This is a genomic window from Streptomyces sp. NPDC058198, assembly GCF_042882605.1.
Lineage (GTDB): Bacteria > Actinomycetota > Actinomycetes > Streptomycetales > Streptomycetaceae > Streptomyces.
The window spans coordinates 270142-383528 of record NZ_JBHVVP010000003.1; the positions used below are offsets into that span (position 1 = coordinate 270142).

Annotated in this window: 103 protein-coding genes, 2 tRNA genes, 1 pseudogene and 1 riboswitch (1 of these 107 running past the window's edge); of the genes and pseudogenes, 58 read left to right on the top strand and 48 right to left on the bottom strand. The window is 70.5% G+C overall.

Going from position 1 to position 113387, the window contains the following annotated elements; translation table 11 throughout:
• Positions 1-169: 169 nt before the first annotated feature.
• From ACFVWW_RS13495 to moeZ, 5 genes are all read left to right on the top strand, one after another.
• Complete coding sequence (locus ACFVWW_RS13495; RefSeq protein WP_386878496.1) at positions 170-1930, top strand: DUF3492 domain-containing protein; 1761 nt, start codon at positions 170-172, stop codon at positions 1928-1930.
• A gap of 13 nt (positions 1931-1943) precedes the next feature.
• The gene (locus ACFVWW_RS13500) at positions 1944-3113 is read left to right on the top strand and encodes a hypothetical protein (protein WP_386878386.1); all 1170 of its coding nucleotides are present in this window, start codon (positions 1944-1946) and stop codon (positions 3111-3113) included.
• A gap of 168 nt (positions 3114-3281) precedes the next feature.
• A complete protein-coding gene (locus ACFVWW_RS13505) occupies positions 3282-4256 on the top strand; it encodes an NAD-dependent epimerase/dehydratase family protein (protein WP_384189617.1) in 975 nt (324 codons plus the stop codon).
• Complete coding sequence (locus tag ACFVWW_RS13510) at positions 4244-5035, top strand: spherulation-specific family 4 protein (RefSeq protein ID WP_386878385.1); 792 nt, start codon at positions 4244-4246, stop codon at positions 5033-5035. The genes ACFVWW_RS13505 and ACFVWW_RS13510 overlap by 13 nt, the downstream gene beginning before the upstream one ends.
• A gap of 72 nt (positions 5036-5107) precedes the next feature.
• Positions 5108-6286 (top strand): adenylyltransferase/sulfurtransferase MoeZ, encoded by a 1179-nt coding sequence (moeZ, locus tag ACFVWW_RS13515; RefSeq protein WP_384336418.1) that lies wholly within the window; start codon positions 5108-5110, stop codon positions 6284-6286.
• A gap of 97 nt (positions 6287-6383) precedes the next feature.
• Here moeZ and ACFVWW_RS13520 read toward each other — a convergent pair whose 3' ends face one another.
• From ACFVWW_RS13520 to ACFVWW_RS13530, 3 genes are all read right to left on the bottom strand, one after another.
• Positions 6384-8021 (bottom strand): alpha/beta hydrolase, encoded by a 1638-nt coding sequence (locus tag ACFVWW_RS13520; RefSeq protein ID WP_386878384.1) that lies wholly within the window; start codon positions 8019-8021, stop codon positions 6384-6386.
• Positions 8022-8176: 155 nt separating this feature from the next.
• The gene (locus ACFVWW_RS13525) at positions 8177-9760 is read right to left on the bottom strand and encodes an alpha/beta hydrolase (RefSeq protein ID WP_386878383.1); all 1584 of its coding nucleotides are present in this window, start codon (positions 9758-9760) and stop codon (positions 8177-8179) included.
• Between the two features lie 87 nt (positions 9761-9847).
• Positions 9848-12667 (bottom strand): lysylphosphatidylglycerol synthase domain-containing protein, encoded by a 2820-nt coding sequence (locus ACFVWW_RS13530; RefSeq protein WP_386878382.1) that lies wholly within the window; start codon positions 12665-12667, stop codon positions 9848-9850.
• Positions 12668-12897: 230 nt separating this feature from the next.
• On the opposite strand from ACFVWW_RS13530, the gene ACFVWW_RS13535 reads away from it, so the two are divergent.
• The 7 genes from ACFVWW_RS13535 to ACFVWW_RS13565 all read left to right on the top strand — a co-directional run bounded on the left by ACFVWW_RS13535 (position 12898) and on the right by ACFVWW_RS13565 (position 23974).
• The gene (locus tag ACFVWW_RS13535) at positions 12898-13284 is read left to right on the top strand and encodes an MGMT family protein (RefSeq protein ID WP_386878381.1); all 387 of its coding nucleotides are present in this window, start codon (positions 12898-12900) and stop codon (positions 13282-13284) included.
• Positions 13285-13433: 149 nt separating this feature from the next.
• Positions 13434-16832 carry an ATP-dependent helicase gene (locus tag ACFVWW_RS13540; RefSeq protein WP_386878380.1) on the top strand — a complete coding sequence of 1133 codons (3399 nt, stop codon included), beginning with the start codon at positions 13434-13436 and terminating at the stop codon, positions 16830-16832.
• Positions 16833-16939: 107 nt separating this feature from the next.
• Positions 16940-20563, top strand: coding sequence for a UvrD-helicase domain-containing protein (locus ACFVWW_RS13545; RefSeq protein ID WP_386878379.1), 3624 nt, complete (start codon positions 16940-16942; stop codon positions 20561-20563).
• A gap of 10 nt (positions 20564-20573) precedes the next feature.
• Positions 20574-21968: a dipeptidase gene (locus ACFVWW_RS13550; RefSeq protein WP_384336406.1), complete on the top strand. Its 1395-nt coding sequence runs from the start codon at positions 20574-20576 to the stop codon at positions 21966-21968.
• A 38-nt stretch (positions 21969-22006) separates the two neighbouring features.
• The gene (nudC, locus tag ACFVWW_RS13555; RefSeq protein WP_384189635.1) at positions 22007-22951 is read left to right on the top strand and encodes an NAD(+) diphosphatase; all 945 of its coding nucleotides are present in this window, start codon (positions 22007-22009) and stop codon (positions 22949-22951) included.
• Positions 22952-23097: 146 nt separating this feature from the next.
• Positions 23098-23553: a helix-turn-helix transcriptional regulator gene (locus ACFVWW_RS13560; RefSeq protein WP_384193627.1), complete on the top strand. Its 456-nt coding sequence runs from the start codon at positions 23098-23100 to the stop codon at positions 23551-23553.
• Between the two features lie 10 nt (positions 23554-23563).
• Positions 23564-23974 (top strand): VOC family protein, encoded by a 411-nt coding sequence (locus tag ACFVWW_RS13565; RefSeq protein WP_384193630.1) that lies wholly within the window; start codon positions 23564-23566, stop codon positions 23972-23974.
• A gap of 128 nt (positions 23975-24102) precedes the next feature.
• Here the strand turns inward: ACFVWW_RS13565 and ACFVWW_RS13570 are convergent, their stop codons facing one another.
• Entirely contained in the window at positions 24103-24357 is a 255-nt protein-coding gene (locus ACFVWW_RS13570) for a mycoredoxin (RefSeq protein WP_384193633.1), read from the bottom strand.
• A 197-nt stretch (positions 24358-24554) separates the two neighbouring features.
• Between ACFVWW_RS13570 and ACFVWW_RS13575 the strand changes: the two genes are divergently transcribed.
• The 4 genes from ACFVWW_RS13575 (at position 24555) to ACFVWW_RS13590 (ending at position 28134) form a co-directional block, all read left to right on the top strand.
• Positions 24555-26762 (top strand): ATP-dependent DNA helicase UvrD2, encoded by a 2208-nt coding sequence (locus ACFVWW_RS13575; RefSeq protein ID WP_384336404.1) that lies wholly within the window; start codon positions 24555-24557, stop codon positions 26760-26762.
• Positions 26763-26946: 184 nt separating this feature from the next.
• Positions 26947-27273 carry a hypothetical protein gene (locus ACFVWW_RS13580; protein WP_384193636.1) on the top strand — a complete coding sequence of 109 codons (327 nt, stop codon included), beginning with the start codon at positions 26947-26949 and terminating at the stop codon, positions 27271-27273.
• A gap of 172 nt (positions 27274-27445) precedes the next feature.
• On the top strand, positions 27446-27814 hold the full coding sequence (locus tag ACFVWW_RS13585) for a WhiB family transcriptional regulator (RefSeq protein WP_384193638.1): 369 nt from the start codon (positions 27446-27448) through the stop codon (positions 27812-27814).
• Positions 27811-28134, top strand: a complete 324-nt coding sequence (locus ACFVWW_RS13590) for a hypothetical protein (RefSeq protein ID WP_384193641.1) — start codon at positions 27811-27813, stop codon at positions 28132-28134. Before ACFVWW_RS13585 ends, ACFVWW_RS13590 begins: the two co-directional genes overlap by 4 nt.
• Before the next feature lie 121 nt (positions 28135-28255).
• On the opposite strand, the gene ACFVWW_RS13595 is transcribed toward ACFVWW_RS13590, so the two are convergent.
• Positions 28256-29644 carry an ABC1 kinase family protein gene (locus tag ACFVWW_RS13595; protein ID WP_384193644.1) on the bottom strand — a complete coding sequence of 463 codons (1389 nt, stop codon included), beginning with the start codon at positions 29642-29644 and terminating at the stop codon, positions 28256-28258.
• A 42-nt stretch (positions 29645-29686) separates the two neighbouring features.
• A complete protein-coding gene (locus ACFVWW_RS13600; RefSeq protein ID WP_386878378.1) occupies positions 29687-30838 on the bottom strand; it encodes a TOMM precursor leader peptide-binding protein in 1152 nt (383 codons plus the stop codon).
• 202 nt (positions 30839-31040) lie between these two features.
• Between ACFVWW_RS13600 and ACFVWW_RS13605 the strand changes: the two genes are divergently transcribed.
• The 4 genes from ACFVWW_RS13605 (at position 31041) to ACFVWW_RS13620 (ending at position 34902) form a co-directional block, all read left to right on the top strand.
• A complete protein-coding gene (locus ACFVWW_RS13605; protein WP_384193649.1) occupies positions 31041-31664 on the top strand; it encodes a M48 family metallopeptidase in 624 nt (207 codons plus the stop codon).
• A gap of 152 nt (positions 31665-31816) precedes the next feature.
• Positions 31817-33424: a TerD family protein gene (locus ACFVWW_RS13610; RefSeq protein WP_384336400.1), complete on the top strand. Its 1608-nt coding sequence runs from the start codon at positions 31817-31819 to the stop codon at positions 33422-33424.
• Between the two features lie 13 nt (positions 33425-33437).
• Positions 33438-34118, top strand: coding sequence for an AIM24 family protein (locus ACFVWW_RS13615; RefSeq protein WP_384193654.1), 681 nt, complete (start codon positions 33438-33440; stop codon positions 34116-34118).
• 19 nt (positions 34119-34137) lie between these two features.
• Positions 34138-34902 carry an AIM24 family protein gene (locus ACFVWW_RS13620; protein WP_384193656.1) on the top strand — a complete coding sequence of 255 codons (765 nt, stop codon included), beginning with the start codon at positions 34138-34140 and terminating at the stop codon, positions 34900-34902.
• A gap of 100 nt (positions 34903-35002) precedes the next feature.
• Here ACFVWW_RS13620 and ACFVWW_RS13625 read toward each other — a convergent pair whose 3' ends face one another.
• Both ACFVWW_RS13625 and ACFVWW_RS13630 read right to left on the bottom strand, forming a co-directional pair.
• Positions 35003-35530 carry an NUDIX hydrolase gene (locus ACFVWW_RS13625; RefSeq protein ID WP_384336398.1) on the bottom strand — a complete coding sequence of 176 codons (528 nt, stop codon included), beginning with the start codon at positions 35528-35530 and terminating at the stop codon, positions 35003-35005.
• Positions 35527-36993: a zinc-dependent metalloprotease gene (locus tag ACFVWW_RS13630; RefSeq protein ID WP_384336396.1), complete on the bottom strand. Its 1467-nt coding sequence runs from the start codon at positions 36991-36993 to the stop codon at positions 35527-35529. The genes ACFVWW_RS13625 and ACFVWW_RS13630 overlap by 4 nt, the downstream gene beginning before the upstream one ends.
• Positions 36994-37300: 307 nt before the next feature.
• On the opposite strand from ACFVWW_RS13630, the gene ACFVWW_RS13635 reads away from it, so the two are divergent.
• The 4 genes from ACFVWW_RS13635 (at position 37301) to ACFVWW_RS13650 (ending at position 40449) form a co-directional block, all read left to right on the top strand.
• Entirely contained in the window at positions 37301-38413 is a 1113-nt protein-coding gene (locus tag ACFVWW_RS13635; RefSeq protein ID WP_384183958.1) for an SDR family oxidoreductase, read from the top strand.
• Positions 38414-38506: 93 nt separating this feature from the next.
• Positions 38507-38965, top strand: coding sequence for a molybdenum cofactor biosynthesis protein MoaE (locus ACFVWW_RS13640; protein ID WP_384183961.1), 459 nt, complete (start codon positions 38507-38509; stop codon positions 38963-38965).
• Between the two features lie 121 nt (positions 38966-39086).
• Positions 39087-39257, top strand: coding sequence for a hypothetical protein (locus tag ACFVWW_RS13645; protein ID WP_384183964.1), 171 nt, complete (start codon positions 39087-39089; stop codon positions 39255-39257).
• A 103-nt stretch (positions 39258-39360) separates the two neighbouring features.
• Positions 39361-40449 carry a PDZ domain-containing protein gene (locus ACFVWW_RS13650; RefSeq protein WP_384183966.1) on the top strand — a complete coding sequence of 363 codons (1089 nt, stop codon included), beginning with the start codon at positions 39361-39363 and terminating at the stop codon, positions 40447-40449.
• A gap of 89 nt (positions 40450-40538) precedes the next feature.
• Here ACFVWW_RS13650 and ACFVWW_RS13655 read toward each other — a convergent pair whose 3' ends face one another.
• Positions 40539-41096: a PPA1309 family protein gene (locus ACFVWW_RS13655; RefSeq protein ID WP_384183968.1), complete on the bottom strand. Its 558-nt coding sequence runs from the start codon at positions 41094-41096 to the stop codon at positions 40539-40541.
• A gap of 149 nt (positions 41097-41245) precedes the next feature.
• On the opposite strand from ACFVWW_RS13655, the gene ACFVWW_RS13660 reads away from it, so the two are divergent.
• The 4 genes from ACFVWW_RS13660 (at position 41246) to ACFVWW_RS13675 (ending at position 46553) form a co-directional block, all read left to right on the top strand.
• Complete coding sequence (locus tag ACFVWW_RS13660) at positions 41246-44152, top strand: UPF0182 family protein (RefSeq protein ID WP_384184219.1); 2907 nt, start codon at positions 41246-41248, stop codon at positions 44150-44152.
• Between the two features lie 42 nt (positions 44153-44194).
• A tRNA-Met gene (locus tag ACFVWW_RS13665) sits at positions 44195-44268 on the top strand.
• A gap of 198 nt (positions 44269-44466) precedes the next feature.
• Positions 44467-46401, top strand: coding sequence for a tetratricopeptide repeat protein (locus ACFVWW_RS13670; RefSeq protein WP_386878377.1), 1935 nt, complete (start codon positions 44467-44469; stop codon positions 46399-46401).
• A gap of 78 nt (positions 46402-46479) precedes the next feature.
• Positions 46480-46553 (top strand) — tRNA-Met (locus ACFVWW_RS13675).
• Between the two features lie 101 nt (positions 46554-46654).
• Here ACFVWW_RS13675 and ACFVWW_RS13680 read toward each other — a convergent pair.
• On the bottom strand, positions 46655-47071 hold the full coding sequence (locus ACFVWW_RS13680; protein WP_384183974.1) for a Fur family transcriptional regulator: 417 nt from the start codon (positions 47069-47071) through the stop codon (positions 46655-46657).
• A gap of 146 nt (positions 47072-47217) precedes the next feature.
• Here ACFVWW_RS13680 and ACFVWW_RS13685 point away from each other — a divergent pair, with 146 nt between their 5' ends.
• Positions 47218-48669, top strand: a complete 1452-nt coding sequence (locus tag ACFVWW_RS13685; RefSeq protein ID WP_384183977.1) for a catalase — start codon at positions 47218-47220, stop codon at positions 48667-48669.
• Between the two features lie 117 nt (positions 48670-48786).
• Here the strand turns inward: ACFVWW_RS13685 and ACFVWW_RS13690 are convergent, their stop codons facing one another.
• Both ACFVWW_RS13690 and hisN read right to left on the bottom strand, forming a co-directional pair.
• Positions 48787-49188, bottom strand: coding sequence for a cyclic nucleotide-binding/CBS domain-containing protein (locus ACFVWW_RS13690; RefSeq protein ID WP_384183979.1), 402 nt, complete (start codon positions 49186-49188; stop codon positions 48787-48789).
• 272 nt (positions 49189-49460) lie between these two features.
• On the bottom strand, positions 49461-50261 hold the full coding sequence (gene hisN / locus ACFVWW_RS13695) for a histidinol-phosphatase (protein WP_384183982.1): 801 nt from the start codon (positions 50259-50261) through the stop codon (positions 49461-49463).
• A gap of 132 nt (positions 50262-50393) precedes the next feature.
• On the opposite strand from hisN, the gene ACFVWW_RS13700 reads away from it, so the two are divergent.
• Positions 50394-51125, top strand: a complete 732-nt coding sequence (locus tag ACFVWW_RS13700) for a TetR/AcrR family transcriptional regulator (RefSeq protein WP_386878376.1) — start codon at positions 50394-50396, stop codon at positions 51123-51125.
• Here ACFVWW_RS13700 and ACFVWW_RS13705 read toward each other — a convergent pair.
• The 4 genes from ACFVWW_RS13705 to ACFVWW_RS13720 form a co-directional block, all read right to left on the bottom strand.
• Positions 51091-51414, bottom strand: coding sequence for a DMT family transporter (locus ACFVWW_RS13705; RefSeq protein ID WP_383914664.1), 324 nt, complete (start codon positions 51412-51414; stop codon positions 51091-51093). The two genes, ACFVWW_RS13700 and ACFVWW_RS13705, sit on opposite strands and share 35 nt — an antisense overlap.
• 111 nt (positions 51415-51525) lie before the next feature.
• A complete protein-coding gene (gene rsgA / locus ACFVWW_RS13710) occupies positions 51526-52536 on the bottom strand; it encodes a ribosome small subunit-dependent GTPase A (RefSeq protein WP_384336393.1) in 1011 nt (336 codons plus the stop codon).
• Positions 52537-52540: 4 nt separating this feature from the next.
• Positions 52541-53902 carry a 3-phosphoshikimate 1-carboxyvinyltransferase gene (gene aroA / locus ACFVWW_RS13715; RefSeq protein WP_384183989.1) on the bottom strand — a complete coding sequence of 454 codons (1362 nt, stop codon included), beginning with the start codon at positions 53900-53902 and terminating at the stop codon, positions 52541-52543.
• Between the two features lie 145 nt (positions 53903-54047).
• Positions 54048-54770 carry a M50 family metallopeptidase gene (locus ACFVWW_RS13720; RefSeq protein ID WP_384183991.1) on the bottom strand — a complete coding sequence of 241 codons (723 nt, stop codon included), beginning with the start codon at positions 54768-54770 and terminating at the stop codon, positions 54048-54050.
• 49 nt (positions 54771-54819) lie between these two features.
• Between ACFVWW_RS13720 and ACFVWW_RS13725 the strand changes: the two genes are divergently transcribed.
• From ACFVWW_RS13725 to ACFVWW_RS13765, 9 genes are all read left to right on the top strand, one after another.
• The gene (locus ACFVWW_RS13725) at positions 54820-55635 is read left to right on the top strand and encodes an SOS response-associated peptidase (RefSeq protein ID WP_384183993.1); all 816 of its coding nucleotides are present in this window, start codon (positions 54820-54822) and stop codon (positions 55633-55635) included.
• Positions 55636-55727: 92 nt separating this feature from the next.
• Positions 55728-56375: an alpha/beta family hydrolase gene (locus ACFVWW_RS13730; protein ID WP_386878495.1), complete on the top strand. Its 648-nt coding sequence runs from the start codon at positions 55728-55730 to the stop codon at positions 56373-56375.
• Between the two features lie 283 nt (positions 56376-56658).
• Positions 56659-57315, top strand: a complete 657-nt coding sequence (locus ACFVWW_RS13735; protein ID WP_384183996.1) for a sigma-70 family RNA polymerase sigma factor — start codon at positions 56659-56661, stop codon at positions 57313-57315.
• Positions 57312-57632 carry a mycothiol system anti-sigma-R factor gene (rsrA, locus tag ACFVWW_RS13740; RefSeq protein ID WP_384183999.1) on the top strand — a complete coding sequence of 107 codons (321 nt, stop codon included), beginning with the start codon at positions 57312-57314 and terminating at the stop codon, positions 57630-57632. The genes ACFVWW_RS13735 and rsrA overlap by 4 nt, the downstream gene beginning before the upstream one ends.
• Positions 57633-57908: 276 nt before the next feature.
• Entirely contained in the window at positions 57909-59339 is a 1431-nt protein-coding gene (locus ACFVWW_RS13745; protein ID WP_386878375.1) for an HD-GYP domain-containing protein, read from the top strand.
• On the top strand, positions 59336-60625 hold the full coding sequence (locus ACFVWW_RS13750) for an HD-GYP domain-containing protein (RefSeq protein WP_386878374.1): 1290 nt from the start codon (positions 59336-59338) through the stop codon (positions 60623-60625). Before ACFVWW_RS13745 ends, ACFVWW_RS13750 begins: the two co-directional genes overlap by 4 nt.
• A gap of 111 nt (positions 60626-60736) precedes the next feature.
• A complete protein-coding gene (locus ACFVWW_RS13755; RefSeq protein WP_384184006.1) occupies positions 60737-61741 on the top strand; it encodes a tetratricopeptide repeat protein in 1005 nt (334 codons plus the stop codon).
• A gap of 80 nt (positions 61742-61821) precedes the next feature.
• On the top strand, positions 61822-62478 hold the full coding sequence (gene def / locus ACFVWW_RS13760) for a peptide deformylase (RefSeq protein ID WP_384184009.1): 657 nt from the start codon (positions 61822-61824) through the stop codon (positions 62476-62478).
• A gap of 234 nt (positions 62479-62712) precedes the next feature.
• The gene (locus ACFVWW_RS13765; RefSeq protein WP_384184012.1) at positions 62713-63450 is read left to right on the top strand and encodes a D-Ala-D-Ala carboxypeptidase family metallohydrolase; all 738 of its coding nucleotides are present in this window, start codon (positions 62713-62715) and stop codon (positions 63448-63450) included.
• A 69-nt stretch (positions 63451-63519) separates the two neighbouring features.
• On the opposite strand, the gene ACFVWW_RS13770 is transcribed toward ACFVWW_RS13765, so the two are convergent.
• Positions 63520-64485, bottom strand: coding sequence for a GlxA family transcriptional regulator (locus tag ACFVWW_RS13770; protein WP_384336386.1), 966 nt, complete (start codon positions 64483-64485; stop codon positions 63520-63522).
• A gap of 157 nt (positions 64486-64642) precedes the next feature.
• Entirely contained in the window at positions 64643-65074 is a 432-nt protein-coding gene (locus ACFVWW_RS13775; protein WP_386878373.1) for a DUF2809 domain-containing protein, read from the bottom strand.
• 43 nt (positions 65075-65117) lie between these two features.
• Between ACFVWW_RS13775 and ACFVWW_RS13780 the strand changes: the two genes are divergently transcribed.
• Positions 65118-66257: a winged helix DNA-binding domain-containing protein gene (locus tag ACFVWW_RS13780; protein WP_384184019.1), complete on the top strand. Its 1140-nt coding sequence runs from the start codon at positions 65118-65120 to the stop codon at positions 66255-66257.
• Here the strand turns inward: ACFVWW_RS13780 and ACFVWW_RS13785 are convergent.
• Positions 66197-66625, bottom strand: a complete 429-nt coding sequence (locus tag ACFVWW_RS13785; RefSeq protein WP_389679605.1) for a hypothetical protein — start codon at positions 66623-66625, stop codon at positions 66197-66199. The two genes, ACFVWW_RS13780 and ACFVWW_RS13785, sit on opposite strands and share 61 nt — an antisense overlap.
• A complete protein-coding gene (locus ACFVWW_RS13790) occupies positions 66574-67500 on the bottom strand; it encodes a MerR family transcriptional regulator (protein WP_386878372.1) in 927 nt (308 codons plus the stop codon). Before ACFVWW_RS13790 ends, ACFVWW_RS13785 begins: the two co-directional genes overlap by 52 nt.
• Positions 67501-67564: 64 nt before the next feature.
• Here ACFVWW_RS13790 and ACFVWW_RS13795 point away from each other — a divergent pair, with 64 nt between their 5' ends.
• On the top strand, positions 67565-68326 hold the full coding sequence (locus tag ACFVWW_RS13795) for a maleylpyruvate isomerase family mycothiol-dependent enzyme (RefSeq protein ID WP_384336376.1): 762 nt from the start codon (positions 67565-67567) through the stop codon (positions 68324-68326).
• 306 nt (positions 68327-68632) lie between these two features.
• Positions 68633-68911 (top strand): hypothetical protein, encoded by a 279-nt coding sequence (locus ACFVWW_RS13800; protein WP_386878371.1) that lies wholly within the window; start codon positions 68633-68635, stop codon positions 68909-68911.
• Between the two features lie 15 nt (positions 68912-68926).
• Here the strand turns inward: ACFVWW_RS13800 and ACFVWW_RS13805 are convergent, their stop codons facing one another.
• Entirely contained in the window at positions 68927-69202 is a 276-nt protein-coding gene (locus ACFVWW_RS13805) for a DUF397 domain-containing protein (protein WP_384336372.1), read from the bottom strand.
• Entirely contained in the window at positions 69199-70038 is an 840-nt protein-coding gene (locus ACFVWW_RS13810; RefSeq protein ID WP_384336370.1) for a Scr1 family TA system antitoxin-like transcriptional regulator, read from the bottom strand. The genes ACFVWW_RS13805 and ACFVWW_RS13810 overlap by 4 nt, the downstream gene beginning before the upstream one ends.
• A 172-nt stretch (positions 70039-70210) precedes the next feature.
• Between ACFVWW_RS13810 and ACFVWW_RS13815 the strand changes: the two genes are divergently transcribed.
• Complete coding sequence (locus tag ACFVWW_RS13815) at positions 70211-70726, top strand: ATP-binding protein (RefSeq protein ID WP_386878370.1); 516 nt, start codon at positions 70211-70213, stop codon at positions 70724-70726.
• Positions 70727-70791: 65 nt separating this feature from the next.
• Here ACFVWW_RS13815 and ACFVWW_RS13820 read toward each other — a convergent pair whose 3' ends face one another.
• Together ACFVWW_RS13820 and ACFVWW_RS13825 are read right to left on the bottom strand one after the other, a co-directional pair.
• Complete coding sequence (locus ACFVWW_RS13820) at positions 70792-71511, bottom strand: DinB family protein (RefSeq protein ID WP_386878369.1); 720 nt, start codon at positions 71509-71511, stop codon at positions 70792-70794.
• A gap of 294 nt (positions 71512-71805) precedes the next feature.
• The gene (locus ACFVWW_RS13825) at positions 71806-73128 is read right to left on the bottom strand and encodes a hypothetical protein (protein WP_386878368.1); all 1323 of its coding nucleotides are present in this window, start codon (positions 73126-73128) and stop codon (positions 71806-71808) included.
• Positions 73129-73893: 765 nt separating this feature from the next.
• On the opposite strand from ACFVWW_RS13825, the gene ACFVWW_RS13830 reads away from it, so the two are divergent.
• Positions 73894-74304, top strand: a complete 411-nt coding sequence (locus tag ACFVWW_RS13830; protein WP_386878367.1) for an Imm10 family immunity protein — start codon at positions 73894-73896, stop codon at positions 74302-74304.
• A 32-nt stretch (positions 74305-74336) separates the two neighbouring features.
• On the opposite strand, the pseudogene ACFVWW_RS13835 reads toward ACFVWW_RS13830, so the two are convergent.
• From ACFVWW_RS13835 to ACFVWW_RS13880, 10 genes and pseudogenes are all read right to left on the bottom strand, one after another.
• Positions 74337-74438: pseudogene (locus ACFVWW_RS13835) on the bottom strand (IS5/IS1182 family transposase); the annotation flags it as partial.
• Complete coding sequence (locus ACFVWW_RS13840) at positions 74431-74577, bottom strand: transposase (protein ID WP_389679609.1); 147 nt, start codon at positions 74575-74577, stop codon at positions 74431-74433. The gene ACFVWW_RS13840 and the pseudogene ACFVWW_RS13835, both read right to left, overlap by 8 nt.
• A gap of 152 nt (positions 74578-74729) precedes the next feature.
• Positions 74730-75443 (bottom strand): tectonin domain-containing protein, encoded by a 714-nt coding sequence (locus tag ACFVWW_RS13845; protein WP_384336346.1) that lies wholly within the window; start codon positions 75441-75443, stop codon positions 74730-74732.
• A gap of 280 nt (positions 75444-75723) precedes the next feature.
• Positions 75724-76119, bottom strand: coding sequence for a PPOX class F420-dependent oxidoreductase (locus ACFVWW_RS13850; protein WP_384336344.1), 396 nt, complete (start codon positions 76117-76119; stop codon positions 75724-75726).
• Between the two features lie 98 nt (positions 76120-76217).
• Complete coding sequence (locus ACFVWW_RS13855) at positions 76218-77243, bottom strand: ribonucleotide-diphosphate reductase subunit beta (protein WP_384184069.1); 1026 nt, start codon at positions 77241-77243, stop codon at positions 76218-76220.
• A complete protein-coding gene (locus ACFVWW_RS13860) occupies positions 77243-79672 on the bottom strand; it encodes a ribonucleoside-diphosphate reductase subunit alpha (protein WP_386878366.1) in 2430 nt (809 codons plus the stop codon). Before ACFVWW_RS13860 ends, ACFVWW_RS13855 begins: the two co-directional genes overlap by 1 nt.
• Before the next feature lie 143 nt (positions 79673-79815).
• Positions 79816-79958: riboswitch (cobalamin riboswitch) on the bottom strand.
• Positions 79959-79993: 35 nt separating this feature from the next.
• On the bottom strand, positions 79994-80518 hold the full coding sequence (locus tag ACFVWW_RS13865) for a GNAT family N-acetyltransferase (protein WP_384336340.1): 525 nt from the start codon (positions 80516-80518) through the stop codon (positions 79994-79996).
• A gap of 109 nt (positions 80519-80627) precedes the next feature.
• A complete protein-coding gene (gene mctP / locus ACFVWW_RS13870) occupies positions 80628-82259 on the bottom strand; it encodes a monocarboxylate uptake permease MctP (protein WP_384184077.1) in 1632 nt (543 codons plus the stop codon).
• A complete protein-coding gene (locus ACFVWW_RS13875) occupies positions 82256-82510 on the bottom strand; it encodes a DUF3311 domain-containing protein (RefSeq protein WP_384184080.1) in 255 nt (84 codons plus the stop codon). The genes mctP and ACFVWW_RS13875 overlap by 4 nt, the downstream gene beginning before the upstream one ends.
• 196 nt (positions 82511-82706) lie before the next feature.
• A complete protein-coding gene (locus ACFVWW_RS13880; RefSeq protein ID WP_384184225.1) occupies positions 82707-83471 on the bottom strand; it encodes a GntR family transcriptional regulator in 765 nt (254 codons plus the stop codon).
• Positions 83472-83751: 280 nt separating this feature from the next.
• Here ACFVWW_RS13880 and ACFVWW_RS13885 point away from each other — a divergent pair, with 280 nt between their 5' ends.
• The 4 genes from ACFVWW_RS13885 (at position 83752) to ACFVWW_RS13900 (ending at position 88586) form a co-directional block, all read left to right on the top strand.
• Positions 83752-85050 (top strand): extracellular solute-binding protein, encoded by a 1299-nt coding sequence (locus ACFVWW_RS13885; RefSeq protein ID WP_386878365.1) that lies wholly within the window; start codon positions 83752-83754, stop codon positions 85048-85050.
• Between the two features lie 145 nt (positions 85051-85195).
• A complete protein-coding gene (locus ACFVWW_RS13890) occupies positions 85196-86191 on the top strand; it encodes a carbohydrate ABC transporter permease (RefSeq protein ID WP_384184086.1) in 996 nt (331 codons plus the stop codon).
• The gene (locus ACFVWW_RS13895) at positions 86188-87045 is read left to right on the top strand and encodes a carbohydrate ABC transporter permease (protein ID WP_384184089.1); all 858 of its coding nucleotides are present in this window, start codon (positions 86188-86190) and stop codon (positions 87043-87045) included. Before ACFVWW_RS13890 ends, ACFVWW_RS13895 begins: the two co-directional genes overlap by 4 nt.
• 8 nt (positions 87046-87053) lie before the next feature.
• Entirely contained in the window at positions 87054-88586 is a 1533-nt protein-coding gene (locus ACFVWW_RS13900) for a glycoside hydrolase family 3 protein (protein ID WP_384184092.1), read from the top strand.
• A 130-nt stretch (positions 88587-88716) separates the two neighbouring features.
• On the opposite strand, the gene nagB is transcribed toward ACFVWW_RS13900, so the two are convergent.
• A complete protein-coding gene (gene nagB, locus ACFVWW_RS13905; RefSeq protein WP_386878364.1) occupies positions 88717-89499 on the bottom strand; it encodes a glucosamine-6-phosphate deaminase in 783 nt (260 codons plus the stop codon).
• Positions 89500-89995: 496 nt separating this feature from the next.
• Here nagB and ACFVWW_RS13910 point away from each other — a divergent pair, with 496 nt between their 5' ends.
• On the top strand, positions 89996-91498 hold the full coding sequence (locus ACFVWW_RS13910; protein ID WP_384184096.1) for a sensor histidine kinase: 1503 nt from the start codon (positions 89996-89998) through the stop codon (positions 91496-91498).
• Positions 91499-91715: 217 nt separating this feature from the next.
• On the opposite strand, the gene ACFVWW_RS13915 is transcribed toward ACFVWW_RS13910, so the two are convergent.
• The gene (locus ACFVWW_RS13915; RefSeq protein ID WP_004937597.1) at positions 91716-91973 is read right to left on the bottom strand and encodes a WhiB family transcriptional regulator; all 258 of its coding nucleotides are present in this window, start codon (positions 91971-91973) and stop codon (positions 91716-91718) included.
• Positions 91974-92289: 316 nt separating this feature from the next.
• Positions 92290-93258, bottom strand: a complete 969-nt coding sequence (locus ACFVWW_RS13920; RefSeq protein WP_384184099.1) for a diacylglycerol/lipid kinase family protein — start codon at positions 93256-93258, stop codon at positions 92290-92292.
• A gap of 66 nt (positions 93259-93324) precedes the next feature.
• On the opposite strand from ACFVWW_RS13920, the gene ACFVWW_RS13925 reads away from it, so the two are divergent.
• The gene (locus ACFVWW_RS13925; protein WP_384184102.1) at positions 93325-93762 is read left to right on the top strand and encodes a hypothetical protein; all 438 of its coding nucleotides are present in this window, start codon (positions 93325-93327) and stop codon (positions 93760-93762) included.
• Between the two features lie 54 nt (positions 93763-93816).
• On the opposite strand, the gene ACFVWW_RS13930 is transcribed toward ACFVWW_RS13925, so the two are convergent.
• The 3 genes from ACFVWW_RS13930 to ACFVWW_RS13940 form a co-directional block, all read right to left on the bottom strand.
• Complete coding sequence (locus tag ACFVWW_RS13930) at positions 93817-94767, bottom strand: RNA polymerase sigma factor SigF (protein WP_384184105.1); 951 nt, start codon at positions 94765-94767, stop codon at positions 93817-93819.
• A gap of 17 nt (positions 94768-94784) precedes the next feature.
• Positions 94785-95198 (bottom strand): anti-sigma regulatory factor, encoded by a 414-nt coding sequence (locus tag ACFVWW_RS13935; RefSeq protein WP_329829332.1) that lies wholly within the window; start codon positions 95196-95198, stop codon positions 94785-94787.
• Between the two features lie 243 nt (positions 95199-95441).
• Positions 95442-95702, bottom strand: a complete 261-nt coding sequence (locus tag ACFVWW_RS13940; protein ID WP_384184108.1) for a UBP-type zinc finger domain-containing protein — start codon at positions 95700-95702, stop codon at positions 95442-95444.
• Positions 95703-95737: 35 nt separating this feature from the next.
• On the opposite strand from ACFVWW_RS13940, the gene ACFVWW_RS13945 reads away from it, so the two are divergent.
• Positions 95738-97339: a Na+/H+ antiporter gene (locus ACFVWW_RS13945; RefSeq protein ID WP_384184111.1), complete on the top strand. Its 1602-nt coding sequence runs from the start codon at positions 95738-95740 to the stop codon at positions 97337-97339.
• Between the two features lie 9 nt (positions 97340-97348).
• On the opposite strand, the gene ACFVWW_RS13950 is transcribed toward ACFVWW_RS13945, so the two are convergent.
• Together ACFVWW_RS13950 and ACFVWW_RS13955 are read right to left on the bottom strand one after the other, a co-directional pair.
• Positions 97349-98308 carry a 1-aminocyclopropane-1-carboxylate deaminase/D-cysteine desulfhydrase gene (locus ACFVWW_RS13950; RefSeq protein WP_386878363.1) on the bottom strand — a complete coding sequence of 320 codons (960 nt, stop codon included), beginning with the start codon at positions 98306-98308 and terminating at the stop codon, positions 97349-97351.
• 43 nt (positions 98309-98351) lie between these two features.
• A complete protein-coding gene (locus ACFVWW_RS13955; RefSeq protein WP_384184116.1) occupies positions 98352-98942 on the bottom strand; it encodes an N-acetylmuramoyl-L-alanine amidase in 591 nt (196 codons plus the stop codon).
• Between the two features lie 298 nt (positions 98943-99240).
• Between ACFVWW_RS13955 and ACFVWW_RS13960 the strand changes: the two genes are divergently transcribed.
• The 5 genes from ACFVWW_RS13960 to ACFVWW_RS13980 all read left to right on the top strand — a co-directional run bounded on the left by ACFVWW_RS13960 (position 99241) and on the right by ACFVWW_RS13980 (position 103689).
• Entirely contained in the window at positions 99241-100647 is a 1407-nt protein-coding gene (locus tag ACFVWW_RS13960; RefSeq protein WP_384184119.1) for a family 2B encapsulin nanocompartment shell protein, read from the top strand.
• A 145-nt stretch (positions 100648-100792) separates the two neighbouring features.
• Positions 100793-101833 (top strand): family 2 encapsulin nanocompartment cargo protein polyprenyl transferase, encoded by a 1041-nt coding sequence (locus tag ACFVWW_RS13965; RefSeq protein ID WP_386878493.1) that lies wholly within the window; start codon positions 100793-100795, stop codon positions 101831-101833.
• A gap of 66 nt (positions 101834-101899) precedes the next feature.
• A complete protein-coding gene (locus ACFVWW_RS13970) occupies positions 101900-102496 on the top strand; it encodes a GNAT family N-acetyltransferase (protein WP_384184123.1) in 597 nt (198 codons plus the stop codon).
• Positions 102497-102617: 121 nt separating this feature from the next.
• On the top strand, positions 102618-103202 hold the full coding sequence (locus ACFVWW_RS13975; protein ID WP_386878362.1) for a dihydrofolate reductase family protein: 585 nt from the start codon (positions 102618-102620) through the stop codon (positions 103200-103202).
• A 43-nt stretch (positions 103203-103245) separates the two neighbouring features.
• On the top strand, positions 103246-103689 hold the full coding sequence (locus ACFVWW_RS13980) for a DUF6304 family protein (protein ID WP_384184128.1): 444 nt from the start codon (positions 103246-103248) through the stop codon (positions 103687-103689).
• A gap of 273 nt (positions 103690-103962) precedes the next feature.
• On the opposite strand, the gene ACFVWW_RS13985 is transcribed toward ACFVWW_RS13980, so the two are convergent.
• Positions 103963-104658: a hypothetical protein gene (locus tag ACFVWW_RS13985; RefSeq protein ID WP_386878361.1), complete on the bottom strand. Its 696-nt coding sequence runs from the start codon at positions 104656-104658 to the stop codon at positions 103963-103965.
• A 135-nt stretch (positions 104659-104793) separates the two neighbouring features.
• On the bottom strand, positions 104794-105459 hold the full coding sequence (gene snpA / locus ACFVWW_RS13990) for a snapalysin (RefSeq protein ID WP_384184133.1): 666 nt from the start codon (positions 105457-105459) through the stop codon (positions 104794-104796).
• A gap of 189 nt (positions 105460-105648) precedes the next feature.
• On the opposite strand from snpA, the gene ACFVWW_RS13995 reads away from it, so the two are divergent.
• Positions 105649-106641, top strand: a complete 993-nt coding sequence (locus ACFVWW_RS13995) for a LysR family transcriptional regulator (protein ID WP_386878360.1) — start codon at positions 105649-105651, stop codon at positions 106639-106641.
• A 90-nt stretch (positions 106642-106731) separates the two neighbouring features.
• Here ACFVWW_RS13995 and ACFVWW_RS14000 read toward each other — a convergent pair whose 3' ends face one another.
• Complete coding sequence (locus tag ACFVWW_RS14000; RefSeq protein WP_386878359.1) at positions 106732-107769, bottom strand: amidohydrolase family protein; 1038 nt, start codon at positions 107767-107769, stop codon at positions 106732-106734.
• A 79-nt stretch (positions 107770-107848) separates the two neighbouring features.
• Positions 107849-108808 (bottom strand): SDR family NAD(P)-dependent oxidoreductase, encoded by a 960-nt coding sequence (locus tag ACFVWW_RS14005; protein WP_386878358.1) that lies wholly within the window; start codon positions 108806-108808, stop codon positions 107849-107851.
• 216 nt (positions 108809-109024) lie between these two features.
• Between ACFVWW_RS14005 and ACFVWW_RS14010 the strand changes: the two genes are divergently transcribed.
• Positions 109025-109495: a hypothetical protein gene (locus ACFVWW_RS14010; RefSeq protein ID WP_384184145.1), complete on the top strand. Its 471-nt coding sequence runs from the start codon at positions 109025-109027 to the stop codon at positions 109493-109495.
• A gap of 80 nt (positions 109496-109575) precedes the next feature.
• Here ACFVWW_RS14010 and ACFVWW_RS14015 read toward each other — a convergent pair whose 3' ends face one another.
• Positions 109576-110214: a DUF4097 family beta strand repeat-containing protein gene (locus tag ACFVWW_RS14015; protein ID WP_386878492.1), complete on the bottom strand. Its 639-nt coding sequence runs from the start codon at positions 110212-110214 to the stop codon at positions 109576-109578.
• Between the two features lie 119 nt (positions 110215-110333).
• On the bottom strand, positions 110334-113387 hold the 3' portion of the coding sequence (locus ACFVWW_RS14020; protein ID WP_386878357.1) for a caspase family protein. Its footprint extends 1698 nt past the window's final position; the window shows 3054 of its 4752 coding nt (coding positions 1699-4752); its start codon lies beyond the right edge, outside the window; the stop codon is at positions 110334-110336.

Genomic DNA, 113387 nt, shown 5'->3' on the forward strand with positions numbered 1-113387 from the left:
GTGGGGCGGCGCGCGGGGGGGCGTTTTCTTCGTCTCGGGGGTTGCCTGGGGGGGGGGTGGGCCGGGGCCCCCCCGCCCCCCCCGCCACCGGCATATCCGCTTACGGTCGTCCCGCTGCGAGTCGCCGGATCAACGGTGGCCGCCCACAAGGGAGATCGGGGGTGTGCCCGTGCGGATCGGACTGCTTACGGACGGTGGGTATCCGTATGCGACGGGTGAGTCCAGGCTCTGGTGCGACCGGCTCGTACGCGGGCTCGCACAGCACGAGTTCGACCTCTACGCGCTGAGCCGCAGCGCACAGCAGGAAGAGCGCGGCTGGATACAGCTGCCCGGCCAGGTCCAGCGGGTGCGCACCGCGCCGCTCTGGGCACCGGCCGACGACGGCCGCCGCCACGGACGGCGTGACCGGCGCCGGTTCGCCGAGCATGTCCGGCAACTGGCCACGTCCCTCTGTTCCGACTGTTCCGACGGGACGGACGGAGCGCGGGGCGCGGACGGGGAACCGGGCGCGGACGCCTTCGCGGCCGGGCTCTACGGACTCGCCGACCTGGCCATGGAGCGCGGCGGCCTCTACACGGCCCTGCGCTCGGAAACCACCGTACGGCTGCTGGAATCCGCCTGCCGCGCACCCGGCGCGCGCCGGAGCGTGCACACCGCCACCGTCCCCGACCTGCTGGCCTTCGCCGATCAGCTGGAGCGCGCACTGCGCCCCCTCTCGCTCGACTGGTACGGCGACGAGGCACTGGGCGCGGCCGACCTCTGCCACGCCGCGTCCGGCGGACCTGCGGCGCTGCCCGGCCTGTTGGCCAAACGCTTCTTCGGGGCCCCGCTGCTGGTGACGGAGTACGGCGTACACCTGCGGGCCCACTACCTGGCGGCCGGCGCACCCCGGGCCGACGGCCCTGAAGGCCCCCTGACCGAACCGGCGTTCCGCACCCCGGTCCGCTCCCTGCTCGCCGCGTTCCAGCGGCGGCTGGCCGCCGAGGTCTACCGGCAGGCGAGCGTCATCACCCCCGGCAACACCCACTCCAGGCGCTGGCAGGAGCGCTGCGGCGCCGACCGCGCCAAGCTGCGCACCGTCTACCCCGGTATGGAGGCGGAGCGCTTCGCCGCGGTGGGGGACGGGGACGACGGCGGCGACCCCGGCACCCTCGTCTGGGTCGGCAGGATCGAACCCGCCAAGGACCTCATCTCGCTGCTGCACGCCTTCGCCGAGATCCGTAAGGCGGAGCCGGACGCGCGGCTGCGGATCGTGGGCGCCCCGGCGCAGGGCCCCGAGCCCGCCGCGTACCTCGCCCACTGCCGGAGCCTCGCCGCCCAGCTCTTCCCCGACGAGGCGGCCGGGGCGCACGCCGTCGGCGACAACCCCGTCTCCTTCGAGGAGATCGGCGGCCCCGAGACGCCCGAACTGCCCGACGCCTACGCGGCGGGCGGGGTGGTCGTCCTCTCCAGCGTGGTCGAGGGATTCCCGATCAGCCTGGTCGAGGCGATGTTCTGCGGACGGGCGACGGTCTCCACGGACGTCGGCGCGGTCCTCGAAATCATCGGGGGTACGGGCCTGGTGGTGCCCCCGCGCAATCCGCGGGCGCTCGCGGATGCCTGTCTCGCGCTGCTGCGCGACCCCGAGCGCCGTGAGCGGCTGGGCGCGGCGGCCCGCGCCCGCGCACAGGAGCTCTTCACCGTCGAGCAGAACCTCGCGGCATTTCACGGCATCTATCTGGAGCTCATCTCGCACGCCCCCGTACGGCGCGCCGCGGAGGCCGTGAACGCCGACGGAGCACCGCTGCCGTTCGCCGACCCGGCCGAGATGTACGCCCCGGGACGCTGGACCGGCAGACGCCAGGAGGAGCCCGCGAGGCCCGTGCCGAGCTGGGCACGCACGGGCGAGCGGGTCGGCGCGCACGCCGCCGCGGGGGAGAGCGATGTCTGACGGAGGCCACCCCATGACCGCACCGACCGCACCGGTGGCACCGACGCCGACGCCGACGACGCCGACCTCACCGGCCCCGGCCCCGGCCCCGGCCAGGAAACCGGCTGCCCGCCGTGGGCCCGCCGATCCCGTCAGAGCCCTGATGCACCGCCACCGGCGGCTGTGCGAGCGGGCCGTCGACCCGCTGGAGATCGCCGCCGGTCTGGAGGCGTACGGGATCACCGACCGGACCGCCGCCCGTTTCCGGCACCGCGATGTCTTCTCACTCGCCGAGGAGCTGTACGCACGCGTCCCGCACGGGGCGGACCGGGAGACCCCCGAACCCCCGGCGCGCGTCGCCGATGCGCGCGCCGGGCGGACCGGGACGACCGGCCGGGCGCGGTGGGCCGCTCTCACGCTGCTGCCCGGCGCTGTCTGCTCCCTGACCCTCCTGGGCCTGGAGCACAGTGGCGGGCAGCGACAGCTCGCGATATGCCTGGCGGGAGCCCTGGCGCTCTCCGGTGCGCTGTCCGCCTGTCTCCGGCGCGGGCCGCTGCACGCCGGGGGCCGTACGGTCCCCGCCGCCGGCCTCTGGGTGTACTGGCTGCTGGCCTATCTGCTCTGCGGTGACGGACTGCTCGACCAGCTCCTCTCCGGCGGCCCCGACGGACCCTGGCCCGTGACCGTGACCCCCCTCGTCGCGCTGGCCTTCGCCGTCGCCCCCGCCGCCTGGTGCGCCCACCTCTTCTCCGTACTGGCGCGGCGCAGACTCACGGACAGCCGGGGACTCGCCGATTTCGCCGCCGGCGCGCGCCCCCTGCTGCTCACGGTCGTGGGGCTGTACGCCGTCGTCCTGACGGGACTGTCACTCCTCGCGCCCCTCGCCCTCCAGGACGACGACGGCGCGCTCGCCGCCACCGTCACCCTCGGCACGCTGTTCCTGCTCGCCCGGCTGCTCACGGTCCACGGCTTCCCCGAGTCCGCCGCCACCGGGCTCGCCGCCGCCTGCGCCGTGGAGGCCCTGGCCTGCGCGTCCGTGCTGGCCGGCCGCCTCCCCGGCTGCGACGCCCTCGCCGCTCCCGTCCGGGCCGTGGTCCTGGCCTGGGGCGCCGGAGCCGTACCCGCCCTCGCCTGCGGAGCGGCCGCGCTCGGACTCCTCACCCACGCCACCGTCGCCCTCTCCCGGGCGTCGGCGCACACCTGACGCACGCACCCGGGGCCCACTCATCCCACGGCGCCGGAGGCGCGGGCGTCCCCCGCGACACGTACCGCGACCACAGCTCGTACCGAGACCACCTCCTAAGGAGACGACCGACATGACCCCGCAATCCACAGCACCCGTAACCGCCCGTCGGCACAGAGGGGCCGCGCGATGAGGGTCCTGCTGCTCGGTGCCAATGGTTTCCTCGGCCGCTTCGTGGCCGACCGGCTGCTCGCCGACCCCGCCGTCCACCTCACGGCTCTCGGCCGCGGCGACGACGCCGACGTACGGTTCGACCTCGCGGGCGGCAGCCCGGGAGCGCTCACCCGCTTCCTGGACGCCGTCCACCCAGGGGTCGTCATCAACTGCGCCGGAGCCACCCGCGGCGGCGCCCGTGAGCTGACCCGGCACAACACGGTCGCCGTGGCGACGGTCTGCGAGGCCCTGCGCCGCAGCGGCTGCGGCGCCCGGCTGGTGCAGCTCGGCTGCGCCTCCGAGTACGGTCCTTCCCAGCAGGGCTCGTCGACCGCCGAGGACGCCGTGCCGCGCCCCGGCGGGCCGTACGGAGTGAGCAAGCTCGCCGCGTCCGAGCTGGTGCTCGGCGCCGGTCTCGACGCCATCGTGCTGCGGGTCTTCTCCCCGGTCGGCCCCGCCACCCCGGCGGGCTCCCCGCTCGGCCGGCTCGCCGAGGCGATGCGCCGCGCCATGCAGTCCGGCGACGGCGAACTGAAGCTCGGCGGACTCGGGGTGCAGCGCGACTTCGTGGACGTACGCGATGTGGCGCGCGCCGTGCACGCCGCCTCGCTCTCCGCCGCGCAGGGCATCGTCAACATCGGCACCGGACGTGCCGTCCGGCTCAGGGACGCCGCCGCCGTGCTGGCGAGGGTCGCCGGCTACGCGGGCGCCCTGCACGAGCTGGACATGCCCTCCGCGCCGATGCGCACCGGCCATGCCACCGTCGGCGCCCCCCGGGGCGAGCCGCTGGTGGAACAGCTGGGCGCCGGCCCCTTCCCGTACCCCGACGGCTGCGGCAGCTGGCAGCAGGCGGACGTACGCACCGCTCGTGACCGGCTCGGCTGGCGGCCCCGGATCAATCTGGAGGAGTCCCTCGCCGATATCTGGATGGAGGCGGCGTGCCGCATCTGACCACCACCGGCGGCCCGCTCTCCGCCACCGGTTCCGGCAGGCTCGGCTTCGGTGTTCCCGGGTACGCGCACCCGCTGCTCGCCCCGGCCGAATGGGCCGAACTGACCCGTCCGGGCACGCCGATGCACTGGGCCGTCCTCAATGTCGCGGACGGCCCCGGCGCCCGTCCCGACCCGCACCGCGTGGAGGCGGCGCGCCGGCTCGGCACCGCGGGCGTACGGGTACTCGGCCATCTCGACCTGGCGTACGGCGCTCGCTCCTTCGGCGAGATCGTCTCCGACGCGCACCGCTTCCTCGACTGGTACGGGGTCGGCGGGTTCTTCCTCGACCGGTGCCCGGCGGGCCGCGCGGACCTGCCCGAGGTCCGGCGGACGACGGCGACCCTGGAAGCGGTGCTGGACGGCGGGGACGACGACGGACATCTCGTGCTGGGGCACGGGACGCATCCGTACCCCGGATACGCCGAGACCGCCGACCAGTTGGTGACCTTCTCCGGGCCGTGGACGGACTACCGCTGGTCGCAGGTGGCCGAGTGGACGGCGGACCATCCGCCGGAGCGGTTCGTCCATCTCGTCCACGGGGTGCCGCGTACGCACCTGGACGAGGCCATGCGGATCGCCCGTTGGCAGGGCGCCGGGACGATCTTCTTCACCGACCGGGGGGAGCGGGGCGGCCGGGGGGCCGGGGACGGCCGAACGGGGCGTAAGGGACCATTCGCGACACTGCCCGGTTACTGGGACGAAATTGTCTCGCGAGTCGGACCGGGTGTCTCGGAATGAGGAGGGCCGTGGCAGTGTTACAGGTGGAACAACCGTACTGAATCACCGACCAACCCCCTTGTTGAGGTCCTTGTGTCGCTGCCACCCCTGGTCGAGCCCGCTGCCGAGCTCACCGTTGACGAGGTCCGCAGGTACTCCCGTCATCTGATCATCCCGGACGTGGGGATGGACGGGCAGAAGCGGCTGAAGAACGCGAAGGTGCTGTGTGTGGGTGCCGGTGGGCTCGGCTCCCCGGCTCTGATGTACCTGGCCGCGGCCGGTGTCGGCACGCTCGGCATCGTGGAGTTCGACGAGGTCGACGAGTCGAACCTGCAGCGCCAGATCATCCACAGCCAGGCCGACATCGGCCGGTCGAAGGCCGCCTCCGCGCGTGACTCCGTCCTCGGTATCAACCCCTATGTGAACGTGATCCTTCACGAAGAGCGGCTCGAAGCCGAGAACGTGATGGAGATCTTCTCGCAGTACGACCTGATCGTGGACGGCACGGACAACTTCGCCACCCGCTATCTGGTCAACGACGCCTGCGTGCTGCTGAACAAGCCGTACGTCTGGGGTTCGATCTACCGCTTCGACGGCCAGGCCAGCGTGTTCTGGTCCGAGCACGGCCCCTGCTACCGCTGCCTCTACCCGGAGCCCCCGCCCCCGGGCATGGTTCCGTCCTGCGCCGAGGGCGGCGTGCTGGGTGTGCTCTGCGCGTCCATCGGCTCCATCCAGGTCACCGAGGCGATCAAGGTCCTGACGGGCATCGGCGAGTCGCTGGTCGGCCGTCTGATGATCTACGACGCCCTGGAGATGCAGTACCGCCAGGTCAAGGTCCGCAAGGACCCCGACTGCGCGATCTGCGGCGAGAACCCCACCGTCACCGAACTCATCGACTACGAGGCCTTCTGCGGTGTCGTCTCGGAGGAGGCCCAGCAGGCGGCGGCCGGCTCGACGATCACTCCCAAGCAGCTCAAGGAGTGGATCGACGACGAGGAGAACATCGAGATCATCGATGTCCGGGAGCCGAACGAGTACGAGATCGTCTCGATCCCCGGTGCGAAGCTGATCCCGAAGAACGAGTTCCTGATGGGCACCGCCCTGGAGAGCCTGCCGCAGGACAAGAAGATCGTCCTGCACTGCAAGACAGGTGTCCGCAGTGCGGAGGTCCTCGCGGTGCTGAAGTCCGCGGGCTTCTCGGACGCGGTGCATGTCGGTGGCGGAGTGATCGGCTGGGTCAACCAGATCGAGCCGGACAAGCCGGTCTACTAGGGCGTACGCCTACGAGATCTTGCAGGTGAAGGGGCCGGTCCACGGGGTGTGGACCGGCCCCTTTCCGCTGCGCGGGCCGTTCTGAGTGGGACAGCCCTCAGGAGCAGCTCTTCCCGGAGGCCGGCACCTTGTCGTGGAGGAAGTAGTCGTTCACCGTCCGGGTGATGCAGCGGTTGCCAGTGGTGTACGCGCCGTGGCCCTCGCCCTCGAAGGTGAGCTGGACACCGACGCCCTCGCCGAGTTCCTCGACCATCCGCTGCGAGCCCTCGTACGGCGTCGCCGAATCGCCCTTGCCGCCGATCACCAGGATGGGGGCCGCGCCGGGCGCCGCCACCTCCGCTGTCTCGTGCTCGCCCGCGACCGGCCAGTCGGCGCACCAGCCGGCCAGGTCCCAGGCCAGATAGGGACCGAAGACCGGCGACACCTTCCGGAAGTCCGCCAGCAGACGGGACCTGACCTCCGTGGCGGTGACGCGCCCCTTGGTGTCCGCGCAGGAGATGGCACGCTGCGAGTGGTGCGCGGTGCCGTAACGGCCCTTCTCGTCCCGGTCGTTGTACGAGTCCGCCAGCCGCAGCAGCCCGCTGCCGTTCCCCCGCTCGGCGGCGTTCAGCGCGTCGGTCAGATACGGCCAGCTCCGCTCGCTGTACAGCGAATTGAAGATCCCGGTGAGCGCGAGGCTCTGGGTGAGCGTGCGGCCGTCGGCGGCCGGCACCGGTTTCCGGTCGAGACGGCCGAGCAGCTTCACCACCCGCGCGGTGCCGGTCTTCGCGCTGATGCCACGGCTCTTGAAGTAGTTCTCCAGGGCGCGCTGGAAGCCGAGTGCCTGGTTGCGGGAGTGGCCGGCGTAGTCGGCGGACGGGTCGACGACCGCGTCCAGGGTGAGCCGCCCGACCCGTGCCGGGAACAAGTGGGCGTAGACGCCGCCCAGTTCGGTGCCGTACGAGAAGCCGAAGTAGTTGAGCTTGTCGTCGCCGAGGACCTGCCGCATCAGATCCATGTCACGGGCGGCGCTGGTGGTCCTGATGTGGGGGAGCACCCGTCCTGAGCGCCGCGCGCAGTCCGCGCCGAAGGCCGCAGCGTCTTCCAGATAGGTCTTCTCCTCGGCCGGGGTGTCCGGGGTCGTGTCGATACGGAGCGCCTTCTCCGTCTGCTGGTCGTCCCGGCACACCACTCCGGAGCTCTCCGCGACCCCGCGTGGGTCGAAGCCGACCAGGTCGTACCGCGTCCGGAGCGTGCTGAACATCCCGGCCGAGGCGGGCAGCGTGGCCACACCGGAGCCACCGGGCCCGCCGAAGTTGAACAGGAGCGAGCCGATGCGGCGACTCCGCTCGCTCGCCTCCGAGCGGATCAGGGCGATCCCGAGGCTCTCGCCGGCCGGCTCGGCGTAGTCCAGCGGCGCCTTCATCGTGGCGCACTTCCAGCGGGAGCCGGGGGCCTTCGCGGCGCTGCCCCACGCCTTCACGGGGGCCGCGCACCGCTTCCAGTCGAGCCGCTGTCCGGTGAGCGCGGCGGGCAGCACGGGCGCCGCGGACGCCGCCGCGGCGGCTGTGCCGGACGGCGTCGCGGTGGCCGTGGCGGACGCCTTCGCGTCGGGCGCGGGATCCTCCGTACCGCTGTCACAGGCGGTGAGGGCGCCGGCCAGCAGGAGCGACACCGCGGACAGGGCGGTTATCCGGATACGGCGGGCGGGTGCGCCGGCAGGTCTGCCTCTGCGTCCGCTGATACGTCTGCGCATGATGCGTCGGGCTCACTTTCGTTCTGCCCTTCGGCGGTGGGGCGCACGAAGCGGGGACGGGGACGGGGATCGGGGGGAGAAGGACGGCTGATCATCCTATGCGCGACACTCCGGGCATTCTCCAGCCACTGAGAGCTGGGCACAGACTGTGCCGACTAGCCACAGACCGTCCCGGCGGTCGGGACCTTGCCGTCCAGGAGATAGCCGTTCACGGCGTCCTGCACACAGGTGTTGCCGCTGTTGTACGCGCCGTGGCCCTGGCCGCGGTACGTCATCTCGACGCCGACGCCCTTGCCCAGCGCGTCGGCCATCGCCTTGGCGCCGGCGTACGGAGTCGCCGGGTCACCGGTGTTGCCGACGACCAGGATCGGCGCCGCGCCCCGCGCGCTCACGTCGGGGGTCTTCCACTGCCCCGGCACCGGCCACTTGGAGCAGCCCATCAGCCCCCAGCCCAGGAAGTCCCCGAAGACGGGCGAGGCCTTACGGAACTCCGGGAGCTTCGCCTTGGTCTGCGCCAGGGTGTAACGCTCCTTGGAATCCGCGCAGTTGATGGCCGCGTTGGCCGCCTGGAGATTGCTGTACCGGCCCTGGTCGTCGCGTCCGTTCATCGCGTCGGACAGGGCGAGCAGCAGGGAGCCGTTCCCGCCGTCGGCCTCGTCCAGTCCCTGTTCCAGCAGCGGCCAGTACTCCTTCGAATAGAGCGCCTGGGCCATGCCGTTGGTCGCCTGCGTCTGCGTCAGCTCCCGGTCGCCGATGCCCGCGATCGGCTGCTTGTCGAGCCGGCCGATCAGCCCGGTGATGAACGCCTCGATCTCCTTCGGCGTGCTGCCGGGCAGTTTGCAGGCGTCGCCGCGGGACACACAGTCCTTCTCGAAGTTGTCGAGGGCGAGCTGAAAGCCCTTCGCCTGGCCGAGCGAGCCCTGTTCCGAGGTCTCGGACGGGTCGACGACCGCGTCGAAGACCGCGCGGCCGACCGACTCCGGATACAGATGGGCGTAGACGCCGCCCAGTTCGGTGCCGTACGAGATCCCGAAGTAGTGGAGCTTGTCGTCGCCGAGGACCTTGCGCATCAGCTCCATGTCGCGGGCGGCGTTGGTCGTACCGACATACGGGAGCGCCTGCCCGGAGTTCTTCTCGCAGGCCGAGGCGAAGGTCGCGAGCCCCTGGGTGAAGCTCTTCTCCTCGGTGGGGTCGTCCGGAGTGAAGTCCTTGGCGAAGTACGCGTCGAGCTGCTTGTCGCTCTCGCACTCCACGGCGTCGCTGCGGCCGACCCCGCGCGGGTCGAAGCTGACCAGGTCGTAGCGGGAGCGGAGCTTCTCGTAGTCCTTGGAGAAGGCGGGCAGCGCGGCGACGCCGGAGCCGCCGGGGCCACCGAAGTTGAAGATGAGCGAGCCGATCCGCCGGTCCTGTTCCCGGGCCCTGGCCCGGATGAGGGCCAGCCCGATCGTGTCGCCGTCCGGCTTGGCGTAGTCGAGCGGGACGGCCATGATGGAGCACTCCCACGTCGCGCCGCCGGGCAGCGGCGACGGAGCCGTACCGCCGCCCTCCGCGGCGGACGGGACCGGGCACGCCTTCCAGTCGAGCCGCTGGGACACCAGGTCCGTGGGCTTGGCCGTGCTGTTCGAGCTTCCGCTGTCGGAGCTGCCACTGATGTCGGAGCATCCGGTGGCGGTCAGCAGTGCGGCGGTGGAGACCGCGGCGAGGGCCGTTGCGCGCCGGACGGAGGTGGAGGTCGGCATGGCCTCATCGTGCGCCCCGGGGCCGCGCGCCGCGCGGGGCCGCGGGCCATGCGGGTGGCGGACCGCGCCGGAGTCGCGCGCGCGGACCTACAGGGCTCCCTTACGGGTGAGATGGTTGAAGGACAGCCAGCCCGGGAGCACCGGCAGCCACAGCGTCAGCAGCCGGTACAGCAGCACGGCCGGCGCCGCGACCTCCTTCGGCAGCCCCACCGCCAGCAGACCCAGGGTCAGCGCGCCCTCGACCGCGCCCACCCCGCCCGGTGTCGGCGCCGCCGAGCCCAGCGCGTTGCCCGCGAGGAAGACCACCGCGATGCTCGCGTAGCTCAGCTGCTGGTTGCCGTTGTCGAACGCCCGGATCGAGGCGTCCAGACACATCACGAACACGCCCGTCAGCAGCAGCATCCCGCCGATGCCGGTGACCAGCTTCATCGGCCGCTGCAGGACGTCGAGCATGCGCGGCACGACCCCGGCGAACAGCGAGCGCAGCCGGGTCACCACGAACTTCCGCAGGAACGGGATCGCGGTCACGACCAGCACCAGCACGGCGACCGTCAGCAGACCCGCGATCACCGTCCTCGACGGGGTCAGCGATGTCGTCTTCTCGGTACCCGTGAGATAGCCGAAGGACAGCAGCAGCAGGATGTGCGCGCCGAGCCCGAAGAGCTGGGACGCCCCGACGCTCGCCACGGCGAGTCCTGGCCGTACCCCCGCGCGCTGGAGGAAGCGGGTGTTCAGCGCCACACCGCCGACCGCCGCCGGGGCGACGATCTTCACGAAGGACCCGGCGACCTGGGCGACGACGGTCCGCCGGAACGGCACCCGTTCGGGGACGAAGCCCAGCAGGCTCATCGCCGCCGCGACATAACTGAGCGCCGAGAACGCCGCGGCCGCCGCCACCCAGCCCCAGTGCGCCTGGCTGATGACCGTGCCGAAGTCCAGCTGGGTGAACTGCGTGAGCAGGAAGTACGCGGCGACGGCGCCGGCGATGAAGCTCAGGAGCGTACGCGGCTTGATCCGCTCGAGGCGGACCGGTTCGACCGGCGCCTGCGGCCTGATCAGCAGCACCTGCCGCCGCATCAGGGAGAGCAGATCCTCCTCGCGCGCCTCGTCCAGCGCCTCGTCTATCGCCCGTTTCTCCGCCTGTTTCTCGGCGCGCAGCGACTTCCGTACGGCCTTGCGGTCACCGTCGGCGGCCGCGGCGGCCTCCGCGATCTTGGCGCGCTTGTTCGTCTCCGACGCTTCGAGCACGGCCTCGCGCTCGCGCTGCGACCGCTCGCGGGCCAGCCGGCGCAGCGTCGCGCGGGTGGAGCGGCTCAGCGCGATCGGCTGCAGCAGCGGCAGACAGTCGGCGATGGCGTCCGGGCCGAGCACCTCCACCGCCGCGGCGACCGAGCGTTCCGCGCCCACGCGCAGGCCCATCGTGGTGAGCATCTGGGCGGTGTCCATGCGCAGCACCAGATCGCCCGCGGCGATCTCGCCGCCGCGCAGCTCCGTGAGGATCACCTTGCCCGACCGGTCCACGACGAGCGCGTCACCGGTGAGTCTGCGGTGCGCGATGCGCCGTGACTGGAGCGCCTTCACCTGGCGCCAGGCGCCCCGTACGAGCTCGTCGGTGATCTCCGTGTCCGGCAGCGAGTCCAGGGACCGGCCGCCGAGGTGCTCGTACACGAGCATGACGGCGTCGGGGCCGAGCTCCGAGGTGGCGATCAGCTTGGGGGCGTTGGCTCCGGCGGCGATGGCCGCGTACGCGAGCAGCGCTTCCTGTTCCAGCGCCTGGCGCAGGGAGGGGATGGAGCTGCGGGTGGTGAAGGACCGCAGGGTCAGCTGCCGCCACACCCGGTAGAAGAAGCCCTGGGCCTGCTGTTCCCGGTCGACGACGGTGACGTCGAGCGGCGGGCCGTCCTCCAGGGAGACCAGATAGCGGCGGCCCCGGTCACCCTGCTCGGCGGAGTCGGCGACGTCCTCGGCGCGCATCGCGTTGACCGGGCGGAAACCGACCCGGCGCAGACCCGCCATCAGCGTCTGGCCGGTGGGCCGCACATTGGGCGAGCCGACCGCGTAGAGCGTGCCGTACGCCACGGTCCAGCCGATCAGCACGGTGAGCGTGATCGAGAAGGGCGTCGTGTAGCCGGCGACCAGCATCGCGAAGGCGTCGAGCAGCAGCACCACCCACAGGATCACGCGCCATCGGGGTCTGCGGGCCATCCCGACGGCTGTCATATAGGCGATGACGGGGGCGAGATAGCCGTGTACGGGGTCGGTGAGCCCGGCGCCGAGCTGCGGCCGGGTCAGCGCGTCCTGGATCGAGCCCGGCGCGGCTCTGGCGACCCAGAGGTCGGTGGCGAGCGTCACACCGTGGGCCAGTACGGCGGCGAGCACACCGTCCGCGATCCGCAGCCCGTCCCGCTTGATCAGCCGCTCGATCGCGAACGCGACCGGGACGAGCAGGACGGCGATGCTGGACACCAGACCGGCCAGCTTGACCATCAGGTCGGGGGCCTGGCCGGTGCCTTTGCTGATGTCCTGTTCGAGGCCGGAGGTGGTGCCGTGGGCGAAGGCGGAGAGCCCGAGGACGAGGGCGATGGCGAGGATGCCGATGAGCAGGCGCAGCAGGTCGGAGGGGCGGTGGACGCGGGCGGGGAGCAGCGGCTCGTCGCCGGAGACCCGGTCGGCCCGGGTCGCGCCGTGGCCGCAGGGCTCGTCGTCGGCGGGCGGCTCTCCCTGCGGGGGGTCGCCGTCCGCGCCGTCTGCGCCGTTCGCACCGTCCGTGCCGTTCGCGCCGTCGGCGCCGTCAGCGCCGTTCGCGGGAGGACCGGTGGCCGCGCGGGACGTCTCCTCGTCCGCGCGGGGCTCGCTGTCCGGGCGCGACTCAGCGCCAGAGGTACTCGCCGCCGTGGGAGGCTGCACGGCCCGCTCCTCTGCCGAATCCGCTTCTTCTTGATCTCGTATCACCAGTCACCGCCCGGATGATGGTGGCACGAGCGAACGACAGAGGGGGGCATCAGGGTGCATTGCGGGGGCGTGGGGCGTGAGAGATACGTCCCTTTGCGTGGGTACGTACACAGGATTATCGAACATATGCGCCCCGATGTCCCGGGTCGGCGCGGCTGTCGGTGGGGTGCGGCAGGATGGACAGGATGAGCGAGGACGAGCCGACCACAGAGCAGACCGGGGAGCCGTCGGAGCTGCCCGAGTACGCGGAGCGGGTGCTGGATGTCGCCGAACTGATCCCGCCGGGCCGGCTGATGACGTACGGCGATGTCGCGGAGTGGCTCGGCGTGGGCGGACCACGGCAGGTGGGCCGGGCCATGGCGCTCTACGGCGGCGCCGTGCCGTGGTGGCGCGTGGTCCGCTCCGACGGTGTGCTGCTGCCGGGGCACGAGCTGCGGGCTCTGGACCACTACCGCGAGGAGGGCACCCCGCTGCGCGAGGCCCCGCGCGGCGCCGAAGGCCATCTGCCGCGCCTCGACATGAAGCGGGCGCGGTGGGACGGCGCGGACGCGGGCGATGTGTCTCACATATGACAGCTTCCGCCATGCGGCCGGGTAACGGGTGCTCGCCCGGCGCATGTCCCGGCCACCGCGCGGCGTAGCGTCGTCGGCACGCGTCACGCGCACCCCAGCCAGCCCCGTCACCACCAGCACCCGCACCTTCTCCAGGACCGGCGATCCACGTGAGCTCCTCCACTTCCACCGGGCGTACCCCGCACCGTCGGGTACGGCAGCGGATCCCGGGCGCGTACCGACTGGTGCGTACCTCGCCGGTCCCGGTGGATCCCCCCTTGCTGGACGCAGCGCAGCGCACGGTGGTTGACCATGGGGCAGGACCGTTGCTCGTGCTGGCGGGCCCCGGTACGGGCAAGACCACGACACTCGTGGAGTCGGTCGCCGAGCGGGTCGCCCGGGGTACGGATCCGGAACGGATCCTGGTCCTCACCTTCAGCCGCAAGGCGGCCGTGGAGCTGCGCGACCGGATGGCGGTCCGGCTGGGCGGCACGCGCGGGCCGCAGGCGACCACCTTCCACTCCTTCTGCTACGCGCTGATCCGCGCGCACCAGGACGCCGATCTCTTCGCCGAACCGCTGCGGCTGCTCTCCGGGCCCGAGCAGGATGTCGCCGTACGCGACCTGCTCGCCGGCCAGCTCGATCTGGAGCGTGGCGGGCGGGCGCGCGTCCGGTGGCCCGACGAGCTGCGGGCGTGTCTCACCACCCGCGGCTTCGCCGACGAGGTACGGGCCGTGCTGGCCCGCAGCCGCGAACTGGGACTCGGCCCCGACTCGCTGGCGGCGTTCGCGGCCCGTACCGGCCGTCCCGACTGGTCGGCCGCCGCGTCCTTCCTCGCCGAGTATCTCGACGTCCTCGACCTGCAAGGGGTGCTCGACTACGCGGAGCTGGTCCACCGGGCGGTGCTGCTCGCCGGGCGCCCCGAGGTCGCGCAGCGCCTCATGGAGCGGTACGACGCGGTGTTCGTCGACGAGTACCAGGACACCGACCCCGCACAGGTCCGGCTGCTGGGCGCGCTGGCCGGCCACGGCCGCACGCTGGTCGCCTTCGGCGACCCCGATCAGTCGATCTACGCCTTCCGCGGCGCCGATGTGAACGGCATCCTCGACTTTCCGTACACCTTCCCCCGGGCGGACGGCCGTCCCGCGCCGGTGGAGGTCCTCACCACGTCCCGCCGCTCCGGCGACCGGCTGCTGGCGGCGACCCGGCTGCTGACCCGCCGTATGCCGCTGACCCGGCTCCCCTCGGAGAAGGTACGGGCGCACCGCGAGCTGGCGGCGGTCCGGGAAGGCGGCCGGGTCGAGACGTACACGTTCCCGACCCCGTCGACCGAGCTCGACAACATCGCGGACATCCTGCGCCGCGCGCATCTCGAAGACGGCGTCCCCTGGAGCGACATGGCCGTCCTGGTCCGCGCGGGAGGCCGCACCATCCCCTCGATCCGCCGCGCCCTGACGTCGGCGGGCGTCCCTCTGGAGGTGGACGGTGACGATGTCCCCCTCCGCCACGAACCGGCGGTGTCGCCGCTGCTGACGGCGCTCAGGGCCGTTGCCACGGCGGCGATCCACCCGCCCGCCCCGGGCGGCACAGCGGCAGAACCGGACACGGCCGCCACCGTCACCACCCAGTCCGCCGCCACGTCCACCGCCACGCCCGGCCCGGCTCCCGGCCCCGTGCCCAGCCCCACGCCGGCCGCCTGGCTCGACGTCGAGACCGCGCTCACCCTCCTCACCTCGCCCCTCGGCGGCATGGACGCCGCCGATCTGCGGCGGCTCGGCCGGGCGCTGCGGGACGAGGAGCGGGCCGGGGGGAACCGCGTGCCCGCGGCGTCCGACGCGTTGCTCGCGCGGGCGCTCGCCGAGCCCGAGCGGCTCGTCGCGCACGATCCCGCGTACGCCCGGGGCGCGCAGCGGCTCGGCGCGCTGCTGCGCACGGCGCGTGAGCTGCTCGAAGGCGGCGGTACGGCGCAGGAGGCCCTCTGGGAGCTGTGGGACGGCACATCCTGGCCGGGACGGCTCGAACGGTCCGCTCTGCGCGGCGGCGCCGCGGGACGCAACGCCGACCGTGATCTCGACGCCGTGTGCGCCCTCTTCGACGCGGCCGCCCGTGCCGAGGAACGCACCGGGGGTCGGGGCGCGCTGAACTTCCTGGAGGAACTGGACGCCCAGGACATCGCCGCCGACACCCTCAGCCACCGGGCCGTACGCCCCGACGCCGTACGCCTGATGACCGCTCACCGCTCCAAGGGTCTTGAGTGGGGACTCGTCGTCGTGGCCGGCGTCCAGGAGGGCCTGTGGCCCGACCTCAGGCGCCGCGGCTCCCTCCTGGAGGCGGACAGGATCGGCCGCGACGGCCTTGCCGAGCCCCTCACTCCCGGCGCCCTCCTTACGGAGGAGCGCCGGCTGTTCTACGTCGCCGCGACCCGCGCCCGCGACCGCCTCGTCGTCACCGCCGTCAAGGCCCCCGCCGACGACGGCGACCAGCCCTCCCGTTTCCTCGCCGAACTCGGCGTCGAGCCCAGGGATGTCACCGGCCGCCCCCGGCGCCCGCTCGCCGTTGCCGCGCTCGTCGCCGAACTGCGCGCCACCACCGTCGACCCGGAGGCGAGCCCGGCCCTCCGGGACGCCGCCGCCCGCCGCCTCGCCCGGCTCGCGGCGCTCGGCGACGAGGACGGCCAGCCGCTCGTCCCGTCCGCGCATCCGCACCGCTGGTGGGGCCTGTACGAGCCGACCGAGAGTCCGGTGCCGCTGCGCGACCGGGACCGCCCCGTCGCCCTCTCCGGCAGCGCGCTCGAACAACTCGCCCGCACCTGCGCGCTCCAGTGGTTCCTGGGACGCGAGGTGAAGGCCGACGCGCCCGCCACCGCCGCCCAGGGGTTCGGCAACGTCGTGCACGTCCTGGCCGACGAGGTGGCCTCCGGCCGTACCCCCGCCGACCTCGCCGTCCTCATGGAGCGACTGGACTCCGTATGGGACGCGCTCGCCTTCGACGCCCCCTGGAAGTCGCAGCAGGAGAAGGAGCACGCGCGCGTGGCGCTCGAACGCTTCCTGCGCTGGCATGTCATGGACCGCGGCGGCCGCACCCCCGCCGCCACCGAGCACGGATTCGACGTCACCCTCGAAGCGGGCGCGTACGAGGTACGGATCCGGGGCTCCATGGACCGCGTCGAGCAGGACGCGGAAGGCCGCGCCTACGTCGTCGACTTCAAGACCGGGAAGCAGGCCCCCACCAAGGACGAGGTCGCCCACCACCCCCAGCTCGCCGTCTACCAGCTCGCGGTCCGCGAGGGCGCGCTGGACGAGGTCTTCGACGGCCGTCGCCCGGAGCCCGGCGGCGCCGAACTCGTACAGCTGCGCCAGCCCGCGCCGAAGAAGGAGGGCGGCGACCAACTCCCCAAGATCCAGGCCCAGGAGCCGCTCGCCGGGGAGTGGGTCGGCGACCTGCTCGCCACCGCGGCCGGCCGCGTCCTGGACGAACGCTTCACCCCCACCACGGGCCAGCACTGCGCGAACTGCACGTTCCGCGCGTCCTGCAGCGCGCAGCCGGAGGGCCGCCAGGTCGTGGAGTGAGCGTACGGATCAGAAGCCGGGGGAAGCGACAGCCGGCCGGCACCCTCCGCGGCCTTCATTCGCTACCGCCTCCGGTCAGTGTCAGTGGTGGCCGATAGCCTCCTGAGGTGTCCGCGCACCTCACCGATCCCGAGCAGCTCAAGGAGCTCCTCGGGATCCCCTTCACCCCGGAGCAGACCGGCTGCATCACGGCGCCGCCCGCCCCGCAGGTGATCGTGGCCGGAGCCGGCTCGGGGAAGACGACGGTCATGGCCGCCCGGGTGGTGTGGCTGGTGGGTACCGGACAGGTCGCCCCCGAGCAGGTCCTCGGCCTCACGTTCACCAACAAGGCGGCGGGCGAGCTGGCCGAGCGGGTCCGCACGGCGCTCGTACGGGCCGGTGTCACCGACCCCGACGCCATCGACCCCGACCATCCGCCGGGCGAGCCCCGCATCTCGACGTACCACGCCTTCGCCGGCCGGCTGCTCACCGACCACGGCCTGCGGATCGGCCTCGAACCCACCACCCGGCTGCTCGCCGACGCCACCCGCTTCCAGCTCGCCGCGCGGGTGCTGCGGGACGCGCCGGGACCGTATCCCGCACTGACCAAAACGCTTCCCGCCCTGGTCAGCGATCTGCTCGCGCTCGACGCCGAGCTGGCAGAGCATCTCGTGCAACCGGGCCGGCTCGGCGCGTACGACACCGACCTGCTGGCCACCCTGGACAGCGCCGTGCTCAGCAACGCCGAGCTGCGCAAGGTGCCCGAGACCGCCGCCGCCCGCCGCGAACTGCTCGACCTGGTGCGGCGCTACCGCGAGGCCAAGAGCGCCCGCGACCTCGTCGACTTCGGCGACCAGATCGCCCTCTCCGCCCAGCTCGCCGGGACGCGGCCCGAGGTCGGCGACCTCCTCAGGGACGAATTCCGGGTCGTCCTGCTCGACGAGTACCAGGACACCTCGGTCGCCCAGCGGCTCCTGCTCTCCGGGCTCTTCGGCGGCGGCTCAGGACACGCGGTGACCGCGGTCGGTGACCCCTGCCAGGCGATCTACGGCTGGCGCGGCGCCTCCGTCGCCAACCTCGACGACTTCCCCGCCCACTTCCCGTACGCCGACGGGCGCCCCGCCACCCGCTACTCCCTCAGCGAGAACCGCCGCAGCGGCGGCCGGCTCCTCGACCTCGCCAACGGCCTCGCCGAGCCGCTGCGCGCGATGCACGAAGGCGTCGAGGCGCTGCGCCCCGCGCCGGGCGCCGAGCGCGACGGAGGCGTGCGCTGCGCGCTGCTCGCCACGCACGCGCAGGAGATCGAGTGGCTCGCCGACTCGATCGCCCACCTCGTGCGCACGGGCAAGGAGCCGGGCGAGATCGCCGTGCTGTGCCGCACGGCCGGCGACTTCCCGGAGATCCAGGGCGCGCTGGTGGCCCGCGAGGTGCCGGTCGAGGTCGTGGGCCTGTCAGGGCTGCTCCATCTCCCCGAGGTCGCCGACCTCGTCGCGATGTGCGAGGTCCTCCAGGACCCCGGCGCCAACGCCTCTCTCGTACGGCTCCTGACCGGGCCGCGCTGGCGCATCGGCCCGCGCGACCTGGCACTGCTGGGCCGCCGGGCCAGACTGCTGGTCCACCGCGGCACCGGCCCCGACGCGGACGAGGACCTCGGCGCACGGCTGGCCGCGGCCGTCGAGGGCACCGACCCGGCGGAGGTGATCTCGCTGGCCGACGCCCTCGACACGTTCCTGGAGTCGGCCGGCGCCCCGGACGACGCACTGCCCTTCTCCGCCGCCGCCCGGGTCCGCTTCGCCCGTCTCGCCACCGAACTGCGTGAACTGCGCCGGTCGCTGGCCGACCCCTTGATGGACGTCCTGCACCGCGTCCTGTCCACCACCGGCCTCGAGGTCGAACTCTCCGCGTCCCCGCACGCCCTGGCCGCCCGTCGGCGGGAGACGCTGAGCAACTTCCTCGACATAGCGGCCTCCTTCGCCGCGCTCGACGGGCAGGCCGGTCTGCTGGCCTTCCTGGCGTTCCTGCGCACGGCCGCGCAGTACGAGAAGGGCCTCGACAACGCGCTGCCGGGCGGCGAGAACACCGTGAAGGTGCTCACGGCCCACAAGTCGAAGGGGCTGGAGTGGGATGTCGTCGCCGTCCCCGGCCTGGTTACCGGACAGTTCCCCAGCGGCAAGGCCCGCGAGGCCTGGACGTCCCAGCCGAAGGTCCTCCCGCACGCGCTGCGCGGCGACGCACCGACGCTTCCGGACATCGCGTCCTGGGACGCGAAGGGCCTGAAGTCCTTCAAGGAGGCCATGAAGGCGCACCAGCACACGGAAGAACTGCGCCTCGGCTATGTCACCTTCACCCGCCCGCGCTCCCTGTTGCTCGGCTCGGGCCACTGGTGGGGGCCCACCCAGAAACGCCCCCGCGGCCCGTCGGACTTCTTGCACGCCCTGTACGACCACTGCGCGGCCGGTCATGGCGAGATCGAGGTGTGGGCGGACGAACCGGAGGAGGCGGAGGACAACCCGGCACTGCGAGCCGAAAGCACTCCCCATGCCTGGCCCCTCCCGCTGGACGCGCTGTCCCTGGCCCGCCGCAGAGCCGCGGCGGACACGGTCCTGGCCCACCTGGACGCGCTGAGGTCGGGCGGCGAGGACGACGGCGAGGACGAGCTGCCGGAGCCGGAGCCGGAGCCGGTGATGGACATCTGGGACGACGAGCCCGAGCCGTTCGAGCCGCACGACCCCGATCAGGACGACCCCGATCAGGCCGATCTGTCCGACTGGGACGCCTGGGACACCACGCGCGACGCGACGATCCCGGCGCCGTCTCCCGGGGAGGCCGCCGACCCAGACGCCGCCGACCCAGACAGAGCCGGCACAGACGGCGCCGACACCGGCCCGAGTCGTGCGCACCCCGCGCCCATCCCCGTTCCCGGCCCCCGGTCGCAGTCCGGCGCGACCGCCGCCCGCCGCGAAGCGGGCCTCACCCCCGAAGAGGTCCGCGCCCTCGCCTCCTGGGACCGCGATCTCGACGCCCTCGCCGGGGAGCTGCGGCGTGCCCGCGCGACCGTCCGCGACGTGCCCGTACCGCCCTCCCTCTCCGCCTCCCAGCTGCTGCGCCTCGCCGCGGACCCGGACGGCTACGCCCAGGACCTGGCCCGCCCCATGCCCCGCCGGCCGCAGCCCGCCGCCCGCAGAGGCACCCGGTTCCACGCCTGGGTGGAGTCGAGGTTCGAGGAGCTGCCGCTGCCGATGCTCGGCCCGGACGAGCTGCCCGGGGGCGACGAGGACGAGCCGGAGATCGCGGACGAACGGGAGCTGGCCGCGCTCAAGGCCGCCTTCGAGCGCACCCCGTACGCCCGGCGCACGCCGCACCGCGTGGAGACGCCGTTCCATCTCACCCTCGCCGGCCGGGTGATCCGGGGCCGTATCGATGCCGTCTATCGCCGCGCCCACGTCGACCCGGTGACCGGTCAGGACACGTATACGTACGAGATCGTCGACTGGAAGACCAGCCGAGCCCGCACCGGCGACCCTCTCCAGCTCGCCGTCTACCGCCTCGCCTGGGCCGAGCAGCACGGTCTCCCGCTGACCGCGGTCACGGCCGCGTTCCTCTACGTACGCAGCGGAGAGGTCGTCCGCCCCGACCGCCTCCCCGGCCGCCCGGAGCTGGAACGCATCCTCACCGGCGAGGAGACCGGGGACGCGGCCACGGACGGGCGATCCGTGGAACCGGCAGACGAGACCGCTCCCGGAGCCCGTTAGGCTCGACGTCATGAGCGACAACCCGGACAGCGTCGTCCGTACGTACATCCAGACCCACCGCGCCGCCTTCCTCGACGACCTCGCCGACTGGCTGCGCATCCCGTCCGTATCCGCCCAGCCCGACCACGACGCTGACGTGCGGCGCAGTGCCGACTGGCTCGCCGCGAAGCTCAAGGAGACCGGCTTCCCGGTCACTGAGATCTGGAACACACCGGGCGCCCCGGCCGTCTACGCCGAGTGGCCCTCCGAGGACCCCGACGCCCCGACCGTCCTGGTCTACGGCCACCACGACGTCCAGCCTGCCGCCCCCGAGGACGGTTGGCACACCGCCCCCTTCGAACCGGTCGTCCGGGACGGCCGGATGTTCGCGCGCGGCGCCGCCGACGACAAGGGCCAGGTGTTCTTCCACACCCTCGGGGTACGGGCCCATCTCGCCGCCACCGGCCGCGCCACCCCCGCCGTGCACCTGAAGCTCCTCGTCGAGGGCGAGGAGGAGTCGGGCTCCCCGCACTTCCGCGCCCTGGCCGAGCAGCACGCCGACCGCCTCGCCGCGGACGTCGTGATCGTCTCCGACACCGGTATGTGGTCCGAGAACACCCCGACCGTCTGCACCGGCATGCGCGGCCTGGCCGACTGCGAGATCGAGCTGTACGGCCCCGACCAGGACATCCACTCTGGCTCCTTCGGCGGAGCCGTCCCGAACCCGGCCACCGTCGCCGCCCGCCTCGTCGCGGCCCTGCACGACGAGCAGGAACGGGTCACGGTCCCCGGCTTCTACGACGGTGTCGCCGAACTCACCGACGCCGAGCGCGCTCTCATCGCCGAGCTGCCCTTCGACGAGGCGGAGTGGCTGCGTACGGCCAGGTCCCACGGCACTCTCGGCGAGTCCGGCTACTCCACCCTGGAGCGCGTCTGGGCCCGCCCGACCGCCGAGGTGAACGGCATCGGAGGCGGCTACCAGGGCCCCGGCGGCAAGACGATCATTCCGTCCTCCGCCCAGCTGAAGCTCTCCTTCCGGCTGGTCGCGGGCCAGGACCCGGACCATGTCGAGCGGTCCGTACGCGACTGGGTCGAGGCCGGGATCCCGGCCGGAATCCGCCACAAGATCAGCTTCGGTGCGGCCACCCGCCCCTGTCTGACCCCCCTGGACCACCCCGCGCTCCAGTCGGTCGTACGGGCCATGGGCCGCGCCTTCGGCCAGAAGATCCGCTTCACCCGCGAGGGCGGTTCGGGACCGGCCGCCGACCTCCAGGACGTGCTCGGTGCGCCGGTGCTCTTCCTCGGCATCTCCGTACCGTCCGACGGCTGGCACGCGCCGAACGAGAAGGTCGAACTGGACCTGCTCCTCAAGGGCGTGGAGACCACCGCCTACCTCTGGGGCGACCTTGCCGCCGCACTCCGCTGAACAGAAACCCAATCCACCCGGGGGAGTTGGAAGTACCTGTGAGCACCATCAGCAGTGACGCCACCGCACACCGACCGATCGGCCTCACCGCCCACAGCGGTATCGACCGCGCGGCGCACCACCGTCTCGACGAGGCCTGGCTGGCGGCGGCCTGGAGTCACCCGACCACGCGGGTCTTCGTGGTGTCGGGCGGCCAGGTGCTGATCGACGACACACCGGACGGCCGCACCGAACTGGTCATGACCCCGTCCTTCGAGGCGCCCGTCACCGAGACCCACCGCTACTACCTCGGTACGGACGAGGGCGGCGTCCGCTACTTCGCCCTTCAGAAGGACGCGCTCCCCGGGCGCATGGACCAGTCGGCGCGGGCCGCGGGGCTGCGCGAGGCGGGGCTGCTGCTCTCCCCGCGCGACGCGGGCCTGATGGTGCACGCCGTCGCGCTGGAGAACTGGCAGCGGCTGCACCGCTTCTGCTCCCGCTGCGGCGAGCGCACCGTGATCGCGGCGGCCGGCCATATCCGCCGCTGCCAGGCCTGCGGCGCCGAGCACTACCCCCGGACCGACCCCGCGGTGATCATGCTCGTCACGGACGAGGAGGACCGCGCGCTCCTCGGCCGCCAGGTGCACTGGCCCGAGGGCCGCTTCTCCACCCTCGCGGGCTTCGTCGAGCCCGGCGAGTCGATCGAACAGTCGGTGGCTCGCGAGGTCTTCGAGGAGGCGGGCGTCACGGTGGGCGACGTCGAGTACGTCGCCAGCCAGCCGTGGCCGTTCCCGTCGAGCCTGATGCTGGGCTTCATGGCCCGCGCCACGTCCTCGCAGATCACGGTGGACGGTGAGGAGATCGAGGAGGCGCGCTGGTTCTCCCGGGAGGACCTGCGGGCCGCGATCGAGTCGGGCGAGATCCTCCCGCCGGCCGGCATCTCGATCGCCGCGCGCCTGGTGGAACTCTGGTACGGCAAGCCCCTGCCGAAGCCCGCCAACTGACGTACCCGGCAGGCGTTTGGCGTCGGGCAGTTCATGCGGACGCTCGGCCGGGTTTTCCCGGCCGAGCGTGGTGCGTGGGCGGCCGTTTGAGTCACATCCTCGCAGGTCAGCAGCTTTTTTCGGGGAACGGCTGCTACCCTCGTCCCATGACTCCGCAAGACCTCGCCAACCTCGGGCACCTGCGCCGGGCGCGGGATCTGATCGACCGGGAGTACGCACGTCCGCTCGACGTGCCGACGATCGCCCGCCACGCGCTCATGTCGCCGGCGCACTTCTCGCGGCAGTTCCGGGCGGCCTATGGCGAGACGCCGTACAACTACCTCATGACGCGCCGGATCGAGCGGGCGATGGCCCTGCTGCGCGCGGGGGTGAGCGTGACCGAGGCGTGCATGGCGGTCGGCTGTACCTCGCTCGGCTCGTTCAGCTCACGATTCACCGAGCTCCTGGGGGAGACGCCGAGCGCATACCGGCTGCGGGAGCACCCCGCGGAGACGGCGATGCCCGCGTGCGTGGCGAAGGTGCGCACCCGGCCGACCAGAAACGCGCCGACCAGAAACGCGCCGAGCAGGATCGGAGAAGCGGTCCGCGCGACCGCCGCCTAGCGTGGTCCGCATGAACATCTCACTCCATTACTCCCACATCACCGTCAACGACCCGGACGAGTCCCTCGCCTTCTACCGCGACGCGCTCGGCCTCGAAGTGCGCAACGACGTCGCTGCCGGCGGATTCCGCTGGGTCACCCTCGGCAGCCCGACCCAGCCGGACATCGAGATCGTGCTCTCGGAACCTCACGCCGGCCGGTCCCAGGCCGACGGCGACGCCATTCAGGAGCTGCTCACCAAGGGCGTCCTGCAGCAGATCGTCTTCCGCACCGACGATCTCGACGCGGCCTTCGAGAAGCTGCGGGCGTCGGGCGCGGAGGTGCTGCAGGAACCCATGAGCCAGCCCTGGGGCCCGCGTGACTGCGCGTTCCGCGATCCCTCGGGCAACATGGTGCGGATCTCGCAGGCGCCGACGGCGTAGTCCGAGGCCTCCCGCACGACGTGTGCAGGAGGCCCCGGCCCGAAGTACTCCGCTGCGGCCGCGCGTGCCCTCCACCCCCGGAGGACACCTGGAGGACCCCCGGAGGGCGCCTGGAGAGCGCCGGTGCGTCAGGCGCCGAGGGCCTGCTTCACCTGGGCCAGCGACGGGTTCGTCATGACCGACTCGGTGCCCGTGGGCGCGATGACCAGAACCGTCGGCACGGTCTGGTTGCCACCGTTCGCCTTCTCGACGAAGGCCGCCGACTCCGGGTCCTGCTCGATGTTGATCTCGTTGTACGCGATGCCTTCGCGGTCCATCTGGCCCTTCAGCCGACGGCAGTATCCGCACCACGTGGTGCTGTACATCGTCACAGTGCCCGGCATGCTCTCGCGCTCCTTTGTCTCGCCCAATGCGCCGTCCGTCGTCCTCGTACGCCGCTCGCATCCTGTCGAACGCACGTGACCCGGCCACCATTCCCGGACGGCTGCGACCCACCGCACGACCCGCGTTGATACGACCGGCGCGGCTCCCCTGTGGACAACCGCCGCAGCCGTCTCCTGGGACCTGGCAGCATGGCGGCGTGACAGCAGCAACGCACTCCCCACTGTTCCCGCAGGAATCCGGCAGCCAGATCGTGGCTCCGCCGCGCGACGCCGACGCGGTGCTCGACGGGCTCGACCCCGAGCAGCGCGAGGTGGCGACCGCCCTGCACGGTCCGGTGTGCGTGCTGGCGGGGGCCGGCACGGGCAAGACACGCGCCATCACGCACCGGATCGCGTACGGCGTGCGCGCCGGGATACTCCAGCCCGCCAGCGTGCTGGCCGTCACCTTCACCAACCGCGCCGCGGGTGAGATGCGCGGGCGGCTGCGCCAGCTCGGCGCGGGCGGCGTCCAGGCACGCACGTTCCACTCGGCGGCGCTGCGCCAGCTCCAGTTCTTCTGGCCCAAGGCGGTCGGCGGTGAGCTGCCGCGGCTGCTGGAGCGCAAGGTCCAGCTGGTCGCCGAGTCGGCGGCCCGCTGCCGGATCAAGCTCGACCGCAATGAACTGCGCGACGTCACCAGCGAGATCGAGTGGGCGAAGGTCACCCAGACCGTGCCGGCCGACTATCCGGCCGCCGTCGCCAAGTCGCACCGCGACGCCCCGCGCGACCCGGCCGAAATCGGCCAGATCTACGCGATGTACGAGCAGCTGAAGCGCGAGCGCTCGGTGATCGACTTCGAGGATGTGCTGCTGCTCGCGGTCGGCATCCTCCAGGACCGGCATGACATCGCCGACCAGATCCGCCGTCAGTACCAGCACTTCGTGGTGGACGAGTACCAGGACGTCAGCCCCCTCCAGCAGCGGCTGCTCGACCTCTGGCTGGGGGACCGGGAGAGCCTCTGTGTCGTCGGGGACGCCAGCCAGACGATCTACTCCTTCACCGGCGCCACCCCCGACCACCTGCTGAACTTCCGCACCCGGCATCCGAGCGCCACCGTGGTGAAGCTGATCCGCGACTACCGCTCCACCCCGCAGGTCGTCCATCTGGCCAACGGCCTGCTGAACCAGGCGCGCGGCCGGGCCGCCGAGCACCGCCTCGAGCTGATCTCGCAGCGCGAGCCGGGCCCCGAGCCGGTCCACACGGAGTACGTGGACGAGCCGGCCGAGGCCGAGGGCACCGCCCGCCGGATCCGCGATCTGATCGCCGCCGGCGTCCCGGCCGGCGAGATCGCCGTGCTGTACCGGATCAACGCCCAGTCGGAGGTCTACGAACAGGCCCTCGCCGACGCGGGCGTGCCGTACCAGCTGCGCGGCGCCGAGCGGTTCTTCGAGCGCCAGGAGGTACGGGAAGCGGGCGCCGCGCTGCGCGGCGCCGCGCGCTTCGGGGGCAACGACTCCCTGCTCGACGATGTCGTGGAGCTGCCCTCACAGGTGCGGGCGGTTCTCTCCACCAAGGGGTGGACCACCGAACCTCCCTCGGGCTCCGGCGCGGTCCGCGACCGCTGGGAGTCGCTGGCCGCCCTGGTCCGTCTCGCCGAGGACTTCGTGCGCGCCAAGCCGACGGCCACGCTCGCCGATCTGGTGGCCGAGCTGGACGAGCGGGCGGCCGCGCAGCACGCGCCCACCGTGCAGGGCGTCACGCTCGCCTCGCTGCACGCGGCGAAGGGCCTGGAGTGGGACGCGGTGTTCCTCGTCGGGCTCACCGAGGGCATGATGCCGATCACCTACGCCAAGACCGACGAGCAGATCGAGGAGGAGCGCCGGCTCCTCTATGTCGGGGTCACCCGGGCGCGGCTCCATCTCTCCCTCTCCTGGGCGCTCTCCCGCTCGCCCGGCGGCCGGGCCTCCCGGCGTCCCACCCGCTTTCTGAACGGGCTGCGTCCGGGCTCCACGGCCCCCGGAGCCCGCAGCGTGGCGGCGGCCGCGGGCGGGACCGCCGAGCGCGGCGGCGCGGCCGTCAAGCGCAAGCGGCGCGGCCCCGTGCTCTGCCGGGTGTGCGGCAAGACCCTCACCGAGGCCGGCGAGATGAAGCTCATGCGCTGCGAGGACTGTCCCTCCGACATGGACGAGGCGCTCTACGAGCGGCTGCGCGACTGGCGCGCGGACCAGGCGCAGCAGCTCAGTCAGCCCGCCTATTGCGTGTTCACCGACAAGACGCTGATGGCCATCGCCGAGGCGGTGCCGGGCAGCGAGGGGGAGTTGGCCGGGATCGCGGGGGTCGGCAGCCGCAAGCTGGGCCGCTTCGGAGCCGATGTGCTGGCCATCTGCGCAGGTGAGGAGCTTGCCGGGGACGATGGGGACAGCTGATACAAACTCGTCGAGAAAATAGTTTGCGCGCGCCCCGGCAATCCCCATAGGTTCTTAACCACGGGAACGGCGGCTTCTCCGAAGCCCTGTCCCCGTGCTCTACTTGTCCAAAGCTGTATCTGTCCAGTGAACGTGCGACCGGCCCCCGGGCCGGTCCTTGAGACGCCGAGAGGAGGCGATTCCAGTGATCAGCATCAACACCAGCTTCATCAGCCCGGCCAAAATGACCGATCCCTCGGTCGTCTCCGCCTGCTCGCTCGGCTTCTCCGGTTCCGAACTCATTGCCATCGGTATGTCCGGCGCCTGCGCCGCGCGTCCCACCGGTCTGTCGGGTCTGCCCGTCCGGCCGCGCAATGAGCGACCGACCAAGGCGCTGGGAGCGGCAGTAGCAGGCGCAGAGGCGAAGGCCTATGCCTTCGCGGCGGCCAGTGCCGAAACCAAGAAGCAGACGACGCAGCATCACAAGATGTGGGCCTTCCGTGGGCTCGAACCCTGGAGTGATCCAGCCTGATCGAAGATCAGGCCGGCGCCTTCAGGGCCGCGGAACCCCACCCGGGATCCGCGGCCCTTCTGTTTTTCCCGAACGGGAGAGACGGAGCGAAGGGGCCTCGGGACAGGTAACACCCGGTACCAGCCGACAACCGGCCAACAGGCCGGACCGACCAGACGAGGAACGACACCCCGTGCAACTCGAAGCGCACGCCCCGTCCGTACCGACTTCCGAAACGATCCCCCCGCCCGGTCTCACGGAGGACTCCACCTTGACCCCGCTCACCGCGCTCACCGCGCTCGATGACGCCATCGAGAACCTCGGCGTACCCGTTCCCTGCCGTGCCTACGACCCGGAGGTCTTCTTCGCCGAGTCCCCGGCCGATGTCGAGCACGCCAAGTCGCTCTGCCGCACCTGCCCGCTGGTCGAGGCCTGCCTCGCCGGCGCCAAGGAGCGGCGCGAGCCGTGGGGTGTCTGGGGCGGCGAGCTCTTCGTCCAGGGCGTGGTCGTTGCCCGCAAGCGGCCGCGTGGCCGTCCGCGCAAGAACCCGGTCGCGGCATGAACGCGTCCGGAACCATCGACCGTCCCTTTACGCACGATCCCCAGAAGCAGGCTCCGATGACCTCTTCCACGAGCGAGCCCTCGGGCTCCGCCACCCCAGTTGTCAGCACCACCGGCGCGAACGACTCGCGTCAGAACAGGACCCGCGAGATGCAACTCATCCCAGAAGCCCTGGCTCGCGCGCATATGGACGAACGAATGCGTGAAGTCGACGCGGAACGCCGGGCCGTGCGCCTGGTCGCCGCTCGGCGGATGCAGCGCCGCGCCGAGCGCGTGTCGATGCGCGCCCGCCGCGCGCTGGCCGTGGCCGTCATGCAGTAGGCGAACCAGCCAGTTCGGTATCACTGAGCGGGGGCCGGTCCCGAGGGACCGGCCCCCGCGTTGCGTTGTCCCCGCCCCCGCCCCCGCCCCCTGCCCCGCCCCCCGTCGTCGGACTGCTCGGTCAGGCTCCGGCCTCGACCGCTTCTTCCTCGTCGTACTGCTCCGGCAGGAACCCGGGCAGCCAGTCCTCCAGCTCGTCCCGGAGCCGTACCGTCGCGTTCAGCTGGCAGAGCACGCCGATGGTGCTCAGCGTGACGCGGTGTATCAGCAGATACGACGGCGGCAGATTCAGCTGCTTGCCCAACTGGTTGGCGGGGGAGCGCGGATCGGCGACCCGCGCCGCCTGATTGCGCATCCAGCTCCGGGTGAAGGTGAACTCCTCCGCTGCCGCCGGCTCGATGATCGGCTTCAGATAGTCCAGCACCGCGTCCGGGTCGAGATCTATGGACTCCTTGACGAATCCCTCCTCGCGCAGCAGGTCGTACACCGACTCGGCGTCGCTCTCCAGCGTCATCCGCAGCGCCTCGCCGATGGTGCCGGGCAGCCCTCCCGGCAGCCGGTCCACCGTGCCGAAGTCCAGCACCCCGAGCCGGAATTCGCCCTCCGCCCCGTCGTCGTCCTCATCGGTCTCCACGGGCGGCAGCAGCCGGAAGTTGCCCGGATGCGGATCCGCGTGCAGCAGTCCCGTACGCGCGGGGCCCGAGAAGAGGAACCGTGCCAGCAGCTGCCCCGCCCGGTCGCGCTGCTCGGGTGTGCCGTTGTTGATCACTTCCGCCAGCGGTATGCCGTCGATCCACTCCGTCACCAGCACCTGGTCGCTCTGGTGCACCACATCCGGCACCACCACATCCGGGTCGTCCGCGAACTCCGCCGCGTGTTCCCGCTGGGCCTGGGCCTCCAGGGCGTAGTCCAGCTCCTCGGAGACGCGGTCGCGAAGCTCGGTGATCAGCGGCTTGATGTCCATCCCCGGCACCAGGGGCCCCAACAGCCTGGCGAACCGGCTCAGCTGTGACAAATCCGACAGCAGCGCCTCCCCGGCGCCCGGATACTGCACCTTGACCGCGACCTCGCGCCCGTCGTGCCAGATCGCCCGGTGCACCTGGCCGATCGACGCGGCGGCCGCGGGCTTGTCCTCGAACTCGACGAACAGCTCACGCCAGTCCTCGCCCAACCGCTCGGTCAGCACCGCGTGCACCGTGCGGGTCGGCATGGGCGGGGCCGCCTCCTGGAGCTTGGTGAGCGCCGCCCGGTAGGGCCCGGCGATCTCCTCGGGCAGCGCGGACTCGAAGACGGACAGCGCCTGCCCGAACTTCATCGCGCCGCCCTTGAGCTCCCCGAGCACCTTGAAGAGCTGGTCGGCCGTGCGCTGTTGCAGTTCCCGGGAGACGATCTCCGCGGACCTCCCGCCGATCCGCTTGCCCAGGCCCCAGGTGGCCCGTCCGGCGAAGCCCAGCGGCAGCGCGGCCAACTTCGCGGTACGGGTGACCGCCTTCCGGGGAAGATCAGACATTACGCCCCTCCTAATCCCAGACAGCCATGCCGCGTAGGCCGGCTACCCCGCCATTGTGTCGTGCGGTGCCCCCGCCGCGGCGATGCGCTCCCCCTCTCTTTTCCCGGCCGCCCCGCAGGGACAGTCCGGATGGGGCACGATCCGCTCCGAGCGCCAGTCGAGCAGTGGCAATGACACCTCCCATCGTGCACCCGTGCCGGCGGGCAGCTCACCGTCCAGGAACGACAGGGCATGGGCCGCCGCCAGACCCGCCACCGTCGTGGCCAGCCCCAGATCGCAGGCCGGTACGGCGGCCGCCCTGCGGCGCCCTGACCCCCACTGCGCCAGCGTCCGGGGCCACCCCGGATCGCGGTCCGCCCGGCCCCGCGCCAGACAGCCCGCACAGGCCGTGCCACCGGGCAGCACCAGCGGCCCGACCAGACCTGTGCCCTCGATCACACCCGCATAGAGATGGGGAGTCCCCGTGGCGATCCAGGGCTCGGCCGCCGCCGGATCGGGGGCGTAGGCCGCGAGGCCGTCCCGCGGGGCGACGACGACCAGGGAGAGGGGCGGCTCACCCTCGCCGCAGGACTCCGCGAGCTCCGCCGCCCTCGGCGCCCGACCGGGCGCGGACCGCCGGACCAGCTGCCGGGCCGCCACATCCCGGCGCTCGCCGACGGACCCCGCGGGCAGGCCGCCGGGCGCCACATCCCACTCCTGCGCGCACCCGCCGTCCAGCACATCGAGGCGCCCGACCCCGGAGGCCGCGAGCACCGAGGCGACAGCCGCCCCGACCCGCCCGGCTCCCCGGACCTGGACCCGCATCGCCCGCCGCGCCGCCAGGCGCCGTATCCCCGCGCCCGGCTCCGGATGGACGACGGAGAGCGACGCGAGATCGGGCCGCATCCGGTCGAGGGCCCCCGCCCGGTTCCGTAACGCGTCGGCCGCCCGGCCGCCCGCGTCCGAGTCGTCGATCACCCCCGCCGCGGTCAGCCGCTCCACCAGCGAATCGGCCCGGCCGTCCGGCAGTCCCATCGCGCGGGCCTCCTCCCGCAGCAGCGGCAGCCCCCGCGTCCCGTCGAGCAGCTCCAGAAAGCTGCCCGTGGCGGTGTCGACCGGGCCGACCAGCACCGCGTGCGCGGGGGTGACCCCGAACTGCACCGTCTGCCGCTCCCGCCAGGCGTGCCGCAGCGCGGGCTTCACCATCGGATGCATATCGGCCTCCCCGTTGATCTTTTCTTGGTTCGCTGATCTCGCTGTTTCGCGTTCTCAGAATGCAAGGCGGCGGCCGGGGGCGCGGAAAGTTATCCACAGCTGTGGGCATTAGTCGTTCAAATGGCGCATGCCACGGAGTGGATCAAGATCGAACCGTCCCGGCGGCGGGACTTCCCCCGCACGCAGCGGGTAACGTCGGGGCGTGTCCGCCGATCCTTCCCCTCGCCTCGCGGGGGAGACCCCATCGAACAGCGCCGGAAGCGCGGAGCGCGGCGTGGCGAGCCGCCCGCCGCGCGGCCCGGGGACGAGCGCTGTCGAGGTCCGCAGGAGCACCCGCCGCAGCAGAACGGTCTCGGCGTACCGCGAGGGTGACAGGACCATCGTGCTCATCCCCGCCCGGATGTCGGAGGCGGAGGAGCGGCGCTGGGTGTCGGTGATGCTCGACAAGCTCGCAGCCCAGGAGAGCAAGCGCGTCCTCGGCGACACCGAGCTGACCGAGCGGGCCGAGCGGCTGTCCGACCAGTTCTTCGCCGGCCGGGCGAGACCCGCCTCCGTCCGCTGGGTGACCAATCAGAACACCCGCTGGGGCTCCTGCACCCCCGCCGAGGGCAGCATCCGGCTGTCGCACCGGCTGCAGGGCATGCCGGAGTACGTCGTCGACTACGTGCTCGTCCATGAGCTGGCGCATCTGCTGGTGCCGGGGCACGGGCCCCGGTTCTGGCGGCTGCTGGAGGCGTATCCCCGCACCGAGCGCGCCCGCGGCTATCTCGAAGGCGTGGTCGCGGCCGAGCGACTGCCGCATCTGCCCCTCGTGCCCGGTGAATGACCTATTCCGCATGAGCGCGTGACACCTGTTGAGGCCGGGAACAGTGATTCGGCGATCCTGTACCGAATGTGTACCGGCTTGGCTCAATGTCGCACCCAGCCGTTAGCCTGGCGCGACTCAGTCATATTCGGGATGGGGGACGGTCGTTACGTATGGCCAGGGAATTCCAACGCGGCCACAAGGCCAAGATCAGTGATCTCACGCCGGGAACAGATCTGTACGTAGGTGTGCAGATCGCCGCTCCCGGGCTGAGCTTCGACATCAGCTGTTTCGGACTCGACGCCAACGAGCAGCTCTCGGACGACCGCTATTTCATCTTCTTCAATCAGCCGAAGTCGCCCGAGGAATCCGTCCAGCTGCTGGGCGCGCAGGCCGGGGACACCGAGTCCTTCCGGGTGACCCTGGACCGCATCCCGGCCACCATCCACAAGCTCTCGTTCACCGCCACCATCGACGGCGCGGGCCAGATGTCGCACGTCGGTCCCGGATACATCCGCATCGTCGCGGGCGGCGAGGAAGTCGTCCGATACGCCTTCAGCGGCTCGGAGTTCACCACCGAGCGTGCGGTTATGCTCGGCGACTTCTACCTGAAGGACGTATGGCGCTTCGCCGCCATCGGCCAGGGCTTCGACGGCGGTCTGGACGCGCTGCTCAAGAACTTCGGCGGCGAGGTCGCCGAGGAGGAGCCGGCCGCGCCGCAGCCGCAGGCCGGCGGCCAGGTACCGTCCTTCGCCCCGCCCGCGCAGAGTTCCGCCCCTGTCCCGGCCTTCGGCGCCCCGGCCGCCCCGCAGGCACCCCAGCCTCCGCAGCCCGCGCCGTCCTTCGGCGCTCCTGCCGGACCTCCCGCTCCCGCCCCGGCACCTCAGCCGATGCACGTCGCGCCGACCATCGCGGCGCCCATGACCCCGCCGGGCGGCATGGTGCCGCCGCCGGCCGCGCCGGCCCCGTACGGACAGCCGCCGCAGTTCGGCCAGATCCCCGGGCAGGTCCCGCCGCCCGCCGCGCCGTCTCCGTACGGACAGCCCGCGGCGCCCTCCCCGTTCGGTCAGCAGCCGCCCGGTCCTCCTCAAGGCGTCCCGCAGGGCGTCCCGCCGGGCGGCGCCGGTCTCCAGGCGGCCCTTCAGCCGTACAAGGAACTGCCCACCGGCCAGCGCTGGACCCCGCAGAACGGCCAGCTCATGCGGGTGGACCTCGGCATGGGCGGCACACCGGTCCTCGCCCGCCAGGGCAGCATGGTGATGTACCAGGGCAAGGTCGACTTCGGCTACAAGGGCGCCGGTTTCTCGGGCCGTATCGTCGGCAACGCCACGGGCCAGGAGATGCAGCTGATGCGCTGCACCGGCCGTGGACAGGTGTTCCTCGCCGAAGAGGGCGCGCATCTGCATCCCGTCGAGCTTCAGGGTGACGGCATCTGCGTCTCCGCGGAGAACGTCCTCGCCTTCGACGAGAGCCTTCAGTACGAGGTCCGCCGTATCGAGGGCCACGGCATCCCCGGCGGCGCTCTGTTCACCATGCAGTTCCAGGGCACCGGCACCGTCGTCGTGAAGACCCACGGCACCCCGGTGGTCCTGCCCGTCACGCCGACGACCTTCGCCGACTGCAATGCCGTCGTCGCCTGGTCGTCCGCGTCCCAGGTGATCCTCTCCAGCCAGGTCAGGCTGCGCCGTAACGCGTACCCCGGCCACAGCGGAGAGACCGTCAACCTGCAGTTCCGGGGAGCCCCCGGCAACTTCATCGTCGTCCAGCCGTACGAGGTCTGAGGGAGCCCGGACAATGAACCAGCAGCTCGCGGGCTTCGCCCCCACGCCCATCGCGGCCCGGATGGAGAATCACGGCCGCTCCATGCTGAAGGTCGCGATGGCCTCCGGCCAGGACCTCTTCGCACGCACCGGCTCGATGATCGCCTACGAGGGCTTCATCCAGTACGAGCCGAACCCGCCCGCCATCCGTCAGGTCGCCTCCCAGTGGGCGACCGGCGAGGGCACCCCGCTCATGAAGTGCGCCGGGGACGGTCTGCTCTACCTCGCCGACTACGGCGCGGATGTCGTCGTGATCAACCTCAACAACGACGCGCTCTCGGTCAACGGCACCAATCTGCTGGCCTTCGACGCGCACCTCCAGTGGGGTGTCGAGCGGGTCAAGGGCCTGGCCAAGTTCGCCGGCCAGGGCCTGTGGAACGTACAGATCTCCGGGACTGGCTGGGTCGCCGTGACCTCCCGCGGCACCCCGATCGTCGTCGACTGCGGCCGCGGCGAGGACGAGACCTACGTCGATCCTGACGCCCTCGTCGCCTGGTCCCCGGACCTCAAGGTGAAGGGCAAGCGCAGCTTCAAAGCCTCCTCGCTGATCGGACGGGGCAGCGGAGAGGCCTTTCAGATGGCCTTCTCGGGCCAGGGCATCGTCGTCGTACAGCCCAGCGAGGACAGCACCGACCGCCTGCGGATCCGGCGCTGAGGGGAAGCGGGAACACACCATGCAGAGTCCACTTTTCGCATACACGGAACAGCAGTCCCAGGAGCGGTACGCGGTACAGAACCCGCAGCTGCTGCGGGTCGCGCTCACCGGCCAGGACGACGTCCTCGCCCGCAAGGGCGCGATGGTCGCCTACCAGGGCCTGATCGACTTCGACGGTGAGTACCAGTCGGGGAACCAGCGGCGGGCCCGGGCGCGCACCGGTGAGGGCCTGGAACTGATGCGCTGCTCCGGGCAGGGCACGGTCTATCTGGCCAACCTCGCCCAGTACATCCATGTCGTGGAGGTCGACCACGACGGCATGACGGTGGACAGCGCCTATGTCCTGGCGCTCGACTCCACGCTGCACACCGAAGTCATCGCGGTGGACAGCCAGTACGGCATCTCCGGCTCCGGCAAGTACCAGCTGAACATCTCCGGCCGGGGCAAGGTCGCCCTGATGACCTCGGGCCAGCCACTGATGATGCAGGTCACGCCGGACAAGTACGTCAACGCCGACGCGGACGCCGTGGTCGCCTGGTCCTCCGCGCTGCGGGTGCAGATGCAGGCACAGACGCACTCCTCGGGCATACGGCGGCGGCGTGGCACCACCGGGGAAGGCTGGGAACTCAGCTTCCTCGGGCAGGGCTTCGCGCTCGTCCAGCCCAGCGAGGTCATGCCGCCGCAGCACGCGGAGATCGGTCAGGGCCTGGGGGCGCAGTTCGGCGTCGGCCAGCAGGGCGCGCACGGCCAGAACCAGAACAACGCCTGGAGCGGGGGCGGCTGATCAGCCCAGAGGGGGCGGCCTCCACGGAGGCCGCCCCTCTCTCAGCCGAAGTCGCAGGAGCAGGAGCAGGAGCAGGAGAAGCCGCAGCCTCAGCCGCTGCTCAGCGGAGCAGCGCGGCGCGCGTACGCTCCACCAGCCGTACCACCGAGCCGTCGGCCACCTCAGCCGCCTCGTCGTAGGAGAACCAGCGCAGATCCAGGGACTCGTCGCTGATCGCCTCGACCGCCCCGGCCGGCGCCAGCGCCGCGTACTGCACATCGAGATGCCAGTGGCAGGGGGCCGGAATGGCATGCCGGTCCAGCTGTACGGGACCGCCCCGCAGCAGCGTCAGGCCCGGGATCCCCGACTCCTCCGTGGCCTCCCGCAGCGCCGCCCGCTCCAGCGAGCTGTCACCTGGCTCGCAGTGGCCGCCCATCTGAAGCCACATGGAGAGCTTCTTGTGCAGGGTGAGCAGGACACGGCCGCGCTCCGGATCGATCACCAGCGCGCTCGCGGTCAGATGCCCCGCCTCACAGGCCTTCCACATCCCGTCCGGGTGGGCGGCCAGATGGTCCAGATAGAGCCCGCGCAGCTCTTCCTGGTCCTCGTAGCTCTTCAGTACGAGGACCGCGTCGTCGTGCAGGCTCACTTGTCGGTGTCGTCCTTGCCCTGGTCCTCGCCGTCGCCCTTGCCGTCGTCCTTCCGGAGGTTCGGCTTGGTGCCGGCCGAACCGCCCGCTGCCTCGCCGAGCATCTTGTCGAGCTCGGAGAAGTCCGCCTGCTCGTGGTGGACGAAGCCGTCCGGGTCGTCGAGGTCGGAAGCCGTCGGCAGCATGTCGGGGTGCTCCCACAGGGCGTCGCGCCCGTCGACCCCGCGCGCGTCGGTGAGCGAGGCCCACAGCCGCGCGGCGTCCCGCAGCCTGCGCGGACGCAGCTGAAGGCCGATGAGGGTGGCGAAGGTCTGCTCGGCGGGACCACCGGAGGCCCGGCGCCTGCGCAGCGTCTCGCGCAGCGCGTCCGCGCCCGTGAGCCTGGTCCTGGCGGCCTCGTGCACCACCGCGTCCACCCAGCCCTCGACCAGCGCGAGCGCCGTTTCGAGCCGGGCGAGCGCCGCCTTCTGCTCCGCGGTGTCCTCCGGCTGGAACATGCCCTGCTGGAGCGCTTCCTGCAGCTCCTCGGGGTGGCTGGGGTCGAACTGGCCGACCACGTCCTCCAGCTTGGAGGTGTCGACCTTGATCCCGCGCGCATAGCCCTCGACCGCGCCGAACATGTGCGACCGCAGCCACGGCACATGGGCGAAGAGCCGCTGGTGGGCGGCCTCGCGCAGCGCCAGATACAGCCGGATCTCGTCCTTGGGCAGCCCGAGGTCCTTGCTGAACGTCTCGATGTTCAGCGGCAGCAGCGCGGCCTTGCCGGCCGGGCCCAGCGGCAGTCCGATGTCGGTCGAGCCGACCACCTCACCCGCCAGCACACCCACGGCCTGCCCGATCTGCTGGCCGAACATGGCGCCGCCCATGGAGCGCATCATGCCGATCAGCGGACCCGCCACGGACTGCATCTCCTCGGGCAGCACATCGGCCATGGCCGTGCCCACCCGCTCCGCCACCGGGTCGACGAGCTGCTGCCACGCGGGCAGGGTCGCCTCGACCCACTCGGCGCGGCTCCACGCCACCGACGTGTTCGCGCCGGAGGGCAGGGAGGTCACACCGTCCAGCCACACATCGGCCAGCCGGACCGCCTCATCGACCGCGGCACGCTCGGCGGGGCCCACGCTCGCGTCCTTGGTGCCGTCGGACGTGCCCTGGGCGACCGTCTGGCGGGCGATCTGCTTGGCCATGTCCCAGTTGACGGGACCGCCCTCGTAACTGAGCATCTGGCCCAGCTGCTGGAAGGCCGCCCCCAGGTCGTTGGGGTTCAGCGAGCCGAACATCGCGGCGAACGGGTTGTCCCCGCCGCCCCCGCCGCCGCCCGGCAGCCCGAATCCCGCGAAGGGATTGCCGGGACCGCCCTGGCCGCCCGCACCCTGACCACCTCCGGCAGGGTCCTTCTTCTTGCCGTCGCCGTCGTCCGGCTCCTCCGGCGGAAGGCCGAATCCGAATGGAGTGTCACTCACGGGGTTCCTCGGCTCGTAGGGCCGCCGGCTTCCTGCCGGCGGCGGCTGCCCGACTACACCACCCAGCCTAAGCGGCACGGGGCCGGCGAGGGTCGTGTCGCGGGTCGTGGACCGTGCCCGGCTGTGGCGCCCGGACCCTCCTTCGACCTGCGCCGTCACCCGCCCGGGCCGGCCGGACGCGGCCCCGACACCCGGGCGGCTTCCGGGCTCGATGCTCCGTCGGCCGATGGCCTGCGGCAGGATGGACGTCACCTGGTGCGTACGCGCCTTACACGTACGTACTGAAGACAACCGCTGGAGACGCCCGGTGAGTTCCCCAGATCCGCAGGTTCGCGCAGCGCGAAACCGCTCAACCCCGACCCCGTCCCGCGGCCCCGTCGTCGCAATCACCGGCGCCGCCTCCGGCGTCGGTGACCTGCTCACCCGGCGCCTGGCCGCGTCCGAGGAGATCAAGCAGGTCATCGCCATCGACGAGCGCCGAGGAGAGGTCTCCGAGGCGCAGTGGCACATCCTCGACGTCCGCGATCCGGCCATCGCGGAGAAGTTGCGCGGCGCGGACGTCGTGGTACATCTGGCGCTCGATCTCGACCTGGAGACCGACGCCGCCGCCCGAACGGCGTACAACGTGCGCGGCACCCAGACCGTGCTCACGGCGGCCGCCGCCGCGGGTGTCCACCGGGTGGTGCTGTGCACCTCGGCCATGGTCTACGGCGCGCTTCCCGACAACGACATCCCGCTCTCCGAGGACGCCGAGCTGCGCGCGACCGCCGAGGCCACCGGCGTCGGCGATCTGCTGGAGATCGAGCGCCTGGGCCGCCGCGCGCCCCGCGCGCACCCCGGGCTCAATGTGACGGTCGTACGGCCCGCCGTGCTCGTCGGCGGTACGGACACCGCCCTCACCCGCTACTTCGAGTCACCGCGGCTGCTCGTCGTCGCCGGATCCCGCCCCACCTGGCAGTTCTGCCATGTCGAAGACCTGGTCAGCGCGCTGGAGTACGCCGCGCTCGAAAAGGTGGACGGGGAGTTCGCGGTCGGCTGCGACGGCTGGCTGGAGCAGGAGGAGGTCGAGGAGCTGAGCTCCATCCGTCGGATGGAACTGCCCTCCGCGGTGGCTCTGGGGGCCGCTGCCCGGCTGCACCGGATCGGCCTCACCCCCTCGCCGGCCGGTGATCTCGCCTACACCATGCATCCCTGGGTGGTCAGCGTCAGCCGGCTGCACGACGCGGGCTGGCGGCCGCAGTGGACCAACGAGGAGGTCCTCACCGCTCTCCTGGCGGAGGTGGAGGGCCGCCACACCGTCGCGGGCCGCCGGCTCGGCCGCAAGGACGCCACCGCGGCCGGCGCGGCGGGCGCCACCGTGGCGCTGCTCGGTACGGCCGCGCTGGTACGGCGGGCCCGCAAGGCACGGCGCCGCCTCTAGGCCGGACAGGACCTAGGACGCTCCGAGGCGGCACGCCCCTCCTGGTGAAAGCGTTGTTCCGCGATGCCGGTGCCGTACGGCACGATGGACCGCATGGCGAGCACGCGTTCCCACCCGGGCGAGCAGACGGCGCAGGACCCCATCCGGCTGCTGGCGATCCGTGACACCCCGCTGACGGTCGACGAGGTCTTCCGTGCGGTCGGGGACGACGCGGCGGGCGGCACCGCTCTCTTCGTCGGCACGGTGCGTAACCACGACGGGGGTGCGGATGTCGACACCCTCGGCTACTCCAGCCATCCGTCGGCCGAGGCCGAGCTGCGCCGCGTCGCGGAGAAGGTCGTCGCCGGCCATCCGGTGCGCGCTCTGGCGGCCGTCCACCGTGTGGGTGATCTGGCGGTGGGAGATCTGGCGGTCGTCGTCGCGGTCTCCTGTCCGCACCGGGCAGAGGCGTTCGACGCCTGCCGTCAGCTGATCGACGACCTCAAGCACGAGGTCCCGATCTGGAAGCACCAGAAATTCTCCGACGGCACCGAGGAGTGGGTCGGCGCGTAGCACCTCCCCGAGGGGTGGTGAGCGGCGTCGCCGATTTGCGTAACTGCCCCCCGGCCAGCAGCGTTGGTTTCGCAGATGGCTCATCTGCTGATCGGTCAGTTGCTGTGAGTTGGAGGTCAAAATGGCCGCTCTCGCCTGGTTGTTGATTCCGCTGTTCGCCGCGATAGGCGCGGCGATATGGGGGAGCTGGGTCCAGAGAAACCGCACCATAGGTGACATAGCCGAGCTCAACGGCTACACCCGCTTCCGTGACGCCATGGAGAAGGCGGACTCCGGTTCGGACGCCGCCTGACGCGGCCGCCGACCGTACGCAGTCGCCACGCCCGCCCGCACGGAGCCCCCGTACGGACCGGCCCCAGGGGTGCACTGACAGACCCTTCCCGTACTGTCGTTCCATGCCACGCCGCACCGCGACGATGCTCGCTTCCACCCTCGTCCTCATCGCGCTGCTCTGCGCAGGCGTGCTGATCAAAGTTCCGTATTCGGAGATGAGCCCGGGGCCGACGGTGAACACGCTCGGTGACGCGGGCGGCGAACCGGTCCTGCAGATCTCGGGCCGCAAGACGTACCCGACGTCGGGCCATCTCAATATGACGACGGTCAGGGTCACCGGTGCGGACTACCGGATGAACATCGTCGAGGCGGTCTACGGCTGGCTGGCCCACGACAACGTGGTGGTGCCGCACGACACGCTGTACCCGGACGGCAAGACGGAAGAGCAGTCCACGCAGGAGAACGCGGAGGAGTTCAGCCAGTCCCAGGAGAGCGCCAAGGTCGCCGCCCTGAAGGAGCTGGACATCCCGGTGACGTCACGCGTCATCGTCTCCTCCGTCCTCAAGGACGGCGCCGCCGAGGGCACGCTGCACGCCGGGGATGTCATCAGGGCCGTGGACGGATCGCCGGTCCGGCAGCCGGAGGACGTCGCCAAGCTCGTCACCCGGCACAAGCCCGGCGAGGACGTCGTCTTCACCATCGCCCCGGCCGCGGACGCGAAGGCGGCGGAGAAGGCCGGCAAGGAGCCCGAGGGCACCAAGAAGATCACCATCACCACGCAGAAGGCCGACGAGGGCGACCGGGCGGTCGTCGGCATCCGGGCCGGGACCGACCACACCTTCCCGTTCACGGTCGACATCAAGCTGGCCGACGTGGGCGGTCCGAGCGCCGGGCTGATGTTCGCCCTCGGCATCGTCGACAAGCTCACGCCCGGCGCTCTGACGGGCGGCACCTTCGTCGCCGGTACGGGCACGATCGACGACAAGGGAGCGGTCGGCCCGATCGGCGGCATCGAGATGAAGCTCGTCGGCGCGCGCAGTGCGGGTGCCACGTACTTCCTCACCCCGAACGACAACTGCGCCGCCGCGGCCTCGGACATCCCCAAGGGCCTCACCCTGGTCAGGGTCAAGACCATCGAGGACGCCACGAAGTCGCTGGACAAGATCCGCGCCGGGAACACGGCCGGCCTGCCGAGCTGTTCGGCAAAGTGACCGGCCGCGTATCCGCGGGAGGCGGGGAGCCTGGCGGGGAGCCGCTCCGGGAGCCGTACTGATCCTGGAGCCGTACTGATCCGGAAGGGCTACGCCTCGAAGGTCGAGGAGAGGGCCTCGGCCAGCCCCGGGACCAGACCGGAGCCGGTGAGGACCTCGCTGGGCGAGTCCTTCTCGCGCAGCCGCAGCGCCGACTCCCTGGCGCCGTCACGCAGCACCGCCACCGTCATCCGCACCTCCTGACGCTCCGGGTGGGCGGCGACCCACGCGGCGAGCCCCGAGTCGTCGAGACCGTCCGGTACGGACGCCTCCGCGGACGGCGGGAGCATCAGCCGCTCCACCGTCATCGCGCAGCCCGCCACCGCCCCGGGCCATGCGATGGTGCCGAGAAACTCGTCCAGCGGGGTGCCGGAGGGGATCTCGTCCTGCTCGATAGGGGTGAGCGGGGCGACCGCCCCGCCGTCGTCGAGACCCAGCTGGGCCGCGAGCTCCGGTTCGTCGATGCGCAGCCGCGCGGTGTCGACGAGCGCGAAGAGCCGGGCCGGCTGGTCCCAGCCGAGCCCCGACGCGTACTCGTCGATTTCGAGCACCGCGCGGGTCAGCGGGCTCGCGGCCATGGGTGTGCCTGAGGGAGAAACGTTGGACATGCTCAATATCCTGCCTCCTTCGGACCCGAGTGCGGGAACTAGGTAAAGCCTCAGTAAGTTGCATCAGTGGGCCCTACGATCGCGGGGCCGCTTTATACAGGCTGAAACACACGACCGCGAACTTCGAGGTGCGCACGTTGGCTTTCCAGATGCCGGACCGCGGCGGAGGCCCGACCGGGCCACGGATCAGAGTGGGCCGCCCGTCTCGGCGCGTCCGGACCCTGCTCATGACGTTGGGCGTGCTGGCCGTGCTGGCCATGCTGTTCGTCATGTTCGCCGGGTTCTGGACCGACTGGCTCTGGTACCGCTCGGTGAAGTACTCATCGGTATTCACCACCACCCTGTGGACCAAGGTCGGACTGTTCGCGGTCTTCGGGCTGCTGATGGCCACCGCGGTCGGGGTGAACATCTGGCTGGCGCATCGGCTGCGGCCGCCGCTGAGCGCGATGTCGATGGAGCAGCAGAACCTCGACCGGTACCGGATGGGGATCGCGCCCTACAAGAAGTGGGTGCTCCTCGGGATCACCGCCCTGGTCGGGCTGATCGCCGGAGCCTCCGCCGCCGGCCAGTGGCGCACCTGGCTGATGTGGGTGAACGGGGTGGCCTTCGGCCAGAAGGACCCCCAGTTCAAGATGGACGTGTCGTTCTACGCGTTCGATCTGCCCTGGTACCGCTTCCTGCTGGCCTTCGGCTTCGCGGCCGCCGTGCTCTCGCTGATCGCCGCCGCGCTGACCCACTACCTGTACGGCGGGCTGCGCGTCACCAGCCCGGGCGCGCGGGCGACGGGCGCGGCCACCGGCCACCTCTCGGTGCTGATCGGTGTCTTCGTCTCGCTCAAGGCCGTGGCCTACTGGCTCGACCGGTACGGCCTGGCCGTGAAGTCGAGTGACTTCAAGGCGGCGGGCAACTGGACCGGACTGCGGTACGTCGACGCCAACGCCTACCTCCCGGCGAAGACGATCCTCTTCTGCATCGCCGTCATCTGCGCCGTGCTGTTCTTCGCGACGCTCTGGCGCCGCACGTGGCAGCTGCCGGTGATCGGCTTCGGCCTGATGGTGCTGTCGGCGATCCTCATCGGCGGTCTCTACCCGGCGATCGTGCAGAAGTTCCAGGTCCAGCCGAACGAGCAGGCCAAGGAAGCGCCGTACATCAAGAAGAACATCAATGCCACGCGCGAGGCGTACGGCATCGATGACGCCGATGTGCAGGACTACAAGGGCAAGGGCGACCCGGACAAGAAGGCCGAGCAGCGCAAGGCGGCGGACTCCGCCGCCAGTTACCGGCTGGTCGACCCCAATGTGGTCTCGCCCGCGTTCCAGCAGCTCCAGCAGGAGCGCAAGTACTACCAGTTCCCCGCCACGCTGGACGTCGACCGGTACACCGGCCCCGACGGCAAGCCGCAGGACACGGTGGTCGGTCTGCGCGAGCTGAACATCACCGGTATCCCCAAGCGCAACTGGATCAACGACCACTTCACGTACACCCATGGGTACGGCGTGATCGCGTCCAAGGGCACGAACACGGTGACGGACGAGAACGACGGCACCATCGGCGCTCCCGACTTCACCGAGTCCGGTCTGCCGACGACCGGACAGCTCGGCAAGTACGAGCAGCGGATCTACTACGGGGAGAAGACCGAGCAGTACTCGATCGTGGGCGGGCCGCAGAAGGAGCTCGACTACGAGAAGAACGGCGAGGAGACGACGAGTTACCGGGGCAAGAGCGGTGTCGACCTCTCCAACCCGGTGAACCGCGCCGCGTACGCCGTGGCCTTCAGCGAGCCCCAGATGCTCTACTCCGGCGCCATCGGCGACGGTTCGCGGATTCTCTACAACCGCACGCCCAAGGAGCGCGTCGAGGCGGTCGCGCCCTGGCTGACCATCGACGGCGACGCCTATCCCGCCGTGGTCGACGGCCGCATCCAGTGGATCATCGACGCGTACACCACGACGAACGGCTATCCCTACGCGTCCCGTACGACCCTGGGCGACACCACGGCCGACTCGCTGACCGACAATCAGCGCGCGGTCGTCGCGCAGCAGAACCAGGTCAACTACATCCGGAACTCGGTGAAGGCCACCGTCGACGCCTATGACGGCACGGTCGAGCTGTACCAGTGGGACACCAAGGACCCGGTGCTCAAGACCTGGATGAAGGCCTTCCCCGACACGGTGAAGGCGAAGGGCGACATCAAGCCCGAGCTGCTGGCCCATCTGCGCTACCCGCAGGACATGTTCAAGGTGCAGCGCGAGCTGCTCACCCGCTACCACGTCACGGACCCCGCGCAGTTCTACAGCGGCAGTGACGCGTGGCAGGTGCCGGACGACCCGACCAACAAGGACAGCAGTGCGGTCCCGCCGTACTACCTGAGCCTCAGGATGCCGGGCCAGACGGATCAGCGATTCTCCCTGACGACGACCTTCACGCCCAACGGGCGCCCCAACCTGGGTGCGTTCATGGCGGTGGACGCCGACGCCAACAGCACGGACTACGGCACGATCAGGGTCCTGAGAGTGACCTCCACCGTGCAGGGTCCGCAGCAGGTGCAGAGCGAGCTGAACGGTGTGCCGGAGGTCGCCGAGTTCGTCAGGAACCTGAGAGGCACCGACTCGGACATCGAGTACGGCAACCTGCTCACGGTGCCGGTCGACGGGGGCTTCCTGTACATCGAGCCGGTGTACGCGCGAGGCGGCAGCGCGAACTATCCGCTGCTGAAGAAGGTGGCCGTCTCGTACGGCGGCAAGCCGGTGTTCAAGGACACCCTGGGCGAGGCGCTGAACGCGGTGTTCGGGGCGGAGAGCGCCGAGCCGCCACCGACGACCCAGCCACCGCCGGGTGACACCACGAAGCCGCCCGCCACCGGCGACAAGGCGCTCAAGCAGGCCATCGCGGACGCCCAGAAGGCGTACGACGACGGTGAGGCGGCGCTGCAGAAGCAGGACTGGACGGCGTACGGGAAGGCCCAGCAGGCCCTTCAGGACGCCCTCCAGCGAGCCGCGGAGGCGGACTCCGGCTCCGGGGCGGCCGACGGGAACGGCGGCGGCGACAGCAGCTGAGCAGGCATCACCCCGCGTCGTGGTACGGTTGGGACACAACGACGCGGGGTGGAGCAGCTCGGTAGCTCGCTGGGCTCATAACCCAGAGGTCGCAGGTTCAAATCCTGTCCCCGCTACGCGAAGTCAAAGGCCCGGATCCTTCTGGATCCGGGCCTTTGCGCTGTGTTCTGTACGAACTGTGTTTCAGGCCGGGTGAGTTGACCCCGAGTGTGTTTGGCTTGTCTCTCTGTGGGCATGTCGACAAAACGCTGAAGCTACCACGGTGCGATATACCAGCTGTACGTGGGTGGCAGGTGGTGCGACGATGGGGTTTTATGGGGGATAAGGCAACTCTGTTGGAGACAGGGCGGTTTGTGCAACGGCAGTCGGATGGCATCGCGGAGTCCATGAGTGCGACGGGTGCGCTGCGCGCCGTCGACACGGAGGAGACCGCCGACGCCGAGGCCGAGGCGCGCCACCGGCGCGCCGCCGACGCCGGCGACACCGCTTCGATGAGCGTGCTCGGCGCCCTGCTACTGCGCCGCGGCGACCTCGACGCCGCCGAGCCCTATCTGCGTGCCGCGACCGCCGAGGGTGAGCGCGCCGCCGCCAACAACCTGGGTGTCCTCCTCCACCAGCGCGGCTACCCGGACGAGGCGGCGGGCTGGTGGCGTATCGCCGCCGTCGCCGGGTCCGCGGCCGCCGCCCACGCGCTGGGCCGCCACCACCGCGAGCTGGGCGACGAGCCGGGCGCCGAGTACTGGCTGCGCCAGTCCGCCGAGCAGGGACACGCGCTCGGCGCCTATGCCCTCGCCGACCTGCTGGAGCACCGCAGCGACGTCGGGGCCGAGCGCTGGCTGCGCGCCGCGGCCGAGCAGGGCCACCGTGAGGCGGCGTACCGGCTCGCCCGCACGCTGGAGCGCCGGGCCCGCGAGACGTCCCGCTCCGGCGCCGACATGGTCTACAACAGCGGTACGGGCCCGCCTGCCCCGGGCGCCCGCCGGGCGGACGCGCGCCGGCCGGCGGCCTCGGCCGACAGCGCCGCTCCCACCGGCTCCTCGCTGATCGGTGAGGCCGCGCAGTGGTACCGGCAGGCCGCCGCGCGTGGCCACCGCCGGGCCGCGCTGCACCTCGGCGCGATCCTGGAGAAGCGCGGTGAGCTCAAGGAAGCGGGCCGCTGGTATCTGAGCTCCGCCAAGGACGGCGAGGCCAGGGCCGCCTGCGCCCTCGGCTTCCTGCTGCGCGACGCCGGCGACGAGGAGAGCGCCGCCATCTGGTGGCTGCGCGCCGCGCAGGACGGCGACGGCAACGCCGCGAACGCCCTCGGCGCGCTCCATGCCGCCCGTGGCGAGCAGCAGAGCGCCGAGCGCTGGTACCGCGCCGCCATGGACGCGGGCGATGTCAACGGCGCGTACAACCTCGGGCTGCTCTGCGCCGCCCAGGACCGTACGGCCCAGGCCGAGCAGTGGTACCGCCACGCCGCCTACGCGGGCCATCGCGAGGCCGCCAACGCGCTCGCGGTCCTGCTGCTGCAGGCCGACGACTCCACCGGCGCCGAGCCCTGGTTCTCCAAGGCCGCGGAGGCGGGCAGCGTGGACGCGGCGTTCAACCTGGGCATCCTGCACGCCGGACGCGACGAGGACCGTACGGCCCTGCGCTGGTACGAGCGCGCCGCCGCGGCGGGACACACGGAGGCGGCCCTCCAGGTGGGCATCGCCTGCCTGCGGGACGGCGACGACCAGTCGGCCGAGCGCCATCTGCGCTGCGCCGCCGGCGGTGGTAGCGCCGAGGCGGCCTTCCGGCTGGCCACCCTGCTCGACTCGCGTCAGCCGCCGCCCGGGCCGCCCGTGCTCGGGGAGCCGCACATCGTGAAGAGCGAGTGCGAGCAGTGGTACGAGCGCGCCGCCGAGCAGGGGCACCGCCGCGCCCAGGTGCGGGTCGGGATGCTGGCCGCCGCGCGCGGGGACATCACCGACGCCGCCCGCTGGTACCGGGAGGCGGCGGAGGCGGGCAGCCGCAACGGCGCCTTCAACCTGGGACTGCTGCTCGCGCGCGAGGGCGGCGAGCGGGAGGCCGCACTGTGGTGGACCCGGGCCGCGCACGACGGACACGGCAGGGCCGCGCTGCGCCTGGCGCTGCTCGCCGCCCGCCGGGGTGAGCTGAGCGAGGGGGAGCGCTGGTGCGCGCGCGCCGTCGAGCTGGGGCCCGCCGAGGTGGCCGAGCGTGCGGCACGGCTGCGTGACGCGCTCCATCAGGAGCTCACGGCGTGACCTCTGAAGGGCCCCTGAGAGCGCCCCGTATATGAATTTGCGCTGGTCGGCGGCGTGACGTAATGTTGCGTTCAACGACGCGGGGTGGAGCAGCTCGGTAGCTCGCTGGGCTCATAACCCAGAGGTCGCAGGTTCAAATCCTGTCCCCGCTACTGACCCGGAGGCCCGGATCTCGAAAGAGATCCGGGCCTCCGGTGTTGTGTGTAGAGCCGCCCCATCGTCATGCGGTGCGGATCGCGCCGGTCGTGCCGGCTCAGGCGGCGGCGCAGTTCGGGCAGGTGCCGCGGTAGGTCACCTCGACGTCCGAGACCGTGAAGCCGAAGCGCTCGCCGTCCGGCAGGTCGGACAGCGGATCGCCGGTGGGATGGACGTCCCGGATGGCGCCGCACTGGGCGCAGACCAGGTGCTGGTGCGGCCGGTGCGCGTTCGGGTCGTAGCGCTTGGCGCGGCGGTCCGTCGACACCTCGATGACCTCACCGAGCGTGACCATCTCACCCAGGGTGTTGTAGACGGTCGCCCGGGAGATCTCCGGAAGTCTGGCGACGGCGCGCGCGTGCACCTCGTCGGCTGTCAGGTGTACGTGGTCCCCGTCGAGGACCTCGGCCACAACACGCCGCTGGGCAGTCATGCGCCAGCCGCGTCCGCGAAGTCGTTCCAACAGGTCACTCATAGGGACCAGCCTAACAGTGAGGGGACTCAGGTCCCGAACGAGTGTGACTTTGGATGTTTGCTTGACTTAGACAAAGTCCATCGTAGGATCGAGATCGGCAAACGCCAAGAGGACAGGACGTCCAGTACATGACGCAGGAGGCGCGCGTGACGCAGGGACCGCTCACCACGGAGGCCGGGGCACCGGTGGCCGACAACCAGAACAGCGAGACCGCGGGCGCCGGTGGTCCCGTTCTGGTCCAGGACCAGGCATTGCTGGAGAAGCTCGCTCACTTCAACCGCGAGCGCATTCCGGAGCGCATCGTCCACGCCCGCGGCGCCGGCGCGTACGGCACGTTCACGCTGACCCGCGACGTCTCGCAGTGGACGCGGGCGAAGTTCCTCTCCGAGGTCGGCAAGCAGACCGAGACGTTCCTGCGGTTCTCCACCGTCGCGGGCAACCTGGGCTCGGCGGACGCGGTCCGTGACCCCCGTGGCTTCGCGCTGAAGTTCTACACCGAAGAGGGCAACTACGACCTCGTCGGCAACAACACCCCGGTGTTCTTCATCAAGGACGCCATCAAGTTCCCGGACTTCATCCACACCCAGAAGCGCGACCCGTACACCGGCTCGCAGGAGGCGGACAACGTCTGGGACTTCTGGGGTCTGTCGCCCGAGTCCACGCACCAGGTGACCTGGCTGTTCGGTGACCGTGGCATCCCGGCGACGCTGCGTCACATGAACGGGTACGGCTCGCACACGTTCCAGTGGAACAACGAGGCCGGCGAGGTCTTCTGGGTCAAGTACCACTTCAAGACCGACCAGGGCATCAAGAACCTCACCACCGACGACGCCAACCGCCTCTCCGGTGTCGACCCGGACTCGCACCAGCGTGACCTGCGCGAGGCCATCGAGCGCGGTGACTTCCCGTCCTGGACCGTGCAGGTGCAGATCATGCCGGCGAGCGAGGCGGCCACGTACCGCTTCAACCCGTTCGACCTGACCAAGGTCTGGCCGCACGAGGACTACCCGCCGATCGAGATCGGCAAGCTGGAGCTCAACCGCAACCCGGAGAACATCTTCGCGGAGGTTGAGCAGTCCATCTTCTCGCCGGCCCACTTCGTGCCGGGCATCGGTCCCTCCCCGGACAAGATGCTGCAGGGCCGTCTCTTCGCGTACGGCGACGCCCACCGCTACCGCGTCGGCATCAACGCCGACCACCTGCCGGTGAACCGTCCGCACGCCACCGAGGCGCGCACCAACAGCCGGGACGGCTACCTGTACGACGGCCGTCACAAGGGCACCAAGAACTACGAGCCGAACAGCTTCGGCGGCCCGTTCCAGACGGACAAGCCGCTGTGGCAGTCGGTTCCGGTCAGCGGTGCCACCGGTAACCACGAGGCCCCGAGCCACGCCGAGGACAACGACTTCGTGCAGGCGGGCAACCTGTACCGGATGCTGTCCGAGGACGAGAAGGGCCGCCTGATCGAGAACCTCGCGCAGTTCATCTCGAAGGTGTCGCGCGACGACATCGCCGAGCGCGCGGTGAACAACTTCCGTCAGGCGGACGGTGACTTCGGCAAGCGACTGGAGACCGCGGTCCAGGCCCTGCGCGGCTGACAGGCTCGCCGAGACGGAAGGGGCCGGGTCCTTCGGGGATCCGGCCCCTTCCGCCGTCGCCGTACGGGAGCCGGCGCGGGCCGACCGGGCTGCCGGAGCGGCGAGGGCCGGGCTGCCTCAGCCGGCCAGCACCGCCGCCTCGCGCCGGTCCGGGGCCCAGCAGCGGATGATGTCGCGTACGGAGACGATGCCGACCGGCTCGCGCTCGTCGAGGACGATCAGATGGCGGAATCCGCCGTGGGACATGGCCGAGGCGGCCTCCTCGAGTGTCCACGCTGGCGCGGCGAAGACGACGTCGGTCGTGGTGTGGGTGCAGGCGGTCTCGGAGTCGGGACTCTGGCCCGCACCGAGCGAGTTGAGGATGTCCCGCTCGGTGAGAATGCCGATGCCGCAGCGGTCGGTGTCGAGGACGACAGCGGCGCCGACGCGGCGTGCCGCCATCAGACGGGCCGCCTGGCGGAGCGTATGCGTGGGCCCGATGGTCAGGACCACCGAGCTCATCGCGTCACGGACGAGCATGGGATGGAGCCACCTCCTCGGTGAACCGTCTCCTGAAGACCCCCGATGACTCCTGACGGCCCCTGAGGGCCGGAGGGAGACCTTGGAGAAACGATTCACAAGTTCACAAGTGGGGGGACTCTCAGAGTGACACCCTTGCGCCCGGTCAACAAGGGGGCGGTAGAGGCTGGGCAGGGGGCGCGCAAAAAACCGACAAACGCTGCACCGGTGCCCCAAACGCCCCTGCCCGGGGCCCGGCGGTGACCCGACCGGTCAGTAGAGGTCGGTAGCGGTCAGTAGCGCTGGTTCAGATAGCCGAGCAGCTCCTCGTGGAGCACGCCGTTCGACGCCGCCGCATTGCCGCTGTGCGGCCCCCGGCGCCCGTCGAGCCCTGTGAAGGTGCCCCCCGCCTCCTGTACGACGATCGCGGTCGCCGCCATGTCCCACAGCGAGAGCTCGGGCTCCGCGCAGATGTCGACCGAGCCCTCGGCGACCATCATGTACGGCCAGAAGTCGCCATAGCCCCGGGTGCGCCAGCAGGCCCTGCTCAGATCGAGGAAGCCGTCCAGCCGCCCCTGCTCCTCCCAGCCGCTCAGTGAGGAGTACGCGAACGACGCGTCCCCGATGCGCGAGACGTCCGAGACCCGCAGCCGGGTCGCCGAGGACAGGCTGCGGCCCGTATAGGCGCCCCCGCCCTTCGCCGCCCACCAGCGACGGCCCAGCGCGGGCGCGGACACCACGCCGACCACCGGCTCGTAACCGCCCTCGGCGGCCACCATGAGCGAGATCAGCGTCGCCCATACGGGCACTCCGCGGACATAGTTCTTGGTGCCGTCGATGGGGTCGATCACCCAGCGGCGCGGGCCTGTGCCCTCGATGCCGTACTCCTCGCCCAGGATCGCGTCGCGTGGCCGCGCCCGCTGGAGGTTGCCACGGATCAGCTCCTCGGCCGCCTTGTCGGCTTCGCTCACCGGAGTCATGTCCGGTTTGGTCTCGACCTTGAGGTCCAGAGCCTTGAACCGGTCCATCGTCGCGGCGTCGGCGGCGTCCGCGAGGACATGGGCGAGACGGAGATCATCGTGGTAGTCGGACATGGTCGTCACAGTATCCACAGCCCAGGGGGACGGGCCACGGGGTCCGCTCCGGCGGGAAGTTGCCGGTAGCCTTGACAGTCCGCGACAGCGCGTCAACTCTGAGTGGAGAGCCGAACGGCCCCGGAGGCGACGATGCCTACAGCGCGTGAAGCCCTGCTCGACGCCGCTCTCTCGGCGCTCACCGACCTGCCCTGGTCCGCCGTCAGGATGGTCGACGTGGCGTCGGCCGCCGGGGTGTCCCGGCAGACCCTCTACAACGAATTCGGCAGCAAGGACGGACTCGCTCGCGCGCTGGTGCGACGCGAGGCCGATGTCTATCTGCACGGCGTGGAGCGACTGCTCGCCGAGTGGGCCGACCCCGCGGACCGGCTGGTGGCCGTCGCCGAGCGGACCGTCCGTGAGGCGCGCGCCCGGCCTCTGCTGCGGGCGCTGCTCACCGGCTGCTGGGGGGAGTGGCTTCCGGCGCCGAGACCCGTGCGGGCCTCGGCCGCGCCGTCCGGTGTCCCGGCGCAGCGCCGGGCCGACGCCGGACCGCTCGCGGCGGCCGAGCTGGTCGCGCTGGTACGGGACAGATCGGCGGCGGCGCTGGATCGGGGCCGTACGGATCACCGCCTTCCCGGTCACAGCCGCGCCGGTCAGGGCAGCGGACGTCAGGGCAGCGCAGGCCAGGTAAGCGCAGGCCAGGGAAGCGCAGCTCACAGCCGTGCCGAGCTGCTCTACCGCTGTGAGCTGGCCATCCGGCTCGCGCTCGCCCATCTGATCGCGCCGGCCGGAGCGTCCGTCGGACCGCTGGTCCGTACGGCCGTCACGGCATCGGTCAACGCGCCGCTCAGTGCGCCGAGCCCGAGAGCTGGAGGCCGATGACTCCGACGATCACCAGCGTGATGGAGATCAGTTTGAGCGTGGACACCACATCGCCGAGAAAGACCATTCCGTAGATCGCGGTGCCGGCCGCGCCGATGCCCGTCCACACCGCGTACGCGGGACCGACGTCGAGCTTCTTCAGGGCGAGCGTCAGCAGACCGAAGCTGCCGAGCGCGAAGCTCGCGAACGCGATCGTCGGCCACAGCCGGGTGAATCCGTGGGAGAGCTTGAGACAGACCGCGAAGCCCGTCTCCAGGATTCCGGCGACCACAACCAGCAGCCACGCCATGGTGAAGGCCCTCCCGCGTCAGTGACTGCTGGGCCGACCGCTTGGTCTCGCCGGTCCCGCTCGGTGCGATTATGCACTTACCAGCGGCGGTGGCCCGCAAACGCCCGCGCCTCAGTCCCCTTCGCGTCGCTCCCGCGTGGCGAGAAGTCGCCGAAGTGAGTAGAGCCGGGCAGGGTCGGCGTGTCCCTCGGCCACCCAGGCGTCGAGCGCGCAGTCCGGTTCGTCGTGGCTGCACGCCCGGGGGCAGCCCTCCGTCCCCGGCACCAGATCGGGGAAGGCGAGGATCACCCGGGACGGATCGACGTGGTGCAGCCCGAAGGAGCGGATACCGGGGGTGTCGATCACCCAGCCCTCGGCCTTCTCCAGCGGCAGGGCCAGCGCCGAGGTGGTGGTGTGCCGGCCGCGGCCCGTGACCGCGTTGACCAGGCCGGTGATACGCCGGCGGTCGTCCGGCACCAGGGCGTTGACCAGTGTCGTCTTGCCGACGCCCGAGTGGCCGACGAAGGCGGTGACCCGCCCTTCGAGATATTCGCGTACCAGGTCCGCCGCATATCCGCTGGCCAGCTCGTCACGCCGGGTGACGACATAGCGGATGCCGAGGGTCCGGTAGGTCTCCAGCAGCTCGTCCGCCGAGGCCAGGTCCGACTTCGTCAGCACCAGCAGCGGTTCGAGCCCCGCGTCGAACGCCGCGACCAGACAGCGGTCGATCAGCCGGGGCCGCGGCTCCGGATCGGCGAGCGCGGTGACTATCGCGAGCTGGTCGGCGTTGGCGACGATCACCCGCTCGTACGGATCGTCGTCGTCGGCCGTCCTGCGCAGCACGGACCGGCGCTTCTCGATCCGTACGATGCGCGCCAGCGTGTCCTTCTTGCCCGACAGATCACCGACCAGGCCGACCTGATCACCCACCACGGCGGCCTTGCGGCCCAGCTCGCGGGCCTTCATCGCCAGCACGACACGGTCGTCGACGAGGCAGGTGAGCCGGCCGCGGTCGACGGTCAGGACCATCCCCTCCGACGCGTCCTCGTGCTTGGGCCGGATATTCGTACGCGGCCGGTTGCCCTTGGGATTGGGGCGGGAGCGGATGTCGTCCTCGTCGGGGTTCTTGCCGTAGCGGCGCATCGCGTCAGGCTCCCGCTCCCGCGAGCATGTCGGCCCACATCCGCGGGAAATCGGGCAGCGTCTTGGCGGTCGTCCCGACGTTCTCGATCTCCACCCCCTTGACGGCGAGACCGATGATCGAGCCCGCCGTCGCCATGCGGTGGTCGTCGTACGTATGGAACACGCCGCCGTGCAGCGGACGCGGGCGGATGTGCAGACCGTCCGCGGTCTCGGTGACATCGCCGCCGAGCTCGTTGATCTCCTTGGTGAGCGCGGCGAGGCGGTCCGTCTCATGGAGCCGCAGATGGGCGACGCCACGCAGCGTGGAGGGCGAGTCGGCGAGGGCGGCCACCGCCGCGATACCGGGCGTCAGCTCCCCGACCTCGCTCAGATCGATGTCGATGCCGTGGATCCGGCCGGTGCCGGTGAAGGTGAGGCTGCTGCCCTCCGCCGTCATCCCGAACTCGCAGGAGCCACCCATCTCGGTGAAGATCTCCCGCAGCGCGTCACCCGGCTGAGTGGTCCGCTCGGGCCAGTCGGGGATCGTCACCCGGCCGCCGGTGACCAGGGCGGCGGCGAGGAACGGCTGCGCGTTGGAGAGATCGGGCTCGACGGTCAGATCGCGGCCGAGCAGCGCGCTGGGGGAGACCCGCCAGACATTCGGCTCCCCGCCGGTCTCGGGCTCGTCGACCTGGGCGCCGACGGCGCGCAGCATGTCGACGGTCATCCGGATGTGCGGCAGCGACGGAAGGGCGGAGCCCACATGCCGTACCTCCACACCCTGGTTGAACCGCGCTCCCGAGAGCAGCAGCGCGGAGACGAACTGGGAGGACGCGGAGGCGTCGATCTCCACCGCGCCGCCGTCCAGCGCGCCACCGCCGTGCACGGTGAGCGGGAGCGAGCCGCGGTTGTCGTCGTCGATCCGGGCGCCGAGGGCGCGCAGGGCGGTGATGACACCGTTCAGCGGGCGCTCGTAGGAGCGGGGGTCGCCGTCGAAGCGGATGGGACCGTCGGCGAGCGTCGCGACGGGCGGCAGGAAGCGCATCACCGTGCCGGCGTTGCCGATATCGGCGGTGGCCGGGCCGTGCAGACCGGAGGGGATCACCCGCCATGCCTCGCCGGTGGCGGCCGGGGCGCCCGCCGCCGCGGAGCTGGAGGACACGGTCTCCTCGATGCCGACGCCCATGGCCCGCAGCGCCTCGGCCATCAGCAGGGTGTCGCGGGAGCGCAGCGGGCGGCGCAGCCAGCCGGGCTCCGCGGCCAGCGCGGCGAGGACCAGACCGCGATTGGTGACCGATTTGGATCCGGGCACGGTGACCGTCGCTTCGACGGCCCCGTTTGCGTAGGGGGCGGGCCAGAGGGCGGGCTGCACGGAGCTTTCGGTCATGGCCCTTACTTTAGTGGTTCTTGACGGACCGGGATCCTGATCAAATACGGAGAAACCGGGGCGTAATCTGAGGGTGCTAACGCGTCAACGGACCTGCGCGGGACCTGCGCGGGATCCGCGCGCGAGCGCGGCGCCCCGCCCGTTACTAGAGGCCGAGCATCCAGCGTCCGCCGCCGATCAGCGAGCAGAGTGAGACGGCGTGGAAGAGGAAGAGCCACATCACCGGCGGAGCGTGCGTCAGCCGCCCGAGCTGGTCCGCGTCCGAGTCCCCGGCGCCGCCGTGCCGGCGCTTGGCCTGTAGCTCGAACGCCGGGCGTACGCCCCCGAGCAGCAGAAACCAGACGGCGGTGTACGCGAACGCCGACTGGACGGCCGGACCGGTCAGCCAGGAGATGAGGAGGAAGGCGGCGCCGGTGACGATCACGGTGAGCGCGCCGTACGCGTTGCGGATCATCACCAGCATCGCGAGCAGCAGCGCCGTCGCCAGCCAGAGCAGCAGGGTGATGTGGTGCGCCGAGAGCAGCCAGGCGCCACCGAGGCCGAGCAGCGGCGGGGCGGTGTAGCCCGCGGCCGCGGTGAGGATCATGCCGAGCCCGGTCGGCTTGCCGCGGCTGACGGTCAGGCCCGAGGTGTCCGAGTGGAGCCGGATCCCGTCCAGCCGGCGCCCTGTGACCAGGGCTATCAGTCCGTGGCCGCCCTCGTGCGCGATGGTGATCGTATTGCGGGAGAGCCGCCAGAGCGGATGCGGTACGACGGCGGCGAGCGCGACGACCGCCGTCACGACCACCAGCCAGTCGTCCGGGGCGGGCTGGGTGCCGAAGACGCGATCCCACAGATCGCCTATCGGGGCGGTGTCGATGATGGCCATTTCTCGGGCGGCTCCTCAGGTGCGGGTGCGTCGTGGCAGTCTGGCACTCATGTGCGGTAGGTATGCGGCGAGCCGGCGGCCCGAAGATCTCCAGGGTCTCTTCGGCGTGGAGAAGTGGGAGCCCGAGGAAACCCTCGCCCCCGACTGGAACGTGGCCCCGACGAAGGAGGTCTACGCGGTTCTGGAGCGTCCTGTGAAAGACGCGGCGGAGCCCACTCCGGTTCGTCAGCTGCGCAAGCTGAAGTGGGGACTCGTGCCGTCCTGGGCGAAGACGCCCGAGGGCGGGGCGCGGATGATCAACGCTCGGGCCGAGACCGTGCACGAGAAGCCGTCGTTCCGCAGGCCCTTCGTCTCGCGGCGCTGCATCGTGCCCGCCGACGGCTATTACGAGTGGGTCACCGGGTCCGACGAGCGGCAGTTGGAGGAGCAGGGGAAGAAGAAGCGGCCCCGCAAGCAGCCCTACTTCGTCCTGCCGGCCGACGGCTCGGTCATGGCCCTGGCCGGACTGTACGAGTTCTGGCGCGACCGGACCCTGCCGGACGACCACCCGGGGGCCTGGTGGGTGACCTGTTCGGTGATCACCACCGAGGCGGAGAAGACGCCCCTGGCGGTGGCCCCGGCCGAGGGCCCCGGATCGCTCGCCGAGATCCATCCGCGGATGCCGCTGATGCTCACCCCCGACCGCTGGGACGCCTGGCTGGACCCGGCCCGTACGGACCCCGAGGAGCTGCGTGAGCTGCTGACCGCGCCGCCGGCCGGGCTGATGCGGGCGTATCCGGTCACGACGGCGGTGAGCAACGTCCGCAACAACGGTCCCGAGCTGCTGGAGGAGCTGGCCGCTCCCGAGGAGAGCACGCTCTTCTGAAGACGCGGCGGGGCGCGCTCCCCGCCGCCGGGCATCCCGCGCGGCAGGATGCCCTTGTGACAAGCAGGACAACGAACAGCGAGGCGGCGAGCATGCCGGAGCAGGAGACCGTCGGGACACCTGCCGGAGATGCCCGCATCACCTGGCACTCCGCGCAGCGCCCGCGGCTCGTCCTTGCCCTCAGCCATGGCGCGGGCGGCGGGATCGAGGCCCGCGACCTCCAGGCCCTCGCCACGGCGCTGCCCGCGCATGGGATCACCGTCGCCCTGGTGGAGCAGCCCTGGCGGGTGGCGGGCAAGAGACTGGCGCCCGCGCCCAAGACCCTCGACACCGGCTGGCGGGCGCTGTGGCCCGCGCTGGAGCGGCCAGGACAGCCGGTCGTCGCCGGAGGCCGCAGCGCCGGGGCGCGCGTGGCCTGCCGCACGGCGCGCGAGCTGGGCGCATACGCCGTACTGGCGCTGAGCTTCCCGCTGCACCCGCCGGGCAAGCCGGAGAAGTCCCGGGCCGCGGAGCTGCTGGAATCCGGGGTGCCCACCCTGGTCGTCCAGGGCGGAAACGATCCCTTCGGAAAGCCCGCCGAGTACCCCGGGGGCGCGTACGAACTCCTGGAGGTGCCGTACGGCGATCATGGTTTCGCCGTACCGAAAAGGGCGCCCCTCTCCCAGGACGAGGCCCTGACTCTGCTCACCGAAGGTGTGCTGACCTGGCTCGACGCGCTGGACAGAGCCGACAGGGGCTGAAGGGAATGCCGAGTGCGGGGTCACTGTTGTGACGAACATCGGTAGACCAGAGCTTGGAGAGGGAGTCCGTCGTATGGGTTCGACCATCTGCCCGCGCCGCTCAGACGCCACTGACCTGGAGTGGACGGTGCTTTCCGCGGCGAAGACCGCTTCCGTTCGGGCGGCCGGCGATACGGACCCGCAGGCCTCGGCGCAGCTGAACCGACAGGCCGCGACACCACAAGGTCGACTATTCTCCGATTCGAGTGGGTCCGCATTCGGACTCGCCACAGCGTTGGAGGAGGTGGGTCCGGTCACTGGGACCGACGGAGCGACCGACGACGGCCACATCGAAGAGACCACTGCCGAGCGCAATGCCCGCTTCGAGCGGGACGCGCTGGGCTACCTCGACCAGATGTACTCGGCCGCGCTGCGCATGACGCGCAATCCGGCCGACGCCGAGGACCTCGTGCAGGAGACCTATGCCAAGGCGTATGCCTCCTTCCACCAGTTCCGTGAGGGCACCAACCTCAAGGCCTGGATGTACCGCATCCTCACCAATACGTTCATCAACTCGTACCGCAAGAAGCAGCGTGAACCTCAGCGCAGTGCCGCCGAGGAGATCGAGGACTGGCAGCTGGCGCGCGCCGAGTCGCACATGTCGACCGGTCTGCGCTCGGCCGAGTCGCAGGCGCTCGACCATCTCCCGGACTCCGATGTGAAGTCCGCGCTGCAGGCGATCCCCGAGGAGTTCCGCATCGCCGTGTATCTCGCCGATGTCGAGGGCTTTGCGTACAAGGAGATCGCGGACATCATGGGAACACCCATCGGTACGGTGATGTCGCGACTCCACCGTGGCCGCCGCCAGTTGCGCGGCATGCTGGAGGACTACGCCCGTGACCGCGGGCTCGTCCCGGCGGGTGTCGGAGAGTCGGACGATCGGAAAGGTTCGGACTCATGAGCTGCGGAGAGCCGCATGAGACGGATTGCGCCGAGGTTCTCGACCACCTCTACGAGTTCCTCGACCATGAGATGCCCGACAGCGACTGCACCAAGTTCGAGGTGCACTTCGAGGAGTGCTCCCCCTGCCTGGAGAAGTACGGCCTTGAGCAGGCCGTGAAGAAGCTGGTCAAGCGGTGCTGCGGGCAGGACGACGTACCGAGCGACCTGCGGGCCAAGGTCATGGGCCGGATCGACCTGATCAGGTCGGGACAGACCGTCCCCGACCACGAGGTGTCGACGGCGGGCGCGGATCTGCCGGGCGTCGCCAAGGAGTAGGGCCTCGTTCACGGGGTCGAACACGCGGTCGAACGTAAGATCGAACCGCTGTCGAGGGCGTGCCGCGCATCGCGTGGCACGCCCCACGTATGTCTCCGCGTATGTCTCCGTGCCGGCGCGGAAATGTTCCCGCCGGGATCCCGCCCGGCCCCCGCCGGCGCGGAAAGCGGCACTGTCACCCGAAGGTGCTAATCGGTTCCGTCCGGACGCCCTCGGCCGCCCAACTCGCTAGCCTGACGCTCTTGTTTGGGCCGGGCCGAGGAGGGGCGGGGACGGGTGAGGGCCATACCGGGTGCGGCGCGCGTGTACATCCTGGTCGTCGCGCTCTGCGCCGCCGCCTGTGTCCGGCCGGCGCTGCGCCCCGAGACCCCCTGGCGGGCCGTCGTCCTCCTGGCGGCGCTGTACGCGTTCTGCGAGATGGCCGCCCGCTGCCCCGTGCCGCGGCGATCGGCGGCCGGTTCCTCGCCGGTCGGCGCCGGATCGTTCCTTCCCGTCCTGCTCGCCGCGGCCCTGCTGCTGCCGCCCGCCGCGGCCGCGCTGGCCGCCGTACCGGGCGCCCTCCTCGGCCGGGTCGAGCAGCGCCCGAAGAGCGCGCGGCGGATCTGGCGCACCGCGCAGCTCACCGTCGCCACCTGGGCGGCTGCGCGGGCGCAGGTGGTCTTCGGCGGGCCCGTGGCGCTCGGCGGCGGCGGGTACGGGCTCACGACGCCCGACTTCCCGTACGTCCTGCTGCCCGCGGGCGCCGCGGCCCTCGCCTTCTGCCTGGTGCTGTCCGCGCTCGACGGCGGCATCCTCGCCACCGCCGAGCGGCTGCCGCTGCGCACCGCCTGGCACGGGCTGCTGTCGCGCTCGCTCGCCCCGCACGGCGCGTACGGGCTCGCCGGGCTGATGATGGCGGTCCTCTGGCGCAGTCCGTACGGGCCGCTCGCGGCGCTCTTCGTCCTGCTGCCCATGTACATCTCCAGCTGGGTCTTCGCCCAGTACCACCGTGAGCGCGCCGCCCACCAGGCCACCATCAGGGCGCTCGTCCAGGCCGTCGACATCAAGGACACGTACACCCGGGGCCACAGCGAGCGGGTGGGGCGCGCTTCCGTGCTGATCGCCCACGAGATGGGGATGGAGCGGGAGCGGATCGAGGTGCTCCGCTTCGCCGGGATCCTGCACGACGTCGGCAAACTCGGCGTCCCCACCCGGGTGCTGCGCAAGGACGGCCCGCTGACGCCCGAGGAGCGCCGGGTGATCGAGCTGCATCCCGAGTACGGGCACGAGATGGTGCGCGGCATCGGGTTTCTGGGGGAGGCGCGGGGGGCCATCCTGCACCACCACGAGCGGCTGGACGGCAGCGGTTATCCCTACGGTCTCGCCGGGCGCCAGATCCCCGAGTTCGCCCGGGTGGTGGCCGTGGCCGACGCCTTCGACGCGATGACCTCGACCCGGTCGTACCGGCGGGGGCGGCCGGTGCCCACGGCGGTGGCGGAGCTGGAGCGGTGCGCCGGGACGCAGTTCGACCCGGAGATGGTGCGGGCGCTGGTGCGGGCCCTGGACCGGCACGGCTGGCAGACGGCGGTCACGGCGGACGAGGAGACCAGGACACCGCCGTCCCCGCCCCCGAGCGGAAACGTCCCGCCCGGAAACGTCCCGCCCGGAAAGGTCCCGCCCGCGCGGCCCCCGGCCGGCCGCCGCACCCCCGAGGGCGGTCAGCGATGACGGCGGCCGCGGCCCCGGTGGTGCCCGGCCGGCGCCACCCGGTGTCCCGCACCGTCGTCGGGGTGTACGCCGCCGCCGGGCTGCTGGCCGCCGCCGGTCTCGGCTGGTCGCTGTGGCACGGCCTCGCCGAACCCCGTATCGCGCTCGCCTTCGGGGTGGTCATCGCGATCGGCGAGCTGGCCCGCTGGGGCGCACTGCCCGGGGAGCGCGAACCCGCGCCGCTCGGGGCCGCCGGAGCGCTCGCGTACGCCCTGCTCGGGGAGCACGCCGGGCGGCCGACCACCCACGGCGTGCTCCAGACCGTCGCCGTCGCCTTCGCGGCCGCGCTCGCCGGAGCCGTACCGCATGTCGCCAGGAGGTGCCGGCCCGCGCTCGACCACCTGGCGAGGCGGGTCCTCAGCGTCGGCTTCGCGGCCGTCTGTTTCCAGCCGCTCTACAACGCGGGCGAGCTGCGGGACCGGTTCGTCGAGGGTCCTTTCTACGCGATCCTGCTGATCCTGCTGCTGGTGCTCACCGCGCTCTGCGACGCCGTCCTGGCCGCGCTGATGCTGCGCGCCCGCACCCGCCATCCCTTCGGCCCCCTGCTCCGCGACGAGCTGCGGGCCCTGCTGCACATCGGCTCCGCCGTGTGCGCCACCGGCGCTGTCATCGCGCTCGGGGTCGCCGTCGCGGGACTGTGGGCGCTGCCGGTCTTCTGCGTACCGCTGCTGCTGACCCAGCTGTCCTTCCGGCGGTACGCCGCGGTGCGGACGACCTACCGGCAGACGATCGCCTCGCTCGCGCGTGCCACCGAGATCGCCGGGTACACCCCCCACGGACACGCCCGCAGGGTCGCGGAACTCAGCCGGGCCGTAGGCCGTGAGCTGGGGCTTTCCGGCCCCGAACTGACCGTTCTGGAGTACGCCGCCTTGATGCACGACATCGGACAGCTGTCCCTCGTCGACCCGGTGCCCGAGGGCGCCACCGCCCTGCTGCCGGTCGCCGACCAGCGGCGCATCGCCCTGCTCGGCGGCGCCGTGGTCCGCCAGACCGGGGTGCCCGCCGCCGTCGCGGTGGTGGTGGAACGGCAGGCGGATCCGTACCGCGAGCAGCCGCTGTCCGCCCGGATTGTCCGCGCCGTCAATGCGTACGACGATCTGACCGGGGAAAGTGCCAGTGCGAGTGGCCCGCTCAGCGCGCTGGAGCGACTGCGGCTGGGGACCGGGCACGACTACCAGCCTGAGGTGGTGGAATCCCTGGCACGGGTGCTGTCCCGGGGCGGTCCGGCCGCTGGTGAGGCCGGGTAACCCATGGGTAATGAGCGGGCGTCCGACCCGGCATGGTTGGATGCGAAGAAGAGGGTGTCGAAGAAGAGGGTGTCCGGGGGCACTGACCCGAGCGACCGGCAGGCGGGAATCGTGAGGATCTTCGGGAAGGTACGGCATCGGCCCTCCGCCTCGTGGCGGCAGGCCACCGACCGCGCGTTCACGCTGATCGGTGACGGCCGGTACGAGGACGCGGGCGCGCTGCTGACGCGCGCGGCGGACCTGGAGCCCTGGCTCTCGGAGTCCTGGTTCAATCTGGCGCTGCTGCACAAGTTCCGGCACGACTGGGAGCAGGCGCGCGCCGCCGGCCTGCGCGCCGTCGCGCTGCTGGACAAGGAGACCGGCGCTCCCGACTGGTGGAACGTCGGAATCGCCGCCACCGCGCTCCAGGACTGGCCGCTGGCCCGCCGCGCCTGGCAGGCGTACGGCCTGAAGGTGCCGGGCAATCCGCACAGCGTCGAGGCCAACGGTGAGCCGGAGGGCATGGAGCTGGGCAGCGCCGCGGTCCGGCTCTCGCCCGAGGGCGAGGCCGAGGTCGTCTGGGGCCGCAGGCTCGACCCGGCCAGGATCGAGGTGCTGTCGATCCCGCTGCCCTCGTCCGGGCGGCGCTGGGGCGAGGTCGTGCTGCACGACGGCGTACCGAACGGCGAGCGCACGACCGCCGCGAGCCCGGACGGTGCCATCAGGGCATATCCCGTGTTCGACGAGATCGAGCTGTGGGCCCCCTCGCCCGTGCCCACCTGGGTGGTGCTGCTGGAGGCGGCGACCGAGGACGACAGGGACGCCCTGGAGCGGCTGGCCGCCGACGCCGGATTCGCCGCCGAGGACTGGTCGTCCTCCGTACGGCTGCTCTGCCGGGCCTGCTCGGAGAGCCGGATGCCCACCGCCGAGGGCGACGGCGAGCATCTCGACCCGCACGACCACAGCGAGCCGGGCCATCCAGGACCACTGGGCCACCGCACGGCCGGTGAACTGTGGGCGCCGGAGCGCGAATGCGGCATCGCGGCGCCGCCGGGACTGGTCCGCGGCCTGCTCGACGGCTGGGTCGCCGACAGCCCGGACACCCGTGAGTGGCGCGATCTCGAAGAAGTCTGCTGAGCGGCGCTGACCGCTGCCCTTAGGCTGTACGGGCACATCGTGCAGGCAGCATCGGGAACCGAGGAAGGCGTACTGCGGACATGGCGCAGCAGGAGACGGACCAGCGGATCGACAGTGGGGCCGCCGTGGCGGAGCCGGGGGACGGGTTCCTCGTGGACACGGAGGACGCCGAGGCGCGCGAGCTGGCGCACCGCGAGCGTGGCACGTCCCGCCCGATCACCGTCGTCGGGAACCCCGTCCTCCACAAGGAATGCCGGGATGTCACGGAGTTCGACGACACGCTCGCCGCGCTGATCGACGACATGTTCGCCAGCCAGCACACGGCCGAGGGCGTGGGGCTGGCCGCCAACCAGATCGGTGTGGACCTCAAGGTCTTCGTCTACGACTGCCCGGACGACGACGGTGTGCGGCACGTCGGCGCCATCTGCAACCCGGTGCTGGACGAACTGCCGCCGGGGGAGCGTCATCTCGACGACTCCGGCGAGGGCTGCCTGTCCGTGCCGACGGCGTACGCCTCGCTGCCGCGCCCCGACTACGCGGTGGTGCGCGGTCAGGACGCCAAGGGCAACCCCGTCACGGTGCGCGGTACGGGGTACTTCGCCCGCTGCCTCCAGCACGAGACGGACCATCTGTACGGATACCTGTACATCGACCGTCTCTCGAAGCGCGACCGCAAGGACGCGCTGCGGCAGATGGAGGAGAACACCCCGCGCTACGAGATCGTCCCGAACGACTGAGACCGGCCGGCGATCGGGGGGCGGCGATCGAGTGGCGGCCTCGCCCCTGAGACCGTCCGGCGATCGGGGGGCGCCGCCGCCCCGTCGCCGGACGGGCTGAGCCGTACCAGCGTGTGAGGTGGTCCCTGCCGGTGTGCCGGCAGGGACCAATTGCCCCTTGTCGCGGACCGGTTGACGCGCGTCGACCCTTACGCCAGTCTCGGCCCTACACGTTCGCCTCCATAGGGAGATCCGATGCTCCGACGTACCACGAGACTTGTCCTCAGCTTTGTCATGGCCATGTCTTTCGCATGGGCCGGGACGCTCGTCACGGCCGGCACGGCGCACGCCGACGGCTGTTACACCTGGTCCCGCACCCTCTCCTCCGGCGCCTCGGGCGCCGATGTCACCCAGCTCCAGATCCGGGTGGCCGGCTACCCGGGCAACGGTGGCGTCATCGCGATCGACGGTGCCTTCGGCCCGGCGACCGCCGCCGCCGTCCAGCGCTTCCAGTCCGCGTACGGACTGGCGGCCGACGGGGTCGCGGGGCCTGCCACCTTCAACAAGCTCTACTCCCTCCAGGACGACGACTGCACGCCGATCCACTTCAGCTACGCCGAGCTGAACACCTGCAACACCACCTGGGCGGGCGGAGCGGTGGACGCGGCCACCGCCAAGTCCAACGCCCTGCGCACGATGTGGAAGCTGGAAGCGCTCCGGCACGCGCTGGGCGACCAGCCGCTCCGGGTGACCAGCGGCTTCCGCTCGCAGGCCTGCAACAGTGCGGTCGGCGGAGCGTCGAGCAGCCGTCATCTGTACGGTGACGCCGCCGACCTCGGATCAGGACCGCACTCCCTGTGCACCCTGGCCCAGCAGGCCCGTAACCACGGCTTCAACGGGATCCTCGGCCCGGGCTACCCGGACCACAACGACCACGCCCACGTGGACCACCGCCCGAGCCGTTTCTGGTCGGCCCCCAGCTGCGGCATCTGACCGCGCTCCGTCGACCGACTGCGTCTGCCTGACCCGGTTATCCGACCCGGTCGACGCGGTTCCGGGGCCTCACGCCGCGTGCGAGGGGCCCCGGAACGCGCGGCGGTACGTGTTCGGGGTCGTCCCGAGCGTCCGCAGGAAGTGATGGCGCAGCCCCGCCGCGTTCCCGAAACCGGCCCGGCCCGCGACGCTGTCCACCGTCTCGTCCGTCGCCTCCAGCAACTCCTGTGCCAGCAGCACCCGCTGACGCAGCAGCCAGCGGTACGGAGTGGTCCCCGTCTCCTGCTGGAAGCGGCGGGCGAAGGTGCGCGGGGACATATGGGCCCGCGTGGCCAGCTGCTCGACGGTCATCTCCCGGTCCAGATGCCGTTCCATCCACCCGAGGACGTCGCCGACCGTGTCACAGCGGGTCCGCGGCAGCGGGCGCTCGATGAACTGGGCCTGGCCGCCGTCGCGATGGGGCGGGATCACCATGCGCCGGGCGACCGCGTTGGCGACCTCGGGGCCGTGCTCCTTCCTCAGGAGGTGGAGGCAGGCGTCGATCCCGGCGGAGGTACCCGCCGAGGTGATGACCGGGCCCTCGTCCACGTACAGCACGTCCGGCTCGACGAGAGCCAGCGGATAGGCGCGGGCCAGCTCCGCAGCGTGCCGCCAGTGGCCGGCGCACCGCCGGCCGTCCAGCAGCCCGGCGGCGCCGAGTACGAAGACGCCCGAGCACACACTGAACACCCTGGCCCCCCGGTCCACGGCGCGGCGCAGGGCGTCCAGCAGCTCCGGCGGGTACGCGCGATTCCCGTACGAGTCCCCGGCGGGCACGGCGATCAGATCGGCCTCCTCCAGCCGGTCGAGGCCGTGCAGATTGCCGATCGTGAACCCGGCATGGGTGCGCAGCACGGGTCCTTCGGCGGAGACCACCGCGAAGTCGTAGACGGGCAGGCCCTCGTCGCTCCGGTCGAGTCCGAAGACCTCGCAGACCACGCCGAGCTCGAAGGGGTGCACACCGTCGAGCAGGACGACGGCCACGTTCTTCAGCATGGAAGCAGTGTGGCAGTAATTCGATGCCCAGTGACAGTCCTGCCACTGCTTTCCTTCACGCGGAACGGCCAGAGTGGGGACATGGACACCTTCCTCACCATTCTGGCCCTGATCGTCCTGTTCGTCCTCCTCACGCTGCCCCCGCTGATCTGGCACCTCAAGGACCGGGCGATCGACCGCCAACTGCGCCGCGCGGAGCACCCGGAGCCCCCCGCCGCACGGTCACCGACCTCTGCACGAGCGCCGCGACGGCTGCACCGACCGCGTACCACAGCAGGTCAGGCGCATTGAACGTGGAGCCCAGAACGAGCCGCGCGACCACGCTCCGCGCGGCCAGCTCGGCGGGCACCCCGGTCAGCTGGAGCAGCTCGACGGCGCAGCTGAACGCCAGCGCGACGCAGGAGGCCACAAGGGGCCGCACCCGGGGAGCGGCGAGCACGATGAGGACGTACACCAGCACGGTGTAGAGCGCGTCACCCGCGTACTTGGCGACGTCCCCCGCCGCCACGGCCCTGACCCCCAGCCCACCCGCCACGGTCAGCAACGCCACCCCACCCGCCACCAGGCGCGCACGCCCAAGAACACCCATGCCAGGACCCTATGAGGCGGGCCGGGGGCGGCATAATCCGGCCATGAGCCTCACCGTGCGGCAGCTCGCCCTGGCCACCTTGGACCGTCAGCTCCTGCTGGAACGCCGGCGCATCGATGTGGCGGAGGCGGTCCGCCGGCTCTGCGCTCTGCAGGCGCAGACACCGGCGTCGCCGTACCTGGCGCTGTGGAACCGCGTGCGGGACTTCGTGCCCGAGGACCTCGACGCGGCGTTCGCGGACCGCCGGATCGTGAAGGCGACCCTCATGCGGATCACGCTGCATGCCGTCCACGCCGAGGACTACGCGCCCTACCACGCCGCCATGCTGAGCAGCCTGCGGGCGTCGCGGCTGTACGACCGCCGCTTCGCCTCGACCGGGCTGACCCACTCCGAGGCCGACGCGCTGCTCCCCGAGCTTGCCGGGTTCCTGGCGCGGCCCCGCACCGGCGCCGAGGTGAAGGAAGAGGTCACGGGGCGGTTCGGCGAGCACGCGCACCGCGTGTGGTGGGCGCTGCGGACGTACGCGCCGATGCATCACGCGCCGACCGGCGGCCCGTGGTCGTTCGCGCAGCCGAACGCTTACCTCGCCGCCCCGGCGGCCCCCGGATCCGAGCCGCAGGAAGCGGGCCCCGGTGTGCGTCGGCTGCTGCTCGCCTATCTGCGGGCGTTCGGGCCCGCGTCGGCCCAGGACTTCGCCCGGTTCACCTTGCTGGGGCGCCCATCGATCACCCAGGCGCTGCACGAGCTCGGCGACCAGGTGGTGAGGGTGGCAGGTCCGGGCCGCGCCGCCCTGTTCGACGTGGCAGGCGCCACCGTGCCCGCCGAGGACACCCCGGCGCCGCCGAGGCTGCTGCCGATGTGGGACAGCACGCTGCTGGCCCACGCCGTCCCCGGGCGGATCATGCCCCAGGAGTACCGGCCGCTGGTCGTCCGGCGCAACGGCGACATGCTGCCCTGCCTGCTCGTCGACGGGCAGGTCGCCGGGGTATGGCGCGCAGTCGACGGAGGGCTGGAACTGACCACCTTCCGCACGCTCGGCAAGGCCGCGTGGCAAGGATTGACCGAGGAGGCGGAGAAGCTGTCGGCACTGCTCGCCGACCGCGATCCAGCCGTCTACCGGCGCTACGGACACTGGTGGGACAAGGGGTTCCCCGGCATCGAGAGCAGGATCGTCAAGGCCTGACCACGGGGCCCGACGGCATGGGCGGTTGTCAGTGCCGACGCGACGCGATCCCACGTGATCGTCTTGGCCTGGGCGTCCGCGGTGACGTCCACGAGGTGAACGGCGTCCACCCGCATCGGGGCGTGCCCCGGGCGTACTTCGTTGCGAAGCTTCCGCTGGACCTGGTCGGAGTCGCATCCCCCGGGGGCCGACAACAGGCCCGGGGTTCCCACGGAACCCTCCCGGAGTTGTTCCATCATCGAGCAACTGACCAGCAACGACCGCAGCTCCTCCGGCCCAACGTCACCCCGGACCGCCCCGGTCTGCTGGGTACGCCTCAGCAGCACCGCCGGGACTTGACGGAGCGTTCGAGGGAGTCGGTCAGCCACAGGTGGGATACGCCGAGTGTCACCGGGTCGCCGCCGGCCTCGGCCACGAGTCGCCAGTAGCGGCGCATCCGCGGGACGCGGTCGGCGGCCACGTGGGCCAGCAGCCGGCCTCTGAACTGCGGGGTGTCGCTGCCGCCGCGCGCCGAGGCATGGACCGCGACGAACCGGTCGAGTTCGGGGCCCACGCGGGGCGGCGTGCCCGCCCGCACCGCGGGCTCGGCCAGCACGCACGCCTCGCTGATCCCGTTCATCAGCTCGTCCTCGTCGGCGATCAGTTCGGCGTTGGCCCGCGCCATGGCCAGCAGGCCGCGTGTCAGTGCCCGGTCGCCGGCCAGGGCGAACAGCTCGGCGAATGCGACCACCTGCGGCGGGGTCGGGTCGATGGGCGGCTCGGGCACGGCCATGGTTACGAACGCGGTGAGCATCGCCTCAGAAACCGGGGCGACCATCGTGCGTCTCCAGAAGTCGATCAGCGCGTCGCGGGCGGCATCCCCGCTCGCCACGGCGGCCAGCAGCTCCAGCCTGGCGGCCCGGTCGGCCGGCCCAGCCTCCTCGACCGCGCGCAGCGAGGCCCGCCGCCAGGCCAGGTCCGCGAGCCGCACGTCGAGCGCGGCCCGCTCGGCCGCGACGACTTCGGCCACGGAGCGTTCGCCGGCGAGCACGTGCCTGATGGAGGGCAGCCCGAGCCCGAGCCCGCGCAGCCGTCTGACCAGGCCGAGCTGTCCCACGGCCGCCTGGTCGAATCTGCGGTGCCCGCCCGTGCTGCGCACCGAGTTGATGATGCCCTCGTCGCAGTAGAAGCGAATGGTCCGCACCGGCACGCCGGTCAGCCGTGCCAAGTCGCCGATCCCGAGCGTCTCATCGAGCAAAGGCACTTGAATCTCCACTGGACTGGAGTTTCTACCGTACCGGCGTAACCCCGTGAGAGGAGCTTTCGTGATGACGAAGACGCTGGACACCGCACGGCTCGTGGAGGGCCTGCGGGAGCAGACGGAAGGGTTCATCCGCGCGGTCGCCGGAAGGGCCCCGGACACCCGGGTGCCCACCTGCCCGGAATGGCCGCTGCGCACCCTCGTCGGGCACGTCGGCCAGGAGCACCGGTGGGCGGCCGAACTCGTGCGCACAGGCGAGCAACTGCCCATCCCTGACCCGCGGCAGGCCGATCCCGGCGCCCCGGACGAGTGGGCCCGGTGGCTGCGCGAGGGCGCGGAGGAACTGATACGCGCGATCCAGGAGACCGGCGCGGACACCGAGATGCACACGTTCCTCGGGCCGCGGCCGGTGTCCGTCTGGCTGCGCAGGATGCTGAGCGACACCTGCGTCCACCACTACGACGCGGCGTTTGCGACGGACAGCGCGTTCGAGATCACCGACGACCTCGCGGCACACGTGATCAGCGAGAACATGGACCTGCTGTCCACACCGGCCTTTGAGACGGTCAGGCCGGCGGTCGCCGAGCTGCGCGGCAGGGGCGAGCGGATCGGGTTCCGGCCGAGGTCCATGGACGGCTGGGTGATCACCAGGACGCCTGACGTGCTGCGGTGGAAGCGCGGGCCGGTCGAGGCCGACGTGGTGGTGTCGGGGGCGGTGGCGGACCTCATGCTGGTGTTTTCCCACCGCGTCCCGCCGGAGGACGACCGGGTGACGGTGAGGGGCGACCGCGCGTTGCTGGACCACTGGCTGGCCCACACGGCGCTCTAGCCCCAGATGATCCGCAAGGCGCTTCCAGCGCCACGTCGGTCCGCCTGGCGATCCGGCCCCACCCGATCCGCTCTTCAACAGCGCCTGCCGACCCGGGATTGACGGCCCGTGCCGGGGCGCGTCTCGCGAAGGAGACGAATGCGGTCCATCCGACGGCGGTGAGACGGAGTGTCGGTCCGGGTGCGTTCGGACCTGTCTGACACATGCTCATGGGGCCTGGCGGTTGTTAATGTAGACGCCTTGATCGGCGGGGGACGGCGGCAGGGTATGCGGGTGGCGATGGCGAGTGTGGCGCGGAACGGCCGCGTGAACGAGGACTTCGCCGGCGCCGTACCGACTGCGGCGGACGAGGCGATCACCGGAAGCTGTCCGATCTCCGGGCTGACCGGTGCCGTCCTGCTCAGCAACGGAGCCAGCCGCATCGTGGACCGGTTCGGGCTCGCTGACTGGCCAGGGGTCATGACCCTCCTGGCGTCGAGCGGTCCCGCCGAAATCATCCGCCGTGTCCGGCAGGCGGAGGCCCGCCACGCGGTGGCGGCGGACGATGCGACGATCGCGTACTGCACCGACCTCGGCGAGGCCTGACGTCGGACGCGGGGTTCAGGCGGGTACGTTTTCGTGATCGCTCGCGAAGGAGACGAACGCGGTCCATCCGGCGGCGGGGAGACGGAGTATCGCCCCGTGCGCGTTCTTGGAATCCCGGATGTGCACCGTGTTGGAGGCAAGCGCCACCTCTACGCAGTCCCCGCCCCCCGATCCGCTGTAGCTGCTCTTGAACCACGCCACTTCTACGCAGTCCCCGCCGTCTGATCCGCTGTAGCTGCTCTTCAACCACGTCAGCTGGGCGGGTCCGGCCGTAACCTGCTCAGTACTCATGCTTCTCCTGCCACGCGCTCGATGAGACGTGCAGACTCCTCGACGTTCAGGGCCTGCGTACGCAGCTTGCCATAGCGCAGGCCGAAGGCACTGACCTTTGCGGCGCCGGTAACCACGACTCCGACATCCTGGGACTCGATGTAGCCAACCTGGCGATGCTCCAAGGTCTCCATAATGACCATCGGCCCGTTGAGCCCCAGGTGGAAGCGCCGACCTGCGGGCATGACCTGGATTTCGACGTTGCGTGCCGTCCCTTGTTTGAGCAGATGCTGAAGCTGTGCTCTCATGACTTCAGCGCTGCCGACCGCGCTGGTCAGGGCCGACTCGCCGATGATGAAGCACAGCTCAGCGATGGGGGTCCGGGTCAGCAACTTCTGGCGCGAGAGCCGGGCTTCGACATGCTGCTCGATGGTCTCCTCGCTGAGCGGCGGGCAGTGGGCCGAGAACAGCGCCCGCGCATAATCCTCGGTCTGGAGCAATCCTGGGATCAGCAGGGGGTCGGAGGAGAACCTGCTGATCGCCTCCGTCTCGATGAGTGCGAAGTCCTGGAAGAACGCCGGAAGCTTCGCCAGATCCACATCGTCCTGCAACACGGACAGCGTCCCGCCCGCGCTCAGTGCCACCTCCGCCGCGTCCGTGAACGCGGACTTCGCGGGCCTCCGACCCTGCTCGATCGAGGCGACCTGATCGCACGAGTAGCCCACCGCATCGGCGAGTTCCTGCTGTGTCAGTCCGGACTTCTCGCGGAAGAGCTTGACCAGTTTGCCGTAGGCGACCCAGACGCCCGGCCGGTCGTCATCCTGCGCGCGCTGCTTCTTCTGACGGCTGGTTCCCATACGCCTCACACCCCAACGTGCCGATGCGCGAATGTGGTTCACCTACAAACGCAGGGCGCCCCGTGCCGGTCACTCGGCGTGGCTCGTACAAAAACGTACCCGGCCCGTACCTGCCGTGCAGGTACGCCCGTCTGCCCTGGTCACGCTACCGGCGTGACGCGACGGTTACCGTATGAAGTCAGAAATTGATTGCCTCACCGCCCCGACCGAGCCGGCGGCGCCCGCCCAACTCCCGCCCCAGCCACCACTTCCGCCCCTGTTCCCGCCGGCCAGGATCAGGCTGAGTTCCAGCCGTCGCGGCGCCCGGCTCGCCCGGTTGCTCGCTGGGCAGCAGCTCGAGGAGTGGGGGGTTCCGCGTACGACGCCCACCGCGGCCGGAGTCGTGGCCGTCGTCGCGGAGCTGGCCGCGAACGCCATCACGCACGGCCGCACCCCCGGGCGGGACTTCGAGGTGCGGCTTGCTCTTACCGCCGCCGCCATCCGTGTCGAGGTCATCGATACCCGCCCCGACCGTGCCCCGAGTGCCGCCGTCCACACGCCCCCGGCGCCGGACTCGACCGGCGGACGCGGGTTGCTCCTGGTCGCCGCGTACGCCGACCGCTGGGGGTGGACCGTGCGCGACCCGTACACCAAGTTCGTCTGGGCCGAGGTGGACTGTGGACCGGCCGCGCGCTTCGCCCAGGCATGAGCTGAGGCCGAGGCGAACGCGCGGGCGGGCGCACAGCATGGAGCACCCTCGCGGCGCGCCCGGGCCTACCGGGGAGTGGTGAAGCCGGCCCGCCACAGGTCGCGGAGCAGCGCGATCTCGGCCATGTGGTGGATGAATTCGCGGTTGGCCCCCGCCAGCACGCCGATGAACGGGTCGTCGGGGTCGGAGCCGTACGGGTACTGCGAGAAGCCGACCGTGTCGAGCTGCTCGTCGGTGACGGCGCCGACGCTGTCGCGCCAGCGGGCGATCAGCGCCCAGAACTGATCGAGTGCCGAGTCGGCGGAGGGGGTGAAGTCGACCAGCAGCTGCGGCTCCTGCCGCCGTTCACCGAAGGTCCACTCCCATTGGCCCGCGAAGCAGGAGTGCAGGTGCCCCAGCCGCCACGCGATGGTGGTGACCGGCGTCTCGTCGGGCTCCGGCGCACCGGTGTGGGCGAGGACCTGCTCGACCCGCTCGACGCTCACGCTCCAGTCATCGGCGATCTTGGCGACCGTCATGCCGCCGGCGGCCTGCCGGGCGATCTCGGCGTACTCGTTCGCCGGGATGTCCGGGGCGCCCCTGTCGAGCACCCACTTGCCCGGCCCGTACGCCCGGGGCGTCGCCGCCTCGCCCCGGCGCCGGATCGACCAGCAACCGGCCACCGGCTCCCACAGGTACTCCTCGTCGCCGAGCCCCGTCAGCCGCACCTGGGCCGCCTCCCTGGCCTGGTCGAACTGGTCGAGCATCAAGCCCAAACGGTCGGTCCGCGCGCCCTCTGTCTCCATGCCTGGCTCCCTCCGCCGTCGCGTCTCGTACCTCACCCGCGCTCAGGCGGAGGTTAACGGCTTACGGGCGTGAGTAGGTGAGGTATTTCGTGTCTCCAGGGCCAGGTCGCCGAGATCCGCAGGCGGAGGCGGCGTCCACCGCGGGTGAGGCGGGCAGCGACGTGCAGCAGCCGGTAGCGCGGTTTCTCCTTTCGCGGATCCGGCGCTGTCGCTTCCGGCCTCATCCCAACCGAAACGGCGAGGCCAGCCTCGATCTTGTATGACGGTTCGCTACGGGGGCGTGGAAACGCCCGGTCAGCAGGATGCTGAGCGTGCGTACAGAGTCGCCTGGCCGCCTTTGAACTCTTCCCGTCGGCATTCGACGAAATCGCGTTCGAGGACTTCCCGCTTGACTGCCTCCTGGGCGGTGGCGTCGAGAGGTTGGCTTTTCGGATCGCTCAAAACGATGATCCTCTCCACCCGTGCCAGGCGCTGTCGGATTGCCGGCGCTGAGAGCTCGATGCCTTGCAAGGTGCCGGACGCGCTCGGGTTGTCCTTGAGCGCGACGTCGGCCAGACCCGCGAACTGGTCAGGGTAGGAGAGCATCCACTCTCGGCGTCTGGCGGGGGCGAACAGGATCGAGTCACCCTGTTCGGACATCTCCTCGACTCCTGCCGCAATGGCGGTGACGTTGTCCTTTCTGCTGTCAGGGGTCCTCATGTGGACAGAGACCGGCAGTATGGCGGCGGCGAACGCTACGGCAAGCACGATCACGGACAGGGATTGGGACAGGGACTGGGCCTTTGGGCTTCGTGCGAAGGGCAGGTGCTTCGCGTGGTCGGCCAGAAAGACGAGCGCCGTACCGATGACGAGTGCGAAGCCGATGTTCGCGTACAGGACGTACCGGTCCACATACATGTGCTCGTAGACAGCCGCCATCAGGAGGACCGCCGTAGGCACCACCGCGAGAGGTAGGGCCAGAGCCGGGACGGCGGCCGACCGGCCGGAGCGCGACAGGTACACGGCGCAGAGCAAGGCAACGAGCGCGACACCTCCGATCTCGAACCACTCACGCAGGCCGGGGCGACCGATCCATGACACCTGACCCGACTGCCCCACGCTGAACAGCACAAGCGGCAGCAAACAGACGAGCACGCCGCCGACGCTGATGGCAAAGTACCGCCGGTTTGCGTAGGGCGGTTGAGAGCGGAAGAACGTGATGCCGTGAGCCAGGAGCGTGAGGACAGCGAACTCATGCAGCAGCGAGGCGGCCAGGACTGCGAGCGCGTAGACAAGCCATCGGATCTTCGACACGCGATCCAAAAGTGTGACGAACAGATACGTGGAGACCGCCACCAGAGCGCTGACCATCGCGTAGGAGCGCCCTTCTTGGGCGTACATCTGTACTTCTGGTGTTACCGCGAAGGCCAGCCCGCTCAGCAGTCCAGCCGCGGGTCGGGCGGTGAGCCGGAGGGCGATGATTCCCACCAGTCCCGCCGTAAGAGCGGTGGCGACGACGGATGGCAGTCGCAGGGTGACCAGGCCGCCCTCCCATGCCGAGAACAGAAAGTGCATGCAGAGGTAGTAGAAACCGTGCACGGCATCGGCGTCACGCAGGAGGTCAAGAATCTCGGGCACGCTCCGGTGGGACACCTGGTAGGTGACGGACTCGTCTCTCCACATGGTGCCTGCGCGGGTGATTCCCCAGATGCCCAGTAAAAATGAAGATAAGACTGGCACGAGGAAGGAAGTGAGGCGCCCTTTCCCCGCGCTCTGGCGGCGGGCCGTGTGCCGCACCGTCGCGGTTACGGTTTTGACAGGAGCGCTGGTCCGCTCTTGCAGTTCGATGGTTCCTCCGCGTACTGGGATCGCGCTCCGCCCATGCTGAACATGGGCAAGTCACGCTGCCCGAGCGGGAGTTGACGTTCTTAAGGCTGAAGCCGGCCCTCTGACTGATTTCCGTTACTGAGAGTGGTATCGGACTTGCTGGCCTTCTTCTGGAGCCCTCACAGTCACGGAGTTGCGCTGTCGGACGGTGCGCATCTGACCATTCCTCCGTTGCCCTTTGCGCCGACGCGGTCTCTTTGTGTAATTCGATTCAACGTTGCTGACGTGCAACGGGCAATGCAATTTCACAATCCGGGCGTATGTATGACTAGTTGCAATCACCCCGGAGTGGCGACCTCGACAAGATGACCAAGCTGCCGAGCCCGATCCGCTTGAGCCACACCCGCCACGGGCCTCGCAGGTCTCAGGCCAACGGTCCGGCTCCCGCACCGCCCATCCACACAGGGGGCCGACATCAGGCGCCGATCAACGCCGTGGTTTTTGGAGGGTGGTAGCCAGCCACTCCTGGTCGGCCTTGTTTGTAGGCGCCGTTGGGCGGCCTGGTAGAACTCAGGCATGACATACAGGTTCACTGCGCGTGTGGTGGGCGCTGAGATCATCCCTGGCGACGACGTCATTCTGGCTGGTGTGGCTGAGGACGAGGAGGAAGGCAGCTTCAGCCTGGTGTTCATGGGCAGCGTCGCCGAGCCCTCCCGGCAGGACCTGGCGCTCGGTTGGGACACGCATTGTGTGGTGACTCCTGACCAGAACACGGCCTATGGCTGTGTCCGGAAGATTGCCCTGACGGACAACGTGCTCACCGTGTCGCTAGCCCAGGACTCTCTCGATGCCTTGGCGCTGGAGGACGCGGAGATCGAGGCAATCCTCGATGTACCGGCAGAGGACGTCACACGGCTGCGTGATGTCCTGGCGCAGGTCATGGCGTGCGGGCGTCAGAACGCCCGCCCTGAGCGTGTTGGGCTCTAGTTTCGCTTCGCCTCGTGAGTCGGCGGTGGCAGCCAGGACACGGTCCTCCCGACTACCCAGCGGTGGCGGCGCAGTCGCTGTGAGGATTCGATGCCCTTGCGGGCGATGCGGTGGGCGATGCCGCGTTTACGGAGCCGTCGACGCAGGTGGTCGTAGTCGCAGCCGGGCCCACACCCGCGCTTTCGACCACTGCGCGAATCGCCCATAGACCGTCGGCCAGGCCGGTCGGAGCACCGGCGGCAACTGCCGCCACGCGCAGCCCGTGGTCGCCACGAAAAGATCGCCGCCAACACTTCACGATCGCCCGCCCGCCGTCGATCACCGCCCTGCGGACGCGCGGCGGGCGACGATGCGGAGGAGTGGCCAGTGCATCCGTGCGGGCCCCGGCCTCTCGGTTGTGGCCCGCACGGACGTCGGGGCAGGGATCAGCTCGGCTGGTCGCCGGTGTAGCGGTAGATCTCGCCGCCGCTGTTGATGTGCCACGCGTTGCCGTCGGCGCCGGCGGCGATGTCGGTGGCGGTGCCGGGGATCTTGATCCACGGGTTGACGCCGCTGGCGTCGTTGTTGGTGTACCGATAGATGCTGCCGGCGGGATCGACGCCCCACACGTTCGTCCGGGAGCCCACCGCGATGCGCTTGAGGCTGCCGGAGACGTTCTTCCACGGGTTCGAGCTGTCCTGGTCCCCGGTGTACCGGAAGACCTGGTTCCCGCCGTTGACGCCCCACACGGTGCCGTCCGCGCCCGCGCCGATGTCACTCAGCGCCCCCGGGACCTTGATCCAGGGGTTGGCATCGTAGTTCGTGTACCGGTAGATGGAGCTGGCGGAGTCCACCCCCCACACGTTCGTCCTGGAGCCCGCGTCGATGCGGACCAGGCTGCCGGAGATGCTCGGCCACGGGTTCGAAGCCCCTTGATCCCCGGCATACCGGAAGATCTGGTTGCCCCCGTTGACGCCCCACACCGTGCCGTCCGCCGCGGCGCCGATGTCACTCAGCGCCCCCGGGATGTTGATCCAGGGGTTGGCGTCGTAGTTGGTGTACCGGTAGATGGCGCTCGCCGCGTTCACACCCCACACCGTCGTCCTGGACCCCGCCGAGATCGCAGTGAGACTGCCCGCAACCTTCACCCAATCCGCCATGCCGAAACCATCCCTTCTCGAACCGCTCTTGGCTGTCATCCTCGGCCATGAGAGAAGCGGATAAAGCGGGTGAATGCTTGTGCTAATACCAAACAAGACCGTAAATCAGCGTTTCATTCCTATCGCCCTGCGGGGCGGGGGCAGGAGCGGCTCGGTCGGGAGTATTTCGGCTCGAAGCGCTGTCCCACCCAGAGGGGATCGACACGAGTGCCGGTTCATGCCTCCGCCGGGACCGCCCCGCCCGCCGGAGGGGGACGGGGCGGTCCCGGCGGCCGGCACCTCAGACGGAGAAGCCTGTGACCTTCTGCGGGGTCACCCGGACGATCAGCCGGAGCACCTCCTCCGGCTCGGCCGGCGGGTCCTCGCCCAGGTACTTCCGCGAGAGCTCGCGCGGCAGCGGTTTCTCCGGGTCGTCGAGCAGTTCGACAGTGCCGCGGATGTCTACGGACCGGTACGGGTTCGCGGTGTCGAAGACGGTGAGGCTGACCCGTGGATCCCGGGCGAGATTCCGCGCCTTCTGGCGCTCGGCCGTCGTGGAGAACAGCACCGTATCCCCCTCCCTGGCGATCCAGACCACCGAGGTCTGCGGCCCGCCGTCCCGGTTCAGCGTCGCGACGGTGGCGAAGTTCCTCCCGTCCAGCAGCTTGCGCGTCTCCTCGTTGAACACCTGTGACACAGCCTCGCCCCTCTGCTCAGCGTTCTTGGAATCACTACTCGCACAGAACAGATGCGAAGGCCGGGTCCTTCCCAGCGCCGTATCGAGGGGCCGGAGTACTAGAAGTCGTCGTCGAAGCCGACCGTGCCCTCGACCGCGACCTGGTAGGCCGACGGGCGGCGTTCGAAGAAGTTCGTCAGTTCCTGGACGCCCTGGAGCTCCATGAAGGAGAAGGGGTTCTCCGAGCCGTAGACCGGGGCGAAGCCGAGGCGCTGGAGGCGCTGGTCGGCGACGCACTGGAGGTATTCGCGCATCGACTCCGTGTTCATGCCCGGCAGGCCCTCGCCGCACAGATCGCGGCCGAACTGCAGCTCGGCCTCGACGGCTTCCTTCAGCATGTCCGTGACCTGCTGCCGGAGGGCGTCGTCGAACAGCTCCGGCTCCTCCTTGCGGACCGTGTCCACGACCTCGAAGGCGAAGTTCATATGCATCGTCTCGTCGCGGAACACCCAGTTGGTGCCGGTGGCCAGGCCGTGCAGCAGGCCGCGCGAGCGGAACCAGTAGACGTACGCGAAGGCGCCGTAGAAGAACAGCCCCTCGATACAGGCCGCGAAGCAGATCAGGTTCAGCAGGAAGCGCCGGCGGTCCGCCTTCGACTCCAGCCGGTCGATCTTTTCGACCGAGTCCATCCAACGGAAGCAGAACTGCGCCTTCTCGCGGATCGACGGGATCTCCTCCACCGCGTCGAAGGCCGCCGCGCGGTCCTCCGGATCGGGCAGATAGGTGTCGAGCAGCGTCAGATAGAACTGGACGTGCACGGCCTCCTCGAAGAGCTGGCGGGAGAGATACAGCCGCGCCTCGGGGGAGTTGATGTGCTTGTAGAGCGTCAGCACCAGGTTGTTCGACACGATCGAGTCGCCCGTCGCGAAGAACGCGACCAGCCGGCCGATCATGTGCTGCTCACCGGGGGAGAGCTTGGCGAGATCGGCGATGTCGGAGTGGAGGTCGACCTCCTCCACCGTCCAGGTGTTCTTGATCGCGTCGCGGTAGCGCTCGTAGAAGTCCGGGTAGCGCATCGGCCGCAGCGTCAGCTCGAAGCCCGGGTCGAGCAGGTTCTTGGTGGTGGTGGGGCTGGTGGAGCTCATTACTGGCACGCCTCGCAGGACTCGGGGTTTTCCAGGGAGCAGGCGAGCGCCTCTTCCGGCGTCGCCTGCGCCGGTACGGGTACGGGCACGCTCCTCGGCGCCGAAGAGCCCGCCGAAGACCCCGCCGAGGACCCCGCCGCGCGGGCGATCCGGGTCGCCGGGCGCGAGCGCAGGTAGTACGTCGTCTTGAGGCCCTTCTTCCAGGCGTACGCGTACATCGAGCTGAGCTTCCCGATGGTCGGCGTCTCCAGGAACAGGTTCAGCGACTGGCTCTGGTCGAGGAACGGCGTACGGGCCGCCGCCATGTCGATCAGACCGCGCTGCGGGATCTCCCACGCCGTGCGGTACAGGTCGCGGACCTCCGCAGGCACCCAGGTGAAGCCCGCCACCGAGCCGTTCGACTCGCGCAGCGCCTCACGCGTCTGGGTGTCCCAGACGCCGAGCTTCTTCAGGTCCGCCACCAGGTACGAGTTGACCTGGAGGAACTCCCCGGAGAGCGTCTCGCGCTTGAAGAGGTTGGAGACCTGCGGCTCGATGCACTCGTACACGCCCGCGATCGAGGCGATGGTCGCCGTCGGCGCGATGGCCAGCAGCAGGGAGTTGCGCATGCCGGTCGAGGCGACCCGGGCACGCAGCGCGGCCCAGCGCTCCGGCCAGTTCAGCTCGACGTCGTAGTGGTCGGGGTGCAGCACCCCGCGCGCCGCGCGTGTCTTCGACCAGGCGGGCGCCGGGCCGTTGCGCTCGGCGAGGTCGCAGGACGCCTCGTACGCCGCGAGCATGATGCGCTCGGCGATCCGGGTGGAGAGCGCGGCGGCCTCGGCCGAGTCGAAGGCCAGCCGCTTCTTGAAGAAGACGTCCTGGAGGCCCATCGCGCCCAGGCCCACCGGACGCCAGGTGGCGTTGGAGCGGCCCGCCTGCTCGGTCGGGTAGAAGTTGATGTCCACGACCCGGTCGAGGAAGGTCACGGCGGTACGGACGGTCTCGTCCAGCCGCTCCCAGTCGATCTCGCCCGAATCCAGCACGAACGCGCCGAGGTTGACGGAACCGAGGTTGCAGACGGCCGTCTCCCCGTCGTCCGTCACCTCCAGGATCTCCGTGCAGAGGTTGGAGGAGTGGACGACCTTTCCGGGCTCGGCCGTCTGGTTGGCCGTACGGTTCGAGGCGTCCTTGAAGGTCATCCAGCCGTTGCCGGTCTGGGCGAGCGTGCGCATCATCCTGCCGTACAGCTCCCGGGCCGGGAGGGTCCTGCGGGCCAGGCCGGCCGCCTCCGCCGCGCGGTACGCCGCGTCGAACGCGTCGCCCCACAGGTCGACCAGCTCGGGCACGTCGGACGGCGAGAACAGCGACCAGACGCCGTCCGTCTCGACCCGGCGCATGAACTCGTCCGGGATCCAGTGCGCCAGATTCAGATTGTGCGTACGCCTGGCGTCCTCACCGGTGTTGTCCCGCAGCTCCAGGAACTCTTCCAGGTCCGCGTGCCAGGTCTCCAGGTAGACACAGGCCGCGCCCTTGCGCCGGCCGCCCTGGTTGACCGCCGCCACCGAGGAGTCGAGGGTCCGCAGGAAGGGGACGATGCCGTTGGAGTGCCCGTTGGTGCCGCGGATCAGCGAACCGCGCGAGCGGATACGGGAGTACGAGAGACCGATGCCGCCCGCGTGCTTGGAGAGCCGGGCCACCTGGTGGTACCGGTCGTAGATCGAGTCCAGCTCGTCCAGCGGCGAGTCCAGCAGATAGCAGGAGGACATCTGCGGGTGGCGCGTACCGGAGTTGAAGAGCGTCGGCGAGGACGGCAGATAGTCCAGCCGGCTCATCAGCCGGTACAGCGCGGCGACCTCGTCCAGCGCGTGGGCGGCCGCCGCCGAGCCGGGCTCGGCGTCCTCGGCGAGGCCCGAGGCGACGCGCAGCATGAAGTGCTGCGGGGTCTCGACCACCTGGCGGGTGATCGGGTGCCTGAGCAGATAGCGGCTGTAGAGCGTCCGCAGCCCGAAGTAGCCGAAGCGGTCGTCGCCGGCCGGGTCGATCAGGCCGTCGAGGCGGTCCGTGTGCAGCGTCACGAAAGCGGCCGTACGGTCCGCGATCAGGCCCTCGCGGTGGCCGACGGCGACCGACGCGGAGAACGACACCGCGCCCTGCCCCGTCGCCTCGTCGGCGATGGTGCGGGTCAGGAGCCGGGCGGCGAGCCGGGAGTAGGCGGGGTCCTCGGAGATCAGCCCCGCGGCCGCCTCGGTGGCGAGCTCGCGCAGCTCGGCCTCGTCGGACCGGGCGTTACGGCCCCGCAGCGCGGCGGCGGCGACTCTGCCGGGGTCCGTGTCGGGCAGATCGGCGGTCAGGTCCGTCAGGGTCCGCAGCAACGCGGTCCCGGGTCCGTCGGCCACCTGCGCGGGGACCTCGGAGATGCCTGAAGCCGGATCGGCTGGCGCGATGGTCACGTGGTGCTCTCCCTCGCTCGGCTCTGGGCCGTCGGGAGGGGAGCGGGGGCGCGCACAGCCGTACGGCCCGCAGCCGGGCAGCACTGTGTACGGCGTCCACCGGCCCAGCCTCGAGGCCCGGACGTCTCGGCGTCCGGCTCGGTCGAGCCGGACGCGCCGTCGGCAGGTGTTCGGACTCGCGGGTACGACAAAGCGCACCACAGCACACCGTTGCGGGACAGTTCCGGATTCGCACCGGATTCCCCTGCGTTGACAGCGAGGACGAGCATACATGTGGGGTGAGGACGGCGCGTCACCCCCCAGATGTTGTGTCGGCGGCGGTCAGCGGCCGGTGGCCGGAGGTCCGTTGAGGTCCAGGGCGTAGGTGAGCAGGGAGAGCCCGGGGAGGGGCTCCCAGTCCCGTTCCGGGGTCCTGACGAAGCCCAGGCGCTCATAGATCCGGTGGGCCTGGAGCATTCTGTCCTGGGTCGACAGCACGATCCGTATACAGCCATCCATGTCCCGTGAGCGCGCCACACAGGCGCGGACGAGAGCCTCCCCGACGCCCCGGCCCCGGGCCGCCCGGTCGACCGCCAGCATCCGGAACTCGGCCTCGCCCGCGCGCGCCACATCGGCCCACGGCCCGCCTGCCGCGACAAAGGTCACCCCGCCGAGCAGCGTCCCGTCGGCGTCCACGGCGGCCAGCACCTCCGCCTCGGCCGCCCGGGCCGCCACGTCCCGCAGGGTGAGCAGATACGGGTCGTCCTCGCCGAAGTCCAGGAGGCCGTCGTCCAGATACCCCCGCGCGGTGATCTCGCCGAGCCGCGTGTACTCCCCGGGCTCGGCCACTCTGATCGTGAAATCCATGAGCCGATTGTGCGCCTCGGGTACGACAACGGGCCGCCGGGTTTCCTCGCCCGCGCAGCGCGGGGGAGGACTCGGCGGCCCGTGGGCGGCTACTTGGCCCGGGTCAGGGTCAGTGCACGGGGTCTCCCGATGTGGCCGCGGGCAGCTCCACCTTGACGCCCGGGTCACCGGCGTCGGCCGTGTAGTCGGACGGGCTGGTCTCGTCGATGCCGTCCGGCGCCTTGGCCGCCCGCAGCACGAAGGTCAGCACCACGGTGATCACCACATTGAGCACGAACGCGGTGAGGCCGATGTAGCCGATCTCACCGAGCCCCGGGATCTCCTTGGACGAGCCGCCGAAGTGTGCCTGCGTCGGGCTGGCGACGCCGTACGCCGCGGCCGTGCCGTACAGCATGCCGGCGCCCCAGCCGATGAGCAGCGCCCAGCGGTGGAACCACCGGGTGAACAGTCCGCCCACCAGCGCCGGCATCGTCTGGAGGATCCAGATGCCGCCCAGCAGCTGGAAGTTGATCGCGACCGTCTTGTCCATGGACAGGACGAAGGCCAGCGCACCCACCTTCACCAGCAGCGAGACCAGCTTCGACACCTTGGTCTCCTGCGCCGGAGTCGCGTCCGGCTTGATGAAGTCCTTGTAGATGTTGCGGGTGAAGAGGTTCGCCGCGGCGATCGACATGATCGCGGCGGGCACCAGCGCGCCGATACCGATGGCCGCGAAGGCCACCCCCGCGAACCAGTCGGGGAACATGGTCTCGAAGAGCTGCGGAATCGCCAGCTGCCCGTTGTCCACCTTGATCCCGGCGGCGATGGCCATGAATCCGAGCAGCGCCAGCAGCCCCAGCATCAGCGAGTACAGCGGCAGTATCGTGGTGTTGCGCCGGATCACCTCGCGGCTGCGGCTGGAGAGCGTCGCCGTGATGGAGTGCGGATACATGAAGAGCGCCAGCGCGGAACCGAGCGCCAGCGTGGCATAGCCCCACTGTCCGGCCTCGCCGGGCGCGAGCGCGCCCCGCGGCTGGCCGGTCGCCGGATTGGGCTGCGCGAACGCGTCGCCCGCCTTGGCGAAGATGTCGTCGAAGCCGCCCAGTTTGATCGGGATGTAGATGATCGCCACGACGATCACGATGTAGATCAGGGTGTCCTTGACGAACGCGATCAGCGCGGGCGCCCGCAGTCCGGACGAGTAGGTGTACGCGGCGAGCACGCCGAAGGCGATCAGCAGCGGCAGGTCCCTGATGAACCAGTGGGTGTTCTCGCCGCCGCCGACGCCCATCACGTCCAGCACCGCCTGGATGCCGACGAGCTGGAGGGCGATGTACGGCATCGTGGCGAGGATGCCGGTGACCGCGACCGCCAGTGAGAGCCCCTTCGAGCCGAAGCGGCCGCGCACGAAGTCCGAGGTGGTCACATACCCGTGCTTGTGCGACACCGACCACAGCCGGGGCAGGAAGGTGAAGATCAGCGGGTAGACGAGAATGGTGTACGGCACGGCGAAGAAGCCGGCCGCGCCCGCCGCGTAGATCGCCGCGGGTACGGCGACGAAGGTGTACGCCGTATAGAGGTCGCCGCCGAGCAGGAACCAGGTGACCCAGGTGCCGAACGACCGGCCGCCCAGGCCCCATTCGTCGAGGCTCTGCTCGTTCGCGGCCTTGCGCCAGCGCGACGCCAGGAAGCCCATGACGGTGACGGCCAGGAAGAAGAAGATGAAGACGGCGAGCGCCACGCCGTTCACGCCGTCGTTCATCGCGACGCACCCCCCTTGCGGGAGCGCTGGTCACGCTTCCACAGCTGATAGGCCAGCATGGTCAGCGCGGCCGAGATGAGGACCCAGAGCATCTGGTACCAGTAGAAGAACGGGATACCGATGAAGGCCGGGTCGGTCTTCGCGTACGAACTCACCCACAGCATCGCCACGAAGGGCGCGAGGAGACAGAGGCCGATGACCACCCGCATGGGTGTGACCGTGGGCGGTTTCTCTTCAGGAACTTCTGACATACCGCGGCTCCGTCCCCTCACTGATCGCCTGTCGTAATGCGCAGGTAATCTAGGCGCGGGTCTCACCCACCGTCACCCCCCGTCCGCATATCGGTACGGCAACGGTATGCGGCGGTCATACGAAAGAACCGGGCCCGAGAGCCCGGTTCCTGATGGCCCGTCCGTTTCGTCGGTGGGCCGGGGTCGGTCCGCTTCGTCAGCGGGCCGGACGCTTCAGCCGCGCCACGAACTTGTAGCGGTCACCGCGGTACACCGAGCGGACCCACTCCACCGGCTCACCGTCGCCGTCGAGGGAGTGCCGCGAGAGCATCAGCATCGGCAGGCCGACGTCCGTACCGAGCAGTCCGGCCTCGCGCGGGGTGGCCAGGGAGGTCTCGATGGTCTCCTCGGCCTCGGCCAGGTGCACGCCGTACACCTCGGCCAACGCCGTATAGAGAGACGTGTACTTGACGAGCGAGCGGCGCAGGGCGGGGAAGCGCTTCGCCGACAGGTGCGTGGTCTCGATGGCCATCGGCTCACCACTGGCCAGCCGCAGCCGCTCGATGCGCAGCACGCGTCCGCCAGCGGTGATGTCGAGCAGCCCGGCCAGCGTGTCGTCGGAGGTGACGTAGCCGATGTCCAGCAGCTGCGAGGCCGGCTCCAGGCCCTGGGCCCGCATGTCCTCGGTGTACGAGGTGAGCTGGAGGGCCTGGGAGACCTTGGGCTTGGCGACGAAGGTGCCCTTGCCCTGGATGCGTTCGAGCCGGCCTTCGACCACCAGCTCCTGGAGCGCCTGCCGTACGGTCGTGCGCGAGGTGTCGAACTCGGCGGCGAGCGTACGTTCCGGAGGCACCGGCGTGCCGGGCGGCAGCGTCTCCGTCATATCGAGCAGATGACGCTTCAACCGGTAGTACTTTGGCACCCGTGCCGTGCGGGTGGCAGCCCCGCCCTCGGTCTCCGTGCCGCCCCCGTCCTTCACCATGGCCTGCCTCCCCGACTCCTGTGCTGCTGCCGTCACCGGCTCCTCCGTCTGTCGCGGCTCACATGGTGGCACGGTCCGGTCACGGGTCGTCGCCCTCCCTCAGGTGTCGGTCCGATAACGGACAGGACTGCCCTTCTTATACACCCTTGACACCCCTAAAGGTCTAGGCCAAGCTCCCCGTACTGGTCTAAACCATTAAAGACCAGGTCCCAGCCCCAGCAGTACTCGTCGTAAGTCTTCGCGGTGGGCAGGGGTTGCAGGCATCCCTGAGGAGGGTGGCGTGAAGCGCAAGCTCATCGCGGCGGTCGGCGTCGCGGGCATGTTGGTCAGTATTGCCGCGTGTGGCTCGGATGACAGCACAGCGTCGAAGGATCCCAAGGACCGTAAGGAGACGCTGACCGTCTGGCTCATGTCGGACGCGCAGAGCACCTGGCCGGAGCTGGTCAAGGACGTCAACGCGCAGTTCAAGGAGAAGTACCCGAACGTCCAGGTCAAGATCCAGTACCAGCAGTGGGCGGACAAGGCCAAGAAGCTCGACGCGGCGCTCGCCGGCGACAAGTACCCGGATGTCGTCGAGCTCGGCAACACCGAGACCATGACGTACATCCTCAACGGGGCACTCGGCGAGATCGACCCGAAGAAGTACGAGAACTCGGACACCTGGATCAAGGGCCTGAAGGACACCTGCTCCTTCGAGGGCAAGCAGTTCTGCGTGCCCTACTACGCCGGTGCGCGAGTGGCGATCTACAACAAGGACATGTTCAAGGCCGGTACCGGCTCGGACCAGCTGCCCACCACCGAGGCCGAGCTGACCGCGGCGCTCGACAAGGTCGGCGCCAAGTACGGCAAGGACAAGGCCTTCTCGCCGCTCTACCTGCCGGGCCGCTACTGGTACGCGGCCATGTCCTACGTCGCGGCGTACGGGGGCAAGATAGCCACGTACGACGAGGGCGCGAAGGAGTGGAAGGCCAGCCTCTCCACCCCGGAGGCCCAGAAGGGCATCCAGCACTTCGTCGACCTGGTGAACAAGTACAACCACGGCGACAAGACCAAGGACGAGGCGGACCACGCCAACGTCATGGCCAACGAGAAGACCGCGCTTCTCTACGGCAACGGCTGGGAGGCCGGCAGCGTCGTCGACTCCGCCGCGAACGGCAACCCGAAGCTGAAGGACAAGATCGGGACGGCCGGTATGCCCGGCCCCGACGGCAAGGCCCTGCCGTCCTTCATCGGCGGTTCCGACCTCGCCACCATCTCCAAGTCCAAGGTCCAGGACCTCGCCGAGGAGTGGATCGCGGCCTTCACGAGCGGCAAGTCGCAGGAGGTGCTCGTCTCCAAGAACATCCTGCCGAACAACACCAAGCAGCTGGAGCCGCTGAAGGCGAAGCCGGAGACCGCGCCGATCGCGAACGCCGTCCCCGACGCGTGGTTCACCCCGATCGCCCCGGGCTGGACGGCCATCGAGAAGAAGGAAATCCTCGAGGTCATGCTGCTGGACATCATCAAGGGCAAGTCGGTAGCCGAGGCCACGAAGGCGGCCGACGCGGAGATCAACGAGCTGATCAACGAAGAGTCCTGAGCCCGCCGGGCCGCTGAGCCCGCCGAGTTCGTGAGTCTCCGGCTCTGTGGAGACTCTGTTGATCGCACGCGGGGGGTGGCGGGACCGATTCCGGGTCCGTCGCCCCCCGTCCTCCGGTACCAGGTCCGAACGGAAGGCCAGCACAGTGAGTGCCGCCGACATGAAAGCAGCCGACCCGCCGGTGTCCATCGCACGGGTCACCGAAGAGATCGGCCCTCAGCCGCCCGAGGACGCGCCGCGCAAGCCACGCAAGTCCGGGGCACTGCTGCCGTATCTTCTGATCGCCCCCGCGTTCGCCGCGATAGCCGCCGTCTTCGTCTGGCCGTTCGTGAAGACGGTCATCATGTCCTTCCAGGACGTCGGCCGCCGTGAGCTGTGGACCGGAGACCCGGCCCCCTGGGTGGGCTTCGACCAGTTCACCGAGATCCTCGGCGACGGCGAGTTCTGGGACGTCGTCCTGCGGACCATCGTCTTCATGGTCGCCTGTGTGGTGGCCACCATGGTCATCGGGCTCGGCATCTCCATGATCATGCAGCGCATGGACACCTGGGTACGGCTGCTGCTCACCGCCGCCCTGGTCGCCGCCTGGTCGATGCCCCTGCTGGTGGCGACCTCCATCTTCCGTTGGTTCGCCGACTCCGACTACGGCGTCCTGAACATGGTGCTGACCAAGTACCTCGGGGTGGACGCCCAGGGCCACAACTGGTTCCTCGACCCCAAGCAGGGCTTCCTCATCATCGGCGCGGTCGTCGTCTGGGGCGCCATCCCCTTCGTCGCCGTCACGCTCTACGCGGCGCTGACCCAGGTCCCCCGGGAGCTGGAGGAGGCCGCGTCCCTCGACGGGGCCGGCGTGGCGGGAGTCTTCCGCTATGTGACCTGGCCGGTCATCAAGCCGGTGTTCCAGATGGTGGCCACCCTGTCCGTCCTCTGGGACTTCAATGTCTTCGGCCAGATCTTCCTGATCCGCGGCAACAAGCCGGAGCCGGAGTACTCGGTCCTCGGCATCTACTCGTTCGAGAAGGCATTCGAGTCCAACTCGTTCAGCCAGGGCGCGGCCATCTCGCTCATCACGGTCCTGCTGCTGTCCGGCGTCGCCGTGTACTACCTGCGCCAGCTGCTCAAGATCGGAGAGGTCGAGTGAGCGCCGCCACCCCCCAGGTCCTGCGACCGGACCGTAAGAAGAACCGGCTCGTCTACAACATCCTGGGCCTGGGCGTGTTCGTCCTCATGGCCTTCCCGGTGTACTGGCTGATCATCAGCTCGCTGCGGCCGAACCACGAGATCCGCAGTTACGACCAGACCCTCTGGCCCTCGTCGATCACCTTCGACAACTTCCAGCGGGCCGTGAACCAGCCGAACTTCGGCACGGCCATCGAGTCCAGCCTGATCGTGTGCGGCGTCGCCGTCCTCGGCGGCATGCTGCTCGCCACCATCGCCGCCTTCGCCATCGGCCGGTTCAAGTTCCGCGGCCGGAAGTTCTTCATGATCGTGCTGCTCGTCGTGCAGCTGCTCCCGCCGACCGCGATGCTGATCCCCATCTACATCCAGCTCAACGACCTGGGCGGGCTGAACGAGTACTGGGGCGTCATCGTCATCTATCTCGTCTCGACCCTGCCCTTCGCGACCTGGATGATCCGCGGCTTCATCGTCAACATCCCGCCGGAGCTCGAGGAGTCCGCGATGGTGGACGGCTGCAGCCGGATGGGAGCCTTCTGGCGGGTGACGTTCCCGCTGCTCGCCCCCGGCCTCGCCGCCGCGGCGATCTTCTCCCTGATCACCGCGTGGAACGAGTACCTCCTCGCCTACGTCGTGCTCCAGGACAACGACAAATACACGCTGAACGTGTGGCTGATGAACTTCACCACCTCGCGTGGCATCGACTACGGAGCTCTGATGGCCGCTTCGACCCTGATCGCCATCCCGGTCGTGGCCTTCTTCCTCTTGGTGCAGAAGTACATGGCCACCGGCCTCACTTCCGGCGCAGTGAAGGGTTAGGACCGCCGATGACGACGCTCGTAAGCAGTACGGACACCCTCACCCGCGACGCCCTCGCCGTCCTCCAGCCCGGCTTCCTCGGCACCACCGCCCCGGACTGGCTGCTGCGGCACATCGGCGAGGGCCTCTCCTCCGTCGGCCTGTTCGGCCGCAACATCGCCTCGCCCGAACAGCTCGCCGCGCTCACCGCGCGCCTGCGGGCCGAACGGGACGACGTCCTCGTCGCGATCGACGAGGAGGGCGGCGACGTGACCCGGCTGGAGGTCCGGCACGGCTCCTCCTTCCCGGGCAACTACGCCCTCGGGACGGTCGACGACCTGGACCTCACCCGGGACGTCGCCAGGGAGCTCGGCCGGCGGCTCGCCGAGTGCGGGGTCAACCTCAACTGGGCCCCCTCCGCGGACGTCAACTCCAACCGTGACAACCCGGTCATCGGGGTACGGTCCTTCGGCGCCGATCCCGAACTGGTGGCCCGGCACACCGCCGCGTACGTGGAAGGCCTGCAGAGCGCCGGTGTCGCCGCCTGCACCAAGCACTTCCCCGGTCATGGCGACACCGCGGTGGACTCGCACCACTCGATGCCCCGTATCGACGTGGGTCTGGACACACTGCACGCCCGTGACCTGCTGCCTTTCCGCGCGGCCATCACGGCGGGTTCCAAATCCGTCATGAGTGCGCATATCCTGCTTCCCGCGCTCGACCCGAACCGCCCGGCGACCCTGAGCCCGCAGATCCTCACCGGTCTGCTGCGCGAGGAGCTGGGCTTCGACGGCCTGATCGTCACCGACGGCATGGAGATGCAGGCCATCGCCTCGACATACGGAATCGAGCGCGGCTCGGTCCTCGCCATCGCGGCAGGCGCCGACGCCATCTGTGTCGGCGGCGGCCTCGCGGACGAGGAGACCGTACTGCGGCTGCGCGACGCGCTGGTGGCGGCGGTACGGGACGGCGAACTGCCCGAGGAGCGACTGGTCGACGCGGCCGCGCGGGTGCGCGCCCTCGCCGACTGGACACTTCGGGTCAGGGGGGCTTCGGAGCCGGGCGCGGCTTCACAGGAGGGGACCGCGCCCGGCACCGCTATCGGACTGGTCGCGGCCCGGCGCGCGCTGCGGGTGACGGGGACGGTGCGGCCGCTCGACAGCGCGCCGTACGTCGCCGCCTTCACCCCGGTCGCGAACATCGCCGTCGGGGACGAGACCCCGTGGGGCGTCGCCGCGGAGCTGGGGCGCCTGCTGCCCGGCACGGAGACGGGCGCGTACAACGGCGCCGGAATCGCGGGCACGGACACCGGCGCGCTGGTCGCGAAGGTGCTCGCGGCGGCGGGCGGGCGCACGATCGTCGCCGTCGTACGCGATCTCCACCGGCATGTCTGGATGTCGGACGCCCTGGACGCCCTGATCGCCGCCCGGCCGGAGACGGTCGTGGTGGAGATGGGGGTGAACGAGGCGGAGCCGAGGGGGGTCCTGCACATCGCGACGCACGGTGCGGCGCGGGTGTGCGGACTGGCGGCGGCGGAGATCATCGCGGGCCGCACGGACTGAGTCCCGGTCCTGGCCGGTGACGCGCCCCGGCCGGGACGGACGGAAACGGTGCCGGGCCGCCCCTCGTGGGCGGCCCGGCACCGTTTCTTTGCGCCGTGTGGCTCTTTGTCCCGTCGTGCGGGCGGGGCGCTCAGATGCCCTGCCACTCCGGCTTGGTGGCGTAGGTGGCGCGGAAGTAGTCGGCGAGCTTCAGCTTGGACGCCGCCGCTTCGTCGACGACCACGGTGGCGTGCGGGTGCAGCTGCAGCGCGGAGGCGGGCACCAGCGCGGCGACCGGACCCTCGACGGCCTGCGCCACGGCCTCGGCCTTGCCCTCACCCGTGGCCAGCAGCACCAGATGGCGGGCCTCCAGGATGGTCCCGATGCCCTGGGTGATGACGTGGTGCGGCACCTCGTCCAGGCTGTCGAAGAACCGGGCGTTGTCCTCCCGGGTCTGCCGCGTCAGTGTCTTGATCCGGGTACGCGAGGCGAGCGAGGAGCACGGCTCGTTGAAGCCGATGTGCCCGTCCGTACCGATGCCGAGCAGCTGGAGATCGATTCCGCCGGCCTCGGCGAGCGCGCGGTCGTACGCCTCGCACGCCGCCTGGACGTCCTCGGCGGTGCCGTCGGGGCCGAGGAAGGAGCTTTCGCTCAGCCCCAGCGGCTCCACGACCTCGCGCAGGACGACCGAGCGGTACGACTCGGGGTGGCCGGACGGCAGCCCCACGTACTCGTCGAGCTGCGCGATGCGCGCGGCAGAGGCGTCCACGGCGCCGGAGCGGACCGTGGCCGTCAGCGCCTGGTAGATGGGCAGCGGGGTCGATCCCGTGGCCACGCCGAGCAGGGCGTCGGGCTTGCGGCGCAGCAGGGCGGCGATGCTGTCCGCGATGAGTTCGCCGCCTGCCGTGGCGTCCTGGACGATGACAACTTCCACGCTGGGCCCCTGCCGGTCTGATGATGCGACTGTTGTGGTATAGACCAATGTAGCAGAGGCGTAAGAACGATCAGGGGCTGCCGGGGGTACGGGGCGAGGCGGGCGCGGGGCGGCCGGGCGGGACCGGGGAGGTCTTCTGGGGCCCGCTGACGGGAGGGCGGCGCCGTCAGGGCGGGGCGGCCGTCGCGAGGGAAGTCACCCGCGGGCCGCGGCGCCGCGACGAGACCCTCGGCCCGTCCGGCACCGCAGCCCGGAGTTGCTACGGCCGGCGGGAGTGCGGTCCCGCGCGGCCGTGGGAGAGGCGCCGGCGCAGTCAGGGCAGAGAGCGCCGGGTACCTCGTTCCGCCCTCCTGTGCGGGGAGGGTGGAGGCTTTACCTCATCATTGTGGACTAGACCATTCTGCCCTGTCCATGCGTGCGGGCGGCCTATTTCCCGCCGCTCCCGCCGGGACCGACCATGGTTCGTCCTGGTTCATACCGCGAGTACGCTCCCTGTGTGCCCTCCATGAACGACCTCGTACGCCAGCACACAGCCCTCAGTGAATCCGACCTCGAGTGGCTCCATCTGCTGGTCTCGGAGTGGCAGCTGCTCTCCGACCTGTCCTTCGCCGACCTGGTGCTCTGGGTTCCCACCCGCGACGGCACCCGCTATGTGTCCGTCGCCCAGATGCGCCCCAACACCGGCCCCACCTCCTACCAGGACGACATGGTCGGCCATCTCGTCCCGCGCGGCCGCCGGCCGCTGCTCGACGCGGCACTCGACGAAGGGCGGATCGTCCGGGAGGGCGACCCCGAGTGGCGCGAGGAGGTGCCCGTACGGGTCGAGTCCATCCCCGTACGCCGCGACGGCCGCGTCCTCGGCGTCATCGCGCGCAACACCAATCTGCTCACCGTCCGCACCCCCAGCCGGCTGGAGCTGACCTATCTCCAGTCGGCCTCCGATCTGGCCCAGATGATCGCGGCCGGGTCCTTCCCGTTCCCCGGCCAGCAGGTCGACATGGACGCCTCCCCGCGCGTCGGCGACGGACTGATCCGGCTCGACGCCGACGGCGTCGTCCAGTACGCCAGCCCCAACGCCCTCTCCGCGTATCACCGGCTGGGACTCGCGTCCGACCTGGTGGGACATCACCTCGGCAGGACCACGGACGAACTGGCTCCCGCCCGTGGCCCGGTGGACGAGGCCATGGTGAAACTGGCCAGCGGCTACGCCCCCCGGGAGACCGAGGTGGAGGGCAGCGGCGGTGTCATCCAGCTGCGCGCCATTCCGCTCAAGCCGAAGGGCACCCGGATCGGCTCGCTGGTGCTGCTCCGTGATGTCACCGAACTCCGGCGCCGCGAGCGCGAGTTGATTACGAAGGACGCCACCATCCGGGAAATCCACCACCGGGTGAAGAACAACCTCCAGACGGTCGCCGCGCTGCTCAGGCTCCAAGCCCGGCGGATGGATTCCCCGCAGGGCAGGGAAGCCCTCAACGAGGCGGTACGGCGCGTCGGTTCGATCGCGATCGTTCACGAGACGTTGTCCCAGAATTTGGACGAGCGCGTCGAATTCGACGAGATCGTCGACCGCGTGCTGGCGATGGTCGCCGAGATCTCGCCGGGCAAAGTCGTCTGCCGCCGCACGGGCAGGTTCGGCATTCTCGACGCCGAAGTGGCCACCCCGCTCTCGATGGTGCTCACCGAAATTCTCCAGAACGCGCTGGAACACGCCTTCGCGCCGGGGGACCAGGGCCGGGTCGAGGTCTCGGCGATCCGCAGCGGTGAATCGCCGGTGAAGCGGGGGGAGGGTTCCCGCTCGGAAGCCCGGTTGCTGATCACCGTTCAGGACGACGGGCGCGGACTGCCCGAGGGATTCGATCCGCAGCGGGCCGGAAATCTGGGGCTGCAGATCGTACGGACCCTGGTGGAAGGGGAGTTGGGCGGCGGCTTCGACATGGTGCGGGCGCCGGTGCGCGGTACGCATGTGGTGCTCGACATTCCGGTGGAGCCACAGAAGTAGTCGCGCGCCGGACGGGATCGCGGTCCGGAACGGGATCGCGGTCCGGAACGGGATCGCGGTCCGCACAGCATCGAGCCCCGGACCGTGGTGACGGTCCGGGGCTCGGCTCGAAGCTCATATTGCGATGCGCATCGGGGGTACTGCGCGCTGCGTTTCAAGGGCGGGACTATGCGTACACGCTGTACGCTCCGCCGGCCTCAAGCTCGTTCAGGGTGGATCAGGCGGTCGCGTTACGCGCCCGGTTGCGAGCGGCGCGACGCTTCATAGCGCGGCGCTCGTCCTCGCTGAGGCCACCCCAGACACCCGAGTCCTGGCCGGACTCGAGCGCCCACTGCAGGCACTGCTCCATGACGGGGCAGCGACGGCAGACGGCCTTGGCTTCCTCGATCTGCAGCAGCGCAGGACCGGTGTTGCCGATGGGGAAGAAGAGCTCGGGGTCTTCCTCGCGGCAAACGGCGTTGTGACGCCAGTCCATGGCTGCTACCTCTCTTGGTATTACATACAGATTGCTTGTGAATGTGAACGCTTTCACGAATCCCTCGACAAGGGAAGGGCCGCACACCAGACAGACTGGTGTGGTCCTTGGTTCGAGGAGGGGTTCTGGTTCTCAGGGAGGCCGATGTTGCGGGCCGTCCCGAGCGCCAAGTAGAGATTCGCAAACCTCGGCTGCGGATACAACCCCTTCTGGAAAGTTTTTTTTGATTCCTCGGTGTCGACTAGGTCACAGCCGTACTTCCATGGGGTGGATGCCAGCCTAAACGTTCGAGTGAAAGGACTTTGGCCCCTTCCACTCACACAATCACACGCAGTGCACGGCGTACGCCTGTGAACGTCACGCTCGTGCGCAGTCCGAGGTGGTCGCCGTCCATCTGGAAGGGGAGGGGCGCCTTGGAATGCAAGGTGAAGTCCGTCAGGTCATGAAGAGAGACGGCATGCCGCCCATGAGGGCCCCGATCGGGGGTCGAAGTGAGCAATTGAGTCGCGTACCGAGCCACTGCCGGGGTGGACAATTTGCTCAGTCCGAGCACATCCAGGGCCGTGTCGAAGGAGGCCCCGGGAGACGCGTACATCGGACGATTGCCCAGGTAGGTATAGGGCGAGGTATTGCAGACTATGGACAGCACGAGGTCCTTGACCGGGTCACGGCCGGGGCGCTCAAGAGTGATCATCCCATGCCGGCGGTGCGGTTCCTCCAGGAACTGGCGTACCACCTGGCGCACATAGAGGGCGTGCGTCGACCGCTTCCCGCGCTCCCGCTGTTGTTCGACCCGGCCGACCACCCCGGCGTCGAATCCGAATCCGGCGCAGAAAGTGAACCAGCGGGACGGCACCGACTCGTCTTCCGTGCCGGGCGTCCCGGCCGCCAGTCCCAGACCGACCGTACGTTCGCTTCGCAGCGCGAGTGCGTCGAGAATCGCGCCGGTCGCCTCGACCGCGTCATTGGGCAGCCCGAGCGCGCGGGCGAAGACATTGGTCGAGCCGCCGGGGACGACCGCGAGGCGCGGCAGCCGGTCGGGATCGGGACCGTTGTGCAGCAGACCGTTCACGACCTCATTGACCGTGCCGTCCCCGCCGAGGGCGACGACCATCTCGATGTCGTCGGAGTCGGCGGCCCGCCGGCCCAGATCGCGAGCGTGGCCGCGGTACTCCGTCGTCACCGCCTCCAGCTTCATCTCGCTGGCGAGCGCGTGGATCAATACGTCGCGGGTGCGGGCACTGGTGGTGGTTGCTGCCGGATTGACCACAAGGAGTGCGCGCATGCCCAGCAGATTACCGGCCGGACGACGGAGGGTCGTCCCCGGTACAGCGGCGGCTACCCTGCAGGGGTGAGCAGCAGTGAGCGGACCACCCCCGTACCGTCCCCGCGCCCCCCGCGCCTGACCGTGGCGGCCGGCGCCTGTGGGCTCGAAGCCCTGGCGCTGATCGTCGGCGGTGTGTATCTCCTGGTGATGGGGTTGCTGGGACGGCCCGACCGCCCGGAGCAGGCGGAGATGGGCGGTCTCACCCTGATCGCGCTCGGGGTCATCCCGCTGATCGCCGCGCGCGGTCTGCTGCTGTGCCGCGGCTGGAGCCGGGGGCCCGCGCTGATCACCCAGATCATGGCCCTGCCGGTCGCCTACACGCTGCTGACCTCCTCGGGCGGGCTGATCCCGGCCGGGATCGCGCTGGCGGTGGTCGCCGTGACGGGCCTGGTCCTGGTGGTCAACCCGACGACGACCGAGGCACTGGGCATCGGCCGCCCGGCCGACGACTCCCGGCGCTGAGACCGGGCCGGCCGCCTGCCTCTCGGGTTTCCTTCTCCGGCCTGCTCCTTCGGCCTACTCCTCCACGAGCAGCCGCTCGCGCAGCTGCGCCAGCGTGCGCGCCAGCAGACGCGAGACATGCATCTGGGAGATGCCGACCTCCTGCGCGATCTGCGACTGGGTCATATTGCCGAAGAAGCGAAGCAGCAGAATCCGCTTCTCCCGCGGCGGAAGATCCTCCAGCAGCGGCTTGAGGGACTCCCGGTACTCGACGCCCTCCAGCGCCTCGTCCTCGGAGCCCAGCGTGTCCGCGACCGCCGGTGACTCGTCGTCCGTGTCCGGGACGTCCAGCGACAGCGTGGAGTACGCGTTGGCGGACTCCAGGCCCTCCAGGACCTCTTCCTCCGAGATGCCCAGCCGCTCCGCCAGCTCATGGACCGTGGGCGAACGGCCGTGCTGCTGCGACAGCTCGGCGGTGGCCGTCGTCAGTGAGAGACGCAGCTCCTGGAGCCGGCGCGGCACCCGCACCGCCCAGCCCTTGTCCCGGAAATGCCGCTTGATCTCGCCCACGACCGTCGGTGTCGCGTACGTCGAGAACTCGACGCCGCGGTCCGGATCGAACCGGTCCACCGACTTGATCAGGCCGATGGTCGCGACCTGCGTCAGATCGTCGAGCGGCTCGCCGCGGTTGCGGAACCGTCTCGCGAGATGCTCGACCAGCGGCAGATGCATCCGCACCAGCTGGTTGCGGAGGTCCGCCCGCGCCGCCGAGCCGTCGGGCAGCTCGCGCAGCTCGATGAACATCGCCCGCGCCCCGCTGCGGTCATGTGGATCGTGGTGTTGCTCGCTCATAAAGGCCGCCCGCTCTGCCTGCGCCTGCTCCGCCGCGGCCGTCTGGCCGTCAACCCCGTCCTCCGGGTGGGGACGGGCCTGCTGCTCCGGGATGCCCGCCGGGGCGAGCACCGGCTCCACCGGAGCTTCGTGCCCTCCCCCGGGCTCCCGTGGGATGCGCCCCTCGTCACGCATCGGACCGTCCCCGTTCCTCACGCCGGCCCAGGTCCCGCGCCGCGCTGTTTGTAGAGGCTGATGGTGACCGTGCGGTCCTCGGCGACGGTCGATTCGACCTTGCCGGCCAGCGCCGACAGCACCGTCCAGGCGAACGTGTCGCGTTCCGGAGCGCGTCCGTCGGTGGTGGGGGCCGAGACGGTCACTTCGAGTGAGTCCTCGACGAGGCGGAAGACACAGCTGAGGACGGAGCCCGGTACGGCCTGCTGAAGCAGGATCGCGCAGGCCTCGTCCACCGCGATGCGGAGGTCCTCGATCTCGTCGAGGGTGAAGTCCAAACGCGCCGCGAGGCCGGCCGTGGCCGTACGCAGCACGGACAGGTAGGCACCCGCAGCGGGCAGCCGGACTTCCACGAAGTCCTGAGTCCCGGGCTCGCCTGCGATCTGGGACACCCTCACCTCCAAGGTGGCACAAGCTCTTCAGGGCCCCGGGACAGGACATGTCCCGGAGCCTTGCGGTACGTGTTCGGTACGTAGCCGGTCTGGACTGGCGACGCTATCGCGATCCATGGTGCCCTGTCGCCGGGCCCCCGCCCGACACCTGTCACTCATGGTAAGCATATGGGCACGGAAAGCACCCAGGGGTCTGTGGGGCCCAATTGCGAAGAACCGGCGAAGGGTTGACGTACCCAGGCGTCAGACGATCGAACCGTCCACAAAGCACCACCGCCAGCTCTGACCGGGCTCGAACGTCCGCATCACCGCATGGCCCGTGTCCTTGTAGTGCTGCGTGGCGTGCTGGTGCGGCGAGGAGTCGCAGCAGCCGACCTGGCCGCACACGAGGCAGAGCCGCAACTGAACGGGATTGCTGCCGGCCGCCAGACACTCGGAGCAGGTCTCGCCCTGGGGCGCGGGCTCGGGGCGCGGCAGTTCCGCGATGTGGGGGCACTCGCTCATGATGACCAGGTTACGACGCGCGTGAGGACGGTGGAATGGACGTATTGCAGCTGGTCGCGCTGGTGGCGGCCAGCGCGGCGATTGCCGGCGCGGCCCGCAGGACACCGGTGGCGGCGCCGCTGCTGCTGGTGACCGTGGGGCTGATCGCCGCGTATGTGCCGGGCGTGCCGGACTACACGCTCGATCCGCACATCGTGCTGCCGCTGCTGCTGCCGCCCCTGCTGTACACGGCCGCGGTGGACAGTTCGTACCTCGATCTGCGGGCGAACATCCGGCCGATCGCCCTGCTCTCCATCGGCTATGTCCTCTTCGCCACCCTCGCCGTCGGCTGGCTCACGTATCTGCTGGTGCCCGGTCTGCCGCTGACCGTGGCCCTGGTGCTGGGCGCCGTCATCGCGCCACCGGACGCGGTGGCGGCCACGGCCATCGCCCGCAGACTGGGACTGCCGAACCGGATCACCTCCATCCTTCAGGGTGAGTCGCTGGTGAACGACGCGACCGCGATCACCGCGTTCAAGGTGGCGCTGGCCGCCGCGGTCGGCGAGGGGGCGAGCTGGGCCGGTGGCGTCGAGGAATTCGCGCTGGCGTCGCTCGGCGGCGTCGGCGTCGGACTGGTGCTGATGGTGCCGCTGCACTGGCTGCGTACGCATCTGACCGACGCCCTGCTGCAGAACACGCTCTCGCTGCTGATCCCCTTCCTCGCCTACGCGCTGGCCGAAGAGGTGGGGGCGTCGGGGGTGCTGGCCGTCGTGGTGGTCGCGCTCTATCTCGGACACCGCGCCTGGCAGGTGGACTTCGCGACCCGGCTCCAGGAGGCCGCGGTGTGGAAGATGGTCGCCTTCGTCCTGGAGTCGGTGGTCTTCGCGCTGATCGGACTGCAACTGCCTTTCGTCCTGCGGGGGCTCGGGCAGTACGGGGTCTGGCAGGCCCTGCTGTACGCCCTCGGCGTCTTCGTGGCGGTGGTGGTGGTCAGATTCATCTGGGTCTTTCCGGCGACCTTCCTGCCGCGCGCGCTGTTTCCGAGGATCAGGGAACGCGAGCCGGGGGTCACCTGGACCGCGCCGCTGATCGTCGGCTGGTCCGGTATGCGTGGAGTGGTGTCGCTGGCCATCGCCTTCTCCATTCCGGCGACGCTGCACAACCACCAGCCGTTCCCCGGGCGCAATCTCGTACTGTTCCTGACCTTCACGACCGTCATCGGCACGCTGGTCGTGCAGGGGCTCACGCTGCCGCCGCTGATCCGGCTGCTGAAGCTGCCGGGGCGCGACCTGCAGGCCGAGACGCTGGCCGAGGCGCAGGCGCAGAGCGAGGCGTCCCTGGCGGCGGAACGGCGGCTGGACGAGCTGCTGGCCGATGAGCGCAACGCGCTGCCGCAGCCACTGGCCCAGCGGCTCCGTGACGTACTGGAGCGTCGCAGGAACGCGGTCTGGGAGCGGCTCGGGACGGTCAACGAGATGACGGGGGAGTCGGTGGACGATACCTACCGGCGGCTGTCGGGGGAGATGATCGCGGCGGAGCGCGCGGTGTTCGTGGAGCTGCGGGACCGGCGGCGGATCGACGACGAGATGATGCGGACGCTGCTGCGCAGGCTGGACCTGGAGGAGGCGGCGGCCTACCGGGAGGACGGCTCCGACTGACCAAACTGACTAAGGGGACGGCTCGGGACGGGACGACTCGGGCTCGGACGGCTCGGGACAGCCGGTGATGACGGCGGCCACGGAGCTGCCCGGCGGGAAGGCGCCCTCCTCCACCAGGGCCGTGAGGCCGTACAGCATCTTGGCGACGTAGAGACGCTCCACCGGAAGCCCGTGCCGGTCCTCGAAATCCTCGGCGAAGGCGTCGAGGAGGGGAGAGGTGCGGGCGAAGCCGCCGAAGTGGAAGCGGTCGTCGAGGCGCCAGTCGCCGGCGGGGCCGCCGAACGCGGCGCGCTGGAGGTCCCGTACCTCCTGGTCCAGGAAGCCGCCCCTGAGGACCGGGAAACCCACGGCCCGCTGATCCGCCCCGAGTCCGGCGGCGAGCCCCGCGAGCGTCCCGCCGGTCCCGCAGGCGACGGCGACGGTACCGGCCGTACCGCGCAGCTCCCGGCCGAGGTCCGCGCACCCCTGCGCGGCGAGCGCGTTGCTGCCGCCCTCGGGGACGACGTACACGGAATCGCGCTCCAGCTCCGTCCGGGCGCAGACGGCCGTCACGACCGCGGGCTCGGCCTTGCGGCGATAGGTCGCGCGGTCCATGAAGTGCAGCCGCATCCCGTCGGCCGCGCACCGGGCGAGCGACGGATTGAGCGGGCGGCCGGCCAGTTCCTGTCCCCGTACGACCCCGACCGTGGCGAAGCCCAGCAGCCGCCCGGCGGCTGCGGTCGCGCGCAGATGGTTGGAGTACGCGCCGCCGAAGGTCAGCAGGGTGCGCCGGCCGGAGGCGGCCGCGGCCCGTAGGTTCGGCGCGAGTTTGCGCCACTTGTTGCCCGGCAGCTCCGGGTGGATCAGATCGTCACGCTTGAGCAGCAGCCGTACGCCGTGGCGGGCGAAGCGCTCGTCCTCGGCGGGCCGCAGCGGCGAGGGGAGCCGCGGCCGCAGGGCGGTGAGATCGAGCGCTTCGGAAGAGGTCACCCCTCCATTGTCGGGTCCGCCGGGCCCGATGACGGGTCGGCGGTCACTTCAGACGGTCGTGGATACGGGCCCGCATGGACGACATGCTGAAGCCGCGGGGGTCGACCTTGCCGGGCTGCCACTCCAGATGCCCGATCACCGAAGGCGCTTCCCACCCGTGGTAGCGGCAGACCGCGGCCGCGGCCTTCTCGATGGCCTCCAGCTGGGCGTCGGGCCACGGGTCTTTCCCGTCGCCGAGGTTCTCGCACTCGAAACCGTAGAAATGCCGGTTTCCGTCCGTGTTCGCCTCGTTGTCCGACGGAAGGCCCTTCTCCGCGATCACGGCCCGCAGGACGTCGTCGTCGCCGAGCCCCGCGTGGTTCGCCCGGCCGTAGCCGACCAGATGGACGGTGCCGTCCTTGGCGATGACGCCGTGGCACAGCGGCCCCGGCAGCTCCGCGTAGCCGTCGCGGCAGAGACGGACGGTGGCGGCGGTGCCCTTGGTGACGGTGTGGTGGATCATCACGCCGTGCATCGGGCCCCAGGGCCCTTTGTGATTGCGGTTGTGGGTGCGCCAGTTGCCGACCTGGACGACCGTCACCCCTTCGTTCTGCAGTGCGTCGAGGAAACGGTCCGCGGACATAGGGGTGGCCATGGCCAACTCCTTCTGGTCGTGAGCGGAATGTCTCGTACCGGAATGTGTTGTCCCGCTTATACCCGAAGTGCCGTGATGTCACCCGCTGTTCGTACGGTGTGCGAGCGGATTCGGACATTGGAGCGCGGGGTGTGGTGTGGCGTGGCGCGGGGTGGCTGATGGGCCGTCGGGCTGAACTTCAGCGTGTTGTGCCCCGTCCTGCGGGATTCAGTCCCACTCATTTGTGTAATGGCGCATCCACTCTCTGTGCTGGAAGTCTTTCCTTTGCAGGTCAGCACATGATCGAGAGGGAGACTTCATGTCGGTTGGTGACGAGGTCCGTGCAGTGCAGCCGCCGCCCCAGCAGAGTCTGGGAACGGCCGCCGCCCGGAACCTGGCGACCACCACCAAGTCGGTGCCGCAGATGCAGGAGATCACCTCACGGTGGCTGCTGCGGATGCTGCCGTGGGTTCAGGTGCAGGGCGGCACCTACCGGGTGAACCGTCGGCTCAGTTATGCCGTCGGTGACGGACGCGTGACATTCGTGCAGACGGGGGACCGGGTGGCGGTCATCCCCGCCGAGCTCGGCGAGCTGCCGGCGCTGCGGGGGTACGGCGACGAGGACGTGCTGGCCGAGCTGGCGCGCCGCTGCGAGCAGCGGGAGTTCGCGGCGGGCCAGGTCCTCGCCGCGACCGGTGATCCGGCGGACCAGGTCTTTCTGCTGGCGCACGGCAGGGTGGAGAAGGTGGGCACAGGTCCCTACGGGGACGAAGCGGTCCTGGAAGTGCTCGCCGACGGGGCGTACTTCGGAGACCAGGCCCTGGTGGACGGGGAGGCCGCCTGGGAGTACACGGCGCGCGCGGCGACGGCGTGCACGGTGCTGGTGCTGTCGAGGCAGGACGTGCGGAACCTCGCGGAGCGCGCGGACTCGCTGCGCGGCCATCTGGAGTCGCTGGCGTTCGTACCGCACCAGCGGACCAACAAGTACGGAGAAGCGGAGATCGATCTGTCCGCCGGCCATGTCGGCGAGGCGGTCGTGCCGCACACGTTCGTGGACTACGAAGGGGCGCCGCGTGAGTACGAGCTGAGCGTCGCCCAGACCGTGCTGAAGGTCCACAGCAGGGTCGCCGATCTCTACAACCAGCCGATGAACCAGACCGAGCAGCAGTTGCGGCTCACGGTCGAGGCGCTGCGCGAGCGCCAGGAACACGAGCTGATCAACAACCGCGAGTTCGGTCTGCTCAACAACTGCGACTACGGACAGCGGCTGCAGCCGCACAGTGGCGGGCCGAGCCCGGACGACATGGACGAGCTGCTCTCGCGCCGCCGTGGCTCGAAGCTCTTCCTGGCGCATCCGCGGGCCATCGCCGCCTTCGGGCGCGAGTGCAACAAGCGAGGGATCTACCCGGACAGCGTGGAGGTCGCGGGCCATCATGTGCCCGCCTGGCGGGGGGTGCCGATCTTCCCCTCGAACAAGATTCCGATCTCCGACGCCAGGACGACCTCGATCATCTGTATGCGTACGGGCGAGGCCGAGCAGGGGGTCGTCGGTCTCCAGCAGAGCGGTATCCCGGACGAGATCGAGCCGAGCATGTCGGTCCGCTTCATGGGCATCGACGAGCAGGCGATCATCTCCTACCTGGTCACGGCCTACTACTCGGCGGCCATCCTGGTGCCGGACGCCCTCGGCATCCTGGAGAACGTCGAAGTGGGCCGCTGGAGCTGAGCTGACCGGTCCCGGGTGGGCCGGCCGGCCGTCACGCGCCCGCCGGGCCGCGCGGCCCGCCCACCCGGACCCCGGTCCTCGATATCCGGGCCCCGATACCGGCACGGGGTCCGCACATATGCTGCAAGAGGAAGTGACCGTGACCATGACCAGCACGGATGCCGCCACCGAGGGCCATGAGGCCGTGGCTCTCCTGGAGCGCACCCGCACCGCTGTCCATCCGGAACTGCGATCAACCGTCGAGTCGTTGCCCGGTTCCATACGCCGGGTCGCGATGTACCACTTCGGCTGGGAGCATGCCGACGGCACCCCGGCCTCCGGGCGGGCCGGCAAGACGATCAGGCCCGCGCTCGTCCTCGCCGCCGCCCGGGCGCTCGGCGGGAATCCGCTCCACGCCGTACGGGCCGCTGTCGCCGTCGAACTGGCCCACAACTTCACACTGCTCCATGACGATGTGATCGACGAGGACCCGACCCGGCGGCACCGCGCCACCGCCTGGACGGTCTTCGGCACCCCGGACGCGATCATCGCGGGTGACGCGATGATGGCCCTCGCCCTGCGGCTGCTCGCCGAGGACCCGCATCCGGCGTCGCCCGCGGCCTCGGCCCGGCTCGCGGCCTGTGTCATCGAGCTCTGCGCGGGCCAGCAGGCGGACTGCGCCTTCGAGCAGCGCGCTCCGGACGATGTCTCACTGGACGAGTGCGTCGCCATGGCGACGGCCAAGACGGGCGCCCTGCTGGGCACGTCCTGTGCGCTCGGCGCTCTCTACGCGGGCGCGGCGGAGGAGGAGGTCGCCGCGCTGGACGCCTTCGGCCGGGAGGCGGGGCTGGCGTTCCAGTTCATCGACGATCTGATGGGGATCTGGGGCGACCCCGACCGTACCGGCAAGCCGGTCGGCGCCGATCTGGCCGCGCACAAGAAGTCCCTGCCGGTGGTCGCGGCCCTGGCCTCCGGCACCCCGGCCGCCGAGGAGCTGGCCGAGCTGTACCGGAGTCCGATGGACGCCACCGCGGTCCGGCGCGCGGCCGCCGCGGTCGAACGGGCCGGTGGGCGCGACTGGGCGCAGTTCCAGGCGGCCGACCGGATGTCCCGGGCGGTCCATCAGCTGTCCCGGGCGGTCCCCGACCTCACGGCCGCCGGTGATCTGCTGGCCCTGGCGGAGTTCGTCACGCGCCGTACCCGCTGAAGCAGCCGGCCGGGCCAACTCTAGGATCGCAGCGTCGTATGGACGATCCAGGAGGAGGGCCGGGAGATGGGCACAGGGATCAGGCAGGCGGGGGAGGGGGACCGGGCGACCCTGGTGCGGCTGCTGGACGAGGCGTTCGCGCACGACCCGGTGAGCTGCTGGGTGTTCCCCGACGAGGCCCATCGCCGCAAGGTGCACGGCCTGTTCCTGGGGGTGTTCGCGGATATCGCGCTCGCCGAGGGCCGGGTGGACATCATGGAGGACGAGACGGCGATGGCGCTCTGGCTCCAGGTGCCCGCCGGCCTGCCCGAGGAGGAGGACGACACCCCGGCACGGATGCGGGCGACAGCCGATCCCGACAATGAACGGGCCGAACTGATCGGGCGGCTGACGGGCGCGATCCATCCGCACGACCGGGCGCACGAGTATCTGCTGATGATCGCGGTGTCCCCGGAGCACCAGGGCAAGGGGCTCGGCCGGGCGCTGATCGAACCGGTGCTGGAGCGCTGCGACCGTGACGGCATACCGGCCTATCTGGAGGCGAGCAGCGAGCGCAGCAGCCGTCTCTACGAGCGGCTCGGATTCGCCTTCACGGGGACCACCGTCGATCTGCCCGACGGTCCGCACATGTGGCCCATGTGGCGTGAACCGCAGGGTCGTTGAGCGGCCCGCCGTAAAAAGGAGCTTGCGTCACCACTACAACTGGAGCACTATGGATGGAGTGGTCAGGCGCTCTTGAGGGGTGCCCGGCCGTCCCTGTCGTCCAGTGACCCAGAGGATCGGTTTGCGCAAGCTCACGTATTACATCGCGGTGTCGATCGACGGCTTCATCGGAGACCCCGCCGGCGACGCGACGTGCTTCCTGTCCTTCGTGGACGAGGAGCTCTTCGCGTACCTGAAGGCGAACTATCCGGAGACGATGCCGACAAACGGCCGTCAGGCCCTCGGCATCGACGACCTGGAGAACCAGCGGTTCGACACCGTCATCCAGGGCCGGGCCAGTTATGACGTGGCCCTGGAGATGGGTGTCACCAGTCCCTACACGCATATGCGGCAGTACGTGGTGTCCCGGAGCATCAAGGAGAGCCCGGACCCCGCGGTCGAGATCGTCTCCGGCGATGTGGCCGAAAAGGTCCGTGAGCTCAAGGCGGAGGAGGGCGGCCTCGGTATCTATCTCTGCGGCGGCGCCGACCTCGCCGGGCAGTTGACCGAGGAGATCGACGAGCTCGTCATCAAGACGTACCCCCTGGTCCTCCGCTCCGGGATGCCGATGTTCGCGGCGGACTGCGACATCAGTGAGTTCACGCTGGAGTCCGTGAAAGCCTTCGGGAACGGCGTACTCGTCAGGAAGTACACCAGGAAGCGGTGACCCACGCTGCGGCGGAAGAACCCGTACCGCTACAGTCCGCGCCATGACAGCGGAGTCGACGGATTCATGGGCGGGTTGGTACCGGGACCGCCAGGGGGCGGAAGCGATCACCCTCACTGCCGGCGGGCAGCAAGTACGCACCCGAATAAGAGGGGTTGAGTACCAGGGGGCCGATTTCGAGGGCCTGGAGCCGGTGGGGGCCGGGGAGGCTCTGGCGTCCTGCGTCATGGAGTGGGACATCCCGATGCCCGTCAGCGCGGACGGCGCGGTCCAGCAGGCCACGCTCAGCTGTCTGCTGGCGCTCGGTGAGCGGTCGGGCGGGGGCCCGGTCGGGCGGGCGGAGCTGAGCCTGACGCTGCACTGCGGCGGCGCCGCCTACGCGTCGGGAATCGCGGGAGGCGGCTTCGAGGAGGCGCTCGGCCGCATCGCGCGCCAGCTGCCGACCGATACGGAGCTGGAGGGCAGGCCGCTGGTGGGCGCGTCCTGACGCCGTGAGGCGCGCGGGGACGCCGCCGCACAGGGCTAGGCCCTGTCTGACACATAGCGCCGTCCGCCCCTGGGGCGGGGCTCGCGGGGTCTGGTGCGTGCAATCGCAAGGCGGAGGATCATCCTCGTACTGGACGTACTTGGATGACTCCGACAACGCGGCGAGTGTGCGTGCCAGGCGCCGTGAGCCAGGCGGGATGTGTCAGACAGGGCCTAGGACACCCGGGCCCCGGCGGGCCGGCAGCGTCGGCCCCCGGCCCGGGGCCTTCGCCCCTCACACGTCCGGCTGCTCCACCGACTCCTCTATCCAGCCGATGTCCATCGCCGGATGATCGTCATGGAGGACGAACTCCTCCTCGATGTCGACCGGTTGGAACCCGGCCGCGTCGAGTCCGTCGAGCAGCGCGTCCAGCCGGGCGCGCGCGGCGGGTCTGCCGACGCCCCGGGCGCGCTGGGTCACAAAGCGCTCTTGGACCCCGCCGGACAGCACCCGGCGGGCATTGCGCGAGACATGCGCGGTGTGCTGCTCCGCGACGGTGGCCAGCCGTTTCGCGTCGTACGGGATGGGCAGCCGCAGTTTGATGTGGTGCTCGAAATGGCAGTGCGCGGGAAGCGTCGCGGCCTCGGCGTCGGTCTGCGGCACGCCCTCGTTCCAGGGCGCCGCCTCGATCTTCGTCCGTACGACGGCGAATCCGGCCTCCGCGAGGCGTTCGGCGCACTGCTCCGCGGCGCGGCGCTGTCCGTCGAGGGTGCCCGTACCCCGCAGGGTGAGCATCGGCTGCGACGGGGTACGGCCGCGGTCCAGGACGATATGGGTGAGCTTGAGCCCCTGGGCGGCGGCCCAGTCGCCGAGCGACGCGACCGTGTCCGCGCGGTCGGCCCGTACCGTCAGATGTGTCTCGAAATCGCCCTCGATGGTCCGGCCGAGATCGCGCCGGGGCGACGCGCCGATCTCCGTACTGAAGTCCACCGAGAGACGTTACCAAGGGGGACAGGGCGAGGGGCGCCCCGTCGTGCGATGACGGGGCGCCCCTGCCGGACCGCTGTGGTGCGTGTGTTCTCCGTGCCTGTGTTCTCCGTACGAGAGGTCAGAAGACCCCGGGGTTCAGGAGACCTTGGCCAGCGCGGCCGCGATGCCGTTCGCCCACAGGGCGTTGACCTGGGCGGCCTCCTGCGCGTTCGGCTGGCTGTTCTGGCAGGACGTGCCAGGACCGCCGCCGGACATCAGCTCGCTGCACGGACCGGTGTAGTGGTCCGGGAGGCCGAGCACGTGGCCCGTCTCGTGCGCGGTGACGCGCGTCGAGTTGTACTGCTGGTTCTGCGCGTAGTCCAGGAAGATGTAGCCCTGGCCGTGACCGTCGGTGCTCGCGTACGAGCCACGTGAGTCGTTGCCCTCGTAGTACGCGAAGTCGGCGTTGCCGCCGGACTGCAGCTTCACGTTGGCGACGGAGCTGTTCCAGATGGACGTGCTGCTGGCTATCTGGCTGGCGAAGCTCGGCGCCTGGGAGGCGTCGTAGACGACCGTGACGGCCAGGGCGCCCGGGTTGGCGGCGCGCTTCTTGGCGACCGACTTCATGACGGCCTCGAAGAAGGCCTTGTTTCCGGCGGCCTCCGCCTTCGAGCCGTCGTAGGCGGCGTACGAAGAGGTGGCAGCGGCGCTGGTGGGGGCAGCGCTGGTGCCGGCGGTGGCGGTGGGCGCGACAGTGAACGCGGTCGCAAATGCCAGGCCAATACCGCAAATTGCGGAAATCACCGTCTTGGGGTGTCGCATGTGGGGGGCTCCTACTCGTCCGCTGAACGGGTTCGGTACCGCAGAGTCTCTGGGAGTTCGCCCCGGTGCGGATGATGTCAGTGGCCGATAACACCAGCGCATCACCCTGGGCGACTTTCTTCGAATGCAAGCCAATTACTGCGATTTGCGGACCTGGTGCGGTTCAGAAGGCCGCTCTACTCTCGGGGCATGGAGCTGGAGGTGAGGCATCTGCGTGCCCTATGTGCCATTGCCGATACGGGAAGTCTGCATAAAGCGGCCCGACAGCTGGGGATGAGCCAGCCGTCCCTGACGACCCAGCTGCGGCGTATCGAGAACTCGCTGGGTGCGGAGCTTTTCTCTCGCGAACGCACCGGCTGCCGGCCGACCCCGCTGGGGCGCTCGGTACTGAGCCGGGCCCGTCCGCTCGTCTCCGGGATGGACACGCTGGTCACCGAGGCGCGGGCGTCGGCCGACCGGGCCGGCGGGCCGCGGCTGCGGATCGGCTCCACGGCGAGCCGCGCCCTCGCCGGCTGGCTGCGCCGGCTCAGACGCAGACTGCCCGGCACGGACATCTCGCTTCATATGGACGTCTCCGCCAACGCGCTGCTGCGGGCGGTCGCCTCGGGCCAGCTCGATGTGGCCTTCGTGCACGAGGTCGAGGGCTGCCCGCTGATCGTGCCCGAAGGACTGGAGAGACGGGTGCTGGTCGAGCGGGAACCCCAGTTCATCTCCATGGCCCGCGACCATCCGGCGGCCGCGAGCCCCGTCGTGGAACTCGCGGATCTCGCCGACGACCGCTGGATGATCGACCCGACGGTCGACGGCGAATGGGACGGGCTGCGCCGGGTGCTGGGCGCGGCGGGGCTCAACCCGCCCGTACTGCACGGGGATTACTCCACCGCGGCGTCACTGATAGCGGTCGGCGAGGCGGTCGCACCCTGCCAGCCGACCTCGGGCCCGCGCGACGACATCGTTTTCCGGCCGCTGCGCGACGATCCGCTGGCGGTGCGGCTGCTGCTGTTCTCGCGGCCGAGCGGGCGCGAGGACGGCGAGGGCGCCACGGTCCTTGACGGGTCCACGGGCGCGGAGGTGTACGGGGATCTGGAGGACGCGTACCGGGAGGCGGCCCTGCGGGCGGTCGACTACCGCCAGTGGCTGACGCGCCACAAGAGCCCGCTGCTGCACGCTCCGGCGGCCTGAGCGGGACGCGGCCCGGGGGTGCGCCCCGTGCCCGACCCGTCAGGCCACGAGCCTCGTCAGGCCACGAGCCTCGTCAGACCGCGAGGCCCGTCAGGCCACGACCCGGCCCCGGAGGATGATCCGGCTCGGGCGGGCGAGCGCCGCGGGATCCAGGGCCGGGTCGGAGTCGTACGCCACGAGGTCCGCCGGAGCGCCCTCGGTGAGGCCCGGAAGTCCCAGCCAGGCGCGGGCCGTCCAGGACGCCGCGCCCAGGGCCGCTTCCGGGGGGAGCCCGGCGCGGGCGAGCCATGCCGATTCGCCGGCGACCGTGCCGCACGGGTAGCTGTCGGTGCCGGCGAGGACCGTCACGCCCGCCGCGTACGCGGCCCGTACCGTACCGGGCATTGCCTCCCAGCCGGCGATCCAGTCGTCGCGGCGGGCACCGGGCTCGCTCGCGTAGCGCCTCTCCGCGTCCGACGCGAAAACGCTCAGCGTGGGCACCAGCGCCGTACCCTGCGCGGCCATCCGGTCCAGCAGCTCCCGGTCGAGATGCATCCCGTGCTCCACACTGTCCGCCCCGGCGAGCATGGCGTTGCGGCTGCCCTCCGCGGTCTGGCAGTGCACGGCGACCCTGCCGCCCGCCGTGTGGACGGCCCGTACGGTCTCGGCGAGCAGGTCCAGCGGTACGGCGGGCTCGTCCCACCGCCAGTCGCCGATCACCTTGCACCAGCCGGCGGCGGCCTCCTCGACGGCCGCGGCGGGCAGTTCGTCCTCACGGACGTCACGTCCCAGGCCCGGGAAGAACCGGCCGGGTGTCGCGAGCCAGCGTCCGGCGGAGCGTACGCGGGGCAGCTCCTCGTCCTTGTCCACCCAGTCCGGCATGCGCGCGCCGGTGCCGGGCGTACGGACGAGCAGGACGCCGGCGTCCCGGTGCTCGGTCAACTGCCTGCGCAGCACCGTGTCGTCGAACGGATCCTCGGCCGATTCCATCCCGGGGTGGGTATGTACATCGACCAGCCCCGGCAGCAACCAGCCGCCGTCGACGACGAGTTCGGCGCCGGGAACCGGATCGGTCCGCAGCCGGTCGCCGTCGATCCAGAAGGACCGCTCCTCGCGCTCGGGCAGGACGACACCTCGTACACACAGCACCACGGCCGCTCCCCCTCACTCCGCCGCCAGCGTAGGGCGGGGCCGGCGGGCAGGGTCGGGGAAGACGTGCGCACCGTGCTCACGGGGTGAAGGCGTCGACTCCCGTGAGTTCCGCCGACAGCTTCCACAACCGCGCGGCCCGGTCCGGATCGGCGGCCCACGCGCTCACGCCGCTGCCCAGGACTGTGCCCTCGGCGGCGGGCTCGGCGATGTCGCAGTCCTCGCAGTACACCCCGCCCATGCCGTCCAGCTGGGGAGAGGTCGCCGCCCACACCTGCGTGGCCGCGCCCTCCTCGGGAGTCTTCCAGCCGCTGTTCGTCGGACTGGCGCCGATGGTCTCCGTGAGCTCCGCCAGCTCTTCCTGGGACATGTAGCGGCCCAACTGCGTGGCGATCGTGCCCGGGTGCAGCGAGAAGGCCCGTACCCCGGCGTCCCGCCCCAGCTCGTCCAGGCGCAGGGCGAACAAGGCGTTGGCCGTCTTCGCCTGTCCATAGGCCTGCCACTTGTCGTAGCCGTGCGCGAAGTGCACGTCGTCCCAGCGAATGTCCGAGAGCTGGTGCCCGTTGGAGGAGACCGACACCACGCGCCCGCCCCCACGCTCGATCGCCGGCCACAGCCGGTTCACCAGCGCGTAGTGACCGAGATGATTGGTGGCGAACTGGGCCTCCCAGCCGGTGCCGACACGCGTTTCCGGGCTGGCCATGATCCCCGCATTGTTGATCATCAGATCGACAGCACGGCCGGAGGCGAGGAACCGTTCGGCCAGGGCCCGCACGCTCGCCAAGTCCGTCAGGTCCAGCTCCTCCACCTCCACGCCGTCGATTCCGCCAACCGCCTCCTGGGCGGTGGCGCGGCGCCGTGCCGGGACGACGACGTGCGCCCCCGCCCCGGCAAGCGCGCGCGTCGTCTCCAGGCCGAGTCCCGAATAGCCACCGGTCACGATCGCGAGCTTTCCGGACAGGTCGATATTCCGGAGTACGTCGCTCGTGGTGCTGCGCGCTCCGAACCCGGAATTGATCTTGCGCTGTTGAGTGGTCATGCACCGAACCTACAGATTAGAGGGCACTCCAAGACAATCCCGGCTACGACTTCTCGCGGCCGGGATCGAGTGGTATTCCTGCTGTCTCGGACTCGACGGCGGCCGCGTGCTCGTGATTTTCGGTGACGAGGCGAGAAGGCCGTTGTGATGTCGCCGATCGGCAGGGGGAATGTGACGGAACAGGAAAGTGGCGGCCTTGAGGAACAGAGCCGCGACATGTCTCAGATGCGTCATCTGGCCGGAGAAGTGGAGAAGATCGCCGTCGAAGCCGGCATCGGCGCGCGACGGGCGCAGCGGCGAGGGAAATTCTGGAACGCCACCCACCTGGTGCTGGGTTTCCCCGCTGCCGTACTCGCCGCGGTGTCCGGGGCCGCCGGCCTCGCCTCGCCCGATGCGCGGGTACCGGCTGCGGTTCTTGCCCTGCTCGCCGCCGGCTTCTCCGCCGGGGCGGCGTTTCTCCGGGCCGAAGCGCGGCAGCTGGCCAACCTTCGCAGGCGGTACGCCTGGCAGGACGTGGAGGTCCGGGCCCGCCTCGCACTGGCGCGCGAGGCGTACATGACCGAGGAGGCGCTGTACGACGCGCTCTCCCGATTACTCGAACTACGGCGTGCCGTACCGTCCAGCGCGATTGTCCTGTCCGAACTGCCGGCCCCGCCCGCACAGACGGAACCTCTTCAGAACGGCTGACGCGGCTCGCAGGACGGTGCGTCCCGGACGGCGGCCCGCCGTCCGGGACCGGGACGGCGGCGGCCCGCCGACGGTGGTGCTTACGACGCCGACCGCACGGTCACATCGCCGCCTTCACTGCGCGCCTTGATCTTGTGCGCGGAGGCGGCGTCGTTGGTGACCTTGACCGTGCGGCTGCCCCCGGCGGTGGTGGCGTCCACGGCGTACGAGCCGTCCGGCACGGTGACCGTCACATCGCCCCCGGCGGTGGAGGCGTCGATCGAATCGGGCGCCGCGGAGAACGCGACGGTCACGTCACCGCCTTCGGCACTGATGCCCGCGTCGGCGGCCAGGCCGTCGCCGGTGATGGTGCCGCCGGCGGTCGAGATCTTCACCGCCAGGGTGCGGGGGATCTCGATGCGGTAGTCCACGTCGCAGCTCCCCGAGTCGCAGCCACTGTTGGTGAGCCGGAGCTCGCCGCTGGTGACGGAGTGCGCCGTCTTCGGCTTGTCGCCGTTGTCGCTCCGCTCCTCGGTCACCTTGACGGTGCTCCGGTCGGAGGCGGTGATGTCGACGCTGCCGCCCTTGTTGTCGAGGGTGAGTAACGTGGCCTTCTCCGTGACCTCGTACGAGGAACTCGACGTGCTCTCGTCGCCCCCCTTGCCGGAGGACCCGCAGCCCACGAGCAGTACGGCGGCGGCGGTGGCGGCGGCGGTGCTGATCAGGTTCTTGTGGTTCATGGTCACGTCGCATTCCTTGTCGGAGTGAGGGTCCGGGCCCGGTCGCCAAGGACGTCAGGGCGACGGGGAGTAGGACGCCGAGCGGTACGGCCAGGTTGCCGTTCCGGTCACTACGGCCTCTACACCGGCTCGAAGGCCACCGTAGAAGGAAGCGTGTAGCCAAGCTCTGTGAGGCGCGCGGCCACCTCGGCCGGACGCCGCTTGTTCGCGGCGGCGGCGCGCAGGATGTGTCTGAGGGCCACAGGTTCGTCGGCGCGCAGCCATGGGCCGCCAGTGCTGTTGTTCAGGCTGAGAAGATGCCAGTCGTCGCGCCCCGCGACGGGGGGCAGGGGGGTGTTGCCCGGGAGGCGATATCCGAACCCGGCCAGGTGCGCCGCCACCTCGGCGGGGCTGCGCCCGGTACGGGCGGCCGCGCTGAGGACATGCCCCAGTGGCAGCGGCATCCCGGGTTCCAGCCACGGCTGCTCCCGGTCGAGATTGGCACTGAGGAGAAGGGTGTCATCGGGCTTCGTGGCGTCCGGGATGACGGCGTCGGGTGACAGCCGGTAGCCGAGTCTCGTCAGACGCTCCGCGACCTCGGCCGGAGTCCGGCCGGTGGCCATGGCTTCTTCCAGTACATCTCCCAGAGGCACGAGGCCGTTCGCGACCAGCCACGGACTCTCTCTGTCGAGGTGGCGGTTGAGGAGGAGAAGGTCATAGGCGTCCGCGTGGTCGTTGATGACAGCCTCGGACGAGAGCTGGTAGCCGAGTTCCACGAGGCGTCTGGCCACATCCGCCGGACTGCGTTCGGTGAAAGCCGCTGTCCCTACCACATGACCGAGTTTTACCGGCTCGTCGATGACCAGCCAGGGGCTTGCCCGGTCCAGGTCGCGGCTGAGGAGGAGGGCGTCGTCGGCTTCTGCGTGATGGTGGAGTACCGCGTCGGACGAGAGCCGGTAGCCGAGCTCCGTGAGCCGCTCGGCCACGTTCGCCGGACTGCCTCCGACCGTGGATGCCGCCCCTATGACATGGCCGAGTGAGACAGCCTTGTCCATGGTCAGCCAGGGACTTCTGCCGTCCAGGTCGCGGCTGAGGATGTGGGCGTCGTCCGGTCGGGCATCGTCGGGGAGTACGGCGGCGGGTGAGAGCTGATGGCCGAGTTCCGTGAGCCGTCCGGCCACGTCGGCCGGGGTGCGTCCGCCGGTGTAGGCGACATCGAGAAGGTGACCGAGTGGCACGGGCCGGTTGTCGGCCAGCCAGGCCGCGTCACTCCGCTGGTCAAGTCTGAGCAGGGGGATGTCCCTGGTTTCCGCGCGGTCGTGAAACGCGGCAGAGGGGGAGAGGTGGTAGCCGAGTTCCGTGAGCCGCCCGGCCACGTCGGCCGGGGTGCGTCCACTGTGTCGGGCAGCGCTGAGAACGTGGCCGAGTGGCACGGGCGGGTCGTCGGTCAGCCACGGCGGCTCGCCGTCCAGGTCGCGGCTGAGGATGAGAAGGTCCTCCGCTCGGGCCTTGTCGGGGAGTACGGCATGGGGTGAGAGCTGGTGTCCGAGTTCCGTGAGGCGCTCGGCCACGTCGGCCGGGGTGCGTCCGGTGGCACGGGCAACGCTCACAATGTGGCCGAGTGGCACCGGTTTGCCAGGGAGCAGCCAGGTGGGTCCGGGCCCTCGATAGGGATCGGTTGATCTGCGAGCGGGCCTGTCGGTTACGTTTTGCAGGAGGGCAGCGTCCGTGGGACGTGCCAGGGGGACAGCGTCAGGAGCCACCACCGAGACTCCGGGAAACGCTCCGGACTTGGCCCACGCCAGCAAACGCCATTCGGACAACAGATCGGAAAACTCCGGGCCATTGCGGGAAGGGACCGGCCAGGCCGTCGAGGAGCGGGGCTCGAAGAGAGTGTCGTCGTTGGGAAAACACCCCACCGCGGTCACCATCGCCTCGTGTCCCCTGACGGTCCAGGGGCTGAGACGTGCCGTGATGGCCTGGGTGAACACCGCGTCGGCCAACCCCGGTCCGTGCTGCGCCAGACGGGACAGCCAGCGGTGGCTCAGCACCTGCGCGCCGTCCCTCAGCAGCGCGGGGATCTCCTGCCGCAGCAGGTCGGTGACATGGGTCTCGTCATGGCTCAGCGCCCGCCTGCGGTCCACGGTCAGCTGGGGCGCGTAACGGCCGGTGAGGCTGACCACGGCGCCGAAGAGCGGAATGCCCGCCCACACCCCGTCGGACAGCACCCCGCCGGGCCCGCTGCACCACCAGACGTCCGCTCGCGAGGTCGCGTCGACCTGGACGTCCTCCTCGCGCACGGCTTTCTCCGCGTGCGGATCCTCTGATCCGAGCGGAGCCACCGGGGAGAGCACCCCCGGGGACCAACTGAGTGTGTCGGCGGAGTCGGTCGCGGTCACGGCGTAGTCGGAGATCCACAGCAGACGCCGCAGCAGATCCGTACACGACGGAACCGTGTCCTGCGCCCGGAGGTAGAGGCGGACCGTGGTTCCCGCGTCGTGGCCCCGGCCGAGGTCACGGATATAGAAGAGGGCGCCCGGCCCGGCGATGTCCACCTGCAGGCGGCGGCCCGGATGACCGTCGGCGTCCAGCCGGCAGGTGGTCACCGTGATGTCGTCCGCGATCATGAAATAGCTGAGCACCCCGATACCGAACCGGCTGTTGGGGTGCAGGTGGATGCCCTCGGCCTGCCAGGCCGCCTGCTCTTCCACGTACTCGGGAAGGTCGGCGAAGCGCATGCCGGCGTGTGAGAAGACTTCGCGCAGCTCCCGCTCTCCCATACCGATGCCGTTGTCCGTGCAGTCGATATAGGCCCGGCCGTCCTCCTGCCCCTGGGTGAAGGTGATCCTGCCCGACCAGTCGGAGGGGTAGGAGTACCGACGCCGGAGGAAGTCGGTGCGCGCCTCGCGGTAGCGACAGGCGTCCAGCGCGTTCTGGTACAGCTCACGGATGGCCAGCGCGGGGTCGCCGTAGAGCTGTTCGCCCATCAGGAGTTCCTGGATCCGGTCGTCCGCGAGACGGAAGCGGAGGTCGGTGGACTCGTACGCGGGCGTTCCGGCCGCGGTGGCCGCGGCCTGCACCTGGTCGGCGGTGGCGTGCACCGGAAGATCCTGCAGCGGAGCCAACTGCGGTTCTGCGGCGGCGTGTACGTCGATCGCGCCCAGAAGCGCGTCGAGAGAGGCGGCCTGCTGCTG

Excerpts from the sequence above, each read along its gene's own strand:
- ACFVWW_RS13915 (WP_004937597.1), bottom strand. The coding sequence starts at position 91,973 with ATGGACTGGCGTCACAACGCCGTTTGCCGCGAGGAAGACCCCGAGCTC.
- ACFVWW_RS13660 (WP_384184219.1), top strand. The coding sequence starts at position 41,246 with ATGCCGGACCGCGGCGGAGGCCCGACCGGGCCACGGATCAGAGTGGGC.
- ACFVWW_RS13570 (WP_384193633.1), bottom strand. The coding sequence starts at position 24,357 with ATGCCGGGCACTGTGACGATGTACAGCACCACGTGGTGCGGATACTGC.
- snpA (WP_384184133.1), bottom strand. The coding sequence starts at position 105,459 with ATGCGACACCCCAAGACGGTGATTTCCGCAATTTGCGGTATTGGCCTG.
- ACFVWW_RS13615 (WP_384193654.1), top strand. The coding sequence starts at position 33,438 with ATGAACCAGCAGCTCGCGGGCTTCGCCCCCACGCCCATCGCGGCCCGG.
- ACFVWW_RS13645 (WP_384183964.1), top strand. The coding sequence starts at position 39,087 with ATGGCCGCTCTCGCCTGGTTGTTGATTCCGCTGTTCGCCGCGATAGGC.
- ACFVWW_RS13960 (WP_384184119.1), top strand. The coding sequence starts at position 99,241 with ATGTCGGTTGGTGACGAGGTCCGTGCAGTGCAGCCGCCGCCCCAGCAG.
- ACFVWW_RS13720 (WP_384183991.1), bottom strand. The coding sequence starts at position 54,770 with ATGGCCATCATCGACACCGCCCCGATAGGCGATCTGTGGGATCGCGTC.
- ACFVWW_RS13670 (WP_386878377.1), top strand. The coding sequence starts at position 44,467 with ATGGGGGATAAGGCAACTCTGTTGGAGACAGGGCGGTTTGTGCAACGG.
- ACFVWW_RS13855 (WP_384184069.1), bottom strand. The coding sequence starts at position 77,243 with ATGAGCTCCACCAGCCCCACCACCACCAAGAACCTGCTCGACCCGGGC.
- ACFVWW_RS13700 (WP_386878376.1), top strand. The coding sequence starts at position 50,394 with ATGCCTACAGCGCGTGAAGCCCTGCTCGACGCCGCTCTCTCGGCGCTC.
- ACFVWW_RS13940 (WP_384184108.1), bottom strand. The coding sequence starts at position 95,702 with ATGAGCGAGTGCCCCCACATCGCGGAACTGCCGCGCCCCGAGCCCGCG.
- ACFVWW_RS13525 (WP_386878383.1), bottom strand. The coding sequence starts at position 9,760 with ATGCCGACCTCCACCTCCGTCCGGCGCGCAACGGCCCTCGCCGCGGTC.
- ACFVWW_RS13820 (WP_386878369.1), bottom strand. The coding sequence starts at position 71,511 with ATGGAGACAGAGGGCGCGCGGACCGACCGTTTGGGCTTGATGCTCGAC.
- ACFVWW_RS13650 (WP_384183966.1), top strand. The coding sequence starts at position 39,361 with ATGCCACGCCGCACCGCGACGATGCTCGCTTCCACCCTCGTCCTCATC.
- ACFVWW_RS13775 (WP_386878373.1), bottom strand. The coding sequence starts at position 65,074 with ATGGGTGTTCTTGGGCGTGCGCGCCTGGTGGCGGGTGGGGTGGCGTTG.
- ACFVWW_RS13920 (WP_384184099.1), bottom strand. The coding sequence starts at position 93,258 with ATGCGCGCACTCCTTGTGGTCAATCCGGCAGCAACCACCACCAGTGCC.
- mctP (WP_384184077.1), bottom strand. The coding sequence starts at position 82,259 with ATGAACGACGGCGTGAACGGCGTGGCGCTCGCCGTCTTCATCTTCTTC.
- ACFVWW_RS13875 (WP_384184080.1), bottom strand. The coding sequence starts at position 82,510 with ATGTCAGAAGTTCCTGAAGAGAAACCGCCCACGGTCACACCCATGCGG.
- ACFVWW_RS13520 (WP_386878384.1), bottom strand. The coding sequence starts at position 8,021 with ATGCGCAGACGTATCAGCGGACGCAGAGGCAGACCTGCCGGCGCACCC.
- ACFVWW_RS13595 (WP_384193644.1), bottom strand. The coding sequence starts at position 29,644 with ATGTCTGATCTTCCCCGGAAGGCGGTCACCCGTACCGCGAAGTTGGCC.
- ACFVWW_RS13980 (WP_384184128.1), top strand. The coding sequence starts at position 103,246 with ATGACAGCGGAGTCGACGGATTCATGGGCGGGTTGGTACCGGGACCGC.
- hisN (WP_384183982.1), bottom strand. The coding sequence starts at position 50,261 with ATGTCCGACTACCACGATGATCTCCGTCTCGCCCATGTCCTCGCGGAC.
- ACFVWW_RS13880 (WP_384184225.1), bottom strand. The coding sequence starts at position 83,471 with ATGGTGAAGGACGGGGGCGGCACGGAGACCGAGGGCGGGGCTGCCACC.
- ACFVWW_RS14005 (WP_386878358.1), bottom strand. The coding sequence starts at position 108,808 with ATGACCACTCAACAGCGCAAGATCAATTCCGGGTTCGGAGCGCGCAGC.
- ACFVWW_RS13815 (WP_386878370.1), top strand. The coding sequence starts at position 70,211 with ATGAAGTCAGAAATTGATTGCCTCACCGCCCCGACCGAGCCGGCGGCG.
- rsrA (WP_384183999.1), top strand. The coding sequence starts at position 57,312 with ATGAGCTGCGGAGAGCCGCATGAGACGGATTGCGCCGAGGTTCTCGAC.
- ACFVWW_RS13655 (WP_384183968.1), bottom strand. The coding sequence starts at position 41,096 with ATGTCCAACGTTTCTCCCTCAGGCACACCCATGGCCGCGAGCCCGCTG.
- ACFVWW_RS13640 (WP_384183961.1), top strand. The coding sequence starts at position 38,507 with ATGGCGAGCACGCGTTCCCACCCGGGCGAGCAGACGGCGCAGGACCCC.
- ACFVWW_RS13865 (WP_384336340.1), bottom strand. The coding sequence starts at position 80,518 with ATGGATTTCACGATCAGAGTGGCCGAGCCCGGGGAGTACACGCGGCTC.
- def (WP_384184009.1), top strand. The coding sequence starts at position 61,822 with ATGGCGCAGCAGGAGACGGACCAGCGGATCGACAGTGGGGCCGCCGTG.
- ACFVWW_RS13500 (WP_386878386.1), top strand. The coding sequence starts at position 1,944 with ATGACCGCACCGACCGCACCGGTGGCACCGACGCCGACGCCGACGACG.
- ACFVWW_RS13750 (WP_386878374.1), top strand. The coding sequence starts at position 59,336 with ATGACGGCGGCCGCGGCCCCGGTGGTGCCCGGCCGGCGCCACCCGGTG.
- rsgA (WP_384336393.1), bottom strand. The coding sequence starts at position 52,536 with ATGCGCCGCTACGGCAAGAACCCCGACGAGGACGACATCCGCTCCCGC.
- ACFVWW_RS13505 (WP_384189617.1), top strand. The coding sequence starts at position 3,282 with ATGAGGGTCCTGCTGCTCGGTGCCAATGGTTTCCTCGGCCGCTTCGTG.
- ACFVWW_RS13535 (WP_386878381.1), top strand. The coding sequence starts at position 12,898 with ATGAGCGAGGACGAGCCGACCACAGAGCAGACCGGGGAGCCGTCGGAG.
- ACFVWW_RS13945 (WP_384184111.1), top strand. The coding sequence starts at position 95,738 with ATGGACGTATTGCAGCTGGTCGCGCTGGTGGCGGCCAGCGCGGCGATT.
- ACFVWW_RS14015 (WP_386878492.1), bottom strand. The coding sequence starts at position 110,214 with ATGAACCACAAGAACCTGATCAGCACCGCCGCCGCCACCGCCGCCGCC.
- ACFVWW_RS13995 (WP_386878360.1), top strand. The coding sequence starts at position 105,649 with ATGGAGCTGGAGGTGAGGCATCTGCGTGCCCTATGTGCCATTGCCGAT.
- ACFVWW_RS13900 (WP_384184092.1), top strand. The coding sequence starts at position 87,054 with ATGACGACGCTCGTAAGCAGTACGGACACCCTCACCCGCGACGCCCTC.
- ACFVWW_RS13705 (WP_383914664.1), bottom strand. The coding sequence starts at position 51,414 with ATGGCGTGGCTGCTGGTTGTGGTCGCCGGAATCCTGGAGACGGGCTTC.
- ACFVWW_RS13770 (WP_384336386.1), bottom strand. The coding sequence starts at position 64,485 with ATGCTGAAGAACGTGGCCGTCGTCCTGCTCGACGGTGTGCACCCCTTC.
- ACFVWW_RS13970 (WP_384184123.1), top strand. The coding sequence starts at position 101,900 with ATGGGCACAGGGATCAGGCAGGCGGGGGAGGGGGACCGGGCGACCCTG.
- ACFVWW_RS13845 (WP_384336346.1), bottom strand. The coding sequence starts at position 75,443 with ATGGCGGATTGGGTGAAGGTTGCGGGCAGTCTCACTGCGATCTCGGCG.
- ACFVWW_RS13810 (WP_384336370.1), bottom strand. The coding sequence starts at position 70,038 with ATGGGAACCAGCCGTCAGAAGAAGCAGCGCGCGCAGGATGACGACCGG.
- aroA (WP_384183989.1), bottom strand. The coding sequence starts at position 53,902 with ATGACCGAAAGCTCCGTGCAGCCCGCCCTCTGGCCCGCCCCCTACGCA.
- ACFVWW_RS13565 (WP_384193630.1), top strand. The coding sequence starts at position 23,564 with ATGAACATCTCACTCCATTACTCCCACATCACCGTCAACGACCCGGAC.
- ACFVWW_RS13830 (WP_386878367.1), top strand. The coding sequence starts at position 73,894 with ATGACATACAGGTTCACTGCGCGTGTGGTGGGCGCTGAGATCATCCCT.
- ACFVWW_RS13930 (WP_384184105.1), bottom strand. The coding sequence starts at position 94,767 with ATGCGTGACGAGGGGCGCATCCCACGGGAGCCCGGGGGAGGGCACGAA.
- ACFVWW_RS13560 (WP_384193627.1), top strand. The coding sequence starts at position 23,098 with ATGACTCCGCAAGACCTCGCCAACCTCGGGCACCTGCGCCGGGCGCGG.
- ACFVWW_RS13795 (WP_384336376.1), top strand. The coding sequence starts at position 67,565 with ATGACGAAGACGCTGGACACCGCACGGCTCGTGGAGGGCCTGCGGGAG.
- ACFVWW_RS13690 (WP_384183979.1), bottom strand. The coding sequence starts at position 49,188 with ATGCTCGTCCGTGACGCGATGAGCTCGGTGGTCCTGACCATCGGGCCC.
- ACFVWW_RS13780 (WP_384184019.1), top strand. The coding sequence starts at position 65,118 with ATGAGCCTCACCGTGCGGCAGCTCGCCCTGGCCACCTTGGACCGTCAG.
- ACFVWW_RS13680 (WP_384183974.1), bottom strand. The coding sequence starts at position 47,071 with ATGAGTGACCTGTTGGAACGACTTCGCGGACGCGGCTGGCGCATGACT.
- ACFVWW_RS13805 (WP_384336372.1), bottom strand. The coding sequence starts at position 69,202 with ATGAGTACTGAGCAGGTTACGGCCGGACCCGCCCAGCTGACGTGGTTG.
- ACFVWW_RS13955 (WP_384184116.1), bottom strand. The coding sequence starts at position 98,942 with ATGGCCACCCCTATGTCCGCGGACCGTTTCCTCGACGCACTGCAGAAC.
- ACFVWW_RS13620 (WP_384193656.1), top strand. The coding sequence starts at position 34,138 with ATGCAGAGTCCACTTTTCGCATACACGGAACAGCAGTCCCAGGAGCGG.
- ACFVWW_RS13730 (WP_386878495.1), top strand. The coding sequence starts at position 55,728 with ATGCCGGAGCAGGAGACCGTCGGGACACCTGCCGGAGATGCCCGCATC.
- ACFVWW_RS13725 (WP_384183993.1), top strand. The coding sequence starts at position 54,820 with ATGTGCGGTAGGTATGCGGCGAGCCGGCGGCCCGAAGATCTCCAGGGT.
- ACFVWW_RS13550 (WP_384336406.1), top strand. The coding sequence starts at position 20,574 with ATGAGCGACAACCCGGACAGCGTCGTCCGTACGTACATCCAGACCCAC.
- ACFVWW_RS13590 (WP_384193641.1), top strand. The coding sequence starts at position 27,811 with ATGAACGCGTCCGGAACCATCGACCGTCCCTTTACGCACGATCCCCAG.
- ACFVWW_RS14010 (WP_384184145.1), top strand. The coding sequence starts at position 109,025 with ATGTCTCAGATGCGTCATCTGGCCGGAGAAGTGGAGAAGATCGCCGTC.
- ACFVWW_RS13765 (WP_384184012.1), top strand. The coding sequence starts at position 62,713 with ATGCTCCGACGTACCACGAGACTTGTCCTCAGCTTTGTCATGGCCATG.
- ACFVWW_RS13965 (WP_386878493.1), top strand. The coding sequence starts at position 100,793 with ATGACCAGCACGGATGCCGCCACCGAGGGCCATGAGGCCGTGGCTCTC.
- ACFVWW_RS13600 (WP_386878378.1), bottom strand. The coding sequence starts at position 30,838 with ATGCATCCGATGGTGAAGCCCGCGCTGCGGCACGCCTGGCGGGAGCGG.
- ACFVWW_RS13610 (WP_384336400.1), top strand. The coding sequence starts at position 31,817 with ATGGCCAGGGAATTCCAACGCGGCCACAAGGCCAAGATCAGTGATCTC.